At 62.8% G+C, this 115343-nt stretch carries 94 protein-coding genes and 1 other RNA gene (1 of these 95 running past the window's edge); 53 read left to right on the top strand and 42 right to left on the bottom strand.

Going from position 1 to position 115343, the window contains the following annotated elements:
- Positions 1-595, bottom strand: partial view of an aspartate aminotransferase family protein gene (locus tag JSS27_16820; protein MBS0210609.1) — the 5' end (the start) only. The gene continues 605 nt to the left of window position 1, outside the view; the window shows 595 of its 1200 coding nt (coding positions 1-595); its start codon is at positions 593-595; its stop codon lies beyond the left edge, outside the window.
- Positions 596-749: 154 nt separating this feature from the next.
- Positions 750-1685, bottom strand: a complete 936-nt coding sequence (gene argB, locus JSS27_16815) for an acetylglutamate kinase (GenBank protein ID MBS0210608.1) — start codon at positions 1683-1685, stop codon at positions 750-752.
- Positions 1686-1896: 211 nt separating this feature from the next.
- Here argB and JSS27_16810 point away from each other — a divergent pair, with 211 nt between their 5' ends.
- Positions 1897-2637 (top strand): NTP transferase domain-containing protein, encoded by a 741-nt coding sequence (locus JSS27_16810; GenBank protein MBS0210607.1) that lies wholly within the window; start codon positions 1897-1899, stop codon positions 2635-2637.
- 213 nt (positions 2638-2850) lie between these two features.
- The gene (locus JSS27_16805) at positions 2851-3795 is read left to right on the top strand and encodes a ribose-phosphate pyrophosphokinase (GenBank protein ID MBS0210606.1); all 945 of its coding nucleotides are present in this window, start codon (positions 2851-2853) and stop codon (positions 3793-3795) included.
- 41 nt (positions 3796-3836) lie between these two features.
- On the opposite strand, the gene JSS27_16800 is transcribed toward JSS27_16805, so the two are convergent.
- The gene (locus tag JSS27_16800) at positions 3837-4991 is read right to left on the bottom strand and encodes a hypothetical protein (GenBank protein ID MBS0210605.1); all 1155 of its coding nucleotides are present in this window, start codon (positions 4989-4991) and stop codon (positions 3837-3839) included.
- A gap of 310 nt (positions 4992-5301) precedes the next feature.
- Entirely contained in the window at positions 5302-6819 is a 1518-nt protein-coding gene (locus JSS27_16795; GenBank protein MBS0210604.1) for a carboxypeptidase M32, read from the bottom strand.
- 159 nt (positions 6820-6978) lie between these two features.
- Here JSS27_16795 and bshB1 point away from each other — a divergent pair, with 159 nt between their 5' ends.
- Entirely contained in the window at positions 6979-7680 is a 702-nt protein-coding gene (gene bshB1 / locus JSS27_16790) for a bacillithiol biosynthesis deacetylase BshB1 (protein ID MBS0210603.1), read from the top strand.
- 20 nt (positions 7681-7700) lie between these two features.
- Here the strand turns inward: bshB1 and JSS27_16785 are convergent, their stop codons facing one another.
- The gene (locus JSS27_16785; GenBank protein MBS0210602.1) at positions 7701-8591 is read right to left on the bottom strand and encodes a glycosyltransferase; all 891 of its coding nucleotides are present in this window, start codon (positions 8589-8591) and stop codon (positions 7701-7703) included.
- Between the two features lie 328 nt (positions 8592-8919).
- On the opposite strand from JSS27_16785, the gene JSS27_16780 reads away from it, so the two are divergent.
- A complete protein-coding gene (locus JSS27_16780; GenBank protein MBS0210601.1) occupies positions 8920-10428 on the top strand; it encodes an undecaprenyl/decaprenyl-phosphate alpha-N-acetylglucosaminyl 1-phosphate transferase in 1509 nt (502 codons plus the stop codon).
- 62 nt (positions 10429-10490) lie between these two features.
- On the top strand, positions 10491-10898 hold the full coding sequence (locus JSS27_16775; protein ID MBS0210600.1) for a VanZ family protein: 408 nt from the start codon (positions 10491-10493) through the stop codon (positions 10896-10898).
- Here JSS27_16775 and JSS27_16770 read toward each other — a convergent pair.
- The 5 genes from JSS27_16770 to JSS27_16750 form a co-directional block, all read right to left on the bottom strand.
- Entirely contained in the window at positions 10895-12430 is a 1536-nt protein-coding gene (locus JSS27_16770) for an Nramp family divalent metal transporter (GenBank protein ID MBS0210599.1), read from the bottom strand. The genes JSS27_16775 and JSS27_16770 overlap by 4 nt on opposite strands.
- A 174-nt stretch (positions 12431-12604) precedes the next feature.
- Positions 12605-12901 (bottom strand): hypothetical protein, encoded by a 297-nt coding sequence (locus JSS27_16765; protein MBS0210598.1) that lies wholly within the window; start codon positions 12899-12901, stop codon positions 12605-12607.
- 267 nt (positions 12902-13168) lie between these two features.
- Complete coding sequence (locus JSS27_16760) at positions 13169-14323, bottom strand: glycosyltransferase family 4 protein (GenBank protein MBS0210597.1); 1155 nt, start codon at positions 14321-14323, stop codon at positions 13169-13171.
- A 373-nt stretch (positions 14324-14696) separates the two neighbouring features.
- Positions 14697-16037 carry a Gfo/Idh/MocA family oxidoreductase gene (locus JSS27_16755; protein ID MBS0210596.1) on the bottom strand — a complete coding sequence of 447 codons (1341 nt, stop codon included), beginning with the start codon at positions 16035-16037 and terminating at the stop codon, positions 14697-14699.
- 123 nt (positions 16038-16160) lie between these two features.
- Entirely contained in the window at positions 16161-17081 is a 921-nt protein-coding gene (locus JSS27_16750) for a formylglycine-generating enzyme family protein (GenBank protein MBS0210595.1), read from the bottom strand.
- Positions 17082-17443: 362 nt separating this feature from the next.
- On the opposite strand from JSS27_16750, the gene JSS27_16745 reads away from it, so the two are divergent.
- On the top strand, positions 17444-18421 hold the full coding sequence (locus JSS27_16745; GenBank protein ID MBS0210594.1) for an FAD:protein FMN transferase: 978 nt from the start codon (positions 17444-17446) through the stop codon (positions 18419-18421).
- A gap of 206 nt (positions 18422-18627) precedes the next feature.
- Here JSS27_16745 and aspS read toward each other — a convergent pair whose 3' ends face one another.
- Both aspS and miaA read right to left on the bottom strand, forming a co-directional pair.
- Complete coding sequence (gene aspS, locus JSS27_16740) at positions 18628-20394, bottom strand: aspartate--tRNA ligase (GenBank protein MBS0210593.1); 1767 nt, start codon at positions 20392-20394, stop codon at positions 18628-18630.
- Positions 20395-20693: 299 nt separating this feature from the next.
- Positions 20694-21641 carry a tRNA (adenosine(37)-N6)-dimethylallyltransferase MiaA gene (gene miaA, locus JSS27_16735; protein MBS0210592.1) on the bottom strand — a complete coding sequence of 316 codons (948 nt, stop codon included), beginning with the start codon at positions 21639-21641 and terminating at the stop codon, positions 20694-20696.
- A 271-nt stretch (positions 21642-21912) separates the two neighbouring features.
- Here miaA and JSS27_16730 point away from each other — a divergent pair, with 271 nt between their 5' ends.
- From JSS27_16730 to JSS27_16715, 4 genes are all read left to right on the top strand, one after another.
- Complete coding sequence (locus JSS27_16730) at positions 21913-22260, top strand: phosphoribosyl-ATP diphosphatase (GenBank protein ID MBS0210591.1); 348 nt, start codon at positions 21913-21915, stop codon at positions 22258-22260.
- 213 nt (positions 22261-22473) lie between these two features.
- Positions 22474-23325 carry an ATP phosphoribosyltransferase gene (locus tag JSS27_16725; GenBank protein ID MBS0210590.1) on the top strand — a complete coding sequence of 284 codons (852 nt, stop codon included), beginning with the start codon at positions 22474-22476 and terminating at the stop codon, positions 23323-23325.
- A gap of 14 nt (positions 23326-23339) precedes the next feature.
- A complete protein-coding gene (locus JSS27_16720) occupies positions 23340-24152 on the top strand; it encodes a hypothetical protein (GenBank protein ID MBS0210589.1) in 813 nt (270 codons plus the stop codon).
- A gap of 270 nt (positions 24153-24422) precedes the next feature.
- The gene (locus JSS27_16715; protein MBS0210588.1) at positions 24423-24695 is read left to right on the top strand and encodes a DNA-directed RNA polymerase subunit alpha; all 273 of its coding nucleotides are present in this window, start codon (positions 24423-24425) and stop codon (positions 24693-24695) included.
- A gap of 229 nt (positions 24696-24924) precedes the next feature.
- On the opposite strand, the gene JSS27_16710 is transcribed toward JSS27_16715, so the two are convergent.
- Positions 24925-26322: a PQQ-like beta-propeller repeat protein gene (locus JSS27_16710; protein MBS0210587.1), complete on the bottom strand. Its 1398-nt coding sequence runs from the start codon at positions 26320-26322 to the stop codon at positions 24925-24927.
- 226 nt (positions 26323-26548) lie between these two features.
- Here JSS27_16710 and JSS27_16705 point away from each other — a divergent pair, with 226 nt between their 5' ends.
- From JSS27_16705 to JSS27_16685, 5 genes are all read left to right on the top strand, one after another.
- Complete coding sequence (locus JSS27_16705; GenBank protein MBS0210586.1) at positions 26549-27877, top strand: DUF3592 domain-containing protein; 1329 nt, start codon at positions 26549-26551, stop codon at positions 27875-27877.
- A gap of 4 nt (positions 27878-27881) precedes the next feature.
- The gene (locus JSS27_16700; GenBank protein MBS0210585.1) at positions 27882-28304 is read left to right on the top strand and encodes a hypothetical protein; all 423 of its coding nucleotides are present in this window, start codon (positions 27882-27884) and stop codon (positions 28302-28304) included.
- Between the two features lie 13 nt (positions 28305-28317).
- Positions 28318-28926, top strand: a complete 609-nt coding sequence (locus JSS27_16695; protein MBS0210584.1) for a hypothetical protein — start codon at positions 28318-28320, stop codon at positions 28924-28926.
- 228 nt (positions 28927-29154) lie between these two features.
- Complete coding sequence (locus tag JSS27_16690) at positions 29155-30498, top strand: hypothetical protein (GenBank protein ID MBS0210583.1); 1344 nt, start codon at positions 29155-29157, stop codon at positions 30496-30498.
- A 402-nt stretch (positions 30499-30900) separates the two neighbouring features.
- Positions 30901-31452 (top strand): YqgE/AlgH family protein, encoded by a 552-nt coding sequence (locus JSS27_16685; GenBank protein ID MBS0210582.1) that lies wholly within the window; start codon positions 30901-30903, stop codon positions 31450-31452.
- Positions 31453-31917: 465 nt separating this feature from the next.
- Here the strand turns inward: JSS27_16685 and JSS27_16680 are convergent, their stop codons facing one another.
- Both JSS27_16680 and prpB read right to left on the bottom strand, forming a co-directional pair.
- Complete coding sequence (locus JSS27_16680; protein ID MBS0210581.1) at positions 31918-33042, bottom strand: citrate synthase; 1125 nt, start codon at positions 33040-33042, stop codon at positions 31918-31920.
- 268 nt (positions 33043-33310) lie between these two features.
- Positions 33311-34759: a methylisocitrate lyase gene (gene prpB, locus JSS27_16675; GenBank protein ID MBS0210580.1), complete on the bottom strand. Its 1449-nt coding sequence runs from the start codon at positions 34757-34759 to the stop codon at positions 33311-33313.
- On the opposite strand from prpB, the gene JSS27_16670 reads away from it, so the two are divergent.
- From JSS27_16670 to JSS27_16605, 14 genes are all read left to right on the top strand, one after another.
- Complete coding sequence (locus tag JSS27_16670) at positions 34730-35737, top strand: glycosyltransferase family 4 protein (protein MBS0210579.1); 1008 nt, start codon at positions 34730-34732, stop codon at positions 35735-35737. The genes prpB and JSS27_16670 overlap by 30 nt on opposite strands.
- A gap of 40 nt (positions 35738-35777) precedes the next feature.
- Entirely contained in the window at positions 35778-36221 is a 444-nt protein-coding gene (locus JSS27_16665; protein MBS0210578.1) for an acyl-CoA thioesterase, read from the top strand.
- Positions 36222-36287: 66 nt separating this feature from the next.
- Positions 36288-37772 (top strand): TIGR04222 domain-containing membrane protein, encoded by a 1485-nt coding sequence (locus JSS27_16660; GenBank protein ID MBS0210577.1) that lies wholly within the window; start codon positions 36288-36290, stop codon positions 37770-37772.
- The gene (locus JSS27_16655) at positions 37751-38758 is read left to right on the top strand and encodes a terpene cyclase/mutase family protein (GenBank protein MBS0210576.1); all 1008 of its coding nucleotides are present in this window, start codon (positions 37751-37753) and stop codon (positions 38756-38758) included. The genes JSS27_16660 and JSS27_16655 overlap by 22 nt, the downstream gene beginning before the upstream one ends.
- Positions 38759-38760: 2 nt before the next feature.
- Positions 38761-39468, top strand: a complete 708-nt coding sequence (locus JSS27_16650) for an ABC transporter ATP-binding protein (GenBank protein ID MBS0210575.1) — start codon at positions 38761-38763, stop codon at positions 39466-39468.
- Entirely contained in the window at positions 39465-42986 is a 3522-nt protein-coding gene (locus JSS27_16645; protein ID MBS0210574.1) for an FtsX-like permease family protein, read from the top strand. Before JSS27_16650 ends, JSS27_16645 begins: the two co-directional genes overlap by 4 nt.
- Positions 42987-43069: 83 nt before the next feature.
- Entirely contained in the window at positions 43070-43279 is a 210-nt protein-coding gene (locus tag JSS27_16640) for a hypothetical protein (protein ID MBS0210573.1), read from the top strand.
- Positions 43276-43674, top strand: coding sequence for a type II toxin-antitoxin system VapC family toxin (locus JSS27_16635; GenBank protein ID MBS0210572.1), 399 nt, complete (start codon positions 43276-43278; stop codon positions 43672-43674). The genes JSS27_16640 and JSS27_16635 overlap by 4 nt, the downstream gene beginning before the upstream one ends.
- Positions 43675-43948: 274 nt before the next feature.
- Positions 43949-44974 carry a hypothetical protein gene (locus JSS27_16630; protein MBS0210571.1) on the top strand — a complete coding sequence of 342 codons (1026 nt, stop codon included), beginning with the start codon at positions 43949-43951 and terminating at the stop codon, positions 44972-44974.
- A 43-nt stretch (positions 44975-45017) separates the two neighbouring features.
- Entirely contained in the window at positions 45018-45374 is a 357-nt protein-coding gene (locus JSS27_16625) for an amidohydrolase (protein MBS0210570.1), read from the top strand.
- Complete coding sequence (locus tag JSS27_16620) at positions 45371-46963, top strand: hypothetical protein (GenBank protein ID MBS0210569.1); 1593 nt, start codon at positions 45371-45373, stop codon at positions 46961-46963. Before JSS27_16625 ends, JSS27_16620 begins: the two co-directional genes overlap by 4 nt.
- Positions 46964-47002: 39 nt before the next feature.
- On the top strand, positions 47003-47635 hold the full coding sequence (locus tag JSS27_16615) for a CoA pyrophosphatase (GenBank protein MBS0210568.1): 633 nt from the start codon (positions 47003-47005) through the stop codon (positions 47633-47635).
- Positions 47636-47671: 36 nt separating this feature from the next.
- Complete coding sequence (locus JSS27_16610) at positions 47672-48370, top strand: HAD family phosphatase (protein ID MBS0210567.1); 699 nt, start codon at positions 47672-47674, stop codon at positions 48368-48370.
- Positions 48371-48417: 47 nt separating this feature from the next.
- On the top strand, positions 48418-49161 hold the full coding sequence (locus JSS27_16605; GenBank protein MBS0210566.1) for an amino acid ABC transporter ATP-binding protein: 744 nt from the start codon (positions 48418-48420) through the stop codon (positions 49159-49161).
- A gap of 43 nt (positions 49162-49204) precedes the next feature.
- Here the strand turns inward: JSS27_16605 and JSS27_16600 are convergent, their stop codons facing one another.
- A complete protein-coding gene (locus tag JSS27_16600; protein MBS0210565.1) occupies positions 49205-50998 on the bottom strand; it encodes an SLC13 family permease in 1794 nt (597 codons plus the stop codon).
- Positions 50999-51590: 592 nt separating this feature from the next.
- Here JSS27_16600 and JSS27_16595 point away from each other — a divergent pair.
- Positions 51591-51965, top strand: coding sequence for a toxin-antitoxin system HicB family antitoxin (locus JSS27_16595; GenBank protein ID MBS0210564.1), 375 nt, complete (start codon positions 51591-51593; stop codon positions 51963-51965).
- 176 nt (positions 51966-52141) lie between these two features.
- On the opposite strand, the gene rnpB is transcribed toward JSS27_16595, so the two are convergent.
- Positions 52142-52647, bottom strand: an RNA gene (gene rnpB, locus JSS27_16590) — RNase P RNA component class A.
- Positions 52648-52890: 243 nt separating this feature from the next.
- Complete coding sequence (gene rsgA, locus JSS27_16585; protein ID MBS0210563.1) at positions 52891-54030, bottom strand: ribosome small subunit-dependent GTPase A; 1140 nt, start codon at positions 54028-54030, stop codon at positions 52891-52893.
- Positions 54031-54108: 78 nt separating this feature from the next.
- Here rsgA and JSS27_16580 point away from each other — a divergent pair, with 78 nt between their 5' ends.
- From JSS27_16580 to JSS27_16570, 3 genes are all read left to right on the top strand, one after another.
- A complete protein-coding gene (locus JSS27_16580) occupies positions 54109-55074 on the top strand; it encodes a TIGR01212 family radical SAM protein (GenBank protein ID MBS0210562.1) in 966 nt (321 codons plus the stop codon).
- Between the two features lie 290 nt (positions 55075-55364).
- Positions 55365-57713 (top strand): protein kinase, encoded by a 2349-nt coding sequence (locus JSS27_16575; protein ID MBS0210561.1) that lies wholly within the window; start codon positions 55365-55367, stop codon positions 57711-57713.
- A gap of 268 nt (positions 57714-57981) precedes the next feature.
- A complete protein-coding gene (locus tag JSS27_16570; protein ID MBS0210560.1) occupies positions 57982-58161 on the top strand; it encodes a Flp family type IVb pilin in 180 nt (59 codons plus the stop codon).
- A 31-nt stretch (positions 58162-58192) separates the two neighbouring features.
- Here the strand turns inward: JSS27_16570 and JSS27_16565 are convergent, their stop codons facing one another.
- Positions 58193-58711: an NUDIX hydrolase gene (locus JSS27_16565; protein ID MBS0210559.1), complete on the bottom strand. Its 519-nt coding sequence runs from the start codon at positions 58709-58711 to the stop codon at positions 58193-58195.
- Positions 58712-58864: 153 nt separating this feature from the next.
- Between JSS27_16565 and JSS27_16560 the strand changes: the two genes are divergently transcribed.
- Positions 58865-59887: a hypothetical protein gene (locus JSS27_16560; GenBank protein MBS0210558.1), complete on the top strand. Its 1023-nt coding sequence runs from the start codon at positions 58865-58867 to the stop codon at positions 59885-59887.
- 150 nt (positions 59888-60037) lie between these two features.
- Positions 60038-62236, top strand: a complete 2199-nt coding sequence (locus tag JSS27_16555; protein ID MBS0210557.1) for an alpha/beta fold hydrolase — start codon at positions 60038-60040, stop codon at positions 62234-62236.
- 253 nt (positions 62237-62489) lie between these two features.
- Here the strand turns inward: JSS27_16555 and bfr are convergent, their stop codons facing one another.
- The 4 genes from bfr to JSS27_16535 all read right to left on the bottom strand — a co-directional run bounded on the left by bfr (position 62490) and on the right by JSS27_16535 (position 67138).
- On the bottom strand, positions 62490-62978 hold the full coding sequence (gene bfr / locus JSS27_16550) for a bacterioferritin (GenBank protein ID MBS0210556.1): 489 nt from the start codon (positions 62976-62978) through the stop codon (positions 62490-62492).
- Between the two features lie 178 nt (positions 62979-63156).
- The gene (locus JSS27_16545; protein ID MBS0210555.1) at positions 63157-65142 is read right to left on the bottom strand and encodes a S9 family peptidase; all 1986 of its coding nucleotides are present in this window, start codon (positions 65140-65142) and stop codon (positions 63157-63159) included.
- Positions 65143-65194: 52 nt separating this feature from the next.
- Entirely contained in the window at positions 65195-66490 is a 1296-nt protein-coding gene (locus JSS27_16540; protein MBS0210554.1) for an amidase, read from the bottom strand.
- Positions 66491-66541: 51 nt separating this feature from the next.
- Complete coding sequence (locus tag JSS27_16535; GenBank protein ID MBS0210553.1) at positions 66542-67138, bottom strand: hypothetical protein; 597 nt, start codon at positions 67136-67138, stop codon at positions 66542-66544.
- Positions 67139-67426: 288 nt separating this feature from the next.
- On the opposite strand from JSS27_16535, the gene bioB reads away from it, so the two are divergent.
- On the top strand, positions 67427-68515 hold the full coding sequence (bioB, locus tag JSS27_16530; GenBank protein MBS0210552.1) for a biotin synthase BioB: 1089 nt from the start codon (positions 67427-67429) through the stop codon (positions 68513-68515).
- 86 nt (positions 68516-68601) lie between these two features.
- On the opposite strand, the gene JSS27_16525 is transcribed toward bioB, so the two are convergent.
- Positions 68602-68916, bottom strand: coding sequence for a hypothetical protein (locus JSS27_16525; protein ID MBS0210551.1), 315 nt, complete (start codon positions 68914-68916; stop codon positions 68602-68604).
- Positions 68917-69179: 263 nt separating this feature from the next.
- Here JSS27_16525 and JSS27_16520 point away from each other — a divergent pair, with 263 nt between their 5' ends.
- Entirely contained in the window at positions 69180-69881 is a 702-nt protein-coding gene (locus tag JSS27_16520; GenBank protein ID MBS0210550.1) for an SGNH/GDSL hydrolase family protein, read from the top strand.
- 26 nt (positions 69882-69907) lie between these two features.
- Here JSS27_16520 and JSS27_16515 read toward each other — a convergent pair whose 3' ends face one another.
- Entirely contained in the window at positions 69908-71437 is a 1530-nt protein-coding gene (locus tag JSS27_16515; GenBank protein MBS0210549.1) for a sulfatase-like hydrolase/transferase, read from the bottom strand.
- 263 nt (positions 71438-71700) lie between these two features.
- Here JSS27_16515 and JSS27_16510 point away from each other — a divergent pair, with 263 nt between their 5' ends.
- On the top strand, positions 71701-73551 hold the full coding sequence (locus JSS27_16510) for a 50S ribosome-binding GTPase (GenBank protein ID MBS0210548.1): 1851 nt from the start codon (positions 71701-71703) through the stop codon (positions 73549-73551).
- Between the two features lie 60 nt (positions 73552-73611).
- On the opposite strand, the gene JSS27_16505 is transcribed toward JSS27_16510, so the two are convergent.
- From JSS27_16505 to JSS27_16495, 3 genes are read right to left on the bottom strand one after another with little or no spacing between them, the layout of a single operon-like run.
- A complete protein-coding gene (locus JSS27_16505; protein ID MBS0210547.1) occupies positions 73612-74508 on the bottom strand; it encodes an endonuclease/exonuclease/phosphatase family protein in 897 nt (298 codons plus the stop codon).
- The gene (locus tag JSS27_16500) at positions 74505-75692 is read right to left on the bottom strand and encodes a glycosyltransferase family 9 protein (protein MBS0210546.1); all 1188 of its coding nucleotides are present in this window, start codon (positions 75690-75692) and stop codon (positions 74505-74507) included. The genes JSS27_16505 and JSS27_16500 overlap by 4 nt, the downstream gene beginning before the upstream one ends.
- On the bottom strand, positions 75674-76153 hold the full coding sequence (locus tag JSS27_16495; GenBank protein ID MBS0210545.1) for an adenylyltransferase/cytidyltransferase family protein: 480 nt from the start codon (positions 76151-76153) through the stop codon (positions 75674-75676). The genes JSS27_16500 and JSS27_16495 overlap by 19 nt, the downstream gene beginning before the upstream one ends.
- A 393-nt stretch (positions 76154-76546) precedes the next feature.
- Here JSS27_16495 and JSS27_16490 point away from each other — a divergent pair, with 393 nt between their 5' ends.
- The 3 genes from JSS27_16490 (at position 76547) to JSS27_16480 (ending at position 77993) form a co-directional block, all read left to right on the top strand.
- Entirely contained in the window at positions 76547-76840 is a 294-nt protein-coding gene (locus JSS27_16490; GenBank protein ID MBS0210544.1) for a hypothetical protein, read from the top strand.
- A gap of 281 nt (positions 76841-77121) precedes the next feature.
- The gene (locus tag JSS27_16485; protein MBS0210543.1) at positions 77122-77526 is read left to right on the top strand and encodes a hypothetical protein; all 405 of its coding nucleotides are present in this window, start codon (positions 77122-77124) and stop codon (positions 77524-77526) included.
- A gap of 194 nt (positions 77527-77720) precedes the next feature.
- Positions 77721-77993 (top strand): hypothetical protein, encoded by a 273-nt coding sequence (locus tag JSS27_16480; GenBank protein MBS0210542.1) that lies wholly within the window; start codon positions 77721-77723, stop codon positions 77991-77993.
- 85 nt (positions 77994-78078) lie between these two features.
- Here JSS27_16480 and JSS27_16475 read toward each other — a convergent pair whose 3' ends face one another.
- From JSS27_16475 to JSS27_16450, 6 genes are all read right to left on the bottom strand, one after another.
- Entirely contained in the window at positions 78079-79182 is a 1104-nt protein-coding gene (locus JSS27_16475; GenBank protein MBS0210541.1) for a DegT/DnrJ/EryC1/StrS family aminotransferase, read from the bottom strand.
- Positions 79183-79205: 23 nt separating this feature from the next.
- Complete coding sequence (locus JSS27_16470; GenBank protein MBS0210540.1) at positions 79206-80198, bottom strand: NAD-dependent epimerase/dehydratase family protein; 993 nt, start codon at positions 80196-80198, stop codon at positions 79206-79208.
- On the bottom strand, positions 80195-81205 hold the full coding sequence (locus tag JSS27_16465; GenBank protein MBS0210539.1) for a glycosyltransferase: 1011 nt from the start codon (positions 81203-81205) through the stop codon (positions 80195-80197). The genes JSS27_16470 and JSS27_16465 overlap by 4 nt, the downstream gene beginning before the upstream one ends.
- Before the next feature lie 51 nt (positions 81206-81256).
- Positions 81257-82954, bottom strand: a complete 1698-nt coding sequence (locus JSS27_16460; GenBank protein MBS0210538.1) for a glycosyltransferase family 39 protein — start codon at positions 82952-82954, stop codon at positions 81257-81259.
- Positions 82955-83256: 302 nt separating this feature from the next.
- Entirely contained in the window at positions 83257-84225 is a 969-nt protein-coding gene (locus JSS27_16455; protein MBS0210537.1) for a ChbG/HpnK family deacetylase, read from the bottom strand.
- Positions 84226-84243: 18 nt separating this feature from the next.
- Positions 84244-85095: a glycosyltransferase gene (locus JSS27_16450; GenBank protein ID MBS0210536.1), complete on the bottom strand. Its 852-nt coding sequence runs from the start codon at positions 85093-85095 to the stop codon at positions 84244-84246.
- A 389-nt stretch (positions 85096-85484) separates the two neighbouring features.
- Between JSS27_16450 and hflX the strand changes: the two genes are divergently transcribed.
- The 3 genes from hflX to JSS27_16435 all read left to right on the top strand — a co-directional run bounded on the left by hflX (position 85485) and on the right by JSS27_16435 (position 91487).
- Positions 85485-86819, top strand: coding sequence for a GTPase HflX (hflX, locus tag JSS27_16445; protein MBS0210535.1), 1335 nt, complete (start codon positions 85485-85487; stop codon positions 86817-86819).
- 198 nt (positions 86820-87017) lie between these two features.
- Entirely contained in the window at positions 87018-87590 is a 573-nt protein-coding gene (locus JSS27_16440; protein ID MBS0210534.1) for a hypothetical protein, read from the top strand.
- 399 nt (positions 87591-87989) lie between these two features.
- A complete protein-coding gene (locus JSS27_16435) occupies positions 87990-91487 on the top strand; it encodes a BamA/TamA family outer membrane protein (protein ID MBS0210533.1) in 3498 nt (1165 codons plus the stop codon).
- 44 nt (positions 91488-91531) lie between these two features.
- Here the strand turns inward: JSS27_16435 and JSS27_16430 are convergent, their stop codons facing one another.
- Both JSS27_16430 and JSS27_16425 read right to left on the bottom strand, forming a co-directional pair.
- Entirely contained in the window at positions 91532-91882 is a 351-nt protein-coding gene (locus tag JSS27_16430; protein ID MBS0210532.1) for a hypothetical protein, read from the bottom strand.
- Between the two features lie 264 nt (positions 91883-92146).
- Positions 92147-93040 carry a hypothetical protein gene (locus tag JSS27_16425; GenBank protein ID MBS0210531.1) on the bottom strand — a complete coding sequence of 298 codons (894 nt, stop codon included), beginning with the start codon at positions 93038-93040 and terminating at the stop codon, positions 92147-92149.
- 351 nt (positions 93041-93391) lie between these two features.
- Between JSS27_16425 and JSS27_16420 the strand changes: the two genes are divergently transcribed.
- From JSS27_16420 to JSS27_16410, 3 genes are all read left to right on the top strand, one after another.
- The gene (locus JSS27_16420; GenBank protein MBS0210530.1) at positions 93392-94147 is read left to right on the top strand and encodes an HAD family hydrolase; all 756 of its coding nucleotides are present in this window, start codon (positions 93392-93394) and stop codon (positions 94145-94147) included.
- Between the two features lie 66 nt (positions 94148-94213).
- Entirely contained in the window at positions 94214-95404 is a 1191-nt protein-coding gene (gene lhgO / locus JSS27_16415; GenBank protein ID MBS0210529.1) for an L-2-hydroxyglutarate oxidase, read from the top strand.
- Positions 95405-95547: 143 nt separating this feature from the next.
- Positions 95548-96522, top strand: a complete 975-nt coding sequence (locus JSS27_16410; protein ID MBS0210528.1) for a hypothetical protein — start codon at positions 95548-95550, stop codon at positions 96520-96522.
- A gap of 91 nt (positions 96523-96613) precedes the next feature.
- On the opposite strand, the gene dnaB is transcribed toward JSS27_16410, so the two are convergent.
- The 6 genes from dnaB to JSS27_16380 all read right to left on the bottom strand — a co-directional run bounded on the left by dnaB (position 96614) and on the right by JSS27_16380 (position 101210).
- Positions 96614-98020 (bottom strand): replicative DNA helicase, encoded by a 1407-nt coding sequence (dnaB, locus tag JSS27_16405; GenBank protein MBS0210527.1) that lies wholly within the window; start codon positions 98018-98020, stop codon positions 96614-96616.
- 321 nt (positions 98021-98341) lie between these two features.
- On the bottom strand, positions 98342-98875 hold the full coding sequence (gene rplI, locus JSS27_16400; protein MBS0210526.1) for a 50S ribosomal protein L9: 534 nt from the start codon (positions 98873-98875) through the stop codon (positions 98342-98344).
- A 71-nt stretch (positions 98876-98946) separates the two neighbouring features.
- Positions 98947-99417, bottom strand: a complete 471-nt coding sequence (locus tag JSS27_16395; GenBank protein MBS0210525.1) for a single-stranded DNA-binding protein — start codon at positions 99415-99417, stop codon at positions 98947-98949.
- A 71-nt stretch (positions 99418-99488) separates the two neighbouring features.
- Positions 99489-99908 carry a 30S ribosomal protein S6 gene (gene rpsF, locus JSS27_16390; protein ID MBS0210524.1) on the bottom strand — a complete coding sequence of 140 codons (420 nt, stop codon included), beginning with the start codon at positions 99906-99908 and terminating at the stop codon, positions 99489-99491.
- A 91-nt stretch (positions 99909-99999) separates the two neighbouring features.
- A complete protein-coding gene (locus JSS27_16385; GenBank protein MBS0210523.1) occupies positions 100000-100557 on the bottom strand; it encodes an aminoacyl-tRNA hydrolase in 558 nt (185 codons plus the stop codon).
- A gap of 23 nt (positions 100558-100580) precedes the next feature.
- Positions 100581-101210 carry a 50S ribosomal protein L25 gene (locus tag JSS27_16380; protein MBS0210522.1) on the bottom strand — a complete coding sequence of 210 codons (630 nt, stop codon included), beginning with the start codon at positions 101208-101210 and terminating at the stop codon, positions 100581-100583.
- 776 nt (positions 101211-101986) lie between these two features.
- Here JSS27_16380 and JSS27_16375 point away from each other — a divergent pair.
- The 6 genes from JSS27_16375 to uvrA all read left to right on the top strand — a co-directional run.
- Positions 101987-102592 carry a hypothetical protein gene (locus JSS27_16375; GenBank protein MBS0210521.1) on the top strand — a complete coding sequence of 202 codons (606 nt, stop codon included), beginning with the start codon at positions 101987-101989 and terminating at the stop codon, positions 102590-102592.
- A 64-nt stretch (positions 102593-102656) separates the two neighbouring features.
- The gene (locus tag JSS27_16370) at positions 102657-103430 is read left to right on the top strand and encodes a hypothetical protein (protein MBS0210520.1); all 774 of its coding nucleotides are present in this window, start codon (positions 102657-102659) and stop codon (positions 103428-103430) included.
- Positions 103431-103559: 129 nt separating this feature from the next.
- Positions 103560-106265 (top strand): DUF1549 domain-containing protein, encoded by a 2706-nt coding sequence (locus tag JSS27_16365; GenBank protein ID MBS0210519.1) that lies wholly within the window; start codon positions 103560-103562, stop codon positions 106263-106265.
- Between the two features lie 86 nt (positions 106266-106351).
- Positions 106352-107647, top strand: coding sequence for a DUF1501 domain-containing protein (locus JSS27_16360; protein MBS0210518.1), 1296 nt, complete (start codon positions 106352-106354; stop codon positions 107645-107647).
- A gap of 118 nt (positions 107648-107765) precedes the next feature.
- The gene (locus tag JSS27_16355) at positions 107766-109088 is read left to right on the top strand and encodes a S41 family peptidase (GenBank protein MBS0210517.1); all 1323 of its coding nucleotides are present in this window, start codon (positions 107766-107768) and stop codon (positions 109086-109088) included.
- 390 nt (positions 109089-109478) lie between these two features.
- Positions 109479-115343, top strand: a 5865-nt coding sequence (gene uvrA, locus JSS27_16350) for an excinuclease ABC subunit UvrA (GenBank protein MBS0210516.1), incomplete at its 3' end; no start/stop codon positions are given.

The following is a 115343-nucleotide window of genomic DNA, read 5'->3' as shown; positions in this document are numbered from 1 at the left end:
CGCCTTCCCCTTGCACGGGTTCAACCAGAAACGCGCACGTCTCGTCGTCGATCAGCTTCTCCGCCGCGGCCAGGTCGCCATACGGCGCATAACGGAAACCAGGCAACAGCGGCCCGATCCCTTCGTGGTACTTGGGCTGTGCCGTAGCGGTAATCGCCCCCATCGTCCGGCCATGAAAGCCGTTGGTGAAGGTGATGATCTTGTACCGCTTGCCCGCTGATTGCAGCCGAGCCAGCTTGATCGCCGCTTCGTTGGCCTCGGTGCCCGAGTTGCAGAAGAACGCCTGGCCGCCAAAGCTCCGCTCGCTGAGCGCTTTGGCCCATTGTCCCTGCACTTCCATGTGCCAGGTGTTGGGCACATGAATCAGCGTGGCCACTTGTTCTTGCACGGCGCGGACGACCGGCTCGGGGCAATGCCCCAACAGATTGCAGCCCCAACCAGGGAAGAAATCGAGGTACCGATTCCCTTCGCTGTCCCAGACATACGAGTTCTCGCCGCGAACCAGCGACACCGGATAGCGCGTGTAGTTGCCAATCACGTATTGCTGAAACAGCTTGACCGTCTCGGCCGAACTCAGCGATTCCACAGTGGCCATCTCGTTACCCTCGTGCCGACCGGGTCGGCGTGTGTCGGACGTGACTTGTTCAGTGGCGGAAAGAGGCTAAGACACCCTTCCGGCCGTCGGGTTCGCGATCGTGATGCAAAAAACGTGATCTTGCTAAAGCGTGAAAACTTTCGGACTGCGGCAGCTACCCACGGCTTTTGACGATTTCGGTCCCCACCCCGCGGCTGGTGTAGATTTCCAACAACAGCGAATGCCGCTGTCGCCCGTCGATGATGTGGACTTTCTTGATCCCACGTTCCAGCGGTTCGAGGCAAGCTTCGACCTTGGGAATCATGCCGCCGGCCACGACCCCCGTACGTATCAACTCGCGGGCCTCGGCGATGGTCAGCGACTGGATCAAGGTCTCGGGATCGTCCTTGTCGCGACAGACTCCGCTGACGTCGCTCAGAAAGATCAACTTGTCGGCCCCCAGCGCGACGGCTACTTCCATGGCGGCCGTGTCGGCATTGACGTTCAGCTTCTGTCCGCTGTCGTCGATGCACATCGACGGAATCACCGGCACGCGGCCGGCGAAGAGATAGTTCTGGATGATCGACTTGTCGACGCGCGTCACCTGGCCGACGTAGCCCAAGTCGATCCGCTCGCCATTCTCGCCCGGCAGCGTGATCCGCTCGCCGTGCAACACGTTCAGCATGCGATGAAAGTTCAACGGCGCGGCCAGCCCGCTCAGCTCTTCGATGCGGGTGGCGATCATCTCGTTGGTTTCGTGGGTCAGCACCCGTTCGACGATGTCGCGCGTGGCGGCGTCGGTGAACCGCCGCCCCTGGATAAAGTGGGGCTGCAAGCCGGCCTCTTTCATCGCCCGACTAATCGCCGCGCCGCCGCCGTGAATCATCACGGGGCGCATGCCGACGGTCTCCATGAAGATCACGTCGAGCAGCAAGTGCCGCAATGCGTTTTCATCTTCCAGCACGCTGCCGCCGAGCTTGATGACCGTGATTTTGTCGCGAAACTTGCGGATCCATTCCATGGCCTCGATCAGTACATCGGCCTTGCGAATGGCGGTTTCGGTTTTGATCGGACGTGCCGGCTTGGAACCGGCAGCATCGCTGGCGACCATCGGCGTTGAACCTCGGCAAATCGTTCGCGCCCGGTCAGGTGTGACCCGTGGCGCAGGTAGCAAACCACCCATTGTAGAAATGGCCCCGGGGGGTTGCTAGTGGGCCGATAGCACCGGGACTGGCCGAAAACGGCCCGATTTGTCACATTGGTCGGGCTCGTCCTCTGTTTCGATTTTGTTCGACCACGGCCCCTGACTATCGATGCCCGACATGACGCAAACTTTGGCCATTGTCCTGGCCGCCGGCAAAGGGACGCGGATGAAATCGGACCTGCCCAAGGTTCTGATTCCGGTCCTTGGTCGCCCCATGATCGAATATGTGCTCGACACGCTCGATACGGCCGGCATCGACCAGACCGTCGTGGTTGTCGGCTATCGGGCCGAGCTAGTGCGCGAGCTGGTCGAACGCCGCCCGCGCGTCAGGACAGCGCTGCAGGCCGAACAGCTTGGCACTGGCCACGCCGTGATGATGTGCCGCCAGGCGCTGGCGGCGCACGATGGCCCCGTGCTGATCGTGGCGGGCGATTCACCCATGCTCACGGCGCGCTCGGTGGGAGCTTTGCTCGATGAATACCAGCGCACGCGCCCAGCCTGTTTGCTGGGAACCGCGCACAAGGACAATCCGCAAGGACTCGGTCGCGTGGTTCGCGACGCGGCGGGCAAGTTCGTGGGCATTGTCGAAGAGAAGGACGCCACGCCCGAACAGCGCCAGATTACCGAAGTAAACCTAAGCTGCTACGTCTTTGACAGCCGCGCGCTGCTGGCGACGTTGGACCAACTGAAAGCCGACAACGCCCAGCGCGAGTATTACCTGACCGACTGCCCAGGTTTGCTACAGCGCGCCGGCCAGGCGGTCGAAGCGCGAGCGGTGCTAACGGCGCGCGAGGCGCTGAGCATCAATACCGTCGACGAGTTGCGCGTGGTCGAAGAGGCCCTCCGAGGGGCCAGCTAACCGAAAGGTTCGCGCGATTTTACGAATCTACCGCGGGCGCGGTGGCTGGGGAGCTGATATTCGGGCGTAATTCCCGCGTGATTTTTTCTCCGCCGCACGCAGCCCGAGAGTTTTCTTGTTACAATCGGGATTCACCGCTGGCCGCCGCTCGGATCGCTGGGCCAGCGCAATCTGGCCCGCGGCATCCCTGCACTTGCTCACTCCCCGGCTTCCATGAACGATCTGAAAATCTTTAGTGGACGCGCCAACCCCCCCTTGGCTCGGCGCATCTGCAACTATCTGAACTTGCCCATCGGCGCGATCACCATGGGCAATTTCCCCGACGGGGAAATCCAGTGCAAAATCGAGGAAGACGTGCGCGGCCGCGACGTGTTCCTGATTCAACCCACGTGTCCCCCCGTGAATGAAAACCTGATGGAACTCTTGATCATGATCGAGAGTTGCAAGCGGGCCAGCGCCGAGCGCGTGACCGCCGTGGTGCCGTACTACGGCTACGCGAGGCAGGATCGCAAGGATGAAGGACGTGTGCCGATCACGGCCAAGCTGGTGGCCAACTTGATGGTGCGAGCCGGCGCCGATCGCGTGCTGACCATGGACTTGCACGCGCCGCAGATTCAAGGTTTCTTCGACGTGCCAGTCGATCACTTGTACGCCGCGCCGGTCTTGAACAACTACTTCAAGGCGATGAACTACCACGAAGACGACATTGTCGTGGTCAGCCCCGACGAAGGAAGCATCAAGCGCGCCCTAGGGCACGCCAAACGCCTTAACGCCCGGATCGCCGTGGTCGACAAGCGCCGCAGCAGCGCCGAGAACACTCGCCAGGAAAACATCATCGGTTCGAGCGTGGTCGGCAAGACCGCGCTGATGTTCGACGACATGATCAGCACCGGCGGCAGTATTTGCGGCGCGGCCAAAAAGGTGGCCGAAGCCGGGGCCAAGGAAATCTACGTGGCCGCCACGCACGGCGTGCTGTGCGGCCGGGCAATCGAATACATCGCCGACGCGCCCATCAAGAACGTCGTGCTGACCGATACGATTCCGCTAGCGCCGGAACGGAAGCTGGACAAGATCGTCGTGTTGAGCGTTGACGAGTTGCTCGGCGAGGCGATCAAACGCATTCACCGCAACGAATCGGTGAGCCGGCTGTTCGTCTAAAGCTCGGCGCACGCAAGCCCAAGGTTTTCACCCCCGGAACCTTACTTCGGCGCAGGTGCCGAATTGCTCGGCACGGTCACCGGATCGGGCTCGTTGGCCAGATCAGCGAGCGATTTCCTCTTCGGAGGGCCAGGACGTTGCGGCCTACTTAGGGGAACAGTAGTCGGCATCGTATCGGGCGCCGACGAGCCACTCGACGGGACCATAAAGCCTGGCAGCTTGTCGTAGATGCCCAGAAAGTCCGCCGGGCGGCCGCGCAGCCAGATCAACGCCACGTCGGCAATCAGAATGCCAACCGCTCCGCCCAGCACGATGCCGGTCATCATTACGACCATCGGCATGATGCTGTTCTTTTTCTTGCGGCGGCGTGGCGGCGGCGAACGGTAGGCCTCGGATGGCTCGGCTATCGCGGCCCCTTCGGCCGCCAGTCCGTAGCCTTCCCCTTCGGTCTCGAAGGCAGTCTCACCTTGCTCGGTGTAGCTGCCCCAGCCGTCCTGTTCACGGAGGGCCTCGTGCGCTGGTTCTTGAACCGGCGGAGCAAAACCAGTGGCGGCCGAGGTCTCGTCCCAGGCCGTGGGCTTGCCAAGCTCGACATCTTCGTCGAGTTCGTCCTCGTACTCGACGATGTCTTCGTACGCCTTCAGCACCTCGGCGGCCGCCTCGGGGGTCAAACTACCCGTTGCGTCAATCACCGACTCGACCGGGCCGATGGCGTGTGAATTGTATTCGGGTTCTTCGTGATACGGCCGGGCGCTCTCGGGATCGTCAAAGTCGCTGGCCAATGTCGAGGAACCTTCGGCCGCACTGAGCGACGCGTACCAGGCGTCGTTGGGCGAGCCGTCCATGGTCGGGTACGAGCCGTTCGTGCCGTGGTGCTCGACCGCACCTGCGCCGACGCCTTGCAGGGCCACCGCCCCTTCGCCGGCGGCCGACTCGTCGCTCCAGGCATGTTCCGCGTGGGTTTCCACCGCCGGAACGGCGCACGCCGTCGAGGTCGTCGTCACCATACCGGTCGCCACTTCGACCGGAGCGTCGGCGGCAACGGCCATAGGGGGCGCGGCCACGCACTGGCCCGCGACTTCGGAAATCTCGAAAATGGCCGTGCAATGAACACAGCGTTGCCGCCGGGTGATGTCGGCAATCGATTCGAGCAACAAGCTCCCTCGGCAGTGAGGGCATTGGCAAATGCTGAACATCAGGAGCGGTCACCTGAAAACAAGGCGGCGGGTTCGGTCGCGGCACGATAGCCGGACGCCATCGAACCGATCGACGCGCGACGACAAGGCTGCCCCGTCGCGCGCGGCATCGTCCCGTCGGCCAGGGCTTCGATGAGTCGGCAGACCGGCGGCACGTACCCCAGTTTAACAGCCCGAAATCCGAATCCTAGGCGCAGGTGGGACATTCCCCGCGGTTTAACTCCCCCGGCCAAGCGGCAAATCCGGGCCAATCGACACCGCCAGTTTGTGCCACGCCGACGGGGCGTGAAATGGCCGAAGCCGGCCGCGACTATAAGCGGTAGAGCGGCTCGTATTTGCTTCGCAAATAGGTCATCAGCGGCGCGTGGTCCAGCGGCTTCTTCGTGGCGCGGCGAGCCAGTTCGGTGGCCGACCAGCGCTGGCCGTGGCGGTGAATGTTCGTCCGCAACCATTCGAGCAGCGGCGCGAATTCTCCGCGCGCCAACATGACGCCCAGCCCTCCCAAGTCCTTGTCGGCCTGATCATAAAGTTGCGCCGAGTACAAGTTCCCCAAGGTGTACGTGGGGAAGTAGCCAATCAGTCCGGCGCTCCAGTGAATATCTTGCAACACACCATCGGCGTCGTTCGGCGGCACGATGCCCAGGAAGTTGTGGTACTTTTCGTTCCAGGCCTGAGGCAAGTCGTCAACTCGCAAGTCGTCGGTCAGCAGCGCCTGCTCCAACTCGAAGCGAATCAAAATGTGCAAGTTGTACGTCGCTTCGTCCGCCTCGACACGGATCAGCGACGGCTGCACGTCATTGACCGCCGCGTAGAACGCATCGAGCGATACGTTGCCCAGGGCGTCGGGAAACGCCTGCTGCGCCGCCGGGAACATGTGTTGCCAGAACGGGCGACTGCGCCCGACCAGGTTTTCCCACAGTCGCGACTGCGATTCGTGAATGCCCAGTGAGACCGCTTCGGCCATTGGCAAGCCGAATTGATCGCGCGGCAGCCCCTGTTCGTACAGCCCGTGCCCTGCTTCGTGGAGTATTCCAAAGAAGCCGGCGTTGAAGAACTTCTCGTCATACCGCGTGGTCAGCCGGATGTCCCCAGGCCCCAGCGTGGTACAGAACGGATGGGCCGTCACGTCCAGCCGCCCGCGCTCGAAGTCAAAGCCAATGCGCCGCGCGGCCTCCTGACCGAACTGCTGCTGTGCCGCGACGGGAAAGGTGCGTTCGAGCACGGTGGTGGCAGGTTTGTGCCGGCTAGCGCCGATGGCCGAGACCAGCGGGACCAACTGCTCACGCAACTTGGCAAGCACGCTGGTCAGCTCGCGAGTGCGCTCCCCTTGCTCGTAATCGTCCAACAATGCGTCGTAGATGTGCTCGGTATATCCGATCGCCTTGGCCTGCTCGCGCTTCAGGGCGTACATCTGGGCCAGTGCCGGCTTGAACAACTGGTAATCATTCTTCGCCCGAGCCTCTTGCCAGATTTGCTGTCCGCGAACCGCGGCTCGTGCCAGTTCTTCGACCAACTTCTTGGGGAGCTTGGTTCGCTTTTCGTAGTGGTACTTCAACTGGCGAATGTTCGCGGCCGCGTCGCTTTCCTTGTCAGCTGCCAGAGGACCGCTGGCCAACTCGTTCAGCCAGTCGCCGAGCTTGAGAGCGGTTTGCCGCTCGTGAATCAGACCGGCTAGCAGGGTCATCTGTTCGGCCCGGTGATCGCCGCCGGCCGAGGGCAACATACAACGCTCGTCCCACCCCAGCAGGGCGTCGATCGACGTCAGCAGCGCCGTCTCGCGACAATGAGCCACCACCTGCGCGTAAAGCTCTTCGTGCCTGGCAACCATCGGCGTAACTCTCCCCTGACTTTGGCGTGCGATGAATCCGTTCCAATGTCGGCGGCATTCTAGCACAGATTGACGCCACGCGGCGCGTAGCCGATGCTAATCGTTGTCCCGCTCTCGCGCCAACTAGCAACTCGCAACCAGCAACTAGCAACTTCTCCCATGCCCGACACTCCACTCGATTGCCTGGTGATCGCACCTCATCCCGACGATGCCGAATTGGGTATGGCCGGCACGATCATGCGGATGCAAGACGAGGGCCTGCGCGTCGGCGTGCTCGACTTGACCAGCGGCGAGCCGACGCCGCGCGGCTCACCCGAGATTCGCGCCCGCGAGACCGCGGCCGCGACCAAGGTGATGGGGCTGGCTTGGCGCGAGAACCTGGGGCTGCCGAATCGTTCACTCGAGGCCACGCTCGAAAATCGCGCCAAGCTGGCCGCCGTGTTCCGCCGCGCGCGACCGCGGACGTTATTCGCGCCGTATTGGGTCGACGCTCATCCCGATCACGTGGCGGCGACCGAACTGATCGAAGCGGCCCGCTTCTGGTCCAAGCTGACCAAGACCGATTTGCCGGGCGAGCCGCACCATCCATCGCGCGTGTTGTATTACTTTTGCGTCCACCTGCGGGTGGTCGCCCAGCCGGCGTTCGTCGTCGACATCAGCCCCTATTGGGAGCGCAAAAGAGCGGCGATCGAGTGTTATCAAAGCCAGTTCATCACGGGCCGCCCGACGGCGCCGCCGACGTTCATGGACCGACTACGCGATCAGGCGGCCTACTGGGGCTGGGCCATCGATCGGGCCTATGGCGAGCCCTTTGCCAGCCGCGAAGCAATCGGCGTCGAGCAACTTCGAGGACTCATCTAAGCGCCCGGTGACGCCAAGAATCAGGCGGCACGGCGGAGCGGCACTTTTGGCTCGATCGGTAAAGCAACCGCCGGCGCGACGGGTGGATTAAGGCCCCATTTGCGCAGCCAGCGGCCATAGGACCGCAGATGCAACCAGGCGTCGCGCGAAAGCAAACGCTTGCTGGCCCGTTGCTCGAAGTGGTAACAGTACGTCGCGCCGTTGAACATCACCTGCCAGCCGGCCGCGCGGATGCGCGTGCAATAGTCGACGTCTTCAAAATACTTGGCAAAGCCGGTGTCCAAGTGCCCGACCTGCTCGATCGCTTCGCGCCGCAGCAGCATGAAACAGCCCGAGACCCAATCGCATTCAAACTCGGTGTACTGGCTGTGGTGTTGATTCAGATAGCGATGCACCGTGCCAGCCAGGCGTCGCCCACCGGGCAGCCGCCGCGCCGCGATGGTCCTCAGGCGTTGATACTGCCGCGCTGGAAACCCGTACTCCCCCGTCGGGTGGAACAAGCGGCAAACGCTCAGCCCACATTGAGGGTGCTCGTCCATGAAGCGGACCATCTGAACCAGACATTGCTCATCGGGTTCAAACATCATGTCGGTGTTCAGTAGCAAGACATAGCGGGCGTCGGCCACGGCGAGAATACGATTCAAATTGGGCGCATAGCCCAGACGCGATTTATTGCGCACCACGATCGATTCATCGAACTGATTACGCCAGCGGTCCACGCCGTCGGCCGAGGCGTTGTCGACCAGGACCAGGCGCATCCGCAGGCCGTCCCCCGAACGGGCCAGGGACTCGACCAGCGGGCCCATGAACTGTCGCTCATGGGTATAGATCACTCCAATGTCCAAATCGCGCGGCCGCGCAGCGTTCGCCGGCGCGGGACGATGGAGCGTGATGATTGAGGAATCGGTCATCGCACTGCCCAAGGATGGTTCCCCTTGGGGTTTCAAAGTTGAGACTTGCTAGCAGTAACGGGCCATCAATTGCCGCGGATTCTATCGGCGACTTCCAAAACGTCACAAGATCAGCCATTCCCAGCGCTGCTGGCATCGCGAGTCGCGACGCATCAAAAGTGGCCGAGGTCGCCGCCCAGACAGCGGTTTCCGAATTGACGCCAGCAGCCTAAATCGCTTCAATACGCCCCCTAACTGCCGCACCCTCGACGGGGTGGTGGGCCGCCGGGCAAGGAAGCTCGCGCGGCAACGCGTGCTCGCGCAGGCGAGCACCTGACGGAGCGACTGCGTGGATCGATTTTGGCCCTTCATCGCTGGACTAGTGGCGTCGGTGTTGCTGACGCGCGTGGTCCGCGTGTTGGCGGCGCGCTGGAACATGGTCGACGCCCCCGACGGCCAGCGCAAGCTGCAAGCTCGGGCCGTGCCCCTGTGGGGCGGGGTCGCGACGTTTGGCGCGCTGTTGGTCGGTTTGCTCGTAGCCCGCGAGGGCTCGTTCGCTCACCTGGAAACCTTCGACCAACTGGTCATCTCATTGCTGGTTTCGACGACGCTGATTTTCGCCGTTGGCTTCATCGACGATTGTTACGAGCTGCGCGGTCGTTTGAAACTGCTGCTGCAGATCACGGCGGTACTGCCACTAATTGCCGCCGGGCACTACGTCCAGCACATTGCCATCTTTACCCATGAGTTCGACCTGGGCTTGCTCGGCGTACCACTGACCATGCTCTGGTACGTCGGCTGCATCAACGCACTGAACTTACTCGATGGCATGGACGGCAACGCCAGTGTCATTGGGCTGGTCGGCACCATTGCGGTGGCCGTGATTGGTTGGCACCACGGCCACGAGCACGTCTCGCTGGTGGCGTTGGCGCTGGCCGGATCGCTGGCCGGGTTTCTGTTCTACAACCGTCCTCCGGCCACAATTTATCTGGGTGACTGCGGCAGCACGGTGATCGGCTTGCTGCTGGCGGTGTTGTGCGTCGAAGGGGCCATGCTCTCCACCGGCGCCGTCCGCGTGGCAGTGCCCGTCGTGATCATGACGATCCCGATTCTCGATACGACGCTGGCCGTGGTGCGACGTCGGCTCACCGGGCGACCGTTCGACGCTGGCGACCGCGGGCACATTCATCACCGGCTGCTCGAGCGCGGGATGAACACCTGGCAGGCGCTAGGGCTGATGGCCAGCTTGTGCCTGATTACTGGCGTGGCGGCGACCGTGGCGGCGTGGCTCAATAGCGAGCCGCTGGCCTGGGTGGCGGCGCTGCTGGTGATTGTCGGCATGGCCCAATTGCGATACTTCGGCAACTACGAGTTGGGGCTCGTCAAACTGTTCGCCGCCGCTCAACTCGGCAACCTGGCCAGCTCGCTGAACTCGCCGACGACAGCCCGAGAATTGGCCGCCCAGCAGCCATTCCCTCAACAAAGTTTCGACCAGGCCTGGCAGCAATTGACTAGTGATGTTGGTCGGTGGCGGGCCGAGCGACTGGAATTTCATTTGCACCACCCACGATTGTCCGCCGCTTCGCGCCAGTGGTCGAATCCTGGTCACACGCACGAAGAAGCCTATCAATGGCGCATGGCGATGACATTCGCTCTCGCGACCGACGCGCACTATGAATTGATCGTGTCAGGAAGCGACAAGCTGAGTACCGAACCCTGGTATCTGGCGCAGCTTTCGACCGCGCTGCACCGCTTTGGCCGAGCCTGGGTCAGTCGGCTGGACGACGCCGATGTCCTGCCGCTGCACGTCTTTGTCTCGAAATCCGAGACCGACGAGCGACGCCGCGACGCCGCGTAAGCTAAGCTGGCGATATGCGTTCTCGACGCTAACCGTCCCTCGGCTTGTTGATTCAAGTTGCGATGGCCAACTCCGGCGAATCGAATCTTTCCATGCCACGCCGACTCGCTTACGGTTGCCTGGCCGCTTACTGGTTGGTGATGTTCACAGCCACCCATTGGCCGAGCGTGCGCTTCGCCGAGCAGCGCGTCACCCATCTCGATAAAATCTTCCACTTCAGCGCGTATGCCGTGCTGATGGTACTGCTGGTGGTGGCTCAGCGAGCCAGGCGCGGGGATCTAGCCAACGGTGCGCGATCCTGGCTGGCGCGATGGGGAGTATTGTTCATCACGGTTGCCGCGTATGCCGCCTTCGACGAACTGACGCAACCCTACTTCCGACGCGACGCCGATTTCTACGACTGGGTGGCCGATCTTGCGGGCGCGACAATTGCAGCGATCGCCTGTGCGCGCTGGTTCCCGCCGCGCTAATCGGCCAGCAGTTGAGCATGGGGCGCGAGCAAGTTGGCGTAAACCGCCCACACGCCCACCACCACCATCGCTCCCATCGAGATCCACAGCATCACGTCCCACAAGCGCCCCGGCGCCACGCGCGGGTCGCAGTGCTTGTAGCGATTCCAGATCGCCATTCCACCCAGCATGGGCAGCATCAGTGTCTGCATGAACCCGCTCCAGGCCACCAGCCGGCCCGGATCGCGCCAAAAGATGTAGCAGAGCAGGCAAATGATCGGGAACGCACCGCTCAGCAGCTTGACCCACCATTGGCGATCCGCCTCGGTTCGCGCCCCCAGATGGAACGCGCGCAGCGCATCGGCCACCACCCGCGAGTGGCCAGCCAGCGCCACGAAGAACGTCGAATATAGCACCGCGAATGCGCCGATCAGAAACACGTACTGTCCGGCCCGGCCGAAGACGTCGGTGTACATGGCCGCCAGGTTGTAGACCAGTTTGAAGCCGGTCATGTCCAGTCCGCGCTTGTTGAGCACCGCCGCGCCGAGCATGTAAAAGGCGATCGTGGCAAAGGTGTAGATCACCATCGAGCACCACGAGTCCCAACGCATCACCCGCAGCCAGCCCCGCGCTCGCTCGGCCCAGTCAGCGCCCGCGTTGCGCACACCGACGAAACTGGCGTAGCCTTTTTCCAAGCACCAATACGGATAAGCGATCAGCTCGTTGGCTCCCACGCCAATGATGCCAAACGTCGCCAAGGCCGTGACCAGCGGGTCGTCCTTGCCGACTTTCTCGGGCAAGTGGAACGACAGCCCGTGACGAATATCGGCCCACGAGAGTTCGATGTCGCTGAAGAATGGCAGGGCCGCGACGTCGAACATCGTGACCAGCGTGAACCCGGCCACGAGGATCGTCGAGACTGTTTGAATCAGATTGTACCGGCCCAGGACAAGCATGACCGAAGTGGCCACGGCGACGATGATGCTCCAGACCACGTCGTCACAGGTCAGCACTTGCTGCAGCTTGGCGATGGAGATGTCGGAGAAGCCGTTGATGACCGGCATGGCCGCGCCGGTTTGCAGGTGATCGATAAAGTCGCCGCGCAGCGGAAACGTCATGGCCAACGACTGGCCGACGCCGCCACAAATGCCCCCCAACTGCGCCAGCGAGGTGAGGAACATCGCCAGCCAGAACCAGACCATCCAGCTCACACCAAGCTTCGGCTGGACCATGTTCATGGCTTCCATCGTCGAGCGACCTTCGACGATGGTGAACCGGCCGATCTCGACCTGGACAAAAACTTTGACCACGCAGCCGATCAGGATCAGCCACAGCAGCGAGTAGCCTGCTTCGGCCCCGGTCTTGGTCGTGAGGATCAGTTCCCCCGAGCCGACGATCGAGGCGGCAATGATCAGGCCCGGCCCCAGTCGCTGGAGAATGCCCCACGGCGTGGTCGGTGCGGCCAGCGTTCCAGTTTCGTCAGCAGCCGCCGGCACAGGTCGTTCGGGCATAAGCAGAGTCGCAATCGCTGAGTAGGTTGGGCATGCCGGCATCGCGACAGAACACGAGACGAAGAATCGCCCCCGATCGCGCGTGCTGACCGTGAAAATGGTGCCCCGCGATTACAACACGCCACGCTAGCACTGTCCAGCGCGCGATCGGGCAAAAGAGAGCCGATGGCCTGCGAGGAGTCGCCGTGTAGGCGACAAGGGAGCGTCAGAAGTTGCCTATGAGCGCATCGCCCGACGCGAGAGCCGGGCCGGCGGACGCGGGGCCTCGTCATTGGGCAGTGGTTCGGCGGCCGGAGTCGGCTCCTGGCGCGGCTCGACCTCTTCGTCGGTGACGTTCTGAGCGGCCCGCGGGTCGCTTCCCAGGATCGAACCACGACGCTCGTTCCAGCCATAACCGTGGCCATCTTCGTCGATCACCGCACCGCAGTAATCGTACGGGTGGCGGCACATCGAGCAGCCGGTGCCGATGAACCCAGCGACGATCAAGCCCCACAGAAGCGAGCGGCGAGCCATAGCGACCTCTCACGGCAAGGAATTCAGACCGATGATTGGCGAGTAACGGAGCGTACTCATCTATCATCGGCCAGAGAGCGGCCGGAGAATCGGCAAATTTCCCCCAGTCGGAAAAGTCACGCTGCGGAAGCCTTGCCAGCATGGACCAATGACCGCTGCACCTGAACGTCGGGTGCCATGCTCAAACTTCTTGTTTGAGCATGTGAAGCATCATACAGCATGCTCAAGCCTTGAGGGCTTGAGCATGGCACCCCTCGCGAGTTGCGACTAGGCAGCCGCGCGCTGGCGATGCTTTGCTAGCAACTCGCCGTAGAGGGCTTCATGCCACTGGGCGACGTGGGCCCAGGAATACTGTTGGGCCAGCGCCGCTGCTCGCACGCCCCAGCGGTCGGCCAGCGCCGGGTCGGACACCAGCCGGTCAATCGCCCCGGCGAGAGCGCCCGAACTTTCAGCCGGCACGACCAGGCCCGTTTGCTCGGGTTCAATCAAGTCGGCGAGTCCCGGCAGGTCCGTGACGATCGCCGGTCGGCCGGCGGCGTAGGCTTCGACCACGACCAGGCCGAACGCTTCCCAGCCGCGCGATGCCACGACTAGCGTCAGGGCGTTTTGCAGCAGCCACGTCTTGGCCTCGCCGCGCACCGTGCCGGTGAAGACGATCTGCCGTGCCAGGCCGCGCTCGCGGACGACGGCTTCCAACTCTTCGCGTTCGTCACCATCGCCGGCGACGACCAGGATCAACCCTGGATGCTTCGCCGCCAACTGGGCCATTGCTTCGATCAGCAAGTCGACGCCTTTTCGCCGGCTTAAACGGCCGAGAAAGAGCACATACTTGCCAGCTTCAACCCTCGCATCGAGTTGCGCCGGTCGCGGCGGCCGAATCGCGAACGGGGCCAGATCGACGCCGTTGGGAATCTGAATCGTGGGTGCATGCCGCGCGTCGAGCTTGTCGAACTCGGCGGCATTGAATCGGCTGATTGCCACCAAGGCGTCGGCGGCGCGCAGCGACTGCGAGAACCGCTCGGGCAGGCCGCGCTTGCGCAGCCGGGCGTTGCCCGCGTACACGTCGCCACCGTGGCTGGTGATGACCACCGGCACGCCGAGTTGCTCGCGGACCAGCGACGACAAATACCCGGTCGGATAGACGCTATGGCAATGCAGCACGTCAAATGGATGACGTCGGTAGTGTTGCACCAGGTAGCGGCGATAAAAGTCAACGAAGCGGTGCGTCGACCAGAACCGCGGATGCCGGAAGACGGGATAGGGATACCGCGCGTCGTCGACCTTGTACCGCCAGCGCGGCCGCTGGGCCAACACCGTGATCTGGTGTCCGCGAGCCGAGAGGGCGCGACTCAGCGCGTCGACGACCACTTCCTGGCCGCCCACCTTGGGCAGCGCCGTCTCGGTAAACATGCAGACGCGCATGGCAAGCTCTCGCGGCAGGGCGATGGATGAACAGCCGCGACATGAGACCCGCTTTGCCCCAGTGCGCCAAGATCAGGCGTGCTGGCAAGGACTGACAGCACTGCTTAGATTTTTTGCAGCACAACTTACTGACTATCGGATGGCCCGGCCGCTTGCGGCCGCGGTTGCGAAGCAACAAGAAAGACGTTTCGCTCGGTTCATGGCCATTGAAGATTTCGACGCAGCGATTGTACGCTCGCGCGTTCTTCTCGTCGCTGACGCGACCACGGCCGCAAGCGGCCGGGCCACCCGGACTGTTTCCATGAAAAAAGCCGCGCTGGTTGCCCAGCGCGGCTTTCCGTTGCGACATCAAGTTTTGCGAACCGTCGTGGCCTTAGGCTTTCAAGACCTGCGTCACGCCGGGGACGGCGACCGCCGCCTTGGGCGGTTCGGCGCTCCACGAGTACTCGCTCGGGGCCAGGCTGATGTTCGAGTTCAGCGCGTCTTCCCACTTGATCATCTGGCCCGAGTAGGTACACATACGGCCCAGCACCGCCACCATCGAGCTGAGCGCGCCCCGTTCCCCTTCATTGATCGGAGCGCCCGATCGAATGCTGGCGATCAAGTCGTCGTGCTCGGTCTGGTACGGGTTGTTCTTCTCGCCGCGATACCGCCATTGGTCCTCGCCGGTCTTGATCGACGCGGCGCTGACGTCGGCCACACCCTTGGTCCCTTGGGCGTGCTCGGTCACGCTGTCCCAGCACTTGGGAATGTGACGGCAGTAGCTGAACATCCGCGAACCGTCTTCGAATTCGTATTCGACGGCGTGGTGATCATAAATCTCGCCATAGTCTTCGCCGGTGCGGACCTGACGACCGCCCATCCCTTCGGCCTTGATCGGCCAGCCGTTCTTGACCCAACAGCCGACGTCCAGGTTGTGGATGTGCTGCTCGCAGATGTGATCGCCGCACAGCCAGTTGAAGTAGTACCAGTTGCGCATCTGGTATTCCATTTCGGTCAGGTCCGGCTTGGCCTTGACCAGATCGGCGCGCTTCTTGACCCACACGCCAGCACCGTTCCAGTAGACGCGCTGTGACACGACGTCGCCAATCGCGCCGTCGTGAATACGCTTAATCGTTTCCAGGTAGGTCAACTGGTGCCGGCGTTGCAAGCCGACGCCGACGGCTAGCCCTTTTTCCTTGGCCTGGCGGGCCGAGTCGATGACCATCCGCACGCCTGGGGCGTCGACCGCCACCGGCTTTTCCATGAACACGTGCTTGCCGGCCGCAACAGCCGCCGAAAAGTGAATCGGCCGGAAGCCCGGAGGCGTGGCCAGGATCACCAGGTCGACCCCCGAGGTGAGCACCTGCTTGTAGGCGTCAAAGCCGACAAAGCGGCGTTCCTGGGGCACATCGACTTTTGACGCGCCAAGTTTCTCGATGCTCTTCAACGCGCTGTCGAGCCGATCCTGAAACGCATCGCCCACCGCCACCAGCTTGACGTTCGGGTCAGCCTGCAAGGCCTGGTTCGCCGCGCCAGTGCCACGACCGCCGCAGCCGATCAGCCCGATGCGGATCAGATCGCCGCCACCGACATGGGGCTTGGGCAACGGCTTCTCGTCGGCGGCGCGGGCCGACAACGCGCCAAGCGCCGTAGCGCCGGCCACCGCGACCGACGACGTGCGCAGGAAATCACGGCGCGAAGGAACAGCGCCGGGCGTCCAGATCTTGCTCATGTTCGATTCTCCAAAGGCGGGATGATGGAAAAGCGGAGGGGGGGTAATGCTTTCAAACAAATGACCGATGACCAAGTCTCAATGACCAAGGGCAGAAGGCTGACTCGCGCGTAGCGCCAATCACTAGTTGCGGGTTTTGTCGTCCATGCCGTATTGGGCTTTCTTGTCGGCTGGCGGTTCTTGCAACGGCCGGACGACACGGATGCCAACGAACTGGGCATCGGTGTAGTACCAGACGCTTTGCGGAATCTGAGGATCCTGCTGCTTCCAATCTTTGTGCGAACCGCGACGGGCCGCGCTGCGCAATTGCTCGGGATCGTCGTCCCACGAGCCGCCGCGCACCACGCACGGCTCGATCACCTTGGGAACGTCAAATGGGTCGGTCTCGACCTTGCCGGCCCCCTGTGCGTAGAAGTTGGCGTCGTAACCGTCGGCGCACCACTCGCACACGTTGCCGTGCATGTCGTACAAGCCCCAAGGATTGGGCTTCTTCTGACCGACTTTCTGGTACTTTTCCTCGCTATTTTCGTAGTACCAGGCGTAGTCGCCTAGCTTCGATTCATCGTCGCCGAACGAATACTTGGTGGTTGTCCCGGCGCGACAGGCGTATTCCCATTCGGCCTCGGTCGGCAAGCGATAGTACCGGCCCGTCTTGGCGCTGAGCCATTCGCAATACTTTTTGGCCGCGTGCTGGGTCATGCTGATCGCGGGGTTCCGCTCCTTGCCCATGCCGAAAGTCATGTCGGTATAAGGCTTGGTCGGGCGGACCAAAGCATCGGCCAGCTTGTCGAGCGGCGAGGGGTCTTCTTGGCGAATGTTCCGCTGGTGGATGTCCAGTTGGAACATGAATATCTCGTACTCGTCCCAGGTGACTTCGTACTTACCCATCCAGAAGGGCGAAATCTTCACCTCGTGTACCGGGCCTTCGTCGGCCTTGCGTTTGGCTTCGCTGTCGGGACTTCCCATGCGAAACGTCCCGCCGCGAATCGGCACCATCTCGAACGTGGCCGAGGTGTTGTTGATCTTGTCGGTATAGGGCTTCATCTCGGCTTCGGTCGCCGCATTGGCGTCGGGCACGTCCAGCACCGGCTTGGCTGCCAGGGCGTCGCTCGCACCAGCGCCGGCAAATAGAATTGCCAACAAAGCCGCGCCCGCCGCTTGCCGCGCGGCAAAGTTTGTCAGTAGGCTGCACCGGTCGGCAAACAAGCGGCGTGATTGAACACCCGCTTGGCAAATCAGATCGTTTGAATTCGTCACGTTCAACAAACCTCGTCCTGAAGAAATTCGGGCCGGCAACCATGGCGTCCCACCCTAATCGAAACAGCAAGCTCGGGGTACGGCGACGCTTGGTCGCGGCTTGTGCTTTCGCCTGCTTCGTCGTTGGGCAATTGGCCCCCTGCCATGCCGTGGCAGAAGAACCCGCGCTGGCGCGCTATCGCCGACGCGAAATTCACATGGGCGTGCCAGTTGACGTGACATTGTATGCTGCCGATGAAACGACTGCAAACCGTGCCGCCGACGCCATTTATCGCCGCTTCGCCGAACTGAATTCACTCCTCAGCGATTACGACCCTAAGAGCGAGCTCTCGCGGCTGAGCGACACCGCCGGCTCGGGCCAATCGGTCCGAGCCAGCGACGACCTGTGGCGGGTACTGGTCGCGTCGCAAAAGCTCTCGGCCGACAGCGACGGGGCGTTCGATGTGACGGTCGGACCATTGGTGCGACTGTGGCGGCGCGCGCGGCGGATGAAAGAGTTTCCTTCAGCCGATCGGTTGACCGAAGCCCGAACGGCGGTCGGCTATCAGGCGATTCACCTCGATGCCGAGCGGCACACCGTCCGGCTCGAACGCCCGGGCATACGGCTCGACCTGGGCGGGATCGCGATGGGCTACGCCGTCGACCAAGGATTGGCGGCGGCGCGGGCCTTGGGTGTAACGCGCGTGCTGGTCGACGCCAGCGGCGACATTGGCGCCGGCGATCCGCCGCCAGGAGCCGCTGGCTGGAAACTGGGCGTCGCCCCGCGCGGCGAAACGCGCGAAGCCTTGCGCTGGGTGCAACTGGCCAACGCCGCCGTCACGACCTCGGGCGATGCCTACCAGTTCGTCGAACTGAATGGCCAGCGCTATTCACACATCGTCGACCCGCGCACGGGCTTGGGCCTGACGACGCGGGCGTCGGCCACGGTGATTGCGCGCGATTGCCTGACCGCCGACAGCGTGGCCACCGCCGTGTGCGTGCTGGGGCCCGAGCGCGGCTTGCAGTTCATCGAAGCGCGCCCGGAGTTGGCGGCAATCGTTACGTGGGTGGACGACGGTGGAGAACACATCCGCGAGTCGACAGGCTTTGCGAAGCACACGATCCCAGCGCCGCCAGCGCCAAAATAGCGATGCACAATTGTCGCGCAACCATCATCACTGAGCGTGAAGCAGCCCTTCTCCCTCCGGGAGAAGGTGGCCAAAGGCCGGATGAGGGTCAACATCGTAGCTTGAGTCGCACAAGAGTGACGCGCGACCCTCATCCGCCGGCTAGCGCCGTCACCTTCTCCCCGGGGGAGAAGGGTTTGGGCCAGGCCGCTTTCGACACTTCAGAGCTACTCGGTCTTCACCGTGCGAATGTGCAGGTCGCGGAGTTGCTTCAGGTCGACTTCGCTCGGCGCGCCGGTCATCAGGTCGGCCGCGCGTTGCGTCTTGGGGAAGGCGATCACGTCGCGGATGCTGTCGGTACCGGTGAACATCATCACCCAACGATCGAGACCCAGCGCCACGCCCGCGTGCGGCGGCGCGCCAAACCGCAACGCTTCGAGCAAGCAGCCGAACCGCTGCTCGGCTTCCTCGGATTTGATCCCCAACAGGTCGAACACGCGCTGCTGCACCGCGGCGTCGTGGATACGAACGCTGCCGCTGGCGGCTTCGTTGCCGTTGATGACCAAGTCGTACGACTGGGCGCGAATCTTGCCCGGGTCGGTTTCAAAGTAGGGCACGTCGGCCGGCACCGGATCGCAGAACGGATGGTGTTCAGCGTCCCACCGCTTCTCCTCGTCGTTGTACGTAAACAAGGGGAAGTCGAGTACCCAGGCAAAGTGCATTTGCTGTGGATCGTACAACTGCAGCTCGCGCCCCAAACGCACGCGCAGTGCCGCCAACGCCGCGCTGGTCACCTTGGGCGTGTCGGCCACGAAGAACAGCAAGTCTCCCGGCATGGCCTGCATGCGGGCGACGATTTCTTGCTGCTGCTCGGGCGTGAAGAACTTGGCGATCGGCGAGTCGAGACCCGTCTCGGTCACGCGGAAGAACGCCAGCCCCTTGGCTTTATAGTCGCCAACAAACGCGGTCAACTCGTCGATTGTCTTGCGCGAGTATTTCGCGGCCGCTTGCGGCGCACACAAGCCGCGCACGCGACCGCCATTGGCCATCGTTGTCTTGAAGACGCCGAACTCGCACTTGGCGGCCAGGTCGCCGATGTCGACCAGTTGCATGCCGAACCGCAGGTCCGGTTTGTCGCTGCCGTATTTCTCCATTGCCTCGGCGTAGCTCAAGCGAGGCAGCGGCAGCGGATGCTCAACGCCGCGCAGGTCGCGCATCAGGAACGCCACCAGCCCGTCGACCATCTGCAAAATGTCTTCGCGCTCGACGAACGACATTTCGATGTCGACCTGGGTGAACTCGGGCTGGCGATCGGCGCGTAGGTCTTCATCGCGGAAGCAGCGGGCAATCTGCATGTACCGGTCAAAGCCGGCCACCATCAGAATCTGCTTGTAGATTTGCGGCGATTGGGGCAAGGCATAGAAAGCGCCTTGATGCACGCGGCTGGGTACCAAATAGTCGCGCGCCCCTTCGGGCGTGCTGCGACCCAGGATTGGCGTTTCAATTTCGAGGAAGCCTTGCTTGTCGAAATAGTCTCGCACCAGTTTGGTCATGCGATGCCGAAAGATTTGCAGCTCTTGCAGCCGCGGACGCCGCAGGTCCAAGTAACGGTGCGTCAGTCGCAACTCTTCGCCGGGCAACTCGGCCACGGTCGGCAGGAACGGCGGTGCCAGGCTCTTGTTCAGCACTTTCAACTGGCGGACGCGGACTTCGACGGTCCCCGTCGGCAACTTCGGGTTGACCGTCCCCTCGGGACGCAGGGCGACATGACCGGTGACGCTGATCACGTCCTCAGACCTCAATGACTTGGCCGCTTCCAAGATTTCAGCGCCGCTTTCGGGACTGAAAACGATTTGCGTCTTGCCGTAACGGTCGCGCAGGTCGACGAACAACCCGCCGCCGTGATCGCGGTAGCTGTCAATCCAACCGCAAAGCGTGACGGTCTGTCCGTTCTGTTCCGACCGCAATTGGCCGCAAGTATGTGTGCGTAGCAACGCCAGGATCCTCGAAGGTCGCCGTTTCAGTAAGACTCGGCCCGCGGCAGCCAGGTTCGCCGAGCGGAAAAGCCGCCATTCTAGGGGCATCTGGCCCAAACGCATAGGCCGGGTAAGTCCCTTGGGTAGCACCGGTTGCTCGCCAACCGGTGTCGCGCTAGCGACAAGAGGCGTCGGGGAAAAGGCTCGAAATCTGCTAGTCCGGCAAAACCGGTTATCGCAGCCTTCACAACGGCCTCTGGTGACTTCGCCACACCGGTTGCACAGCAACCGCTGCTACCCGGCGCTGGTGCGAGCGCTTACGGCGTTTGCGCGGCCAGGCGCACAATGGCCTCGGCCACGACGTCTGGGGAAAAGTCTTCGCACATCGGCAGGGGGCGACATTCGGCCAGGCTGCGAAACCAGGTCTGCTGGCGCTTGGCAAACTGGCGCGTGCTTTGTTCGATCAGGGCGACCGTCTCGGACAATGACCGCGCCCCGGCCAGATGTTCGAGCACCTCGTGATAGCCGACGGCCTTGGCCGCCGTCCGGCTGAACACCACACCCTCGGCCAGCAGCGCGCGGACCTCGTCGACCAGTCCGGCCGCGATCATCTCGGCCACGCGGCGATCGATCCGCTCGACGATCGCCTCGCGCGGCCAATCGAGCAGGAACACGCGACAGCGGTTCGCGTCGCGCTGGCGCTCGAACTCTTGCTGCAACTGGCTGATCGGCACGCCGGTCTGTTCGTAGACTTCCAGGGCGCGGATGATCCGCCGCGCGTCGCGCGGGTGAAGCTTCGCCGCCGCCGTGGTGTCGACCTTGGATAACTCGGCGTGCAGCCAGCTTTCTTCGCGCGATGCCGCTTCGGCCTCGAGCCGTTGGCGAAACTCCCAATCGGCAGGCGGGCCCTCGAACAAGCCGCGCAGCAGCGCCTTCAGGTACAGCGGCGTGCCACCAACAAACAAGACTTGCCGCCCGCGGGTCAGAATGTCCGCCACTGCGAATTCGGCCACGGCCAGGTATTGGGCCACGCTGAACGACTCGCTCGGCTCGATGATATCGACCAGATGATGCGGCACGCGCTGACGCTCGGCCGGCGCCGGCTTGGCGGTGCCGATGTCCAAGCGCCGGTAGACTGCCATCGAGTCCAACGAAATGATTTCGGCCCGCAGACGCTCGGCCAGTTCCAAGCTGACGGCCGATTTGCCGCCGGCCGTGGGACCAGTGAGAAACCAGATGCGAGGATCTTCGGGATCGATCGGCATGCGTCTAACAAGCTACTGACAAAGACAGAATAGAACCACGACGACACGACGAACACGACGTAGGAGCAATTGCAAAAGAAGCTCCGCGAGGGTCGCCTCGATGAGTCACCTTGCCAAGACCGTGCAAACACCACGTAGCGAAATACACCGTTTGACTCGCTGGAGGGGTTCGACCCGATTGTTTCGCCGGGCTTTCGAGCCTAAAGTAAAGGATTACTCCTGTTCGCGAAACCTGATTGTGCCGCGACCGGCGGCATAGGAAAAGGCCCGTATGAGTTCGGCCGGTGACTTGCCCGTGATGGCTCAGTTGATGCGTGTGATCAACGACCGGAAGGCGAACCCGGCGGACTCGTCGTACACCTGTAAGTTATTGGCAGCCGGGCACGAGAAGATCGGCCGCAAGATCAGCGAGGAGGCCGCCGAGGTGGTCGAAGCCGCCTTGGAACCAGGGGACGAGGGTCGCAAACACACGATCTACGAAGCCGGCGACGTGATGTATCACCTGCTGGTCATGCTCGCTTGGCGCGGCATCGACTGGAGCGAGGTCGAAACCGAACTGGCCCGGCGATTCGGCATTTCCGGCCTGGAAGAAAAGGCGTCCCGCCCGTCGAAGTCTTGAAGACTAGCCACGGAGGCACTGAGACTCGGAGGTTTGCACGGAGAAGAATATGCAGGGGGGCAGGTGCGAGGGGGAGCAAGGGAGAATGAGGGCAGAGACGAGAGTGTATCGGGACCAATGATTCTATTTTGATCACATGTCATATCTGGCTAATCGCCAATTGCTAACAGCTAATCGCTTCACTGCAACTGACCACGGACAACTGACCAACCCATGACCAACCTTCGCATCGGCGTTCCCAGCAAGGGACGCCTGGCTGAATTGACCGCGGAACTTTTGAAGGACGCCGGGCTGAGCTTTCGCCGCCAGGAGCGGAGCCTGTTCGCCCGGGTGCGCGAGATGCCGATCGACGTCACCTTCCTGCGCACCGAGGATATTCCCGTCCTGTGCGCCGAAGGGGCCATCGACATGGGCATCACCGGCAGCGATCTGGTCGCTGAAAGCGGCGCCGCTGTCATCAATCGCTTGAGCCTGGGCGTGGGCCAATGCCGGCTGTCGATCTGTGTGCCCGACGACGGCCCTATTACCAAGCCGTCGCAGCTCGACGGCAGCCGCATTGCCACCAGCTTTCCGCACTGCACTCAGACCTACTTGAACAGCCACGGCGCCAAGGTCCATCTCGTCGAACTATCGGGAAGCGTCGAGGTAATGATCGCCCTGGGTGTGGCCGACGCGATTGTCGATCTGGTCGAGACAGGCAGCACGCTGGCCGCCAATCGGCTGCGGATTCTCGAAGACATCGGCCGCTATGAAACGATCCTGATTCAGAACAAGGCCCAGCGTGAACCGGCCGTGGCCGACCGTGTGGTCCGCCGGCTCGAAGGGGTGGTCATCGCGCGCAGCTATTCGCTGCTCGAATACAACGTCCCGCGCGGCAAGCTGCCCGAGGCCGAAAAGATCACGCCAGGCTTCAACTCGCCGACGGTCAGCGCGCTGGAAGACGCCGGCTGGTGCGCGGTGCGGGTGATGGTCCGCCGCGGCGAAGTGATCGAGATCATGGAGCGGCTCGAGGCGCTCGGCGCCAGCGCCATTCTCGAAACGCAGATCACCAACTGCCGCCTCTAGGATACGACAAGGCGATGAATCGCTGGCGCCGCCTCAAGCAATCGCTCGCCCGCTGGGCGATCCCGAATCTGACCTTCGGCATTCTGGCCGTCCAGGTCTTGGCGTACGGCGTTTGGATGATCGAGCCGGCGAAGCTGAACGCGCTGCCGCTCGTGCCCACGCTGGTCTTGCACGGCGAGCCGTGGCGGTTGCTCTCGTTTATCGCCGACCCGCCGAAGATCCATCCAATCTTCGCGTTCTTTGGGTTTTACCTGTTCTACCTGATGGGTTCCGCGCTCGAACAAACTTGGGGGGCGCCGCGCTACAACTTGTTCTTGCTGATTGGCTATGCCGCGACCGTGGGGGTGGCGTTCCTGACCCCCGACCAACCGACGTACAACGTCTTTATCGGGGCGTCGATTTTTCTGGCGTTCGCCTGGTTGTTTCCCAACTTTGAACTGATGCTGTTCTTCATCATTCCGGTCAAGATTAAATACCTGGCGTTGTTGAGTTGGATTGGCTATTTGTTCGTGCTGGTCGAGGGAAGTTGGCCGGCGCGGCTGGCGATGTTGGCGTCGCTGTTGAACTACCTGTTGTTCCTCGGCGGCGACATCAAGAACCGAATGGTTCAAGGTCGCCGGCACATGGTCAACCAGGCCAAGCGCGCCGTCCCCAAGCGCGAAGCCTTCCACCGCTGCACGACCTGCGGCATGACGAACCTGACGAACCCCGAGATGGAGTTCCGCTACTGCGGCCAGTGCGCCGGCACGTGCGGCTATTGTTCGCGTCATCTCCACGCGCACGAGCATGTGAAGGGGGAAGAGGAGGGGCTAGAGGCTAGGGGCTAGGGACGCGGATGTCAGTCGTCCGTGGTCCGTAGTCAGTTGTTGAACGCTCGATTTCCGCATTCCTTTCAACGGACAACTGACCACTGACAACGGACCATTCCTTGCTAGCAACTCGCCGCTAGCAACCAGCAACTTTTTCTTCCCAGCTTTTTCCAGCGCAAATCGAGCTTCTGGCGTTATACTTCCCGCCGTCGCGATCGCCTGGGCCACACGAAGGCCCGCGCGCGACGACAAGATGGACCTTGTTCTCTGGTTTCTAAGGAGGGAAACATGACGCGCGTTCGTTTGAGTGTCGCCGACGAACAGGAAAAGAGCCTGAGCCGCCGGCTGGAAATGAGCACCGCCGAGATCGGACTTTCAGTTCGCACGACTAACTGCCTGGAAGAGCGCGGCATCTTTAGCGTCAGCGATCTGCTGAATTGCACGCCGGACGATCTGCTCAGCATTTCCAACTTTGGCGAAAAAACGCTCGAAGAAGTTTACAAATCGCTCGAGAGCGTCGGCTTCTTCCGGCAGCGCCGCCGCGACACGCAGTGCGCGTAGCCCAGCAAAAACAATTCGACCGTCCAGTGCCATGCCGTCCTGCCGCCTGCACAGAACCAGGCCGCGGGACGGCATTTTTTGTGCGCTGTCTTCACGTCACTCCGAAACCAATGGGTGCCATGTTCAAGTCAGCAGACTTGAGCATGCGAAGCGTTCTTCAGGCATGCTCAAGCCTTAAGGGCTTGAGCATGGCACCCAGCGCCTGTGGAAGGTCGTGAAAGTATGCGCGTCACTTAAACTCAAAACAGCGCACGGCGCCGACCGCCCGCACGTAGATGCGCCCGCCGATCACTGCCGGAGACGTCCAACACTCATTCGGGCTCAACTGCACGCGCCCCAGGTTGCGATACGCCTCGGGCCGCGCCGGCACGCCCAACAATGTTCCCCGCTCGGTCAGGCACAGCAGCCGATCTCGATCGCGAACCGGGGTCGTGTAGTAGCCGGTCTTGCCGCCGCTCCAAATCGTCGCCCCGTCGGTCAGCCGCACGCACATGAACTCGCCCCCGTCGCTCAGGCCATACAAAAAACCTTCGTGTTCGCTCATGGTCGATAGATAGCTGGTCAGGTCGAAATTCTCCCAAGCCAGTTTCACGCCGAACGAACCGCCGGTCTCGCCAATGGCCAGCGCCGTCAGCGGCGCGCCCGTGCCACCCACCACCACCAGGTTCCCCAGGACGATGGGCGTGGTGATGCTTTCGTCATATTGCAACTGGAACGGATAGCTCCACAGCAGATTCCCGCTGGCCGGATCGAGCCCAACCACGCGTGAGCCGGTCATATAAACAATCTGCCGCTTGCCGGCCAAGGTGGCGACCACCGGCGATGAGTACGAAACATGATCGTTCAACGACTTCCAAACCACTTTGCCAGTTGCTCGCTCAAAGGCCATCACCGTCGCGCCGCGCGAGCCGCCGACCGGACAGATCAATAAGTTCTCGACCGCCACCAGCGAGCCCGTGTAGCCGAACAACGGCACCGGCGCGCCGACGCCGGCCCCGGTGGGGACGATCACCGCTTCTTCGCGCACCACGTACGCGCGCCCCTCGGGAAGCGGTTGCTGCTGGCCATACTCGGCCGCCAGGTCGGCGCTCCAACGGACCTTGCCCGTCTTGGCGTCGCAGCAGACCAACCAGCCGGCGATCCCCAGGCTGTATACACTCTCGGCATCGACCAGCGGCGTGCTCTTGGGGCCGTTCCCATGCCGGCGTCCGACCATGTGCGGGTCGAAATCGACCGGATGGTCGCGCGTCCAGGCTGGCTTGCCGGTGTTGGCGTCGATGGCAATGACCCGCTCGGTCATTCCCTGGCGATCGGTAACAAAGACCCGAGAGTGCGCGACGACCGGACTCGACAGCCCCACGCCCAGCGGGCATTCCCAGCGCATCGTCGCCTGGTCAGGCAACGGATCGGGAATCTTGGCGTCGACCGTCACGCCGCGACCGCCCAGGCCGCGCCACTGGGGCCAGATGTGGGGCGCGTCGTCGGCCTCGAAACCCAGTTCCTTGGCGGCCTCAGCCGCCGGGTCGGGCTTGGCGGCGCTGGCCGTCGGCGCAGCGCACAAAGCGCCCAACATCGCCAGGCTCGCCCAGCCAAGTCGCAGTCCTAAACCGATTCGCCAGCCAGTCATCGAACATCTCTCGGGTCAACAAGTTCGCGGCGCGCAGTATAGACGTTCCCCGTATCACTTTCAGCCCGAAACACAGGTTCCTCGCCGGCTCAGCCGCCGGTTGCGATAATCGCCTGCCCCCGGTAAGACAAAGGATTAGGTCTCGGCCGCCGAACGTGGAAATCTCGTCGGCAATCGCCCTTTATCTGGCCAGTGCGACCGAACCTGCTGCGATCGTGAGTACGTTGTGACCCAAGTTGTCGTCAAACGATTTTTTGGCAAGAAGCGCGGCAGCCGCAATATGCGCTCCGACAAACTAGGGGGCGCCAGCCTGGGCGTGTTCTTTGCCGGCTTCTTTCTGGCCGGTTGCATCTGGCTGGGGATGATCATCGGCGGGCTGACCCTTCCCGACTTGCACGCGAACCTGAACTATCAAGAGACGACCTGCACGGTGCTCGACACCGGTCGCGACGAACAAATCGTCGATGGTCAGTCGGAGTACCGCCCCAAGATCGAAATCGAGTACGAGGTAGCCGGCACTCGCTACCGGCGGTGGGCGTTCGACGTGGCCGGCATCTATCAGACCGATCCCGCGCTGGCCGACGAGATACGCGCCCGGTTCGAGACCGGCAAGACGTATCCTTGCTGGTACGACAAGGACGACCCCAGCGTGGTGGTGCTCGAACGCGGCCACCGTTGGTTCGCGTGGCTAGCGCTGGTGATGCCGGCGTCGTTTATCGCCATCGGCGGCGCGGGCCTGGCCTACTCGCTGGTCACGTGGAACAAATCGGCCGAGCGACGCGCCGCCTTTGCCCGACGCGCCGCCGAGTTCGATCCTTTTGATCAGCAAGGTGACGCCCAGTCGTTTCCCAACGTGCCCAGCGACGCCCATATCACCAACAGCCCCGGCACGCGGATGTCGTTTCGGCTGCCACTGGCGGTGCCCAGTTTGCACCTCGCCGGCCTGATCGCGGCTTGCATCTTTTGGAATGGTTTGACGCTGGTGTTTGTCAGCATGGCCATTCAGAAGCATTGGGCCGGCGCGGCTGACTGGGGCTTTACGCTCACGCTGTTGCCGCTGCTGGCCGTGGGAGGAGTGCTGATCGCGCTGGCCATTCGACAGGTCCGCGGCAAGGCGGCGATCGGGCAGACGATCATCGAAATCGACGATCACCCGCTGGTCCCTGGCGGCAAATACTCGCTGTTCCTGGCCCAATCGGGGCAACTGCGGTTCGACGATTACCGGTTGCTGCTGGTTTGCGAAGAAGAGGTGAAATACCTGCAAGGGACCAATCTGCGAACCGCCGCGCACCGGACCTACGAACACGAGATCGCGCGGCACGAACCCTTGTCGATCACGCACGACAACCGGCTGGAAGACCAGCTCGAATTTGAAATCCCGCCGAGCGCCATGCACTCGTTCCAGAGCGGACACCACCGCATTGTCTGGAAACTGGTCGTCAGCGCCCATGCCGCGGGTTGCCCTGACTTGACCCGGCAGTATTCGATCATTGTTAGCCCCGCGTTCCCCGCGCGGCGGACCCCATTGCACGCCCTCCGCACTCAAACGGCTTAAAGCCATGTCGACCGTGATGAACGAGATCGAGTTCCACCTAACACTGGAAGGGAACCGCCGGCATTACTTGCCGGGCGAGTTGCTCACCTGCCAGTTGCAGTGCAATTCGTTCGCGCTCGACGAGCCGCGCGCCATCGAGCTGTCGGTGGTGTGGACGACCGAGGGGCAAGGTGACGAGGACATGGCGGTCCACTTTTTCGAGCGACTCCACTTCGACGATCAAAGCCGGCGGCAATTGCGCGAGGGCATGCAGTTCAACACCCTGCTGCCGCAAAGCCCGCTGACCTATGAAGGGGTGCTGATGAAAATCTTCTGGTGCGTGCGCGCTAGGATTTTCCGTTGGCGCGGCAAAGAGTTGGTGGTCGAGGAGCCGTTCCGACTGGGCAACGTGCCGGCCGTGCCGTTGCCCGAGGCCGACGAGGTGTGATGCCCGCTCGACCATGAACACCGCCGGGTTGCCACTGCCGACGCGAAATCCCTTTGCCACACGCTATGTGCGGCCGGGGGCCTTGCGCTATCGGTTTGCCGACGGGCAAAGTCTGGGCGACGTGCTGGCCGAGCTTGCACGTTGCCAATATCGCGCCGCGATCGTCGGGCCGCACGGGGCGGGAAAGAGCACCCTGCTGGCCGATTTACAGCAGGCATTAGCGGACCAGGGCTGGCAGGTGATTCGCTTCGAGCTGCACGATGGCCAGCGGCGTTTGCCGGCCTGGCCCGAGGCGTCTCGAACAGCGGACCAACCGACCATCGTGACCGTCGACGGTTATGAGCAACTGAGCCGCTGGCAGGCCTGGCGACTGCGGCGGATCACGACTTATCGTGGCTGGGGCTTATTGGTCACGTCGCACCACGAAACGCCATTGCCGACGTTACTGCACGTCGCGCCGTCACTGCTAGTCACGCAAGCGTTGGCGGTGTCGCTGCAAGCCGATGGAGAGAACCTTTTAAGTGCCACCGACGTAGAGAAGGCGTTTCATCGCCACGCAGGCAACGTGCGCGAGACGTTCTTCGCGCTCCATTCGCTTTACGAACGTCGTCGCCGCGGTTAGCTCCGCGCAGATCGCGATCGCCGCTACGACCCAAACAGTCGTCAAACTCGGCGCGATCCTAATCTTCTGACAAGCGCGCGGAAAAGCTCAAGATTCATTGACAACCTTGCCTGCGCGAGGTCTATAAAAGATGGAGACCTCGCAGCGCGACTGCGCGCCGTGCCGCTCGCCCATGAGCGGCGCCGGCGCACTTCCGCGCTCGCTCACCATTGACCAGGGGAAAGTGCCATGAACGCCGCCGTTCGCGTCCCGTTGTTGTCGCTCGCAGGTTTGCTATTGGCCGCGGTGGCGCCAAGTTCGGCTCAAGCCCAACTGTTGTTCAATTGGCACAAGTCAGCGGCGGCACCCCTGCCGGCGACCTATGCCGTCAGCGGCCCGCAATTCGTGCAGTACGTGCCCCAGACGTACTATCGCCCCGTGACGGTCTACGCGCCGGTCACCACGATGCAGCCCGCCGGCTGCTCGATTTGCCCATCGGCCACCGGCGTGAGCGCGCAACGTCCCGTCACCACTTGGACGCAGCAAACGCGCTGGCTGCCGTACACGACGAATCGCCTGGTCTATGCCGTGCCCGCCGCACCGGTGGTGGCCACCGCCTCGACAACTTATTACGCCCCGACCGCAGCAGTGACCACGGCCGGCCCCTACACGGTGGCCGCTCCGACCCGCGCGTACTACGCGCCGACCACCGCCTACGCCGTGCCGACGGCGTATGCCGCGCCGGCCGCGACCTGTGCTCCAGCGGCCTGTGCCGCGCCAGCGGTTGGCTACGCCGCAGGTTGCGCGACTTGTCCGACCACGAGGGGCGTCACGGCCATGCCGACCTACGCGGCGCCGGCGATGACCACTGCACCCGCCATGACGACCATGCCAGGAACCACGTTTGCTACGGGCGCGCCCGCACCGGTGTCGAGCAATTACGCCCCGAGCTACGCCGTCGGAGCGACGACGATCCCTTCGTACACAACGACGCCGGCCTATGCTGGCGGCGCGACGGTCACGTACGCCCAACCTGCGGTCACCTATCAAGGCGCGCCGGGGGCCACGGCGCCGGCCAGCGGGACCACGACCGTCGTGACCTCGCCCGTAATCACCAATGGTGCCGCGACCACGTATCAGACAGCGCCAAGCGGCACGACCGCTCCGGTGATCTATTACAACCAGACCACCGCGCCAGCGGCCACGACGACCACCGCACCCGCGACGCAACAGCCAGCCACGCAGCAAGCCCCGGCAGCCACGACAACTCCCGCCGATAGCGCTCCGCGGACGTTTGTGCCGAACACGAACAACTCGGGGGCCAGCCTCGAAGGCTCGGGCGCTCCGACGACTGGCCGCGTGCCGATGTCGCCGATTCCCGACACCTATCGCCCGGCCGCGCCGACCCAGCCGGCCTCGAGCCCGCGGCTGATCGACGCCGACAGCCGACTCACCCTGAACGCCGGCGCGAACGCCTCGCAACTGGCCAGCTTGCCGGTCACCTACACCACCGTCGACACCACTCCGGTGCGTGCCGCGGCCAGTAACGCGGTAGCCAGCGACGAAGTGGTCTGGCGAGCCGCCTCGCGATAAACCGCCGGGTCGCACGCCAGCGGCCCCACGAAACACTCCCAGGGGGAGACCCACGCCGCCGCTCGGACCTTCGGGTCCGAGCGGTTTTTTATTGCGCGGCGTGATTTATTGTCGCCATTCGGGGCCTCTCCCCTTGCCGAGCGACGGGTGAAAATGGCATCTTATGGGGCTGGGGTCGCAGCGCGCTGATAGCATCGGCCGCGCGACACACCACCGAACACTCGTCACGTCGAACATTTGTCACCTCGCAGAGGAAGAAGCGTCATCATGGGTAATCCCGCCGGCATGCGCCGCAAGAAGCGCCTGAAGCGCGCCATCAAGAACGAAGTCACTCGTCAAAAGGCGCAAGCCAAGCGGGCGGCTGCGGCCTCGAAATAGCATCTGCCTCGGAGCGTTCACGCCATGTTCCAGTCGCTTGCAGGACAACTGTTAGCGGCTTCTCCGGAGCTGCGCGATCCGAACTTTGCTCGTAGCGTCGTGCTGATCATCCAGCACAACGAAGACGGCGCGTTCGGGCTGATCCTGAATCGGCCCACGCCGGCGCCGCTGCGCGAAGTCTGGCACCATGTCAGCCAATCTTCGTGCGACCGTGACGACAAGCTACACATGGGTGGCCCGGTCGAAGGGCCACTGATGGCGCTGCACCAGGAATACTCGTGCTGCGAGAAGTCGGTCTCGTCGGAAGTCTTCTTCTGCAGCGACCGCGATCACCTGGAACGGCTGGTCACGCACGAAGGCGAGATGAAATTCTTCGCCGGGTTCGCCGGCTGGAGCAGCGGCCAGTTGGAAGGAGAGTTGGCCGAGGATTCCTGGCTGGTCTGGCCCGCGTCGGCGGACCATGTCTTTTCGAGCGATCCTTCGTTGTGGGACGAGGTCGTGCGCCAGGTCTCGGCCGATCGCATGGTCCACTTGCTCAAGATCAAGCACATCCCACCTGATCCGTCGATGAATTGACGCGGCGCTTCATTGACTGGCACGAGCCACATTGATGGGTAGCACCGATTGCTTGCCAATCGGTGTTGCGCAGCAACAAGAGGCCGCGGGGCGTCGCCGTCACGGCCAACAAGCGTTCCTCTCTAAGCACCAAAGGTGCGCTCCATACCAGCCTGGGGCAACGCCCCAGGTAACGCCGGTGCGCATCGATTTGAGGGCTGTAAGCCCGCCCCATTCAGGCCATCGAATCGACGCCACCAAATGGGTCGGGCCTTCAGCCCTTCAAGACCCTATCGAGGACCATTACCCAGGGCGTTGCCCTGGGCTGGTATGGGTCGGGCCGTTGGCCCTTATGAGTCTAGATGCGGCAAGAGCCGCGTTTGTCGAAGCGTTCTCACGTGATAAGTCATCGCCTGTCCGCCACCTCTTGCGGGCTTGCGCCCGCCCAGGTTGACGAGCAACCTGGGCTACTCAACGCAATGGTGTTTACGTGCGGTTCTCGACCGGCACCCACGCGCGAGCCCCGGGGCCGGTGTAGCGCGAGCGGGGGCGGATCAAGCGGTTGTGGTCCAGTTGCTCGATGATGTGGGCCGACCAGCCCGACACGCGCGACATCACGAACAGCGGCGTGTACAGTTCGACCGGCAGCCCCAGGTAGTGATACAGCCGGGCGCTCGGCCAATCGGCGTTCGGCGGCAACTGTTTCTCGGCGCGGACAATCGTTTCGATCGTCTCGGCCATTTGCTCCATGTCGGTCTTGCCGACTTCCTGAGCCAGTTCGGCGCACAACGGCTTGAGGAACGCGGCCCGCGGGTCGCCGTGCTTGTAGACCCGATGGCCAAAGCCCATGATCCGCACCTTGTTGGCCAGCGCGTCGCGAACCCAAGCTTCGGCCTTATCGGCCGAACCAACGCTTTGCAGCACTTCCAACACGCGCTCGTTGGCCCCGCCGTGCAGCGGGCCTTTCAACGCGCCAATCGCCGCCACGATCGCCGAATGCAGGTCCGCCATCGTCGAGCAGACGACCCGCGCCGTGAACGTCGAAGCGTTGAACTCATGCTCGGCATACAACACCAGCGACACGTCCAGCGCGCGAATCGCCCGCTCGGTCGCTTCCTTGCGCGTGAGCATGCCCAGGAAGTTGGCCGCGATCCCCCGGCCCCCTTTCGACCCGACGGGCTCTTTGCCCGCGAGCAGCCTCTGCCGCGCCGCCAGAACCACCGGCAACTGGGCCAACAATCGCTCGGCCTTGCGGACGTTCGCCTCGTGGCTGTTGTCGCCGACTTCCTCGTCCCAATGGGCCAGCATGCTCGCCCCGGTTCGCACGATGTCCATCATCGGCACGCCGGGCGGAATGGCGCGGAGCGCGTCGTAGATCGGCTTGGGCACATCGTCGGCCGCCTCGGCCAAACGCTTGCTCAACTCGGCCAACTGCTTGGCCGTGGGCAACTCGCCGTACAGCAACAGGTAGATCGTCTCTTCAAACGTGCCGTGGCGGGCCAGTTCCTCGACGGCGTAGCCCCGGTAGTGCAGCCCTTCGTCGATGTTACTGATCGCCGTCTCGCCAGCGATCACTCCTTCCAGACCAGGGCTGTAGATCGGTTCGTTCATCGGCTTGCTTTCACGTGCGATTTCTCGTTCTCAAGTCAAAACTGCGGGCGCGACTCGTATTGTGTGTTCTATCAACCTCAAACAAACACCTCTCCCTTCCAGGGAGGGGCAGGGGGGAGGGTAAACGCGCCGCAAGCCAAACGATTTTGCATTCAGGGCGAAGACTCCCAAACGCAAAGTCACCTGGCCTGCAACGTCTTTACCCTCACCCGCTCGCTGCGCTCACGACCTCTCCCTTAAAGGGAGAGGTGTAAGAGAGCGGGCGAAGTCAATTCTGCGACGGGCCTTCGGCGCCGCCAAAGTAGCTGCGGTCTCGTTTTTCATAGTTCGTATAGCCCAGCAGGTCGTACAGCTCTTGCCGGGTCTGCATCAAGTCGAGCAGCTCGCGCTGCGTTCCTTCATCGGCAATCACTGCCAGCGCTGCCTCGACCGCTTTCATGGCGATGCGCATCAACGTGACGGGCATCAGCACGCCCGCGTAGCCCAGCTCGGCCAGCTCCTCGAGCGTCAGCAACGGACTCTGTCCGAACTCGGTCATATTGGCCAATAGCGGCGCGTCGATGCGCTCGGCAAAGGCGGCGAACTCGGTCCGGTCGGTCAACGCTTCGGGAAAGATCCAATCGGCCCCGGCGGCCAGGTATCGCTCGGCCCGTTGGATCGCCGGCTCAAAACCTTCGGCGCTCCGCGCATCGGTTCGGGCGATGATCACCGTGCCGGGGTCGCGCCGCGCCGAAACGGCCGCACGGATTTTGGCGCACATCGCTTCGGTGTCGACCAGCGACTTGCCCGACAGGTGGCCGCAGCGTTTGGGCAACTGCTGATCTTCGAGCTGAATCGCGGCCGCGCCGGCGGCTTCCAACTCGACCACGGTTCGTTCGACGTTGATCGCCTCGCCAAAGCCGGTGTCGGCGTCGACGATCACGGGAATCGACACCTGCCGGGTCAGCCAGGTGGTCTGTTGCACCAACTCGCTGAGCGTGAACAACCCCACGTCGGGCATGGCCAAGCTGCCGGCCGAGAACGCGGCCCCCGACAAGTAGCAGGCGGCGAAATCGGCCTGCTCGATCAGCTTGCCGACCAGCGCGTTGAACGCACCGGGGATCAAAATCGTTTGCTCGGCGACTGCCTGACGCAATCGCTCGCCGGCCGAAGTAGTCACTTGAGGGGATGCTCCCAGGCGGAAAGTCGCAACTGTCGCGCTATGCCGCAATATAGGGCTGCCCTGCGCCGCCACGCAAGGGCGTGGCTTGACCGACCCGCCATACTGGTCAGTGTGCGAGGCAACGATTAGGTTGGACCGTAGCTGCTTCACCCTATAGCTGCCGCGACGCGCTTTCAGTCCACTCGTCCTAAACGTCGGTCCCACGCGATGAGAATTGTCTATCTGGCTGCCGGTGCCGCAGGCATGTACTGCGGCGCTTGCCTGCACGACAACACGCTCGGCGCGGCACTTGGCCGACTGGGAGAGGACATTCTCCTGGTGCCAACGTACACACCCCTGCGCGTTGACGAGCCGAGCGCCAGCCAGCAGCGCGTCTTCTTTGGCGGGATCAACGTCTTTCTCGAAGAAAAGTTCCCGCCCTGGCGCTGGTTGCCCAAGCGGCTGAGTAGTGCGTTCGACGCCCCCTGGCTGCTGGGGCTGCTCAGCCGAATGGACCTTTCCGTCCGTGCCGAGAAGCTGGGGGCGATGACCCTGTCGATGGTCCGGGGCGAACATGGCAACCAGCGCAAAGAACTGGATCACCTGATCGAATGGCTCCGCCGCGAAGCCCGGCCCGACGTCGTCCATTTATCGAACGCGCTGATGATCGGCATGGCCCGGCAAATCAAACAAGCCTTGCAAGTGCCGGTCGTTTGCTCGCTGGCGGGCGAAGACATCTTCCTGGACGGTCTATCGCCCAAGTTCCGCGACGCGACGTTCCGTGAGATACGCGAGCGGATCAGTGACGTCGATCGGTTCGTGGCCCTGAATCATTATTACGCCGATTTCGTGGTCGAGTACCTGGGCGTACCACGCGAGCGGACCAGCGTCATTCCCCACGGGCTCAAGCTGAAGGGGCACGGCTCGCGCGTCGAGCGCGACGATGGCGAAGTGCGGATCGGCTACTTCGCGCGCTTGTGCCCCGCCAAAGGGCTGCACCACTTGGTCGACGCCTTCATCGAGCTGTCACAAGATCAGTCCTTACCACCGCTGCGGCTGGCCATCGCCGGCTACCTGAGCGCCGGCGACCGGCGCTACGTCGAAGACTTGAAGCAGCGTTGGACGCAAGCCGGCCTGGGCGAGCGCGTCACACTGAAAAGCGATCTAACGCGTGACGAGAAGATCGCCTTTCTGCAATCGCTCGACGTGATGAGCGTGCCGGCCGATTACCGTGAAAGCAAAGGAATCTCGATCCTCGAAGCGCTGGCTAACGCTGTCCCCGTCGTGCTGCCGCGGCACGGCACGTACCCGGAATTGATCGAAGACACGCAAGGAGGCGTCTTGTTCCAGCCGCACGATCCCCACGATCTGGCGGAGCAGTTGCAACGCCTGATCGTCAATCCCGAGCTGCGCGAAGCCCTGGGCCAACACGGCCAGGCGGCCATTCACGCCCGCTACCATGACCAACTGATGGCCGAGCGGCACCAGGCGATGTATCGTGAAGTCATCCACGAATACCGCTACCGGGCGTCCCCAGCAGCACAGTCGACTTAGCCGACGACGACGCAAAGAATCTCTACAGAGCGACACCCCCATGACCAAAACCGACGTTACCTATCGCACCCAGCGGCGCGTTGAGTTCCGCGATACCGACATGGCGGGCATCGTCCACTTCTCGGCCTTCCTCGTCTACATGGAAGAAGCCGAGCACGAGTTCCTGCGCAGCCGCGGGCTGAGCGTGATCAGTAGCGACGAGCACGGGGCGATCCATTGGCCGCGCGTCTCGGCCAATTGCGACTTTCGCGGGCCGGTTCGGTTTGAAGATTTGCTGGAAGTGACCCTGTCCATCTCGCGACTGGGCGAAAAGAGCATCACTTATGCCACGCAGTTTCTCCTGCGCGGGGTGATCGTAGCCGAGGGGTCGCACACCGTGGTATGCTGTCGCGATGACCAGACCGGCGGCTTTCATTCGGCGCCGATCCCCGATTGGTATCGCGCGCGGCTGGTCGGCCCGCCGGCCCCAGCAGCCAGCGCGTAACAGTCCGCCATTGCTGTGCTCCCTACCATCGTGCCTCGAGCTTTCGGAGTGAACGGAGACAGACATATGACTCCCGCTCAAGCCGAACTTTGGCAGCGCCTGCAGTCGTTCGAGTTCGACGAGCCGGGCTCGGTGCTGACCTTTGCCCGACGCCTGGCCCGCGAGAATCGCTGGTCGCTGTGCTTTGCACGCCGGGTGATCGAGGAATACAAACGCTATTGCTTGTTGGCGGTGTCGTTGCCCCGCGTGGCCGCCCCCTCGGAGCAAGTCGACCAAGCCTGGCACTTGCATCTGACGTACACGCAAAACTACTGGGGCCGTTTCTGCCGCGACGCGTTGCAAACCAAACTGCATCACCACCCCACGCGCGGCGGGCCGGCCGAGAACGACAAGCACTTCGCAATGTACGAACAGACGCTGGCCGATTACCGCGAAGTGTTCGGCGCGCCGGCCCCGGCCGATATCTGGCCACCGGCCCACGTGCGGTTTGGGGCCGACCTGCATGCCGAGCGAGTGAACCGGGGCGAATATTGGCTGGTTCCCAAGCCGCGCTGGCTGCGGTCGCTCCGCCAGAATGCCCTGGTGCCCGCCGCCGCAGTACTTGGCTCGGGTGTGCTGGTGGCGGCCTTCGCCTCGCCGTTCGATCTGACGGGCCCCCAATTCTTGGCGCTGTACATCGTGCTGCTGGTCGCGTTGACGGCATTCTGCGTGTATTGGCGCTACAGCTATCGGATGCCCAAGACATTGGAACATAATCGCGAGCTTTCGCCGTACGAACTCGCCCTGCTGAACGGCGGGCCCCGGGCGATTCTGGCGACGGCCCTGGCGGCGCTGGTCCATCGAAACGCCGTCACCACGGGCGACCCAGCCGACAAAGCGACCGCGCGAAAGTTCAAACCCGGCGGCAACCACGACACGTCGCGCGACCCCATCGAAGCGACCGTGCAACAATCGGTCATTCGCCATGGCGAAGCCGATGCCAAGCAACTCTGGCAAGATTTGGAGCCGAGCGTCGAACCGATTTCGCAACGACTCGAAGACGACGGCCTGCTGGTGCGGTCTGGCAACATCAGCATGGGACGTTGGATTCCCGTCGTGCTGTTCTTGGGCCTGATCGCGTTCGGCGTGACCAAGTGCTTCGTCGGCCTCGATCATCACAAGCCGATCGGGTTTCTGGTGATGCTGCTCGCGTTGACCATTGGGTTGCTATTGGCTTTCTGTTCATTCAATCGCCGTACGGTGGCGGGCGAGAAACTGCTCGACGAGCGCCGCAAGGAGCGCGAGGATCTGAAGCACTCCACCACCGGCGGGTCGCCCAACCTGGCGACGCCCGACTTGGCGATGGCCGTCGCCTTGTTCGGCGTGGCGGTTTTGCCCACGACGATGTTCGGCTCGCTGCACACCGCGCTGGGAGTTGATCCTCGAAAAGGAATGTGGGGAACCGGCGGAGGTTGTGGCAGCGGAGCTGCAAGTGGCTGTGGTGGCGGAGGCTGCGGCGGCGGTGGTTGTGGCGGTGGCGGGTGCGGGGGATGCGGCGGAGGTGGCGATTGACCGAATCGACTGAACCTGAGCAGACCTCCGCTCCACAAGCAGCGCCTCTCCCTTACCTGGAACGGCTGACCGTGCGCCTGGCCACGGGCGTGGCCCAACTAGACGAGCGCACGCGACAACGGCACGCGCAGTTTTTGCTGGCGGCCCAGCGCGATGATGGTGGCTTCGCGGGGCGCGAAGGCCCGAGCGATCTCTACTACACCGGCTTTGCGCTGCGCAGCCTGGCGATCCTGGGTCAGCTTGACGGCCCGGTGGCCCAGCGCGCCGCTACGTTCCTGGCCAAACAGTTGCACGCGCAAGTACCAATCATCGACTTCCTGTCGCTGGTCTACAGCGGTCGGCTGTTGGAATTGGCCGCGGGCGTCGACGTCTTCGCAGACGCCGCGTCCGAATGGCGCAGGAACGTGGCCGGCGCGCTCGAGCGGTTTCGTCGCGCCGACGGCGGCTATGCCAAGGCCGACGAGGGGCAATCGAGCAGCACCTACTATTCGTTCCTAATGGTGCTGTGCTTGCAGTTGATCGGCCAGCCGGTTGTCGAGCCCGACAAGTTGCTCGGCTTTGTCCGCGGCCGCCAGCGGCTCGACGGCGGGTTTGTCGAGTTGGGACCGATGCAGCGGAGCGGCACCAACCCGACCGCGGCCGCCGTGGGGTTGCAACTGGCGCTGGGGGCGCTCGAACCTTCGATGCGGAACTGCGTGATCGATTTCTTGGCTGAAATGCAGACCGACGAAGGGGGTCTGAGAGCTAACACCCGAATTCCCATCGCTGATCTGCTGAGCACATTCACTGGGCTATTGACACTGGTCGACTTGCAGGCGACCGAAACGATCGACCTGGCCGAGGTGGCACGATATGTTCAATCGCTCGAAGTCGAGACCGGTGGCTTCTTGGGGGCTGAGTGGGACTCGGGGACCGATGTGGAATATGCGTTCTATGGCCTGGGCGCGCTGGCGCTACTGAAAACCCTTGACGCCAACGCTGGATGAATATGTCGGAACTTGTTGTCGATAAAATCACCAAGCAATACGTCACCCGGGCCGAACCGCTCGAGGTGCTGCGCGGGTGCTCGTTGAAACTGGCGCGGGGCGAAAACCTGGCCATCCTGGGCCCCAGCGGCTCGGGCAAGAGCACGCTGTTGCAAATCATCGGCACGCTCGATACTCCTACATCGGGCACGGTGCGGTTGGCGGGGGAAGACCCGTTCTCGCTCGACCCGACCGACCTGGCCAATTTCCGCAACCATCGGATCGGCTTCGTGTTTCAGGATCATCACCTGTTGCCGCAATGCACGGTGTACGAGAACGTGCTGCTTCCCACCTTGGCGTCGTCGGGGGCCACGCTCGAAGCGTGCCGGCACGCCGATATGTTGATCGAGCGAGTGGGGCTGTCGGCGCGGCGCGACCATCGGCCCGGGGAACTCTCGGGGGGCGAGCGCCAGCGCGCGGCCATCGCCCGGGCGCTGATCTGCAAACCCCTGTTGCTATTGGCGGACGAGCCGACCGGCAACTTGGATCACTCGACGGCCCAGGCAGTGGCCGACCTGCTGTTTACGTTGCAGCATGAGGAGCAGACGATGCTGATCGTCGTGACGCACAGCCTGGAACTGGCTACGCGATTCCAGCGCTCGGTAGAGCTCGATCAAGGCCGGCTTGTTGAGCGTCATCAGGCCGGAGCGGCGACGGAGACGGCGCGATGAGCCATGGCGCGCGCCCGCCCACGTTCGCGCGACTGGTGTTCGACAGCTTGCGCTATCACTGGCGCACTCAACTGGCCGTGGCGCTCGGCGCCGCGGTGGGAACCGCCGTGCTGGTCGGCGCGCTGTTGGTCGGCGACTCGGTGCGCGGCAGCTTGCGTCGGCTGACGCTCGATCGATTGGGGCGCGTCGACGCGGCGTTGGTGGCGCCACTGCTGTTTCGCCAAGACCTGGCCGACGAACTGGCCCACCGGGGTCAATTGCCCAGCGAGTATCGAGTGATCGCACCGGGGCTGATGATGGAAGCCAGCTTGGCTCAGCCGCGCGACGCGGCGAGCGAGGGCGTGCTGCGGGCGAATCGTGTCTCGCTTTTCGCCGTTGACCGCCGATTCTGGCAGTGCGACCTCGCGCCCCACGACGCGGCCAGCCGAGCCCTCGCGCCCAAGGAGATCCTGCTCAACCGCCCGCTGGCCGATCGGCTGCGTGTGAAAGCGGGAGATGATGTGTTGGTGCGACTGACGCCCCCCAGCGATGTACCGCGCGACAGCGCGCTGGGGCGTAAGACCGGCACGCTGAGAGAAATGCGCCTGCGCGTGCGCGCCGTGATCGCCGCCGAGGGGCTGGGGCGATTCAGCCTGCGGCCCGATCAATCGACGCCGCTGAACGCCTACATGAATTTGGCCGACTTACAGGCCGAGTTGAAGCGGCCGAATCGGATCAACATGTTGCTGGTCGCGGGGGACAACCCAAACAGCGTCCCCACGCCGGTGGCTCACAACGCCTTGCAGGCGGCACTGCGACCGACGATCGAGGACTTTGAACTGGAAGTCACGGCCAATCCGCTAGGGTTCTTCGTGATGTCGAGCCGGCGGATGATGCTCGCGCCGCCGGTCGAGACCGCCGCTGTCCGTGCGGCGGGTGAGCGAGCGACGCAGCCTGCGCTGACCTACTTGGCCAACACGATTGCGCCAGTGCGAGCGTTCAATCTCTGGTCGTCGAAGCTCTCGCGCTGGCAATTGCTCGCAATGAACGCGGCAATCTTCCCGCAAGGGGAAACGCCTTACTCGACGATCTCGGCGATCGACTTCCCGCCCAAGCCGCCACTGGGACCGCTGATCGATGTCGAAGGTCTGGCCATCGCGCCGTTGGCCGACGATGAAATCGTCCTCAACGACTGGGCCGCTCGCGACTTGCAGGTCGCGGTCGGCGACTCGATTCGGATCGACTATTTCGAGCCCGAGAGCACGCACGGCCTGCCGCGTGAGCGCAGCGCGATGTTTCGCCTGACGGGGATTGTCGCGTTGGCGGGGCGGGCGGCTGACCGCAGCTTGACGCCGGAACTTCCCGGCGTGACAGATAAAGAGTCGCTGCGAAATTGGGATCCGCCGTTTCCGTTCGACAACGAGCGAGTTCGCCCCAAGGACGAGCGCTATTGGAAGCAGTACCGCACCACGCCCAAGGCGTTCGTGTCGCTGGCGGCGGGGCGCAAACTGTGGGGTAGCCGCTTCGGCGATACGACGAGCGTGCGCGTCGCCCCGGCCAAGGGGGAAATGGCAAACGACGCGGCTGCCGAAAAGTTGGCCGAAGCGTGGAAGCCCGACCCGGTGGCCGCCGGGCTGGCCTTTCAACCGATCCGGGCCGAAGGGTTGGCCGCGTCGAGCGGCACCACGCCGTTTGAAGGACTGTTTCTCGGCTTCAGCATGTTCCTGATTATCTCGGCCGTGATGCTGGTGGCGTTGCTGTTCCGATTGGGAGTCGAGCAGCGCGCCGCCGAGATTGGCATTCTGTTGTCGATCGGCTGGACGCGCGGGCGCGTGCGCCGCTGGCTGCTGGTCGAGGGACTGGCCGTGGCGATGCTCGGCGGTTTCTTGGGCATTGGGCTCGGGCTGGGACACGCCTGGCTGATGTTGGCGGGCTTGCGCAATTGGTGGGTGGCGGCGGTGCGCGAGCCGTTCTTGCAACTGCACGTGACGAACCAGAGCTTGGCCGTGGGCTACCTGTGCGGCGTGATCGCGTCGCTGGTGGCGATTCTGTGGGGGTTGTGGCAGTTGCGACATACCACGGCCCGGCAACTGCTGGCTGGGATCGTCGTCGATCAGTCAGGACTTATTGCGCGGCGAAGCCGCTGGTCAATGGTGATGGCGCTCGTCGCCGGCGCCGGGGCGATCGCGTTGTCGGTGTTTGCCGGCAAGCTCTCGGGGCCGGCGCAGGCCGGCGCGTTCTTTGGCGCTGGATTTCTGATCCTGGTGGCGGCGCTGGCGCTGTTGTGGGCGCGGCTGGTGGCCGGAACCACCGGCGTACTGACCGGCACGGGGCCGATGGCGATGGTTCGCTTGGCGCTGCGCAACGGGACGCGCTTTCCCAGCCGGAGCGCTCTGACGATCGGATTGATGGCATCGGCTAGTTTCCTCATCCTGGCGATCAGCGCCTTTCGGCTCGATCCACCAACGGTAACGAGCGACAAGCACACCGGCTCCGGGGGCTTTGCCCTGCTGGCCGAAAGTGACCAGCCGATCTACCAGAACCTGAACGACGCTGACGAGCGGATCGAACTGGCGTTCTCCGACCGGGACGATCAACTACTCGACAAGGCTCACACCCGGTTCTTCCCACTGCGCGTCAACGCCGGCGACGACGCCAGTTGCTTGAACCTTTACCAGGTACGCCAGCCGCGCGTGCTGGGCGCGCCGGTGGCGCTGCGCGAGCAGGGCGGGTTTTCTTGGGCCGCAAGCGGCGGCGAAAACCCTTGGCTGGCCCTGGCGGCGACGGACGACCCGAAACACGCCGTGCCGGTGGTACTGGACCAGGCCACGGCGATTTACAGCCTGCACCTCAGTGGCAGCATCGGCGACCGGCTGACCATTACCGACGGTCGCGGCCAGCCGCTCGATCTGGTCGTCGTCGGGTTGCTGCAAAACAGCTTGCTGCAGGGCTCGCTGGTGATGAGCGAAGAGAATCTGCTGCGACACTTTCCCGATGTCTCGGGCTACAAGTATTTCCTGATCGACGTCGACGCGGCCGATCTCAAATCGGTGTCCGACTTGTTGAACCGACGGCTGGGCGACTATGGCTTTGACGTGCGGCCGACGGCCGACGTGCTGGCCGAGTTCTTTGCCGTGCAGAACACTTACTTGGAAACATTTCGCAGCCTGGGTGGCCTGGGGTTGCTGCTTGGCACGTTCGGTATGGCGGTTGTGCAGTTGCGCAGCATTTTGGAACGGCGACGCGAACTGGCGTTGATGCAGGCCGTCGGGTTCGCGCGCGGTCGGCTGGCCCAGATGGTCCTGTTCGAGAACACCGCGCTGTTGGTCACGGGGTTGCTGGTCGGAACCTTGGCGGCCCTGGTGGCGTTCTTGCCACACCTGGGCGTGGGGCACGGCGCCGTCGGCGCGGCAGGTGTCCCCTGGCAGTCGATGGCCGTCACCATCGGAGGCGTTCTAGCCGTCGGCACCTTGGCCAGTCTGTCAGCGGTGCGAGCGGTGCTGGTCACACCTGTGCTGGATGGGTTAAGGGCGGAATGAGGGAAATGCGACAAAGGTCTGATTTGTTAGTGACGTACGTGCTGATATGTTGATTTCTGCAACCCATAGCCGATAATGGAGACATGGCAACTGCATCTGATATTGAATCCGATCGCGAAGAGCTTTACCGAGCTATCCGTGAGCATCGCCGTCCCGATCCCGAAGTTGCGCGGCGTGTTCACGAGCGCGCCGAGAAAGTCCGTGAGGAAATCCTGCGCCTTCACGGAGTCCAAAACATTGGCACGGACATCATCCGCGAGTTTCGTGACGCCGAACTGCCTGCTGACGTATGAAAATCGTAGACGCCAGCGTCGGCTTCAAATGGCTCGTGCCTGAGCAAGACTCTGACAAGGCATTCTCGCTGCAAGCCGAAGAACTTCACGCGCCCGACTTTTTCCCCGTTGAGGTCACGAACGCCATCCACGTTTCGGCACTTCGTGGCCGAGTAGTCGACGCTCAGTTGCTATTGGATGATCTGATCCCACGGATGCCAATCCTGCATTCGTCGGCCGACTTGCTAACACGGTCGTTGGAAATTGCCACCCAGTTTCGTCGCAGCATCTACGATTCGCTGTATGTCGCCCTCGCCGAGCGCGAACAATGCCAACTGGTGACGGCTGACCAGAAACTCTTGAACAGTTTGCGCGGCCATTTTACTTTCATCGTGGATCTGGCGTCGCTGCCGTAGCAAGCTAAAGCTAGTCGCGCCGTTCACTTTGCGCCCGGTACTGAGAAATCTAGGGCCGAACGCACCCTTTATCAGCACTGATCTACTTCCCCCTAAACCCCCTCTCATCGCGTCTTCTTCCGGGTCTTCTCCGTGCTTACCTCCGCGTCTCCGTGCTTCCGTGGCAAGTCTTCTCCGGTGAATCCCCAGGCCCTCAACACCGCCGGGCTGGGCGACTATACTGCCGATCTACCGCAACGTGCCCGATGAACGCCCGCCGAGGAGCAACGACCCGATGGCCAATTTCTTTTTAAGGCTTGCCGCGATTGCGCTCACCGCTTTCTCGTGGGGCGTCTACGGCCCGTTGCTGCGGCAAGGGCGTGATGGGGTGGGCGGACACCTGGTGCAATTCATCTGCGTCGGCCTGGCCTACTTTATCATCGCGGTCATCGTTCCGTTGGCGCTATTGCAAACGCGCGGCGAAAAAGGAACGTGGACGGCCAGCGGGCTGATTTGGAGCCTGGCCGGTGGCATGGCCGGCGCGGTCGGTGCGCTAGGAGTGATTCTGGCGTTCGAGGCCGGCGGCAGCCCGTTCTATGTCATGCCGCTGGTGTTTGGCACCGCGCCGGTGGTAAATACGATCGTCTCGATGGGCATGTCCAAAACATTTCGCGACGCAAATCCGATCTTCTACGCCGGCATCATCCTGGTGATCGCCGGGGCCAGCCTGGTGCTGTTGTTCAACCCGGCCGCCAATCCGAACGCGGCGGCGAAATCGATCTTCTCCTTGGACCAGATCAAGGTGCTGGCCAGCATCGCACTCACCGGCCTGTGCTGGGGCGCTTATGGCCCGGTGTTGCACAAGGGTCAGGCCGCCATGGCTGGCAGCCGACTGCGGCCGCTGCTGTGCGTGGGGATCGCGTATTTTCTGGTCGCGGTGATCGTGCCGGTGATCATGATGAGCACCGGCATCTCGCACGAGTCGTTCGCCAGCGACCAGCCCGGCTTCTGGCCGGCGATCTTCTGGAGCTTGGGCGGCGGCGCGGCCGGCGCGCTCGGTGCGCTGGGGATCATCCTGGCGTTCAACTACGGCGGCAAGCCGGTCGTCGTCATGCCGGTGGTGTTTGGATGCGCACCCGTGGTCAATACATTGACGTCAACGCTGGCGTCGTCCACGCCAGTCACGCTTTCGACCTGGTTCTGTGCCGGCCTGGTGGTCGTCGTGGCCGGCGCCGTCACGGTGCTGGTCTTTGCACCCAAGCCCAAGGGTGGCCACGGCCCCGCGCCGACGCCTGCGCCAAGTCCGTCGTTGGCCAAGTAATAGCCAGTTCCGTCGTTTTGCTCGTGTCGGTGGGTAGCACGCCATGACCGATCTCGAACTGATGCAAGCGCTCGACCGGCAGCTCAGCCATGTCTGGCTGGTGCGCACCTTCCTGAAGCATTCGGAAGAGATGGAAGAGAGCGATGAGCTACCCGAGGTGGTGCGCGAGCTATACGACTATTGCCTGGCGGTGGGACCGGCGCTCAAGAACAACGACCCCGTCGAATACCTGAAGGTGGCCCGCAAGAAGCTCAGCCGCTTGCAACGCTCGGTTGAGCAATACGAAGAAATCCTGCCGAATGTTTCGACCCACACCAATTTCAAGATGGCGCTCCAGTCGCTGCGCGTGGCCGTTGAAGAAATCGCCCGGCTGCTGGCCCCAGCGCCGGCCGTCCCATGAGCGGCCCGCCGAGCGGCGCCGATGCTGCGCCGCGGCCCCGGCGCGCGTCGCGAATCTGTTGGCGTTCGTTGCTGGAATTTGTCCTGTTGGTCGGGGTGTTCGCGCTCGAAGCAAGCTGGCTGCCGCCGGACCCGAACGAAGCGCATTATCTTTGTAAGGCCCGGCACTTCTGGCAGCCCGACTGGTGCGGGCGTGATTTCTTTCTCGACTCGTCCGATTCGCATGCCACGTTTTATTTCACCCTTGGCTGGCTGACGACGTTGATGTCGTTGGAACAGGCGGCGTGGACCGGGCGATTGCTCACCTGGCTGGCGCTGGCCTGGGGCTGGCAGCGGCTGGGTCACGCCCTGTTTCGCCGACCCCTGTGGACGGTGCTGGCCGCGGGGGGGGCCGTGGCGCTCAACTCGCGATTTCACGAAGCGGGCGAATGGTTCGTCGGCGGCTTCGAGGCCAAGAGCTTCGCGTACGCACTCGTTTTCTCGTCGCTGGCCCGCGGCGTGCGCGGACAATGGAACCTGGCGTTCTTGCTCTCGGGCGCGGCGGCGGGCGTCCACGTCCTGGTCGGTGGCTGGGCGACGCTGGCGTTGATGTTCGCTTGGGTAATAACACCGACCGCGCCGCGACTGCGCGAAATCATGCCCGGCCTGATCGGCGGTGGAATCTTTTCGCTGCCGGGAGTGATCTCGGGCGTCTGGTTGAGCCGTGGTGTCGGTGCCGGCTTGCTGGCACAAGCGAGCGAGATTTACGTCTATCAGCGGCTGCCCCACCACTTGTGGCCGGCCGGCTTCACGCCGCACGGTCTCGAACGATTCGCACTCTTGAGTTGTGTCTGGCTGGCGACGGCGGCATTGCTGCGAGTGGGGCCCGGCGAGCGCGTGCTGCGCCGGTTTGTATTCGGCGCGCTGCTGATTGCCGTGATCGGCGGGTTGATCAGCCTGATTGCTCCGTCCCATCCAGCCCAAGCGGCGAACATGCTGCGTTATTACTGGTTCCGACTGGCCGACGTGGCGATTCCAGTCGGCGTGTCGATCACGGCGGTGTCGTGGCTGGCGCGTGGACGGCGGATCGCGGCGCTACGCTCGCGCACCCAATGGGCCGTGGCGTTGATCGTCGTGCTGGTGGTGTTGCACTTTGGCCTGCTGTCGCGCGATCGCCGAGCGCTGGGCGTCCCGCGGGCCGATGGCCCGGGCAAGGTGTGGGACTATGGCGATTGGCGCGAGGCCTGCGCTTGGGCCAAACAGAACACCGCGCCGACGGCGTTGTTCCTGACGCCGCGCGCGTCGCAGACGTTCAAGTGGTACGCGGAGCGCGGCGAGGTGGTCACTTGGAAAGACGTGCCCCAGCACGCCGGCGAGATCATCGCCTGGTGGCAGCGAATGCTCGACGTGTTTGGCACCGGCAACACGTCAGGTCCGCGGTTCTATTCGGCGCTGGCCGACACCAGCGCGGCCCACGTCCAGCGCGTGGCTCGGCATTACGGGGCCGACTACGTGTTGACCGCGGCCGAGCCGCCCCTTGCTCTGCCGTGCGTGTATCAGAATAATTCCTACGCGATTTACGATCTGCGGCGCGCCGAGTCTGCCAAGTAATTGGGCTCGGCACGCTACTTTGTTGCAAAGCGAGTTGCCTTGCCCAACGATCTGCCGGCGGAACTTGCGCGTCGAATCGCGGCCGGACTGCCCGGGCCAGCGGTCCAAGCGGCGTATGCGCCGACGATGAGTTATGGCCGACACTTTGACAGGCCGGCGCACGATGCGCGCCGCGCGGCCGTCGTCGCGCTGTTGTATCCGCACCTGGGGGCCTGGCATTTGCCGCTGGTGGTCCGCGCCGAAACGCTCGCGCACCATGCCGGCCAGGTGAGCCTGCCCGGCGGACATATCGAGCCGGGCGAGACGAGCGATCAGGCGGCGCTGAGAGAACTCGAAGAAGAACTCGGCGTGCCGCGCGCCGAGGTCAAGCTGCTTGGGCCGCTGTCGCCGGTGTATGTCTTTTCGAGCAACTTCGACATGCAGCCCTGGCTGGCCGTGGTCGATCGACGGATCGACATGCGTCCCGAGCCGAGCGAGGTTTCGCGGCTGATCGAATTGCCGCTGGCGGCGCTGCTCGACCGGGGCAACTATGGCAGCCACGAGCGCCGACGGGGCGAATTTGGTTTCACCGTGCCTCATTTGTCGTGGCAGCAGGACCACATCTGGGGGGCCACGCTGCTGGTCCTTGGCGAATTGGCGGCGATTTGCGACGATCTGTTATCGCCGGTTTGATCACACTTCTGTCCTCACGAGGAAATGCTGGTTCGCATGACGGTCAACGATTCGCCAATTGGTTCGCGGCCGCGTCGGATTCGCGCCGTGGTCTTCGACCTCGACGGCTTGATGTTCAATACCGAGGATTTGTACCAGGGGGTCGGGACCGAGTTGCTGCGCCGCCGCGATCGCGACTTTCCGCCCGAGCTGCTCGACCGGATGATGGGGCGGCCAGGGCGCGTGTCGCTGCAGATCATGATCGACTGGCATCAGCTTACGGACACCGTCGAACAGTTGCAGTTGGAGACCGAGCAAATCTTCGAGGGGATCCTCGACACCAAGCTCGCCACCATGCCCGGCTTGATCGAGTTGCTGGCGTCGCTTGAAGCGGTGGGCATCCCCAAAGCGATCGCCACCAGCAGCGGCCGCCGCTTCGCTACCAACGTGCTGGGCAAGTTCACGCTCGAGCCGCGATTCAGTTTTGTGATGACCTCCGAAGATGTCACCGACGGCAAGCCGCACCCGGAGATTTACCTGAAAGCCGCCCATCGACTGCAAATCGCGCCGCACCAGATGATGGTCCTCGAAGACAGTCAAAATGGCTGTCGCGCCGCCGTGGCAGCCGGAGCGGTGGCCGTCGCGGTGCCCGGCGGGCACAGTCTGCGGCATGATTTCGCCGGCGCGATGCTGGTGGCCGACAGTCTGGCCGATCACCGGATTTACGAATTGCTCGAGATTCCGCGCACCTCGTAAAACATTCGGGAGCTTGAGGCCCAATGAGCGATAATGCGAACGACGTGCTGATCGACATTCGGGGCGTCTGCAAGCGGTTTGGCCCGCGCGTCATCTTGGACGATGTCAGCCTGTCGATCCGGCAAGGCGAGACCGTGGCCCTGATTGGCCCCAGCGGCGGCGGCAAGAGCACGCTGCTACGCTGCATCAACGGACTGAACACGCTCGACCAAGGCGAGGTCCGCGTTGGACCGCACTCGCTCGCGCCGAATGGCTCGGGCCGGGGCAACGGCCGCGCCACTCGTGATGTCCGCCGGCTGGTCGGCATGGTGTTCCAGGATTTCCAGTTGTTCCCACATTTGACGGCGATCGAGAACGTGGTGCTGGGGCCAATGCGCGTGCTGGGGCGTTCCAATGCCGAGGCCCGCAGGGCCGGCCAGCAACTGCTCGACCGCGTGGGGCTGGGGGACCGTTGTGATGCTTATCCGCAGCAACTGTCAGGCGGCCAGAAGCAACGGGTGGCGATTGCCCGAGCGCTGGCCATGCAGCCCCAGGCACTGCTTTGCGACGAGATTACCAGCGCCCTGGACCCCGAGCTGAAGTACGAAGTACTCGAAGTGCTCACCAATCTAAAGCGCGAAGGGATGACGCTAGTTGTGGTGACCCACGAGATCGGCTTTGCCCGGCGCGCGGCCGATCGGGTGTTCGTCCTGTGCGGCGGTCGTGTGATCGAAGAAGGTCCGCCTTGCGACGTGATCGACGCCCCGCGTGCCCAACGGACGCAAGAGTTCTTGCGCAACGTGCTGGCGTAATGACTTGCCTTTAGCCCCCGGTCAATGACCGGAGGCTTTGTGGCTAGAATGGCCAAACGAATGGCGTGACGGCCACGGTGACGATCATGATCAAAATGTCAAGCGGCACGCCAATCTTCACGTAGTCGCTGAAGCGATAACCGCCGGGACCGTAGACCATCAGGTTCGTCTGATACCCGATCGGCGTGGCGAACCCGGCGCTGGCGGCCATCATGATTACGATCACAAACGGCATTGGACTGACGTTCAATTTCTCGGCCGTGGCCATCGCGAACGGAAACATCAGCGCCGCCGCGGCGTTGTTGGTGATTAGCTCGGTAACGACTAGCGTGATCAGGTAGACGATCCCCAGCGTTACCCAAGGCTGTTCGCCGGCCAGGTCGATCATCCGCGTGGCGATGATCTCGGCGGCGTTCGTCGTATCGAGTGCCTTGCCCAAGGCGAACGAGGCGGCAATCGCCAGCAGCGTTTCCAGGTCGATGCTCCGCCGCGCCGCGCTGATCGAGCAGCACCGCGTCAGGATCATCAGGGCCGAAGCCAGTAGGCCCGCCTTCAACATGCTCATCCAGCCCAGCCCGACGACGACCACCATCGCCACCAGGATGGCCAGCGCGAGGGGCGCCCGATCGTGCCGCGGCGGGTTGGAATCCTCCAATCGGCTGACCAGGAAGAAGTCGCGCCGGTTCTTATGCTCTTCGACGAATGACGGCGAGCTTTCCATCAGCAAGGTGTCACCCGGTTGCAGGACGATGTCGCCGACCTTTTGCTTCAGGCGCTCACCATTGCGAGCCACGGCCAGAATGGCCGCGTTATAGCGCGAGCGAAACCGGCCGTCGCGAATCGTCTGGCCCACCAGAGGGCAGGTGTCCGACACCACCGCCTCAGTCAAACACCGACTGCTGCGTGGCTCGCTCAGCTTGAACACCTGGTCAGTGGCGGGCTGCAAGCCGCGCAGGCGCTGCAGATCGACCACCGACTCGACGATGCCCACAAACACCAGCCGGTCGCCACCGTATAGCGTCTCGTCGGGCGAGACGGCAGGCAGGATGCGCCCACCGCGATCGATCTCGGCCAAGAACACTCCCGGCAAGTGACGCAGGCCGGCTTGTTCGATCGTCTGGCCAATCAAGGGGCTGTCCTGCGGGACCATCATTTCGATGGTGTACTGCCGCGGGTCGTCCAGTTCGCTCAACGCGGGTTGGCGATCGGGAAGAATCTTGGAGCCGAGAATCAGGAAGACGCCACCGATGAGTGCGGCCGGCACGCCGACCCAAGTGATATCGAACATGCCCAGGTAGTGGGCCCCGGCCCGGGCCGCCTCGGGAAGACTGTCGTTATGCTTCCGCAGCAATCCTTCGACGACCAAGTTGGTGCTGGTGCCGATCAGGGTGCAAGTCCCCCCCAGGATGGCGGCGTAGCTCAACGGGATCATCAGTTTGGACGGCGAGACCCGATTTTTCTTGCACCAGTCGCTGACCACTGGAATGAGCATGGCCACCAGGGGCGTATTGTTGACAAAGGCGCTCATCACCGTGGTCGGCACCACCAGCCGGGCGACGGCCTCGGTCGAAGTTTTAGGACGCCCCAAGGTGCGATGGGCGATCCAGTCGATGCCGCCGGTTTCGCGCACCGCGGCACTGACGATGTACAGAACCGCGACGGTCACCATCCCTTCGTTGGCCAACCCGTCAAGGGCTTGCTGGCTGGTGAGGATGCCCAGAGCTAGCAGCACGGTGACCGCGCCGATTAGGACGATGTCGGCCTTGGCCCGGGGTGACATCAGCAGAACCAGCACGCCCCCCACCACGGCCAGGGTCACCAGGGCCTTCCATTCCAAATCGCCTGCGGCGAATAGTACGTCCATGCGACTCACACCTTGATGTTCGGTCCAATACTCCGGTTTCGGTGGCTTCTCGGAGCGTCCTGCGAGGCCGGCCCACCGGTGACAGCGTCGCCGGTGAGACGACGACCAGCGGTGACCCGTCATGGGGAGAACCGGCTGGATTTGCCCGCCAGTTTTTCGCCCCAAAAAGCCGAGAAGTTTTTAGCTCGCTCCTCATTTCGCGCACGCGAGCAAGGCCACATTAAGCGCGCTAACGCTTATCGTGTCCAGACTTGGCGCAACGCCAAGAAAACTCGGCGCGGTCGACAAACTTTACCAAAGCCCCAGTCCAGCCCCAACGGGGCCAGCCAATGGACACTTGGGAAAGTTTACTTTTGGCTATTGCCTAGCGAACAGGCAATCGATCTCGTGCCCCAATTCGGGCAGGACCGTGCATTTTTTAAGCACGCTGGCAAAATCGCTGTAAGTCTCAAGCTTGCAACGATATCGATGCTGCCCTTGACTTGATTGCAAAGATCAACGTATATGACGGCGACCGTGGTGTCGTCGAAAAGGACTTCGGCTATTGAAATTGGAGGAGGAGATCATGGGTGAACGGGAACAAGAGGTCATGCGCAAGGCTCAAGAGCTGTGCCAACAATCGCCTGACTGGGTGACTTTTTTCCGGTCGGTGTTGGGTGTCGGCGGAGTGGTGCGCGAGACCTTCAAAACCCCGGAAGAGCTGGCCACGTTCGAGCGGACCACTGAGTATGCCGAGCTGCAGCTCATGATGGCCCGGCTGCGCGAGCGGGGTGACGATGCGTCGAGCAAGGAGCCGACCCGCGTCATTACCGTCCGGCTGCCACAAAGCTTGCACGAATCGCTCCGGCTCGAGGCCCACGAGCGCCGCACCAGCATGAACAAGCTGTGCATTTCGAAGTTGCTCCAGTTGATCGACAATCAACTGGTGCCGGTCGAATAAGGATGTCGGCGGGCTCCTCTCGGGGGGTCTGCTATTACCGGGCCCTGTGGGGCTTGGTTCAATGAGCCGTGGTCCTGACCCCCGGCCGGCCGACGGCCGGGGGTCGCCATCGGCCACCGCGCCATGGACGGCGCATTTTCATCTTGCGCTAGAGCAGCCAGGTTGCGAAAAAAGAGAGTCGGAGCGGGCCTGTAAGCCGGGTTCTGTTCCGCGACCGATTGGCTTGCGCGCTGAAAGCTGGGGCTTGCTCCGCTAGCATGTTGCCACGGCGCTGAACCCTGGGCCTTCGTTGCCGCGCAGACCAATCGGCCGCGGCGACGATCATTTCTCTACGAAGCCGATTGCTCGGCTTCTTTAGCAGCCTACCCGAAGGTGGTGACCGATCGGGCCGATCGGCGCCGCGCGGTTTCCCAGCGGCTTCCCTTCTGTTTGGCTTTGCTCCCTGTGGGGTTTACCTAGCCAAGCTGGTCACCCAACCTGCTGGTGAGCTCTTACCTCACCGTTTCACCCTTACCTCGGGCCGACAACTCTGGCGAGTCGCCGGTCGAGGCGGTTTGCTTTCTGTTGCACTTTCCCGGGTCTCGCGACCGGTGGACGTTATCCACCACAGTGCCCTGGGGAGCCCGGACTTTCCTCCCGCTCGGCTGTTGCCAACCGAGCCAGCGATCGCCCAGCCCACTCCGACTCTTTGATCCAGCATACTCAATCGAGAGCGGACAAACCACGACCACACGACGTGGCGGAAGGGGCGGTTTGAACCGCAAAGGCGCAGAAGCCACGGGGAGGACGTGGGGGTGGGGAATAAGAGATACGAGAGGGGAGTGTGGAAAGTGGCGGGATGCACGCTTGCGGTTTAGCCGCAGGGCCAGAGGCCCGCGCGCCAGCGCCCTCTATGCATCACTCATCACTGCACACTCATCATTTCCTACTCCAGATTCCCTTCCCGAATCTGGCAGTAGCTTTCGTAACGCCGCGCGTCGAGCCAGCCGTCGGCCACTCCATTCTTCACGGCGCAGTCCGCTTCGTGTGTGTGCGAACAATCGGGAAACCGGCACAGGCCGACCAGTGGTCGTAAGTCGCGATACCAGTTGCCGACCTCCTCGGGCACGACGTCCCATAGTTGAAACTGCCGCAGGCCCGGTGTATCGACGACCCAGCCCCCTTGTTGCAAGCGAATCACCTGGGCCGTGGTCGTGGTGTGACGCCCTTTCTCCGTTTCGCGACTGACCGCCGAGACCCGCAGCGCCAGCCCGGGCTCGATGGCATTCAACAGCGACGATTTGCCGACGCCGCTTTGGCCAGAGAAAACCGTTTGTCGTCCCGCCAGCCGGCGACGAAGCGGTTCGATGCCGACACCGGTTCGGGCGCTGGCCAGAATGACCGTGTATCCCATCCGGCTGTACGCCCCAATCAGCGGTTGCAGGTCGATCGGGTCGATCAGGTCGGTTTTGTTCAAGCAGATCACCGGTTCGATCCGGTTTTGTTCGGCGCTCACCAGAAAGCGATCGATCAGGTTGGGCTTCAATCGCGGCTCGGCGGCGCTGCTGACGATGATCAACTGGTCGACGTTGGTGACGATGATATGCTGGCGACCGCGGCTGGCGCGGCTGAGCACGCCGTGGCGTGGCTCGACGCGCTCGATGATCCCCGCGGCGGCCCCTTCGGTGCGAAACAGAACCACGTCCCCCGACGCCACCACATGCCGTTGGCCGGTTGACAGAGTTTTGAGGATTCGCCGCGTGGCACATTCAAACCGGCGGCCGTCGTCGGTTTCGACGGTGCTGGTCAGGCCATAGACGCTGACCACCCGGCCCCTCAGACAGGACTTCTCGTCGACGGCCAGGACCATTTCAAAGCCGGCCGCCCCGGCGTCGGCGGCTTCGTCGGCCAGCACGGTGCGGCGGCGGGTCAGTTCCCCTTTGCCGCTGATCCGCTCATCGCGCGGCAGATCATCGGCGGCCGTCGGCTCGGTCGGCTCGTATTGCCGCGTAAACTCGTTGCGGCGAGTGCGCGGCGCGCGATTCTTACGAAAGTCGGTGCGGATCGGCTTCTTCTTACGGCTCATCGCGGTTCAGTGTAACATAACGCCCTGGCGGCTTCACCACGGCGGTGACGGCGCGACGAGCTTAACCCACGGCGTGACATGGCGAGCGAAGCGCATCTGACGGCGACCAATTGGCGAGCGGCCGGCCTGCGCTACTACGCCTACAACTATTATCTGCGCCAGCGGTATGGCAGCCGGGTCCAGAAAGTCAGCCTCGACGCCGGCTTCACCTGCCCGAACGTCGACGGCACGGTAGCGAAAGGGGGCTGCACGTTCTGTGACAACCGGAGCTTCAGCCCCAGTCGACGTGTGCCCCGGGTAAAGATCACCGACCAGTTGAACGATGGCATTCGCCGGCTCAAATGGCGGTACGACGTCGAGAAGTTCATCGCTTATTTTCAGCCCGCGACGAATACCTATGCCCCAGTCGAGCGGCTTAGGCCGTTGTATGATCAGGCGCTCGATCATCCGCAGGTGGTCGGGCTGGCCATTGGCACGCGCCCCGATTGCGTGCCGGATGATGTGCTCGATTTGCTGACCGAATTCGCCGGACGTACGCATCTGTCAGTCGAGTATGGCCTGCAAACGATGCACGACCGGTCGCTGGTGGCGATGAACCGCGGGCATTTCCATGCCGCGAGCGTCGACGCCATCGAACGCAGTCGTGGACGCGGGTTTGAGATTTGCGTCCACCTCATGCTCGGCCTGCCGGGGGAAAACCGCGACGACATGCTGGCGACGGCCGTGGAAGTGGCTCGACTGAACGTCGACGCGGTGAAGCTGCACAATCTCTATGCCGTACAAAACACGCCGCTGGGGGACGATGTCCTGGCGGGTCGCGCCCAGATGCTCGAACGGGACGAATACATTTCGATGGTGGTCGACTTCATCGAGCGGCTGCCGCCGACGTGCGTTGTCGAGCGGGCGAGCGGTGACGCGCCGCCGAAGTACCTGATTTCACCAGCTTGGTGTTTGGATAAGCCTGGGCTGCGCGCGGCACTCGAGGCGGAATTCTCGCGGCGTGACACGTGGCAGGGCTGGCGGTACGTGTCGCCCAAGTCGTGACGGCAGATCGCACGGGCAATTGGCCCTGCGGCTAAACCACAAGCATTCTTCCTTCCACCTTCTACTTTCTGATTTCTCCTCTCTCTCCCCCCCTGCTCCCCCTCTCCCCAGTCCCCTGCGGTCTTCTCCGCGATCTCTGCGCTTCTGCGGTTCAAACCGCTCCTTGTGACATGTCGTGTCGTCGTGGTTAAATCCGCTGCATTGACAGGTTGGTGGGCTCTCTGAAAGCGACAGAGTGACCGATTGGCCTTGGCCGATCATCGCGGTTTCTGGTAATAGGCGGTTTACTTATGCCGCCCCATGCTTCGCCAGCACTGCTAGAACTGCTAACACGACTCGGCCTATGCACCTCGGCCGACGTCGCCAGCATGGCTGCGCGCGTGCGGCGGCTGACCCGCACGTTGCCAGATTTTGACCAGGCCTGGGTCGACGCCCTGGCCCAGGCTCGCATCCTAACAGCTTACCAGGCGGGCGAAATCAATGCCGGCCGGGCCGAGCAACTGGCCGTCGGACCATATATCATCGAGCAGCCTCTCGACAGCTTGGGCTATGCGACCGTCTTCCGGGCTCGGCTCCGCGCGACACCGAACACGCCGCTGGCACGCGTCTCGCACTGGCGGCGGACGCTGCGCCGTGTTGGGCTGATCCGGCAAACACCATGTACCAGGGTGCGACTGGCGGTGATCGATGCGGCGTCGGCCCAGGCCGAACCATCGCTGGTGGCAAATTTGGAAGAGCTACGCGAGCGCAGCCGGCGCGTTAAGTCTCCTTACGTAGCGCCGATTCGGACGGTAGGACGAGCCGGCGGTCAACTCTGGGCGGCTGCCGACTATCGCAACGACATGACTGCCGCCGAGCGATTGACACGCTTTGGACGATTCGACCCGACCGCGGTTTTGATCATTGCCCGACAAATGGCGGCAGCACTGGCCGCATGCTCACCGGCGGGAATTGTCCACGGCGACGTCAGCGCGCGAACGCTGTTGATCGGCGCCGATGGTCGCACGCAATTGGCGTTTCCCGGGCTGCGGCAACTGGTCCGTCCCCACGAGACGGAACGCTGCGAGACCCTGGGGCCCGAGGTATTCGACTATCTTTCGCCACAACGGGCCGCGGACGCTCCGGCCGCAGAAAGTGACGACTACTTTTCGGCGGCATTGGTCTGGTGGCACTTGCTCGCCGGACGCGCGCCCCGCGCCGCCGCCACGGCCCAGGAAAAATTGCACGCGGCCCGCAGCCTGAAGATCCCCAACATTACTCACCTGGCCAGCGATATACCGGCCGCATTGTTGAGCGCACTGCGCACGTGTTGCGAACAGTCACCGATGGCGCGCCCGACTAGCGCAGCCGCGATCGAACAAAAGCTCGGCCCACCGCCGCGGCGCTGTGAGCGGACGTTGGCTCGGGCGCTCGATCAGCCTGGCGCGCGTCGCTTGCAGTGGGGTTCCACTCCGGCGCCGCGGCGCTGGTCGCGCTCGGCCTGGCGTGCCGGCGCGATCGCCGCCGGCTGCATGTTGATGATCGTGGCTGGCACCTGGCCCCAATGGCAGCCGCTGGTGACACGGAAGCTCGCCGAGGAGGTCGCGCCGACGATCAAGATCGCGGCGCCGACCGTCGCCGCGACGCCGGCTCCGCTGCCAAAACCGATCACTCCCACCGCGCCGCCAACCGCAAACGGTCCTTGGCCCAGTTCCACTTGGGAGAACGGCGAACTGGTACTAGCACCGGGCGAGCCGATCGCCGTCGAGCAATTCAAACTGACGGGCCCGACGACCATTCGGAGCCGATTGGGCCAGCGCGCGACGATTGCCGCGCCGCAGGCCGGATGGCGTTTGAGCGGCGCTGAGGTGCGCTTCGAGAACATCGACTTCGTCGCCGACGCCAAAAACCTGAACGACCCGCTCATTCGCCTCGATGTGCGACGCGTCGAGTTCGTTGGCTGCTCGTGGCAGCATCAGCGCCAGAGCACCGGGCCAGCCCTGGTTTGGAACCCGCCCGCGGGGGGCGGACGCGACGACGACGTGTTGCTGCGCGGCGAATTGCACCTGGCCGATTGCCTGCTACAGCACATCGGCTCGGCCATTCACTACGACGGCCGCGGCTCGGCGCTGGTCGAGCTGGCCAATGTGCTGCATCTGGGGCCAGGTGCGCTGGTGCAGTTGGACTCGGCGCCCCAGCGCGGCCAGCTTCTTGAGCTGACCGCGTCACATGTCACGCTGCGCGAGGCGGCGGGCCTGCTCACCGTGAATTGCAACGCCATTCCCACCGACCCGGGACAATTCTTGATCGTCACCGACGATTGCGTGCTTTGCCCGAGCACTGGCGTCGGCTTGCTCAACTTTGTCGGCGTCGAGCAACCGGCCGCGCTGCTCCAGGCGGTCGCCTGGCGCGGCCAGGGGAGCGTGATGCCGCAGCACGCCACGCTGTGCCTGTGGCGCGATGGCGAGGGAACCGCTCGCGGCGCCGACGACGAGAAGTTGCAAGCCGCGGGCTTGGTCCGCAGCCCGTTGGACTTTTCGGGCGAAAAGTCGGCCGGCCCTGCGGCCAATCGAGTGGTGCGCTGGCAAGCGCCGCGTCAATCGCCCGAGCCCCCGGGCATCCGCGAGACGAAACCGATGCCCAGCGGTGCCTTGCGCTGATCGAGCAGCCGGACTCGACGCCGTGCCGCCTGCTTCGTCATTCGGACTTTCCCACCGAATAGGGGCGTCCGTCAGCCTGTCACCCCGCGAGGCCGTTACATTCGGAACACCCGTTGCGCCCGCTTCGGAGAGGTCGTGTGGATCGCCGTTGACGTTTTGACCAGCGGTGGCTTGCGGCATAGAGTTGAGTTGACCAGGGGCCAAGGGCGGAGCGGGCAGCCACGAACATGCCGCGCACTCACACCCCACTAGTCAGGCGTGATCCGACATGGCATTCTTCCGACGATTTCTTCGCGACACCGCAGCCGCCACCGCCGTCGAATACGCGGTGCTGCTGGCGTTGATTCTGATGAGCGTGATCGCCGCCATCGGCACGGTCGGAGCGCAGACGGGCGGCCTCTGGTCCAGCATCAAAACGCAAGTCCAGACCTACATGTCGGGCTCGTAGGCGACATGCCGCGCGTCGATTCGCGCGCCGCTTATCTCCGCCGACGGAAGCGGTCGTAGAATAGGATCGCGGCCAGCGATTTGGCGTCTTGAATCTCGCCAGATTCGCAAAGTCGCAGCGCCTCGCCCCACGTGACGACCAGGTTCTCGATTTCCTCGCCGGACTCGCGCCGAGTCGGGCCAGGCTTGAGGTCCAGGGCCAGAAAGACATGCATCCGCTCATTGAGGATGCCCGGCGACATGAAGAACTGGCACAGCGGCTCGATCCGCCCCGCCGTGAAGCCGGTCTCTTCGATCAGCTCGCGCCGCGCCGTTTCGATGGGCGGCTCGTTGGGCTCAAGTGTCCCCGCCGGCAGTTCAATCAGCGTTTCGTCGACCGCCACGCGGTGATTGCGAATCAGGCACACGTGCTCGTCATCGACCATCGGCACAATGGTGACCGCGCCGGGATGTTGCACCGAATCGTGGACATGCTCGGTCCCGTCGGCGGCTCGATAGCGACGCCGCACGACGCGAAATCGCCGGCACGTTAACAGCGTTTCTTCCTGCATTTCCAACACCTGTGCGCTGGCTGGGCTGAACCGAAGCGTTTGCCGGAGTCCGCCGGCAGTGATAGGATAACAGAGTTCGCTTGTCGCCGCCGGTGGCCCGCGGGTTGCCGGGTCGGAAGCGATATCATGGACCGACCGAACAGGCCGAGCGCTATGCGCGATTTACTGTCTTGGAATATCTCGTTCGGCCGTTGGGCAGGCATGGACGTGCGCCTACACGTCTTTTTTATCCTGTTCGCGGTCGTTGCCATCCACTTCGGCTTGCAGCACGACTCGCTGGTCTACATGTTGGCCGTCACCGGCATTTTGTTGCTGAGCGTGGCGGTCCACGAGTTCGGCCACTGTGTTGGCGCTTGGCGCGTCGGGCGGCCCGTCGATCAGTTGATGTTGTGGCCGCTCGGCGGGTTGACCAACGTCGGCGCGTCACACCATCCGCACCACGAGTTCGTCATCGCCCTGTCCGGGCCGATTATGAACTTGGCGGTCTGCGCGCTGTCGTCGCTGCTGTTGCTCCGTCGGGTGGGCGAACTGCCGCCGCTTTTGAACCCGCTGGCTCCCCCCATGCCGGCCACCGATGGCTCGGTGACCTTCGATGCGCTGCTCGATGCTACATTCTGGATCAATTGGGTATTGGCCGTGGTGAACTTGCTGCCGGCCATTCCGCTTGATGGCAGCCGGGCGTTGCGGGCGCTGCTCTGGCCCAAACTCGGTTACCGCACCGCGGTGCTGGTCACGTCGATGGCCGCGCAAGGAACCGCGGTGGCGCTATGGATGGCGGCCTGGCTGGTGCATGGGCACTTTCCATTTGCCACGTTGCCGCTGGCGCTGCTGGGCGTGCTGGTCTTCTTTGCCGCGCGTCAGGAGGCCGAGCGAGTCGTCGAGGCCGAGACCGGCGCCGAGCAGCCGTTGAGTGAAGATTTCTCGACGGGCTTCGCCAACTTGCAAACGACGGTCAGCACGGCCCAGCCGCGCCAGCCGGGTTTGCTGCGCCGCTGGCTCGAGCAGCGCAAGGCCGATCGCGAACGTCAACGGCAAGAGCGCGAGCGGGACGAAGAACGCCGCGTCGATGAAATCCTCGCTCGGCTTCACGTCGTTGGCCGTGACGGCCTATCCCTCGAGGACCGGGAGCTGCTGGACCGCGTGAGCCGACGCCTGCGCGACCGCGGCCGCGATTAGTCTGGCGCGAGCGCCGAGCGTCCCAACGCGGCCTATCCGCGCGTGCCGCGGTTTGTCACCTCGCATTGCTTGCAAGCGGCGCAGCAAGATGTTTACATACTTCTGTCCCGCCCCGTCGCCGCACTCCCCCCCTCCCCCGTGAGGCTCAGCATGTTGCGCTCGCCCGGCTTTCGCTCCCTGGTCTATGTCTTCTCGTTGACGGCGTTGGCAATTCCAGCCCATGCGTTTGCCGCCAAACGGGTGCGCTTTCGCGAGCACGTGGTCGATCGCCAGTCGACTTATAGCGCCGGCGCGGTGTTCGACGTCAATCGTGACGGCAAGCTCGACCTGGTGACCGGCGGCCGCTGGTACGAAGCGCCAAGTTGGCAGCCCCGCGAACTGCGGCAGGTCGAGTTTATCAACGGTCGCTTCGACGATTACACTTGCGCTCCGTTCGACGTGAATGGCGACGGCTGGACCGATTTCCTGATCGCCAATTATCGGAGCCGCAAGCTTGGCTGGGTCGAAAACCCCGGCAAGGCCGACGGCCCCTGGCCCGAGCACGTGGTCGAGCGCCCTGGCCCCATGGAGACCGCGCGCTTGGTCGACGTGGATGGGGACGGCCGGCTTGACTTGTTTCCGAACGGTCGCGACTTTGCCGCCTGGTGGAACATCATGCCCGGCGGCGCCGACCGCAAAGCGGAATTTGCCCGTTACGACTTACCCACCGAGCTTGTCAGCCACGGCAACGGCGCGGGCGACATCAACCGCGACGGCCGACAGGATCTGATCGGCGCGGAAGGCTGGCTCGAAGCGCCCGAAGATCGCCGTCACGGGCGCTGGACATGGCACCCGGAGTTCAACTTAGGGCCGGGGGCCAGCGTGCCGATCGTCTGCGCCGATTTCGACGCCGACGGCGACCTGGACCTGGCCTGGGGGCGTGGCCACGGCATCGGCCTGTGGTGGCTCGAACAGACCACGGTGAACAACCACCGGCAATGGACGCCGCACGCCATTGACACCTCGTGGTCGCAACCTCACACCGTGGAAATCGCCGACCTGGACGGAGATGGCAAGCCCGAACTCGTCACTGGCAAGCGGTACTTGGGACACGACGGGAACGATCTCGGCGAATGGGATCCGCTGGTGATTTACTATTACCAGTTCCTGCCCCAGACGCGCACCTGGGAGCGTTTTCGGATTGCCAACGTGGATAGTACGGCGGGCTTTGACGTCGACCCCAAGTTGATCGATATCGACGGTGACGGGGACATCGACTTGTTCACCTCCGGTCGAAGCGGTGCGTACTGGTTCGAGAACCTACGGATCGGCGACGTACACACGGCTGAGACGCCGGTCGTGGCGGCCACGTACACCAATCATGCCGACCTGTTGCAGGTGCGTGACGATCAAGGAAACATGCGCCCGGTCAAGACACCGGCCGACTGGGGTGTGCGCCGCATGCACATCAAGCACCAGATGGAAACCGTCATGGGCCCCCTGCCCGATCCTTCGCGGCGGGTGCCGCTGGACGTGAAGATCGAAGCAGAACAAGACGGCGGAAAATACCGGCGCATCAAGCTGACCTATGCCGCCGAGCCAGGAGATCGCGTACCGGCCTGGCTGTTGATTCCCAAAGACCTGAAGAAGCCTGCCGCGGCAATGCTCTGTTTGCACCAGACGAACAAGCGGGGCAAGGACAGCGCCGCGGGACTGGCCGAGCGGCCGGCGGTGCAATATGCCGCGCACCTGGCCGAGCGGGGCTACGTTTGCCTTGCGCCCGACTATCCATCCTTCGGCGAGTACAACTACGACTTCAAGAACGGGTCGGGCAAGTATTACAGCGGCTCGATGAAAGCCATTTGGAACAATGTTCGCGCGATCGACTTGCTGGAAACCTTACCGGAAGTCGACGTCAACAAGATCGGCGCGGTCGGACATTCGCTGGGCGGACACAACGCGCTGTTCACCGCGGTGTTCGACCTGCGGCTACGAGCGGTGATTACCAGTTGTGGGTTCACGGCGTTCCCGGACTATTACGGCGGCAAGCTGGCCGGCTGGACCAGCGACCGCTATATGCCGGCAATCCGCGACAAGTTCGAATTGGATCCGGCCCGGATGCCGTTCGACTTTCACGAAGTGCTGGCGGCGATCGCGCCGCGCGCGCTGTTCGTCAACGCGCCGCTGCACGACAGCAACTTCGATGTGGCCGGCGTGCGCAAAGTGATCGCCAGCGTCGAACCGGTGTACGAGCTATTGGGGGCCAAGAGTCGGTTGGTGGTCGAATACCCCGACGCCCCGCACGACTTTGTCGACCCGGTCAGGGAACAGGCGTACGAGTGGCTCGAAACGGCGTTCAAGAAAAAGTAATGCGGATTGACGCCGTCGACAGATGCCAAAAAGCATTCACCGCAAAGACGCGAAGGACGCAAAGAAGACAAAGAATTGAATCGCAGAGGTCGCTGAGTTGCGCAAAGAACGGAATTTGTATTCCCGACTCCGCGATCCCCTGCGTCCGCTGCGAGATATTTTCCCGTCTTTCCTTTGCGATCTTTGCGTCTTTGCGGTGAAAAAACCCTTTGAACTCTATTTCGCCTGGTGTTATCTCCACTAAGCGAGCGGCTTAGTGCCCTTCCAGGTCGTGCTCGCCCATCTGCGATTGCAAATAGTTCTGCATTCCCACTTGGTCGATCAGGCCCAACTGGGTCTCGAGCCAGTCGACGTGCTCTTCCGACTCGGTCAGGATCGTATCGACCATATCGCGCGTAGCATGATCTTTGACTTGCGCACATAAATTCGCCAGTTCGTTGTACGCTTTGACGCCGCGCGTCTCGAGCGCCAAGTCAGCCTCGAATTGATCCTTGACGTTGGTGCCGGCGCGGATCACGTCGTAACGAGCGATCTCGGGCACCCCTTCCAGGAACAGAATGCGGTCGATGATCTTGTCGGCGTGCCTCATTTCGCCGATCGATTCCGAGACATGTTTCTTGCCGAGCTTCACCAATCCCCAGTTGATGCACATCTTGCCTTGGATGTAGTACTGGTTGATGGCGGTCAGTTCGATGGTCAGCGCGCCGTTCAAAGCGTCGATGACTTGTTGATTCCCTTGCATGATGTCTCCGCGGTAGTGGTGAAGCCTGGCGTTTGCCAAGAATAGTTTCAAAGGTAAACTGCGCCGACGATTCTATGGCCCCCAGGCGGCCCAAGTCCAGGGGCCAGCGCCGAATGATTTCGCGGCGCGAGAACCGGTCTCAACACTTATCGAGCTTCGATCTCAACAGCGGTGTCGATTACTTGGCCGGCAACAGATTCTGCTGCAAAAACAGCACTTCCACGGCCGTTTGATAGTCGCGGTTGTCGCGTTTGGCGAAGCCATGCCCTTCGTTGTCGGCGTACACGGTCCAGACCGTGCGCCCCGTGCCGCGAACGCGGTCGGCAATTTGCTGGGCCTCGGCGAACGGCACGCGCGGATCGTTCCGCCCGTGAATCACCAGCAGCGCGCTCTTGATCTTGTCGGCGTTCAGCGCCGGGCTGACCCGGGTGAAGAACTCACGCGTTTCCGATTGTCGCTCGTCGCCGTACTCGGCGCGGCGCAGGTCTTGACGGTAGGGACTGGTTTGTTCCAAAAAGGTGATGAAATTGGCGATGCCCACCACGTCGATCCCGGCGCGGAACCGATCGCCAAAGCGGACCAGACTGGCCAGCGTCATAAACCCGCCGTACGAGCCCCCCATCACCGCCACGCGATCCTTGTCCAAGTCAGGCTGCGCGGCAATCCAATCGAGCAGGCCGCCGATGTCCTTGACCGAATCTTCGCGGAGCATGGCGTTATCGAGCTTCAGGTACGACTTGCCATAGCCCGACGAGCCGCGGACATTGGGCGCGATATAGCAGACGCCCAACTGGTTGACATAGAACTGGGTGATTGGCGAGAAGTCGGGCCGGTATTGCGACTCGGGACCGCCGTGAATGCTGATCAGCACCGGACGCTTGGCCGGCTTCGCAGCTTTGCCCGCCGCGTCATTTTTTGCCGACTTCGGCTTGAAGACATACGCCGGGATCTTCTTGCCGTCAAAGCTGGTAAAGCGAATCGCCTGCGGCTGGACAAAGCTGTCGGGGCGCAGCCCGCCGGTTTCGCTGTAGGTCCAGCGCGTCAGCGCACCGTCGCTGAGTCCGACCGAATAGGCCTCGGCCGGCGCGTCGGCTCGCGAAATCGTCAGCCCGAGCTGCTCTCCCTTGGGCGAGAACTCCAGGCTGCCGACCGTTCCCAGCGGTAGTTCCAGCCGGCGACGCTCCTTCCCTTCGAGCACGTATACGCGCCCGGCGCCGTTTTCGTTGACCGTGAACGCGACACGTTCCGAGTGCTTGTCGATGGCAATGTCGGCGACATCCCAAGAAATGTCCTCGGTCAGCAACTCGTACTTCTTCGTCGCCAGTTCCAGGCGATAGAGCTGCAAGAACTCGCCACGCGAATCACAGGTCAGATAGGCGTAACGCCCGTCAACGCCATAGGCCATCGCCCCGACCGCCGCGGCCCCTTCGACCGGCAAAGGCAAAGGTTCCAGCTTGCCCGACTCGGCGTCGAGCAGCGCCGGATACGATTCGTTGATCGAGACATACCGCGACACGAGCAATTGCGTCCCGTCGGGGGACCAATCGCGCGCCGACCAATACTCGCCGGGTCGCGAGAACAGCAGCTTCATCGAACCCGGCTCGCGCGGATTGGCGACGTAGATATCGACATCGCGGCCGTTGCGCTGGTTGCTGTGAACGATCATTTGCGAACCATCACGTCGCACCGGCCCCAGCAGGTTCCGGCTCTTGCCGTCGGTCAACTCGACGCTGCGCCAATTGGCGCGATCCAACAACATCACCTGGTCGTTTTCGCTGCCACCACGGCTATAGGTGAGCAACAACGCCCCGTCGCGCACGCCAGGAATAAGCTCGCCGCGCACCGGTTCATCCATGAACGTCAGTTGTTCGCGGCGGCTGCCGGGCTCGCGCACGTAGTGTACCTGCACACTGTTGCCGAATCGGGTATGGATGATCATCCCCTCGCCCGTCGGGTTCCAACCACCGAAGCCAGCCGCCCGGATGCTCTGGTACTGGATCAGTCGCTCGAAAATTTCGGCCGGAACGCGCGGGACGTTCTCGGTCGCAATCGCCGCCGGCCGCCGCGGGTCAGACGCCGCAATCGTTGCGTCGGCCTTTTCGGCGCCGCGCAGGCCGGCAAGTGCAACCAGTGAGAAAGCAACAGCGGCAGAGAACTGTTTCATCATGGCGAGATCTTACTTTCGGAAGGAACCCAGGGGGTGAAACCCCTAAGCTTCAGTTAAGTGGCGGGAACGGAAGCGGAGCCAGGCGAGCTTGCAGCGTACGTCCGGCGTTAATTAAGGCATCAAGGCGTTGCGGATGGCCGACCAGTTGCATGGCCACGGGCAGGCCGTCGTCGGCCAAGCCGCACGGAATCGACACGGTCGGCACGCCCGCGTGGCTCCACGGGGAATTGAACCACGGGTCGCCGGTGGTGTCGATGCCCGGCGCGGTGGTTACCGTGGCCGGCGTCAACAGCGCATCGCAGGCCGACAGCATGCTCCGCATGTCCGAAACAAACTGCCGACGGTGATTCAAGGCCTCGTCGTATTCGGCGTCGGTCACACGCTGGCCTTCTTCGATCAGGCCAGCAATGCGCGGGCTGAACTGATCACGGCGAGCCGCGAACGACTGCGCATGCACTTGCGAGGCGTCGCGGGCCATGATCCGCCGGTGCATCACATGAACTTGGGCAAAGCTGGCCGGCAGCGGCAAACTGGCCGGCTCCTTCACCCCCGCTTCGGCCAGCGAACGCTCAATTGTTTCGCGCACCTCGGGGGAAGCATGGAACCAAAAGGCCGGCTCCGGCTGCATCAAGCGCGGCTTCAGGGTTTCGATCGCAGGCAGATTGAAGGTCTTGCCGCTGAGCACGCTCAGCAGTAGCGCAAGATCATCGACCGAGTGAGCCATTGGCCCGGCGTGATCGAGCAAGGCGCTGACCGGCGTAACACCGTCCAGGCTGACCATGCCGTGCGGCGGCTTCAGCCCACACACGCCACAGTAACTAGCAGGCCGGGTGATCGAGCCGCCGGTTTGGGTGCCAATCGCGGCCAGGCACATGCCCAGCGCCACCGCCGCGGCCGAGCCGCTGCTCGAACCGCCCGGCGTTCGTTCCAGGTTCCAAGGATTACGCGTCACCGGCGGGTCGAAACAGGCCCACTCGGTGGTTACCGTCTTGCCCAGGAAGATCGCCCCGGCCGCGCGCAATCGCGAGGCCAGCGTGGCGTCGCGCTCGGCGCAATGCCCCTCGGTCATTGGCGAGCCCGAGCGCGTGGGCCAGCCGGCCACGTCGACAACGTCCTTGATGGCGATCGGCAAGCCGTGCAACGGCCCGCGACGTTTTCCTTGGGCCAACTCGGCGTCGAGCAAGGCCGCGCGCTCGCGCGCGCCGTCCCGATCGACGAAGACCCAAGCGTGTACTTTTGATTCGAACCGATCGATCTGGGCCAGGCACGACTCGACCAGCGCCAGACTGGTGGCTTCACCCTGGGCAAGTTGCTGGTTCGCTTGGGTGCATGTCGTGGCCGGCATTTCACACTCGCGTCAACTAACGCCCCGGATTCACCGGCGGGGCCAACCGGATCAATGACTCCGCGAACTGCACATGGCCGAGACGGCGCAGTGCGTGCTGCAACTGCCACAGCCGGCCGCCTCGTCGGTACCGCAGCCCGGTCCACAGCCGGTCGTGGCCGCGTCGACAAACGCGCTGTACTGCGCCTGCGCGTCATAGGCCGAGGCCAGCTCCGTGGTCAGGGCTTCGACCCGCGGGTCCACGTCCCCCAGGAAATAAAACACTAACGACTGGCCGTCGAACAGATGCTCGACGTCGAGTAGCACTGTTGAGATCCCCTCGGCGTCGAGGCGCGACTGGCAGGCGTCGAGTGCTGCGACCCGATTCTTCAGCAGCCGGGCTTGCAACAGTTCGTCGGCCACCGTGACGGCTCGCAACACTTGTCCGTCGGCCTGGCGCTCAAGGGCATCGGTTGCGTCGTCATTCGGCGCGACGGCGGCAACAGGCTCGGGCGCCGAGAGCACCTCGCCCAGTTCCAGGCCGCGCGACGTGCGGAGGATGACGCGCCGCCCGCGGGCATAGCGCGTGGCATCGGCCGCGACAAATCGGCCGACGTGCCCCAAGGCGCCAAACCGCACTACGTGCTCGGCAAATCCGCTGCGTATCAAAACTGGGCTCCGTCTTATGGACGCGGCCTCCATTAAGGCGGCCGGTGAATGGTCGAAATCGGACAAGCCGTCATTTTCGACGACGCACCGGCGAATGCCAAGTGGCGTGGCCGAAATGCCGCCTAAATTCCGCAATTTGCGCCGGCCGACCCTTTGACCAAAAACGGCCTAGGACGCAAAATGACCCTTCACGCGCCGCGACTTCGGCCCCCAGCCGATCTGACACGAAATCTTTCTGTTGAAACGACGCGATCTGCCCCCTCAGCACTGCTGCGAGACCTTGCGATGATGCACCTGGCTGCGAATGAAAGCTCACCCGCCTCGGCCCACGTTCGTTGGAACGAACTGGCCGACCGCGTGCTGGCCGGGCATCGCATTACGCATGACGAGGGGCTGTCGATCCTGCGGGCGTCGGATGCCGAGTTGATGGACCTGCTGGCGGCGACGTATCGCGTGCGCCAGCACTGGTTCGGCAATACCGTGCAGTTCTATTTTCTGATGAACGCCAAGAGCGGGCTGTGCCCCGAGGATTGTGGCTACTGCTCGCAGTCGAAGGTCTCGGACGCCGAGATTCCGCGCTACAACCTGCTGACTCGCGACAAGCTGATGGACGGCGCTCGCGTGGCGGCCGAGCGCGATTCCAAGACGTACTGCATTGTCATCTCGGCCCGCAGTCCCAACGAGCGCGAGATGCGGGCCATCACCACCGTCGTGCCCGAGATCAAGCAGAAATACAGCCTGAAGATTTGCGCGTGCTTGGGGCTGCTCACGCCCGAGCAGGCGCAGGAGCTCAAGGCCTGTGGCGTCGACAAGGTGAATCACAACCTGAACACCAGCGAAGCCAATTACGGCAACATCTGCACGACTCACACCTATCAAGATCGGATCGACACCTTGCGGGCCGTGCGCGACGCCGGCATCGAACTGTGTTCCGGCGGCATCATCGGCATGGGCGAGGCGGACGATGACGTGGTGCGAATGGCCTTCGCGCTGCGCGATTTGAACGTCGAATCGATCCCGGTCAACTTCTTGAACCCGATCGATGGCACGCCGCTGGCCGGGATCAATCAGTTGAACCCGCGCTATTGCCTGAAGGTGCTGTGCATGTTCCGGCTGGCGAACCCGAGTTCCGAATTGCGGATTGCCGGGGGCCGCGAGATTCATCTGCGCAGCCTGCAACCGCTGGGCATGTATGCCGCCAACTCACTGTTTGTCGGCGACTACCTGACCACCAAGGGACAGCCCGCCGAGGAAGATTGCCGAATGCTCGCTGATCTGGGCTTTCAGGTCACCAAGGGGGAAGAGGCGGCGATTGCCGCCGGTCATCGCGACGAAGATAAGCACGGCGAAGCGACCGAGAGCGCGGCCGCCCATTAATTACGCGCGGCAAATTTTTTCTGGCGCGCAGTTTCAACCCGGCGCGCGTGCGCGCTACGTCAGCAAATCATGCCGCGAATCGGGCATTAGTTCGCCGAGAAGGTCAACGTGCGGCGGCGCACTGGCGGTGTGCGCGTCACGCTGACGATCAGGCGCACCCAGACGCAAGCGCGGTCATCTTCGCGCTGCACCTCAAAGTGCCGGTCGACGACCCGGCCAGCAAATTGCTGCTCGAGTCCCGATGTTACCCCCCGCGCGCGACAGCGCACGCCGTCACCCAGATCGGGGACATTGCGCGAATGCCAGTCGGTGAACACTGACTGGGCGAGAACGTGTCCGTCGGCATCCTGGAATTCGACGAACACACCTGCCGCCATGCAATCGATCAAATCCTTAGCCATGACGTGCGCCTCCTTGGCGACGTTGCAAAGACCAACTCCGTGGCCTTTCAGATAAGACGACGCGAGCATAATGAACCCGGCCCCAATGGTCAATCTGCAAATGCCGCGCCGAGGTATGCTCGTCGCGGCAGGCGACACACCCCGCGAGCGCACGACCGGAGAATAGTTCGCGTTTGACGCCGCGCGCCAGTATGCTAGCGGGTTCCGCTTAACTGGCTTGCCGTGCTCCACGCCTGATTCCCTCGACCGCCAAGGAAACTCCCATGCGTCACGCGCTTCGCTTCGTTCGTATGTCGATTGCGGTTGCCCTGTTGCCCGCTTGCCTGGCCTTCGGGGCTGATCAGCCACCGGCCCAGCCCGCGAAGAAAGCGCCGAACCCTTCGCTGGCCCCCGTCGAGGACGAGCCTGGTTTGCCGCGCGTGCTGTTGATCGGCGATTCGATCTCGATCGGCTACACCCTGCCGACTCGCGAGCTGCTCAAGGGGAAGGCCAACGTCCATCGCATTCCCACCAATGGCGGGCCAACGACCAACGGCGTGGCCAACCTGGACAAGTGGCTCGGCGACAAGCCCTGGGACGTGATCCACTTCAACTTCGGACTGCACGATTTGAAGTACATGCCCGACGGCAAGCGGCAAGTTTCGCTGGAAGATTACGAAGCGAACTTGCGGACGATCGTCGCGCGGTTGAAGAAAACCGGTGCCAAGGTCATTTGGTGTACGACCACGCCAGTGCCCGAGGAAGTCGGCGGCGTGAAGCGCGTGCCGGGTGAGGTGCTGGAATACAACGCGGCCGCGGCCCGGGTGACCGGCTCGGAAGGCTTGCTGGTCGACGACCTGTACGCCTTTGCCTTGCCGCAGCTCAGCAAGATTCAGCTTGAGAAGAACGTCCACTTCTCGGGGGACGGTTCCAAAGTCCTGGCCGAGCAGGTCAGCCGCAGCATCCTGACGGCGCTGGGGAAGTAAGCCACGCTCGCAAACCAATACGGCTGCTATTTCTTAGGCTCTGACTTTTCGCCATCTTTGGCGTCGGCAGGCTTGGCGTCTTTGGCTTTGTCGCCGCTCTTCGCCTTTTCGGCTTCCTTTGCCTTGGGCCCGTTCAGCGTCGCTTCGCGCATGGGCTCGGGCATCTCGGCAAGCATCTCATCGAACAACTTGCGGAGCCGATTGACCACATTTTGATTGTCGCGGGCCACGTTGTGTTGCTCGGCCGGATCTTCGGCCAAATTGAATAGCAGCCAATCCCCTTCACTATCCCCCGTCGCCACACCGGGGAGATTGCTGGGGTGATACTGCTCGCGCGGCGCCAAGATGCGCACTCCGTCGGGTGCCCGTGGGTCGCGATACAACTCGCTCGCCTTCATCACCGTCTGCACGCGCGGCCCCGACCGTGGACCGTGCAGTTTCCAACTGCCGCTGACCACGGTACACAACTCGGGGCCTTTCAGCGAAAAGACCGCGTCATGGATCGGCTCGGCGTTGCTAGTCAGAATGGGCATCAAATCGCGGCCGTCGATCTTGCGGTCGCTCGGCTCGGAAACACCGGCCGCCTTGAGGACTGTGCTGAAAATGTCGGGCATGACCGCGATCTGGGCCGAAACGTGCTCGCCCGTGATCTTGCCTGGCCAGCAGGCGATCAGCGGCACGCGAATGCCCCCTTCCCAGGTTTGTCCTTTCATGCCGCGCAGACCGCCCGTGCTGCCGCCGTACCAGGGACCGTTGTCACTGGTAAAGAGAATCAAAGTCTTTTCGCTGAGCTCGAGATCCTTGAGCTTGTCGACGATCGCGCCGACGCTCCAATCGAGCTCGGTCATCACGTCGCCGTACAAACCGCCGCCACTCCTGCCGTAGAATCGCGCCGAAGGGGCCAGCGGCTTGTGGGGCATGGCATGCGACAACAACAAAAAGAACGGCTCGCGCTGGTGCCGGTCAATGATCTTCAGAGCGCGCTCGGTGTAGGCCTTGGTCAACGCGGCTTGCATCACCACTGACTGGACGCGGACATTGCCGTCGTACATCTGCACCGGGTGCATGTCGTTGCTGTACATGATGCCATAGTATTCGTCATAGCCATGTTTCAGCGGGTGGAACTTTGGCTTGTGCCCCAAGTGCCATTTGCCGACACAGGCGGTGTGATAGCCGGCCGACTGCAGCAAGTCGGCCACGGTGATTTCATCGTCGCCAATGCCCAGCTCGTCGGCCTTGGGGCCGGCGTCGGGTGCGGGGTTGTCGACCAGGCCGGTGCGGAATTGGTAGCGCCCCGTCTGCAAGGCCGCGCGCGACGGAGCACAAAACGGGCAGCAACTATAAAAGTGCGTCAGCCGCGCGCCGTCTTTGGCCAGTTGATCGATCCGCGGCGTGTGATACTTCTCTTGTCCATAGCAGCCCAGGTCTCCGTAGCCCAGATCGTCACACAGGATCACAATCACGTTGGGGCGATCGGCCGGCGCGGCGTGCGCTTGCTCCGCAATCGCCAACCCAGTGGCAAGCAAACCAAGGAACCAAACAAGCGTTCGCTGCATAGCCAATCCTTGAGCGCGGTAAAGCGTGGTGATATCAATGCGCGGCGCATCGAGGAATCAAGCAGACTCGCCGCCGGGCGGGTGAAAGCTGAATTATATGCACTGCGGGGACGTGCTGCGCGCCATTTTTGATGTCAAATTGGCCGACGCTCCGCCACGAGCGCGGTCGAATCATGCCGCCCTCCTCGTTATACTAGCCCCATCAAACCGCGCCGCATCTTCGCGCGCCGAATCCACTGGGCAAGCATCGTTCCGCGGGCGACATGAGCATCGACTTCCAGACCTGGGCCGCGAAGCTCCAGCGGCTTCATGGCCTGCTCCGATCGCTCGCCCCGGCGGGGAATGCACGTGGCATCGCCGGCCCCGCTGGTCAGGAATGGTTCGAGCTGCTCGAACGCAAGCTGCTGCCCCAGGCGACCGCCCAGCCGTGGTTGGTCGTGGCAGCCGTCGGCGGCACGAACATCGGCAAGAGCCTGATCTTTAACCTGCTGGCGGGCGAGAACGCCAGCGCCGTCAGCCCCCTGGCCGCCGGCACGAGGCACCCGGTTTGTTTGACGCCTCCTGGGTTTGACGACGAACTGACGCTCGGCCAGGTCTTCACCGACTTTACGCTCCGGCGGTGGCAATCGGCCGACGACTCGCTGGGAACCGAGGACGCCAACTTGCTTTTCTGGCGCGCTGGCCGGAACGTGCCCCCCCGGCTGTTGCTGCTCGACACGCCCGACGTCGACTCCGACGCACCGGTCAATTGGCAACGCGCCGATGCCATTCGCCAGTCGGCCGATGTGCTGCTGGCCGTGTTGACTCAGCAAAAGTACAACGACGCCGCTGTCAAACAGTTCTTCCGCCGCGCCGCGGCCGCCGACAAGCCGGTGATCGTGATCTTCAACCAGTGCGATGTCCCCGACGACGCCCCGTATTGGCCCCTGTGGCTCGAAACCTTCTGCCGCGAGACGGGCGTTACGCCCGAGTTGGTGTACGTTGTGCCCCACGATCGGGCCGCGGCCAATGAGCTGCGGCTGCCGTTTTATGACGTTGGCCGTGATGGCCGTCAGCCAGTTGGGACGCCAGGGGATTTGCGTCATGAACTGGCGGCACTTCATTTCGACGCGATCAAGATTCGGACGTTTCGCGGCGCGCTGACCCGCGTGCTCGATCGCGAGCAAGGCTGCCGGCGTTGGCTCGACGAGTTCCGCCATACGGCCGCGGCATTTGACACAGCGCGTCGAGAATTGTCGTTGCGCGAATTGGCGAGGCTCGACTGGCCCACCGTACCGACGTCGCTGTTGGTCGATGAGATTGTCGCCTGGTGGGATGCGCAACGCGCCGGCTGGCTGCGCTCGGTCCACGGGGCGTATCGTACGATGGGCAATTGGCTGGTCTGGCCGGCGCAAGCTGCCTGGCGACAAATCGCCGGCGAGGCCCGCGATCCGATTGCCGAGTTTCATCAGGACGAGCGATTGGCCGTAGTCGAGACCGTGGAAGCAGTGATCGCGCAGCTTGAGCGGCTGGCAAACGTCGGCAATGACATCTTGCGCCCAAGGTTGCAAGCATTACTGGCCGGTCATTCGCGGGTGGCATTGATCGAGGAACTTCGCACGGCCTACGAGCAACTCCCCGAGATCGATGATGAGTATCGCCAGTTCCTGCGTCATGAGTTAGAGACGTGGCAGCAGGAGAATCCTCGCGCGCGGAGCTGGCTCCGCTCGATCGATGTGGCCGCCGGGGTAGCCCGTCCGGCCATCACGATTTCGCTGGCTGTCGGCGGCGGGTTTCTGGCCGCCGACGTGGTCCACCAGGCCGCGGTGCAAGCCGCCGGGCACACGGCCACCCAATGGGCGGCCGACGCGGCCATTACCAGTGGCGTGACCGTGGGGGGCGAGGCGCTGGTGAGTCTGTCGGGGCAGGGGATGAAGCAAGCCTGGGGGAGGCTATTCCTCCGCCTGCAAACTCGCTTTGCCGAGCAACGCGCCCGCTGGCTGGCCCAGTGGCTCGAAGCACATTGGCTGCGCGATTTGTTCGAGGAACTGCGGGCCGGAGCCGAGCTGGTCGAGCTGCCAGCTTTTCATGAAACGAACACGTTACTTGACGAGCTGAGCGAAGTTCGCGAATGAGCGCTGCTGCTCGTGATTCGCACCGCGTCGCGCGCGATCAGCCTTGAAGCCCTGGGGCTTTTATTCCTTGGCGTCTTTCAAGATTCTCGCCGGCATCTCGCATTCGATCCAAAACATGGGGTGATCGCTAGCCGCGGTCTCTTTGACGCCAGCGCCTGCGACATTCAACCCTCGGGTGAGAATCCAATCGATCCGTCCCTGCGACCGGCCAGCAGGCAGATCGCCCAACGCGTCGACCACTCCTGGCCGCGTGAGCAATTTTTGCAGCGCCGGATCGTCGCGAGTCGTGTTCAAGTCTCCCATCAAGACCGCCGGCTCAGCCAGCGACAGGAACAAATCGCCGACAGCTTCGAGTTGAACATGCCGCTCGCGGTCGTCGCTGCGCGTCAGATGGGTTACGACGACGTTGAGCGTCGTGCTATGCACGTCGAGCGCCAGCCGAACAGCATTCCGATAGCCGTCGCTCCACGGACTTGGCAGCGGGATACGTTGCCAATCGCGCACCGGCAGCTTGGACAGAACGCCGTTGCCGAACCGATAGTGCCAATAACGCTCTTCTGCTGGTGCGAATAGCCACGCCAGTGAAAGCTGCCGACCTAGCAACTCAGACTGATCTTCCGACTGCCACAGCCAAGGACCGCGCACTTCGTTCAAACCAACGAAATCCTGATCGGCCAAAACCGCAGCCGTCAGGTTCAAGTCGACCGGAGCGTTTGGCCCGCGACCGCCGTGAATGTTGAATGTCGTCAGGCGGAAAACACTCTTCTCGGCCGGCACGGCGACGACTGCGGACGCCCCGCTGAACTCATGCCCCGCCGCGGGTCCGCACGGCATTCGCAGCGACGCGGCCCACCAGGTCGACAAGGCGGCGGCTACTACGAGCCCGACCAGCCAAACGCGCCGCTGTTGTCGGCCGCCTTGGGTTAGCGACTCAGCCTGTGGCGTGTCGGCATTCATGCCGACTTCCTGAATGGCGTTCGGGCATTGAGAGCGCTCGCACCGCGCCAACACGCGACGCCGGCGGGCAAGTCATCAGCCTGCGATACTTCATCGGCAACTGGCGCGGCCTGCATTCGCTCAACCACCGCATCGACCACCTCGCGGACTTCGATCAAGTCCATGCACGGCGGCGGATTTTGGCCCAGTCGGCATTGCTTGGCCAGACACGGCGCACAGTCCAGCCGCTTGCGAATCACCGTGGCGTTCGAGGCATAGGGACCGGTTCGCGCCGGCGCGGTCGCGCCCAGCAAGGCGACAATCGGCACGCCGACCGCCGCGGCGATGTGCATCGGTCCGGTGTCGCCGGTGACGACGACGCTGGCCCGGGCGAAAAGCTCGGCCGAGCCCAACAGACTGAACTGGCCGTCGGCCCGCAGGACGGGCACGCTGGCATCGCGCTCGATCTGATCGCAAAGCGCTCGGGATGGCGCACCGCCGACCAACGCCACGCGAACATTCGGCAGTTTTGCCAGTTGTTGGACCAGCGCTACGAACTTCGCCGCCGGCCAAAGATTCGCGGCACGCCGGCAATGGGGATTGATCGCCACCAGTTGCTCGCGCGCCAAGTCAACACCGGAGGCGGCCAGCCAACGCTCGACAGCCACTACATCTTCAGCCGCCGGCCAAAGCGGAAACAAGCGCGGCCCAGGAGTATGCAACGTGGGCTGAGCGAAGTCGAGATACGGGCGTACCAGTGGCGCCAGTTCGCACGTCGCGCCAAGTGGTGCGATCAGCTCAAGCGCACGCTCGACAGCGTGACAATCGAGCGTGCGATGGGAAACCGTCTCGGTGTAGAACCAAGGAGCGCCTTCACGCGCCTGGGCGGCGCCCAGCCGCCGTGGAGCGCCGCTGAGCCAGGTGATCAGTCCGCTGCGGAACAAGCCTTGCAAATCGATGGCAAGATCCCAACTTCCACAGCGCAGGCGGCGGACAAAGTCGAGCAGGCCGCCACGCTGGCCGCGATCCCAGACGATTGTTTCGTCGAGCCAGCTCTGGCCGCGCAGCAAGCCGGCATGCGACCGTTCGACCGCCCAACCAATATGCGCGTGGGGAAAGCGCTGGCGCAGCGCCTGGCCGGCCGGCAGCGCGTGAAGCACGTCGCCGAGCGAGCTGAGTTTGACGATCAGGATCCGGTCGGGCATTGCGACTGTTGCACCTTGCGCGCGATTTCGATCGCCAGCGTGCTCGACGAATGGCCGGGCAGCAAATCGAGAGACAGCACGCGGCCACCGTACGATTGCACGAACTCGGCCCCAACGATCCGATCGACCGACCAATCGCCTCCCTTGACCAACACGTCAGGACGAACTTGCTCGATCAATTCGAGCGGGGTCGGCGCGTCGAACACCAACACCTCGTCCACCGATTTCAGGGCCAGCAGCATCCACCGGCGGTCATCTTCACAAATGAACGGCTTGTGCGGGCCTTTGAGCCGCTGCACCGAGGCGTCGCTGTTGATTCCGACAATCAGGCGATCTCCGAGCGCCCGACAGCGATCCAACAAGTCGACGTGGCCCGGATGGAGCAAATCGAAACAGCCGTTGGTAAAGACAGTGACAGGCATGCGGAACCGCCAAAGTTCGGTGAATGGGCCGGCTATCATAGTCCGACGAGCGAAAAACGCCCAAGGGAGATTGGGAGGGGCTAGGGGCTAGGGGCTAGGGGCTAGGGGCTAGGGAATACTTGTGATGATTTGTCAGAGTTTCATGTGGTTCGTGATTTTTCGTCTTTACGAGTGCCCTCAAATCTCCTCAGTATCTGCTTGAAGGTTTGATGTAACTTATGTCTGCACCATAGATTCCGCGATGCATCAAGCCCTAGCCTCTCGCCCCTAGTCCCTAGCCCCTCCTCGCCCCCGCCCCTGTTGCTGGCTTGCTGTCTATGGCAAGATAGGAACCAATCAAAAGCTGCCCTATGGCAAAGCAGTCGTCACGCCGTTGGTGGACGCTGCCCGGCAGCTCGGGCAACAACCTGATCTCCAGAATTGAGGTTTCCAATGCGCAAGTTTTTGGTTCCGGCAATGTTGATGGCCGCTTTGGGCATGGTCGGCTGCAAGGACGCCGCCAAGAAGCCGGAAGACGCTGCCAAGCAAATGCAACAGGCCGCCGACAAGGTGAAGGCCGCGACTGACGAGGCTGCGGACAAAGCCAAGGCCGCAGCTGACAAGGCCGCCGCCGAAACCAAGGCCGCCGCTGACAAGGCTGTCGAAGCTGCCAAGTCGATCGTGCCGCCGGCAGCGCCGGCCGCCCCCGCGGCTCCGGCAGCGCCCGCCGCGCCGGCTCCCAAGTAGGCCGACCGATTCGACAACCAGTGCCGGTCACGAAGCCCAGGGGTTCGCGCCCTTGGGCTTTTTTTGTGCCCTGAAACCGGCGGAACAACCGGCACAATCATTACGTGCTGGCCTTGGGCGTTTTTTCTCCAGTCGCGACGAGCGAGCATGACCTAGGTTTGCACAGTCATTGCGCTCGTAGCGCGCAGGTGCCCAAACATGGGACCGCCACCCGACGTGCAACGACCTGCGCCGCGCGCGCCGACCCACCGCCAACTTTCCGACGCTTGAAAGGTGTTGCCATGTCACTGTTTCAAAAGACCGCCTGTTCGCTGGTGATCCTGGCCGGCAGCGCCGCCACGACTTGCGCCGCGCAGCCTAATCCCCACCCGACCACGCCAGTTTCGCCGTACGCGGTCCAAGAGCCGCACATCTATCACCAGCCGACTGGTCACTTGAAGCCCTGGCAAATGCCGATTGTGCCGAACCCGGGCGTGTATCCGTTCGCCTATGGCGCGTACGGCGGCTATGGCGTGAGCTATCAACCGTACTACTCGCGGCACGGCGATTTGATGCGCTACCCGAACACCGGCCTGGGGACGTATGGCCCGTACACGGCATTGCGGCCCATGTGGGCTGGCCTGTACCACCCGGGCCATGCCGCGCCGATTCAAGGCGTGGCCAGCGGTTGCAACTGCGGCCACTAAGTCGCAGGCAACATCCTTGCTAGCAGATTTGCGCGACGGATCGCGCCGCCGTAAGTGATTGCGGCGGCGTGCCATTCGGCGCGTCGCGAAAACTGCCTGGACACGCCCCCAGGGGGCCAGTAATCTGCCGCTCCGCGCCAATCGAGCGCGAGCACAAAACAAAGCTGTCCACTCACCGGCAAGGAGGCCGGACCATGAACATCAATTTCTTTGCCTGGATTCGTGAAGGAGTCCGCCAAGCCGTGCTGCATGGCGTGAACGACGCCGTCGGGCACATGGGGCACTCGACCCACGACCCCGAAATGTCGCAGCGCGTACTGCAAGCCATTCAACAAACCCAGGCCATTCCGGCCACGGCGACCGCGACAGTCGCCACCGGCGGCGCCAGCGCCAACCGTCGCCGCAAGTTGGGACGCTCGCTCGACCAGATTGTGAACGACCGGAACGAGAATCAATCGAAGCGCTAGCTCACGCTTGCTACGACTTGGCTTGAATATGAATCAACGGCAGGCGGCGTGGAACATCGGTTCTCGCCACCTGCCGTTTTTTTCATTATGCCGCGAGACGTGACACGGCCGGGCCGACGACAGCGGCGGCCACGCGCGCCGCCGACAGGAGCGGCAATTCCGGATAGCACGGCAGCGAAAGAATCCGCCCCGCCGCTTGCTCAGTCACCGGCAGCGAACCTGGCCCATAGCTCAGGAACTGATAACCCCGCATCAGGTGAATGGGCGTGGGATAGTGAATGCCATGGCCAATCTGCTGGGCGTCGAGTTGTGCAATCAATGCCGAGCGCCGCGGCGAGTTGATGACATATAGGTGGTAGCTGTGGCTGGCCCCGCGGGTCGTGCGCGGGCGGTCGATCTGGCCGGCGAACTCGACTTCGTACTGGGCCGCGATCGAACGACGCAGCAGCAAGTGATCGTCCAGGTGGCGCAGCTTGACGTCGAGCACCGCCGCCTGCAGTTCGTCGAGTCGGCTGTTGACCCCTTCGCGCTCGCTGTAATAGGTCGCCGCGCAGCCATACATGCGAATGCGCCGCATCTGCTCGGCCAACTTGGCGTCGCGCGTGAAGCACAGGCCACCGTCGCCATAAGCGCCAAGATTCTTGGTCGGATAGAACGAAAAGCAGCCGACGTCGCCAAACGTGCCCGTGTGCTGGCCATCGAGGGTCGTACCCGTCGCTTGAGCGCAATCTTCCACCACGCGCAGCCGATGCTGCCGGGCAAAATGCAGCACGGCCCGCATGTCGACGGCGTTGCCGAACAAATGCACTGGCACGATCGCCCGGGTGTGCGCGGTGATCCGGCTGGCGGCATCGTGCAGATCGATCAGCAGCGTCTGCGGATCAACGTCACAGAACACGGGCGTGGCACCCGCCATGCGAATAGCGCTGACCGTCGGGATGGCCGTGTTCGAGACGGTCAGAACCTCATCCCCTGAGCCGATGTCCAACGTCCGCAGGGCAATGGCGATGGCGTCGGTGCCGTTGGCCACGCCGACCGCTTCGCCCGGCGCGCCCAGGTACGCGGCGAAGTTCTTTTCAAACTGCTTCACGCGCGGGCCAAGGATCAGGCTGCCCGAGTCGAGCACCGCGGTCATGGCCGCGAGAATCTCCTCGCGCATGCCCGCCAACTGCTCGCGGTAATCGAACATACGAATGGCGCTCGACGGAGTGCTCATAGCCAGTATTCTTCCTTGTGCTGGCGATAGAAGTCGAGCGAACGCTCGATGCCCGCTTCGAGATCAACGCGCGGCTGCCATCCGGTCGCCGCCGCAAAACGCGAGTAATCGCCGTAGTAGTCACCGATGTCGATGATCTTCTTGTCGTCGGGGAACGGCACCGAGGTGACCGGGAACTGGCAGTGCCGCTGCAAAATGTTCACAAAGTCGACCAGCGAGTAATGCCGCGGCGCTCCCAGATTGAAAACACGTCCCAGGCAGGCTTCGGTGTCGAGCCCCAGCAACATGGCGTCGATTACGTCGTCGACGTAGTTAAAGTCGCGCACCTGCTGCCCGCCGCCAAACAACTGAATCGCCTCGCCGCGCAGGGCCTGGCGAATGAAAATACCGCAAAACCCCTGGCGATTGCTGCGAATCTGCTGGCGCGGCCCATAGGTGTTGGTCAATCGCAGCACCACCGACCGCACGCCGTAGGTGACATGATACAATAGGTGGTAATACTCGGCGGCCAGCTTGTTGATGCCGTTAACGTCCAGCGGCACCGTGGGGTGATCTTCGTTGACGGGCAGGCACTGCGGCCGGCCATAGACCTGCCGCGTCGAAGTATACAGCAGCCGCGCGCTGGGATTGTGCTTGCGACACGACTCGACCAGGTTCATCGTCGAGACGCAATTCACCTCGAGATCGAGCTGCGGATCGCGCATGCTGTCGCCGTGGCTCACCTGGCCGGCCAAATGAAAGATGTCGTCCTTGCCGGCCACCAACACGTCGAGCGAGTGGGTGTCGCGCATATCCGAGATGTTGACGGCCACGCGATCGCGGACGGGCTCGATGTTGGCCCACGAGCCGCCAAATTGTGGAATCAGCGAATCGAGCAGCGTCACCTGTGCGCCGGCTTCGACCAGGCGAATCGCCAGGTTGCTGCCAATGAAGCCCAGGCCGCCGGTCACGAGCACCTGGCGGTCGGCATAGCGGCTGGCCGAGTTCACGTTCGCGCTCGCGGTTTGAGTTCGCAGTTCACACGTTCACGGACGACAAACTGGGGCTGGCCATTGTCCTTGAGGAAGAGTCGCCCCAGGTATTCGCCAATCGTCCCCAGCGCGAATAATTGTACGCCGCTGGTGATCAGAATCGAGACCATCAACGACGCCCAGCCCGAGGGCATTTGAGGGTCGATAAAGCGATCAATGACCGCGTAGATCGCAATCAGTAAACCAATGATTGCAAACAAGAAGCCCAAGCATGACGCCAAACGCAGCGGCAGGATCGAAAAGTTGGTGAACATATTCAGCCACAGACTGACCAGCTTGGTCATCGTGTAGCCACTCTTGCCGACTTGCCGCGAATCGTGCTCGACCGTCACGCGCGACCAACTGTTGGTGCAGCGCAGAATCAAACCGTCGACGTACGGATAGGGCCCCTGGTACTTGATGATCTCGTCGATCAGGAAGCGATTCACCGCCTTGAACGACGAGAGGTACAGATCCTTGGGCTTGCGCAGCAAGATGCTGGCCACTTGATTGTTGAACCAGCTTCCCAAATTGCGCAACGGGTGATGTCGCTTGCTTTCATATTGTGCGAAGACGACGTCGTAGCCGCGGCGAATCTCATCGACCAGCTTAATGACTTCGCTGGGCGGATTCTGAAAATCGTCGTCCATGATCACGGCGTAGTCGCCCCAGCAGTGATTCAGGCCCGCCATCACGGCGTTGTGTTCGCTGAAATTGCGCGACAGGTTGACGAACTTAACTTGCGGCAAGGTCATCGACAGTCGCCGGCAGACGTCGGCCGATTGATCGGGGCTGGCGTCGTTGACCAGCACGATTTCCAGTTGATACGCCTGGTCCAAATGCTCGATCAGCTTGTGAACCAACGGTTCAACGGTCAGCGCACCACGATAGACCGGAATCACGATTGACAATCGCGACGGGCTGGCGTTCGGCGCGCGAGCGGTGGTCGCGTCGTCAGGCACCGTGGTAAAGGTCGTGGCCGTCATGGCTGGCTAACTGTGATTTTTGTCTAATCGCTAGGACAATGCTCGACTGAACTATTTCGGCACAGTTGCTTCGGTTGCGGCGCTGGCGGTTCGCGCGTCGGGCAGCCGTCGGCCGATGATCACCACGTCCTTCGGTTGCTTCGCAAGGTGCCGATCGCAGTTTATTTCGCAGACCGGCTCCCAGGCGAAACCAAAATCCAGCTTGACCGCAAGCTCCGGCCGATCGAAGCAGAAGTATTCAAACCTCTCGCGGGCCGCGTCAGTGATTTCCACGCGCTCGACCGGCCGACGCAAATGGTAGCGGAACAAGTGATGCACGCCGCCAATACTCACCAGCCGGGTATTCGGCGGCAAATGGTCGCGGAACTCGACGATCGATGCCTCGGCGTCGTTGGTCACCGAGCGGTAGAAATTCACCAAGAGCAGGTTGTAGCCCATGCCAAACAACAGCGCGACCGCGACGACCATCGAGCCGACGCTCGTCATCGTCGAGCGGTTGCCCGCTTGCCAGACCAGCGCGCCGCAGCCAAGCGCCAAGAGCGCGAAGGCCACGCCGAAATACCAGGGAGTAGTCAGCGAGAGATCCATCGGCAACAACGAGACGATGAGGGTCACCACGCCCACTAGGGCCGACGTGACGCCGAGCGTGCGTGCCGTCACCCGCCAGGGGCGCAAGTCGCCCGTCCGTTGATCGCGGGCGAATAGTTGATCGACCACTAGTCCCACCAACACCGCCATGCAAGGCATTAGCGGCATGAAGTAGCGCGGACGCGCGGCCTGCGCAAGCCACACGCTGGGGAATGTGATCAAGAACGAGCAAACCAAGAACTGAATCGCAGGTTTCACCTGGATAGGCAATTCACGACGAAATCGCGGCTGGGCAAACCACAGCAGCAGCGCCGACCAGGGCAACATCGAGCCAAAGACTTCGAATGGATACGCCGTCATATGCCCGAGCAGCGGCCCCCACTCGGTGATCGTCGTCTTCTTGAGAATTTCGCGCGTCCAGGTCAGATACGTCACGTCCCAGCCGAGCATCAGCAGGTAAGGAACTTGCCAGACGCTGAGCGTGGCGGCGAACGCCAACAGTCCGATCGCGTGCGCCCGCGAGAAGAAGAATCGCCAATCACGGCGAATGAACAGCAGATAGAAACCAGTGCAGGCCAGGAAATAAACCGGCCCTTGGATCCCCTTGGCCAAGGTGGCCAGCCCGGTCAGCGCGTAGCCGACGCTCCACGTCACGCTCGGTCGCCAACCGACGCGGTAGCCGCACTCCCAGCAGAGAATCGCCGAGCCGAGCGTGACCGTCATCAGCGAGTCATTCTCGGCCAGCCGGCCAATCTGCAGCACCTGCCCCATGGTGAGCCAGGCCATGCCGGCGGTCAGCGCGCCCAGTCGCGATTGCCACGTCCGCGCGCAGCCATAGACCACCAAGGCCATGATCAGCGTCGATAAGACCGACGGCAGTCGAACGGCGAATTGTCGATCGTCGCCCAACGCCAGAATGCCCCAACCGATGACCCAGTTGCACAGCGGCGGGCGTTCGAGGAACAGTTGCCCCTCGTCGCGGATTTCAAACCAGTTGCCGCTGTTGAGCATCTCGTGCGTGATCGTGATGCGGCGCGACTCCTCGCCGCGAATGCTTAGCGCGTCGAGCCGATAGACGTAAACCGCCAGCGTCAGGGCCACCAGCAGCAACGGCCCCCACGCCTCGGAATCACGATTGAAAAACTTACGAATGCGATCCATCGCCGGCGCGCCATCCTTGGCATCGACGGCGCGAACTGCGCCGTCCTGGGAATACCACAGCGGGTGTCTTATACACCGCGAAAAAAAACCAGACTAGCCGACTCGCTGTCGCCCGCCAGGCAATCATGCTAGCTGCTATCGAGCTGCCAATGCGAATTCCTGCTGTAGGGTGCACTCTGTGCACCTTATTTGTGCGCCGCAGGCCATTTGGCAATGCGCCAAGCGAATATGCTTGCATCGCGAAGATAAGGTGCACGGAGTGCACCCTACACGAAACGGCACGACAAACCTGGAAATGACGGCTACGCGGCTTTGGCCGACGAGCGCAGCCGGCCGAGCGCGAGTTGCTGGCGCGCCAGGTAATCGGCCACTCTCACCGAGCAGAGCAGTTGCTGCTCGCGTGGGCGATCGTCGGCCAAGGCGTCGTGCCAGGGATGGTCGGCAGGCTCGGCCGACGAAGCAGCCGCGCCGGGGTGAATGCCAATCTCGATCAATTGTTCGCGCGCCGGTTCATCAAGCCAGGTCTGCAACACTGGCAGCGTGATCTGCCCGGCGTGTGCCGTGCCGAAGTAGCTGTCGGCGTGCCGCCAGCCTTGCCGCCGCACACGCTTGGCAAATCCTCGGGCATAGTGCCGCTTGACCTGGGCCAAGAGCCAGGCCGGCAAGCCGCGCGAGCAGAGAATCGCCGCCAAGGCGCGGCGTTCGAGTGGCAGACGTACGATCGAGATTCCAAATCGTTCGAGGACGCCTGGCAGCGCGTCACTCACGGCCGGAATCAGTTCGATGTATTGATGCCCGTTGACGTGCGAGGGCTGAATGCCCAGGCCAACCACGGTTTCGATTTGCGCGGTCAGCTCGGCGCTGATCGGCCGGCGATACCGGTCGCCCGTCCCCCACAGCCGCAGGAACAACGCGCCAATCCCGGGGAAGCAACCTTGTTCGTCGAGCAACTCGGCCGGAAACTTGGCCCCGGTCACCGGCTTTCCCTGGGTCAGGTTCAAATGAACGCCGATGTCAAACGGTTCGCGAGTGTCGCTCAGCGTGGTGCGCATCTCGCCAGCCACGCCGGCGCTCGGCATGCCGCTGTCGGCCAATGCTCGCAGCTTGGGCACGTTCAGCGCTGCCGTCGGGCCGTTGGCCAGGATCGACGCGCTGGTCAGCAGGCCGTGGCGAAATGAATCGAGAATCCCCTGGTCAACCGCGCCATTCAGCCCAAAATCGTCGGCATGAAACACGAGCCGAGCGCGAACATCCTTGGTGGCCGATTTCATGATGCGTTGAGTCTCGGGCTAGGCCGACCGACGCTGCCGCGTCTCGGCCGGCACGGTAACCGCGGGCTTTTCGATCGTGCTCTGGCGGTGAATCGCCGGGCGGCACAAGTGGCGGCCCCAAACCTTCACGGCGTCCAGGAGCATGGGAATCGAATGCCGCGTCAATGACAGCGTGGTAGAATACTCGTTGACCAGCGTGACCGGAATCCGCTTGAACGGAATCCGCAGGTGTTGCGTCAGGAAGACCACTTCGACGTCAAAGGCGAAACCATTCACGCTCGCCAGGCTGAAAATGTCGTAGGCCGCGGCCCGGCTGAACAGCTTCAAGCCGCACTGCGTGTCGGTCACCTCACGCGAGATCAGCGTGGCGACGATCTTGCTGAAGACGGTCGTGGCGATGCGGCGAGTCAGCTTGCGTGGCGCCAACTGGGCCGCGCCGTTCAAGTCGCGAGCACCAAAAACCACCTCGCACTCTTCACGATCCAGGATGCGATAGGCGGTGATCAGGTTATTCAAGTCATAGGGCAAATCGGCGTCGGTAAAGCCGACGATCCGCCCGGTGGCGGCCAGCAATCCCTGGCGCACCGCGGCTCCTTTGCCTTGATTCTCGGGCAATCGTAGTGTCGAACAGCGTGGGCCGAAATCGTCCGACACGTGAGCCGTGCCGTCCGAACTGCCGTCGTCGACCACGACGACGCGATAGTCGATCCCTTGCCGATCGAGGAACCCGGTCAGCGTTTCGAGCGTCGGGCGTAGACGCTGCTCTTCGTTGTAGGCGGGGATAATCAACGTCAGCTCATGGTCGGTGGGCCGGCGCAGCCGCACGACGTGCGGAGCAAGTTGCGGCTGCGCGGAGCGATCGGTAGACATCGGCACCATCCCTGGTCTTCGACGCGGCAAAATCCATTCGTCCACGGTGTCCTAACGGCCCCCGTGGCGCAATTGCGGGGCGGTATTCTAGTTGATTGCCGGGGTGTGTAAATGCGGGTTCGGTATCGCCGTGCCGCTAGCGTTTACGGTTTCGACAGCGTGAATTGCTCGAACCTTTCCCTCAATTGGCAGTCTTCAGGGAACGCGGCGCAGCGTCCGAAACGCTCATGTGCCATCGCCCAGGCTTCGAGATACGCCGCAAATTGCCACGTATCTCCGATTTGCCAGGCAAGCTATACTTCAAATAGAGACCCCAACAGGGTGTTTGCGCCCCCAACGGTTCAGTGGATCGGAACCGGTGCGGCGCTGGCCACGGAGAAAACCATCACGTGATTGATCCCAGTCGAGCCAAAGGCATTGTCAGCGAAGCGGCGGTACTGGTCGGTGTGTCCCTCGACGGCCAACCGATCGAAGCGGAACCCCTCGAAGAGTTGGCCGGGCTGGCCGAAAGCGCCGGGGCCAAGATTGTGGGGCGGCTCACTCAGCGACGCGAAGCTCCCGACGCCACCACGTACTTGGGGCGCGGCAAGGCCGAAGAACTTCGCGATCTGTGCGATCAAACCGAAGCCGACGTGGTGATTTTCGATAACGACTTGAACCCGGCCCAGGGTCGCAACCTGGAAAAGCTGGTCAAGTGCCGAGTCATCGACCGGACGCAATTGATTCTCGACATCTTCGCTTCCCGGGCGCGGACCTACGAAGCGTGTCTGGCGGTCGAATTGGCGCAATTGCAGTACGCGCTGCCGCGGTTGAAGCGGATGTGGACCCACTTGTCGCGTATCAAGGCCGGTATCGGCATGCGCGGCCCTGGTGAAAAGCAGCTCGAAGAAGACCGCCGGCTGGTCGAGCATCGCATCCACGAATTGAAGACCGAAATGCGCGGCGTCGAACGCCGGCGCGAGCGGCAAGTGGCCGCGCGGCACGATCACATGACCGTCTCGCTGGTCGGTTACACCAATGCCGGCAAGAGCACGTTGATGAACGTGCTAACCGACGCCGGCGTGTTGGCCAAGGACATGCTGTTCGCCACGCTTGACACGCGGACCCGCCGCTGGCAACTGCCCGGCTGGGGGCCGGTGCTGCTGAGCGACACGGTCGGGTTCATTCGCGATTTGCCGCACCATTTGATCGCCAGCTTCCGCGCCACGCTCGAGGAAACACGCCAAGCGAACCTCCTGTTGCACGTGGCCGACGCCGCCAACCCGGCCGTGTTTGAGCAGATCACCGCGGTTTATCACGTGATCGAGGAACTGGGCATTCAGGCCAAGGACACGCTGCTGGTATTGAACAAGATCGACGGCTTGACCGATCGCTCGCGGCTCGATGCCTTGATACAGCGCTATCCGCACGCGGTGCCGGTCAGTGCTCGCGGCGGCCAGGGGATGGACCAGTTGGCCCTCGCGGTGAGCGACGCCCTGAGCCGATCGTTCCTCAACGTCGAGGTCGAAGTCCCGGTCGGCGACGGCCGCACGCTGGCCTATCTAGCCGCCCACGGCGAGGTTCTTTCCAGCCGTTATGGCACGGAAAACGTCGTGATTCACTGTCGCTTGCCCGAGCAGCACGCCCACGCGGTGATGCGGTTCGGCGCGCAAGTCCGGCCGCACACCAGCGGCGTGGTGCAAACGACGCATACCATGGAATCGTTCGATCGCGCGGCCTCGTAGAACATTCCCTGGTGAAACCCTGCTACCAGCGGGAGAAGGGTTGCTTCGCGCCGCGCGATGGATCATAAGGTAAATGGCTCGCGACGCATTTACCCTCCTCCCTGCCCGTCCCTGTGAGGGAGAGGTGTTTGTCGCGATCGCTTCCATGTTAAGAATCAATCGTCGTCGATCGAATTCCTTCGCTAGAAAACTTTCCGCATGCCGCGCAAGCCCGCTCCAACCGAGTTGCCTGAGATTGCCCTGATGGGCGATTTGAACGAGCGCGAACAGGAAGTCGCCGCCCAGTTCATGGACGTCCCACCGGGCGGCGAGTGCTTGATCTACTTCGATTCACCCGGCGGCAATCCTTACGCTGGCTTGTCGTTGATGACACTCATGATGTTGCGTGGCCTGCGCGGCACGGCGGTCGTTACCGGCGAATGTTCCTCGGCGGCGCTTTGGCCGCTGGCCGCGTGCCGGCGCCGGCTGGTCACGCCATTTAGCGTGTGCCTGTTTCATCCCATGAAATGGCAAAGCGAAGAGCGCGTCGGCCTGGCCGAGGCGGCGGAATGGGCGCGCCATTTCGCGCTGCTAGAAGGGGAAATGGATCGAATCCTTGCTGAGCTATTTCGCGTTTCGCTCGAGCAAATGACCGCCTGGATGAACCCTGGTCGCTATGTCGGCGGCGCGGAAATGGCCGCGGCCGGAGTGGCGGAACTCGTCCCACTCGAAATCTTGCCCGAGCTGCGCGGTTCGTCGCCCGCCAAGGGACGGTCGCCTCGCAAGCGCTAGCAAGCTGCCGCGACTTTTTTTGCCAGCAAGTAGCTTTCGGGCTCGTAATCCGCGGCTGATCGCGACACCTTGCCCTCAAAGAGGTGGTGCGATGCGGAAATCTTGATCGGCAAAGCAACTCGACCTTGTCGCTGTAGGTCGGTTCCAGTATTACTCGCACCCTAGAACCAGCCGCCGAAGCCCAACCCTTGTCTTGCTCCGTCGGCTGGCAGGCGGTCGTCGCGCTCCTCACCACGAGCCAGCGCCGGCCGCGAAAGCCTGTTACCCTTCTCCACTTGTCTGAAACGATCGGGCTCCCTCAGCACTCCGCCGGGTTCCACGGAACCTGGCGGCCCGCCTGGCTGAGCGTTCGATTGGCGATTGTCTCTCTCTCTCGAAATGCACCACGGAACGCGCTACATGCCAGTCAGCACTCGAATGCTGAACTTCATGGCCAGCAGTGTCGTCTGCGTCGGGCTACTGCTCGCCGTCCGGCATGAAGTGCGCGCGCAAGGTGGCTATGGCACGCCGTTCCAACCGCCCGCCGGCTATGGCGGGCAGGGACAGGGCTACGGTGGCTCAGGCTACGGTATGCCAGGACAAAACCAGCCGGCGAGCGCCGTCGGTGATTTGCCCCCGACGTCGTACGCCCCGAACGAGCCGTCGCTGCGCGATCGGCAAGGGCTGGGTGGCAATTCAGCTAGCTCCCAAGCCACGGAAACACCCGATGACGGCCGCCCCAGTGTGGGACCGATCGTCCCGCCGACGTCCGATAGCGCGGTGCCACGCCGCGACGAGACGGTGGCCGACGTTCGCGTGTTCGGCAATCACGGCGTGCCGATCATCAAGATCACGCCCCACATCAAGACACGCGCCGGCCGGCCCTACGACCCACACCAGGTCAGCGACGACGTTCGCCGGTTGCTGCAAACGCGCGCGTTCGTGACCGTCGACATCAAGTACCAGCGCACGCCCGAAGGGGGCCTGATCATCATCTACCAGGTGGTCGAGCGGCCCACGCTGCGTTACGTCCGTTACGTCGGCAACAAGGTCAAGGAACGGCACCTGATCAAGCAATCGGGCCTGTCGGCCGGCGACGCGCTGGACCCGTACATGGTCACCGAAGCCCGTAAGAAAATCGAAGAGTACTACCATAACAAGGGGTACACGCGGGCGCGCGTCACGATCGTCGAAGGTGACAAGGCCGGCGACCGAGGCGCGATCTTTCTGATTAACGAAGGCGAAAAGCAGCGCATCTGGGACGTCGAGTTCGAAGGCAACCAGATCGCCACCGACGCCCGCTTGAAAACCCAAATCAAGTCCAAGAAGCCACTGCTGTGGATCTTCAAGGGAGAACTGGATCGCCAGAAGATCGACGAGGACGTTGATCGCCTGAAGACCTACTATCGCGGCCTGGGTTTCTTCAAGGCCCGCATCGGCCGCGAATTGGAATTCAACGACAAGCACAATTGGGTCACGATCCGCTACGTCATCGACGAAGGCCCGCGCTTCAAGGTCAACAATGTTTCGCTGGTCGGCAACACGAAGTTCTCGCTCGACGACTTGAACAAAGATCTGCGACTGAAGGCCGGCAATTACTTTGACCAAGGGACGATGACCGGCGACATTTTCGCCGTCAAGGACAAGTACGGCCACATCGGCTACATCTACTCCGACGTGGAACCCGAGCTGCGATTCTTGGAAGAACCAGGCACGTTGGATCTGGTCTATCACTTGGAAGAAGGCGCCCGCTACCGGATCGGAAGGATCGAGGTCCGCATCCACGGCGACAATCCGCGCACCCGCCGTCATACCGTGATGAACCGCGTCTCGGTTCGACCGGGGCAGATCGCCGACATCCGCATGCTGCGTGACAGCGAACGCCGCCTGAAAGGCTCGGGCTTGTTCATGAACAAGCCGGCCGAAGGGATCGAGCCGAAGCTCACCTGGGGCAAGCCGATGGACGACATGGGCGGTGGCGGCCCCGGCGGTCAGGATGGCAGCGCATCGAACAATGGCCCTAACGGCACCGGCGGCCCTGGTGGTCGCACCGCGCACGGCGGCCGCGGCGGCTATCGTGGACAAAGCCCGGACGATGACGAAGAAGTCTGGCGACCCGAGCCGGGTTGCACTGACAAGGTGATCAACGTGGTCGTTGACGGCGTCTGGTTCGACGAGCCAGAAACGGTGAAGGGGCCCGTGATTGTCCGCGCTCAAAGCCCGCAACAGGGGGCGTTCGACGACTTCTCGCGGCGTCCGATGGCGGCATCGACCGCGCCGGCTACGAACAATCAAGGATATCCTTCGTCGCCATACACGGCGGCCGCACCGACCGCCAACGCGGTACAGCCAGCGGCCTATAACCAGCCGTACCAGGCAGCGCCAGCTTACGCGCAAGCCCCCGCGCCGCAGCGCACCAACATTCCGCAAGGTTATCCCGCCGCGCCGACAGCGGCGCCGGCGTATCAACCGCCGACGAATCAATTGCCGGCCTACCAGCCACCGACCGCGACCCAAGCGGTTTACCAGGCTCCCATGGCCGGGCCGGCGAACCCCTATGGCAGCTCGGCGCCGACCAATGCGACGTCAACCGCGGTCTATGCGCCGGCCGGCCAGGTTCCGATGGGACGCACCGATCCGACCGCCGTGCAGAGCGCCTACAGCCCGGCCGTGCAACAAGTCCAGTATCAGCAACCGGGCTCGAACCTGGCCCCCACGCCTTACACTGGCTCGGCTCCGGTCGCGCCGCCGCCAGGTTATGACACGCCAGGACAATTGAACCCCGATGGCGCGCGGAATCCGATCTTTGGCCCGGTTGCGCCGAACCCGTACCAGGAGCAAGACCAGGAAGTTCCCGTCTTTATCGATGTGACCGAAGCTCAGACGGGCCGCGTGATGGTCGGCGCCGGCGTCAATTCGAGCTCGGGTCTGGTCGGCCAGATCACGCTCGATGAACAAAACTTTGACATCCGCCGCGTTCCAACCAGTTGGGAAGACATTCGCAGCGGCACCGCTTTCCGCGGCGCCGGCCAGCAGTTGCGCATCCAGGCCATGCCTGGCACCCAGTTGTCGTACTACACCGCGACGTTCCGCGAGCCGTACTTTCTCGACACGCTGGTCAGCTTTTCGCTCAGCGGGCAGTTCTTCAACCGGTATTTCCAATACTGGTCGGAACAGCGCGGCGGCGGCACGATGGGCCTGGGCTATCAATTCACGCCTGACTTGCAAGGACAGATGAAGCTGCGTGCCGAGAGCATTACGGTTTACAACCCGACGTCGCCGACGCCACCCGAGTTGGCCGCGGTGCTCGGGACGAGCGAACTGTATACGTTGCGTTGGGACTTGATCCACGACACCCGTGACAGTCCGTTCCTGCCGACCCAGGGGCACTATATTAACTTCGCTTACGAGCAGGCGTTTGCCCAGTTCGTCTATCCGCGGTTTACGATCGACGCGCGGCAGCACTTCCTGCTCAAGCAACGCGCCGACCGTTCGGGCCGCCAGACGTTGACGTTCATGACCAACATGGGCTTCACCGGCGACAACACACCGATGTACGAGAACTTTTTCGCCGGTGGTTACCAGACGTTGCGCGGCTTCTACTTTCGCGGCGCGTCACCGACCGACTTGGGCGTGCAGGTCGGTGGTAAGTTCATGTGGGTGAACACCGTCGAATACATGTTTCCGATCACCTCCGATGACATGATCCGCGGCGTCGCGTTCTGCGACTTTGGCACCGTCGAACCGACGACCGAGATTCGCCGCAGCGACTTCCGCGTGTCACCCGGTCTGGGCCTTCGCTTGACGATACCGGCCATGGGTCCGGCGCCAATCGCCGTCGACTTCGCCGCGCCCATCACCTATATGCAGGGCGACATGATCCAGAACGTCAGCTTCTTCGTCGGCGCGATGCGGTAGAGGGCCTGGGGCCTGACCGCGAGCCACAAGCCGTCCTCGACGCGCTAATTCTGGCGCAGCGCTTTCACGCTGTACGAATTGCCGTAATACGACGTGTGGGCCCAAGACTGGGGCGCCTCGCGAGTGCCGAACCAGCCCCAGGGATACATCGGCGCCGCGGGACGCTGCTGCTCCCATACGACGTCGGGCGTTTGAATGCCGCTGCTGGAGTCGACCGGCAAGACGCGCGGCACGATCACCGTGTAGCGTGAGGTGGTCGGCGCATAGCCGGCCGTGTCGGGCGTGGCGCGAACCACGGAACGATGGAATGGCCAACCTGCTCGCGCCTCGACCCCGAAGGCCAGCACCAACAGACTCGCCGAGCAGAATCGCCAAATCACCGCACGCCGTCTCATTCGATCAAAGTCCAAATTCGCGCCGCACTCAACCGGAACCTGATTCCGGTTAGGACGGCACAATCGATCGATCCCTTAGTCTCTATCGACCGCGCCAGGCTGGCGCATCATGAACTTTCCGATGCCGGGGGCCAAACTTGCTAGCCCTGGTGGCAGAACAAGAACTGACAGCAGGCTAGCACCACCGCGCGCAGACGCCTTGCGGCAGAAAGCGCGCAGCGGTGCCCCCTGTGCTCCCTTCGAGAATGCGCATCGCGTGGCGGGTTACCAGTAATAGTTCCCGCGATATCCGTAGTTGTACGCCCCTGAGCCGTAGCTGGTGCATGAAGGGCTGTAGTACGACGAATAAGCTGGCCTCATGCACGAACTGCCGCCAGCGTACGGGGCTAGCGAAGCTCCGGCGGCGTAAGTGCCGGCGCTCGAATACGTCGGATACCCGTAGTAGCCTCCCATCGCCCACCCGCCCGAGAAAGGATAAGACGTGTAGTAAGGGCGATAGTTGTAATAAGAGTAGGTGTACGGATAGTTCATGCTATAGCCGTAGGGCGTGTAGCCGTACCACGAAGCGTACGGATACGAGTAGCCATGGCCCGAGCCGAAGTAAGCTCCAAACGGGAAGGTGCCATACCAGTAATTCATTCGCGGCTGATATATGTAAGGCCGATACAAGCTGCGGCCGTAATAGCGCGCGTACTGATACGGCGCGGTGTGATCGCCCACATAGCGCGTACGTGGCGCATCGCCCAACGGTTGTCGCACGTTGGCCGGCTCGAAGAAGACGGCTACCTGTGGCGACTGAGTTGACGTCGCGTTATTCCCGGCCACAGGACTGGCCGCCGCGGCACTGTTGGTGTTGGGCGCACCTTGCGGAGCTACCGCGTCGCGAGGCGCGGGCTTGCTATCCGCTGGATTAGCAGCCGCCCCGGAAAGGACACCAGGGGGCGCGTAGTAGTGGGCGTTGGCCCACGCGACCTGAGCCGCGTACTGCTGATACCAGGGCTGATTGGTTACCTGGGACGAGGCGGCGATCGGGTTGCCGAACGAATCGTAGTTCGTGACGGCCGCTCCCGAATAGCCATACTGCCCAAATGCCGCGGACTGACTAAATACTCCAAGGGCGCTGCACGCGAAGGCGGCAGCCAAAAGAAGGCGAGACATGATCGATCTCTCCGCACAGGGGGTGAAGAACACCCTCTCTCCATCCGTGATGCTAGTCCGCCAACGCCTCCTTCGTCAAGGATTACGTGGTGACTTACCGAGCCCCAATCGAACCAAAAGATCATGATTGCTAACCGATTGCCACAAAATGGGTTGCACGCAATAGAAAAGTCGAGTCCGACGCAGAGCGTGCCACCGTCCTAGCTTGTCTTGACCGTCAAGTATGGGGTTCCTAGACTTTCGCGACAAATTGTCGATCAAGCAGCATGAGCCGCAACACACGCAGCACCTGTGAAGGATTCACGGGCCCAAGGAAGTTTCGCTGCTCGATGATTCAGGGGGAGGGTCGCGATGAGTACGGAAACTCACGATCGTGCTACGCAGGAGCGCAGCCAAGCTTCAGCACGACAGGGCTCGCTACGGGCGCTGCTGTTCGATCTGGACGACGTGCTGTTCGATGGCACGATTTGGCGCCGCTGGCTGGTGCAGTTGCTCGGCAAGATCGGGCACCAAGTCAATTATCAGACCTTCTTCCAGCCCTGGGACCAGGTCCATCTCGAAGCTGTCTGTCGCCGGGCATCGACATTCGATCAAGCCTTTCGCTCGTTCTTGTCCGATGCCGGGTTGACGTCGGCCCAGGTCGACGAGGTGGCGGCGGCCGGACTTTCCCAGTGCCGACATTTGCAGGCTTCGTTGCGGCCGTTTCCTGGCGTGCGCGGCACGTTGGCGCGGTTAAAGCAGTCCGGCTGTCGGCTGGCGGTCGTTGCAACGAGCCCGTACACCGCAAACGACCTGTGCGCTCGGCTCAGGCCGCTGGGCCTCGATCGGCACTTCGATCTGGTGGCGTCATCGTTCGACCGCCAGCGCTATCTGCTCGACACCGACATCTTTCGCGATGCGCTCCACACGCTGCAAGTCGCCCCCGAAACGGCGGCCTTTGTCGGCCATGACTCCGAAGCGATTCGCAACGCTCGCGGCGCGGGCTTGTGCGGCATGGCGTTCAACTTTGACCGCGATGTCGAGGCCGACGTCCATCTGCGCCGCTTCGACGACCTGTACGAAATGGTCGACCACTCGGCCGCGCGGCCGATCAAGCGCGCAGCCTGACGCGCTCGGAGCCCTACTCGGTTCCGTTTGCATCGACGCCTGGCGGTCGACATAATCGACCGCCATATGGTGTTCGATTTGCTCGTGATCGGTTGCGGAATTGTCGGTTTGGCGACTGCCTGGCAGTTCCAGCGCCGTCGCCCCGGCGCGCGAGTGCTGCTGATTGACAAGGAAGCGTCAATCGCCTTTCACCAGACCGGTCGCAATTCGGGCGTCCTGCACTCGGGCATCTACTATCGGCCCGGTTCGCTGCGGGCCAACAACTGCCGCGTCGGCAAGCAAGCTCTGGTCGATTTCTGCCAGGAATATGGCATCGCCCACGATATTTGCGGCAAAGTGATCGTGGCGGTCGACGACGGCGAGCTGCCCGCGCTGCAGCGTATTTTCGAGCGCGGCCAGGCCAACGGCGTGGTGTGCGAAATGATCGACCGCGATCGGTTGCACGCCATCGAACCCCACGCCAGCGGTGTACGGGCGATCTGGGTTCCCGAGACGGGCATCGTTGACTATCCAGGTGTGTGCCGAAAACTGGCCGAACTGATCACGGCCAGCGGCGGCGAAGTCAGGTTGAACACAGCCGCGCGGCAAATCGCTGGCGACGGTTCGTTGGTGCGCGTCGTGACAACCGCCGGCGAGTTCAGCGCCAAGCAACTGGTGAACTGCGCGGGCTTGCACTCGGATCGGGTGGCGCGAATGTCCGGGGCGCAGCTCGACGCGCAGATTGTTCCCTTCCGCGGCGAGTACTACGAATTGAAGCCAGCGGCCCATCACCTTTGTCGCAACCTGATCTATCCGGTGCCGAACCCCGAGTTTCCTTTCCTGGGCGTTCACTTCACGCGGTTGATCCATGGTGGCATCGAGTGCGGCCCGAACGCGGTGCTGGCCCTGGCGCGCGAAGGGTACACTTGGCGCGACATCAATTTGAACGATCTATTTGAAACGCTGCGGTTCCGCGGGTTTCGCCGACTGACACGGCGGTATTGGTCGATGGGGCTCGATGAAATGGGGCGCAGCCTGAGCAAGGCGGCGTTCGTCCGCGCGCTGCAACGGTTGATCCCCGAAATCACTGCCGACCAACTGGAGGCGGCCCCCTCGGGCGTGCGCGCCCAGGCCGTCGGCAGCGACGGTTTCGTGATCGACGACTTTCTGATCGAAAGCCACGGCCGAGTGGTGAACGTCTGCAACGCCCCCTCGCCGGCGGCCACGGCCTCGTTGAACATCGGCAACCTGATTGCCGATCGACTGCTGGCCGAGTAGCCGGCTAGCGGCTGGGCTACCCTCTGGGGCATTTTCTCCGCATAAAATCCTCGTGTCAACTTTCCTTGCCGCTTTGGCGCGGCGTGACCATAATGAATTGATTACGGCCCGGTTCCTCGGCTCCTCAATCGCGAGCGCTTGCCATGCCCAAGGTTTCATTGCGAACGGGTTTGACATCATTGATCGTCGTGGCGGCTTGCGCCATGTTCGCCGTCGCGGCCGATGCGGTGAAGACCGTGACGGGCACCGCGCCCAAGCCCACGTTCGACAAGGAGTCGCGCGAATTGTTCGGTGGCGACCCGTTGAAGCTGTTGGGCCCCGGCGACCCCGGCGGACGAATCATGGCGGCAACCTCGGCCGGGGCGGCGCCGGGCGCACCCGCAGCACCTACGGGTGGTGGCGAGACCGCCGCGCCGGCAGGAAGTTCGGCCTGGTCCAAGATCATTACGGCCGACACGATCGAAGCCGAGATCAAGGGCCAGGTGCCGCAAATCGCCGACGCCATCAAGACCAATCCCAACTTCAAGGGGAACGGGCGCGACAAGGCGCAAATCTCGTTCACCATGTTGGCAGCGCTGTTCAACGTCATTGCGCAGTATGACGGCGATGTGAAGTGGAAGAAGGACGCCATCGGCTTGCGCAACAAGTACGCCCAGGTGGCCAAGAACTGCAAGACGAGCAGTGACGCGACGTACAAGGAGGCCAAGGCCCGCGCCGACGACTTGAACGAATTGCTCCGTGGTAGCTCGGTCGATTTGCCCAAGGAAGAAGCTCCGGACGATTGGGTGCAGATCGCCGGCCGACCGGTGCTGATGAAGCGGCTGGAAGAAGCCCGCACCAACAAGTTCGGCCCTTGGACTTCGGATAAAGGGGCCTTTGGCAAGAACAAAGACGCGCTGATGCGCGAGGCCCAGGTCGTGACGATGATCGCCCAAGTGATCAAGGACAAGACGTACGACTCGGCCGAAGACACCGAGTACGTCGGCTTTGCCTCGGACCTGGAAAAGCAGTGCTTGGAACTGCTCGACGCCGTGAAAGGAGACAACCAGTCGGCCGCACAATCAGCCGTCAGCCGCATCAGCAAATCGTGCGATACGTGTCACGGGAGCTATCGCTGAGAAGCGATTAGCCGCTAGCAATTAGCGATTCGACAAGAACCAGAAGCCTCGCATTTTTTTCTAATCGCTAGCCGCTAATAGCTAATCGCTTCTAGTTAAACCCATACTCATCGGTTCGTGCCAGATTCTCGAACCGCGTGTAGTCCTTGGCCCAGGCTACCTTTACGTCGCCAATTGGGCCATTGCGCTGCTTGGCGATGATGATGTCGGCCTGGCCGGCAAGTCGTTCTTTTTCTTCCTGGCTTGTGGCGTAGTACTCTTCGCGGTGGACGAACATCACCACGTCGGCGTCCTGCTCGATGGCGCCCGATTCGCGCAAGTGGCTGAGCCGGGGGATGTTCTCGCGCGACATTTCCGTCTGGCGATTCAACTGGGCCAGGCAGATCACCGGCACGCGCAGTTCGCGGGCCATCCCCTTCAAACGTCGAGCGATCTTGGCCACCTGTTCCTGGCGCGGATCCTTGGCGTTGTCCGGCTCGATCAACTGCAGGTAGTCGATCACCACCAGCGCCAGCTCATTGCGCAACTTCAGCCGCCGCGCCGCGGCAGCAATCTCGGTGATCGTTCGGCTGGGGGTGTCGTCGATGAATAGCGGGGCCTGGCTGAGCTTGTTCGAGGTTTCGACGAACTTGCGCCGATCCATGGCCGAGAGCATGTTGTTGCGCAGCTTGTGGCCGTTGATCCGGCCGTGCGAGCAGAGAATACGTTCGGCCAATTCGAGCCGCGACATTTCCAGGCTGACGAACAGTACGGTTCGCTCTTCCTTGGCGGCGCAGTGCTCGGCGATGTTGGCGGCGAACGCCGTCTTGCCCATGCTGGGCCGGGCCGCCAGGATAATTAGCTCCGAGCCGTGCATCCCGCCGGTCAAGGCGTCGATGTCGGTGAAGCCGGTCGGCAGGCCGCTGAGCCCGCCTCCTTGCTGCATCCGGGCGTCGATGCGGGCCATGGCTTCGTCAAGCACGTCCTTCAGGGCCAGAATCGAGCCGGTCCCCTTTTTCTCAAGGATCGCGAAAATCTTTTCCTCGGCCCGTGCCAGTAGCTCGCGAGCTTCGAGCGAATGGTCGTAGGAGTCTCGCAAGATTTCGCCGGCCGCGCCGATCATGGAGCGCAGGGTGGCTTTGTCGCGAACGATTTCGGCGTAATGCCCGGCATTCGTGGCCGTGGGGACCGCGTCGGCGATCTCGAGCAGGAAGTTGATCCCGCCGACCGATTCAAACTCGCCATGCTTGCGGAGCCGCTCGACCAGCAACGTCGAATCGATCCGCACGCCGTCGTTGTGCATGCCGAGCAGATGATTGAACAGCGTCCGATGCTCGGGGGCGAAGAAGTCGTCGCCACGGACGCGCAGCGCGATGTCATCGCAGCACTGCGGATCGAGCAGAATGCTCCCCAGCACCGCCCGCTCGGCGTCGAGATTCTGGGGGGGCTGGCGGTCAAAGAACTCGGTGACGCTCCGCTTGGCCCCGTTACGTCCTTCGCTGCGATCGGCGGTGGCCATGATTGCGTCACTCCCTTGATACGATTGTTGGCCACATTATCAGGCCGAGCGGCCCCCGCATGCAAGCGGCAGTTACGACTCTTCAAATGCGGCTATTTACCACGGAGACACAGAGGCCACAGAGAAGAAAATGACGAATGACGAAACCAGAATGACGAAGGGAAGGGGGGCGCGCTTCTGCCCTACTTTGCCTCCTTCCCCTCCGTGCAGTCCTCCGCGTCTCCGTGCCTCCGTGGCAAGTCCGCAATGCGCGTAAAAAAAGCCCTCGATGTTTACCGAGGGCTCTGGGAATTGTGCGGCAACAAGTTCGACCAAACCGAACTAGGCCTTGGCTTGTTCTTCGGCCACGGTCGGCACGACCCAGACCTTGAGATCGGCGTCGATCTCGTGCCCCAGGTGGATTTGCACGGTGTACAGGCCCAATTCCTTGAGCGGGCCCTTCAGTCGGACCTGGTCGTCGGTGATCGTCACTTCGCTCTTCTTCAGGGCGTTGACAATTTCGTGAGCGCCGACCGAGCCGTACAGGTGACCTTCTTCGTTGGCGTTGGCTTCGATGGTGATGCTCAGCTCGCCCATCGCATTCGCCTGGGCACGCAAGCCGGCCAAGCGCGCTTCTTGAATCTGGGCCAGGCGGGCGCGGTGCTTCTCGACCATCCGCTTGTGATGATCGGTGGCAATCGTCGCCAGACCTTGCGGCAGCAGGTAATTCATCGCATAGCCCGGGCGGACGCTGACCACGTCCCCTTGCTTGCCGAGGTGGTCGACCGACTGGATCAACAGCAGTTCGATGCCGCCGTGCTGTCCCTTGGGCAAGCGTTTGGCCCCGCGTAGCTTGGCAGTCTTGGCTTGTGGCATTTCAGTTTTCCCTGACGTCGTTTAACGGTTGAATGTATTATTGAATTGATTCGCTTAGAAAGGCCCAGCGTCTAAAATGGCACGTCGTCTTCCGGGCCCGACGGCGCCGGAGCATTGCCGCGCGAGGGTGCGCTGCGCGGCTCGGACGAATACTCGTCGCCTGACGAAGCACGGCCACGGCCTCCGCCGCCACCACCACCTCCGCCCCCTTCGCCACGGCCACCGAGCATTTGCATTACTTCGCCGACGACTTTCAGCTTGGTCCGCTTCTGGCCGTCCTTTTCCCAACTGTCGAGCTTCAAGCGGCCTTCGATCAGCACCGACGAGCCCTTTTTCAGGTACTCGCCCGCCACTTCGGCCGTGCGTCCCCACAAGGTGATATCGACGAAGGTCGTCTCGTCGACCCACTCGCCGTTGGCATTCTTGCGGCGATCGTTGACGGCCAGCCCGATGTCGCAGACCGCGGTGCTGTTCGTGGTGTAACGCACCTCGGGATCGCGGGTCAGATTGCCGACCAGAACGACTTTGTTGAAGCTTGCCATGATTCAGACTTTCAGCAGGTTCGCCGCCACGTAGGTACTCAATGCAACGGACGTGGCCCGCAGCCGCGTCGCTAGTTGCCCAGTTCTTCGGGAACAGCTTCCGCAATCGCCGGCGCCGGACGACGCACTACCGGCGCGGGTGCGCGCTGAACTTCGGTCGGGCCCGCCTTGGCGTGGCTGACCAGGGTTTCGACAATGCGCGGATCGATCTTCAGCACCAGCGAACGGAGAATATTCTCGTCCAAGTGGATCTCGCGATTCAGCGTGGCGATCTTCTCGGACGGCGCCTTGAAGTAGGCGATCCAATAGGTTCCCTTCCGCTGGCCGTTGATCGGATAGGCCAGCCGGCGCTCTTCCCACAGCCGGCTGACGAGGATTTCGCCACCGATCTTGCTGATCATGTCGTTGATCTGCTGGGCGACTCCGCCGGTATTGCGCGCGTAACGGTTCGAGTCGAGAATGAACATGGCTTCGTAAGCGTTTTCGGCCAAGATCGTCACTCCTGATGGCAATTACTTTGCTGCGATTGGTGCTGTGCTGCGATTGGTTCGTTGTATTGCGAATGTTTTGGGCAGTTACAGGTTAGTTGAATTGTGCCATCGCCGATCCGATGCCCTGGCTGGCCCAGACACCTACGGCGTCGGCCGCGCGCGGCACCTGAAAGGCCATCTCGGCTCGCTCGTCTTTCGAGAGCTTGCCCAGCACAAAGTCAGCCGGATCCCAGTTCTCGGGCAAGGGGCCAATGCCCAGCCGCAGTCGCGGCACCGCATCGGTTCCCAAGCAACGAATCGTGTCGTCCAGGCCCTTCTGGCCACCGGCGGAACCTTGCGCCCGCAAGCGGAGCTTGCCGATTGGCAGGGCAAAGTCGTCACAAACCACTAACACTTGTTCGTTCTGCAATTTGTAGAAGTCGCGTGCCCGCTGCACGCTGCTTCCACTGCGATTCATGTACATCTGCGGGCAAAGCAAGATCAGCCGTTCGCCAGCCACCGTCACGTCGAGCGCCTCGGCGTCGAACTGCGACTTGGGCGTGCCGGCCGCGGCGCGGCGGGCCAGTTCGTGGACCACTTCGAAGCCGACGTTGTGGCGAGTTCCCTCATATTTGCGCCCGGGGTTCCCCAGGCCAACGACCAGCTTCATGACGACGAACGTCCCCCAGCCTGTTACTCCTCTTCCTTTTCCCCTTCTTCGTCGGCCTTGCGGCCAATCACTTCGGGCTCGGCAGCGCCAGCTTCGGCAGCGGTTTCGTCCTCGACGTGCGGCGGCGAGCAATTGACCACGACTTCCTCGGCATCGGTGACCAGCTTCACATTCGGCGGCAGTTCGATCGCGCCAGCCGTCAGCGAGCCGTTCAACTTCAATTCGCCGATCCGCAGGAACAGCTTCTCGGGAATCTCGACCGCCAAGCAGTCGATTTCGACTTCATGCAATACGTGTTCGACCACGCCGCCTTCCTTGGCGCCAGCGGCGGTGCCGCGCAGCTCGACGGTGACGCTGACTTCGACGCGCTCGTCGGCGCTGACGCGAGTCAAGTCAATGTGCAGCACTTCGACACCAAAGGTGTCCCACTGCAGTTCGCGAATGAACGCCTTTTCCTTGACCGGGCCGTCCAAGTCGACCACGCGGGCACCGTGGCGCACCATCGCCTTGACCTGATCGACCGGCACGGTCAGGTAGACGTTCTTTTCGCCGTGACCGTACAGGTTCACCGGCACTTGCCCTTCGGCGCGCATCCGACGGTTGAAGCGTTTGCCCTGGGGTTCGCGAACTTGCACCTTCAATACTTCCGACATGATTCCTCTGCCTTATGCCTTACGAACTGTGTCGCACTGCCTTGCGCTGTGCGACGTGGCGTGTTTCGATAGTTAATACCGCAAGCGTGTGGATACCACGGGTGCGTCACGCAATCCCGAAGGACGCGCGACCGAGGGCGACAGCATCTCCGCAACTGCTGGCTGGCCACGTTCGGCATGACCAGTTGGCGGCAACACAAGCGCTCGGCTCGCGTCGCTCGACGGCAACCGCGGAACGCCCCCAGGCGAATCAAGCCATTGTGCCCACTTCGGACAAGTTTGCAACCCCGGTGAAAGCAAAATCTGGGGGCGTCACAAGGCAGGCAAAGTCAGAAAAGGGCAACGATTACGACGATAGGCTCGAGACCACATCGCAGCCAAGTGGCACGTCGCCGCGCTCACAGCACGCAACTAGGTCGCGGGCTGCCAAAGCTGGTAAAGCCGAGCGCCAACACCCCGTCAACGACGGCCCAAAGCTGCGCAGTCTGCCACCCAGGGAAAACGCTTGCGGGGTGTGATTTTCTGGGCCATCAACCACAGTTGTTTACCCATTTTGCCAAGTCGCCATTCGCAACTGGCATAGACCACAGAACCCCGCAAAGTGACGATTCCCCAAACCATTACTGACAAGCCGTTTGTGGCCTGGCGACAAACACCGGAAGGGGCAAATAATCGGCGGCGCCTGCGCATCGATTTCTTTAGCGGGTCGACCAGCCGTCGCCTGCCAAGCCTGAAGATAACTTGCACCCAGACGTTGCGTTAGCTGGATTCCCGCCATGAACGCCAATAGCAATCCCACCCAAAACAACAACGGCCGCCCAACGGAAAGCGATCTGTATTGGACCGCGTTCCGCTACCTGACCAACGAACTTCCGGCCAACGAACTGACGGCGTTCGAGTCGCGTTTGGCCGACGAGCAATCGGCTCGCGAAGCGCTGGCCGCGACGGTCACAATGGTCGGCGCCTTGGAAGCCTCCTGTGCTGTGAAGAATCGTGAACCGGTGACGATCACACGTCCCGCGACTCGTCGCGCGGGCTCAAGCTGGGCGCAAACAGCACGCCAGCGAATTGGCTGGGCAGCGCTGGGTATGGCGGCCTCGCTGGCCCTAATGATCGGTTTGCAATCGCTGCGACCGGCGCTCACATCGTTGCCCACCGAGATTGCCGCGCGTGATCGCGCCGCCGCGGCCGAGTTGGCCCTGGCCTGGTCACAAGCGGCCGAAGAGGAGAAGGTCGTCGATGCCGACGAGCAGATGGTCGCGGCATTGATCGACGCCGATCACGATCTACCCGCGGTCAATACACTCGACTCGGCCCATCTACCCGCCTGGCTGGTAACGGCCATGCAATCGCATCGTCCGACAGTGGGAACCGAGAACTAAACTGCCGGAACCGAGAACTAAACTGCCGGAACCGAGAACTAAACTGCCGGAACCGAGAACTAACATGACACGCGGATCGAAGCACATGCGCCGCTGGACGCTCAGCCTGGTCATTGCACTGGCCTGCTCACTGGTCGGCGCTCTCGTTGCTAATGGCGACGACAAGGCGCGCGACTCGAAAGACGGCAAAGCCGCCGAGACCAAACAAGCCGATGTCAAGGCAAAGAATAAGAACGAGCGCTCGCAAAAGACCGACAAGAAGAAGTTGGCCAAGCCGCTGGTCGCTGGCTTTACCGAAGGGCGCGAAGCGGCGGCCCTGGCGTTTGTGCGAATGAATCATCCCGAACTGATCGACCTGTTGGAGCCGCTGAAGGCCACCAATCCCCATGAGTACCAGAAGGCAATTCGCGATCTGTTCATGACCAGCGAAAAGCTGGGCGAGATGCAGCAGCGAAATCCACAGCGCTACGAGCTGGAATTGCAAGACTGGAAGCTCGGCTCGCGGGTTCAGGTGCTGGCCGTGCGGCTGGCGCTGCGCGAGAACGCCCCGGTCGAAAGCGAGCTGCGCCAGTTGCTGGTCGAACAGCAAGAAACCCGTCGGCAACTGTTGCTGCTCGAGCGCGATCGGCTGTCGAGCCGGCTGGCCGACATCGACAGCCAGATCACTCACTTGAACCAGGATCCTGGCAAACAGGTTGACACGCGCCTGGCCGAAATGGTCAACGCGGCCCGGGCCGTGCGCACGCAATCGTCGGACAAGAAAGCTAACGACAATCACACCGACACCACGGCCGAAGCGAAAGCTGAGAAATCCAACAAATCGAAGAAAAACGACTGAGCCCGAGAAACTTTCCGATCGGCTCGATCAATCGACATTAGCAGCGAGGCATGCCTGCCATTGTTTCGCTTGTCCCCTGCCCAATACCCCACGCCTGAAGTCAACTTCCCACCGGATACGAGAACGAACATGAAACGGATTTTCCTCGCCGCCCTGGTTTGCTTGGGTTTGCCGCTGACCGCCTGGGCCAACGACCCGATCGCGCCGGCCAGTCAGCGCTTTGCCGGCACGCCAACCGCCGAAGTCCCCAGCTTTCAGCGCCACGTGCTGCCGGTGATGGGACGCCTGGGGTGCAACGGTCGGGCCTGTCACGGCTCGTTCCAGGGGCAAGGGGGCTTTCGGCTCTCGCTGTTTGGCTATGACTTCAAGATGGACCACGACGCCCTGCTCAAGGGTGACGAGCCGCGCGTCGATCTGAAGAACGCGGCCAAGAGCCTGATGCTGACCAAGCCGACCGGAACCGAGGACGACCACGGCGGCGGTCACAAGCTGGACGTCGATAGCTGGCAATACCGGCTGATCAAGCGGTGGATCGACGCCGGGGCGCCGGCCACCGACGAAAACAAAGATCCGCAGTTCGTCCGCCTGGAAGTCACGCCGGCCGAGATCGTCTATGCCAAGCCCGGCCAGACAACCCAGTTGCGAGCGTTGAGCTACTGGTCGGACGGCACGATCGAGGACGTCACGCCCCTGTGCCGGTTCCAGGCGAATGACGAGTCAGTGGCCAAAGTCGACGCCAACGGCTTGATCACTTCGCTGAACAAGGGCGACACGCACATTGTCGCTTTCTACGACAACGGCGTGGTGCCAGTGTCGGTCATGCTGCCGGTGTCGGACAAGACGGGCCCGAACTATCCATCGGTCCCCACGCCGACCAAGATCGACGAGCTGGTGGTGACCAAGCTTCGCAAGCTGGGTATTGTGCCGGCCGAGTTGTGCAACGACGGCGAGTTCATCCGCCGCGTCACGCTCGACATCACCGGCCAGTTGCCCACGGCGACGGAAGTGACCGAGTTCTTGGCCGACAAGTCCTCGGACAAGCGGGCCAAAAAGATCGACGAATTGCTGACTCGGCCAGCTTATGCCGCCTGGTGGGCCACCAAGTTCAGTGACCTGCTCGGCAACAACGAAAACCAATTGCGCGTGATCAACAACGGCAAGGGGGAACTGCTGGTCGACCAGTGGTACCGCTGGCTGGTCAAGCGGCTGGACGACAATCTGCCGTACGATCGCATCATCGAAGGGATGGTGCTGGCCAGCGGGCGTAGCTCGAAGAATCAGACTTACGAAGAGTACTGCAAGGAGATGGTCGGCTACTACTTCGGCGACGACGATTACGCCGAGCGCGAGACCATGCCCCACTACTGGGCGCGCCGCAATATGAAGAAGCCGAACGAAAAGGCTCTGTCGTTCAGCTATGCGTTCCTCGGCGTCCGGCTGCAATGCGCCGAATGCCACAAGCATCCGTTCGACCAATGGAGCCAGCAGGACTTTCAACAGTTCACGGCCTTTTTCAACCGGATCGACTTCGGCACCAAAAACCGTGATGAATACAACGCGCTGATGGACACCTTGGGTATGCGCAACAAAAAACTCGGCGCGCGGGATGTCCAGGAAATCGTCGCCAAGGCGGTCAAGGAAGGGAAAGTCGTGCCGATACCCGAGGTCTATGTGGCCGTCGGCAAGACACCGCGTCAGCGTGGCAGCGACAAGGACACCAAGCGCGTCGAAGCGACGCGCGTCATCACCCCCAAGGTGCTCGGCGGCGAGGAAGTGGTCGAAAACGAAATCGACGATCCGCGTGAGCCGTTGATGGCCTGGCTGCGTCAGCAGGACAATCCATATTTCGCCAAGGCAATCGTCAACCGAGTCTGGGCCGCCTACTTTAACGTGGGCATCGTCGAGCCGCCCGATGACATGAACCTGGCCAATGCACCGAGCAACAAGGCACTGATCGACTGGCTGGCCGACGCCTTTGTCGAGCACAACTACGACTTGAAGTGGCTGCACCGGACGATCGCCAACAGCCGGACCTATCAGCTTGGTTGGCATACGAACGAAACCAACGAGTTGGACATCCGTAATTTCAGCCACTCGGTGCCGCGCCGCATGGCTGCGGAAATGGTCTATGACGCGGTGACCAGCGCCACGGCCGGCGGCGACGAGTTGAAGGCCCGGGCCGCCAATCCCGCCGAAAAGTGCGCCATTGGCAACACGCGCGGCTATACGCGCCGCGGCGGTGGCGGGCAATACGCGCTGACCGTGTTCGGCAAGCCGATGCGCGAAACGCCGTGCGATTGCGAACGCTCGAACGAGCCGTCGCTGTTGCAGACGGTCTTCCTGCGCAACGACAAGGAAATGTTCTCGATGATCGAACGCCAGCAGGGCTGGCTGTCGCAGGTGGCCGGCGCGCAGGGCGAGCAAGCCAAGAGAGAGGAGCAGGTCAAGCAACGGGCCAAGGCGCTCGAAGACCTGCGCAAGGTGCAAACTGAAATGAAGCAAGTCAACGCCAAGCTGGCCACGCTGGACAACTCGAAGAAGAGCAAAGGCGAGCGGGACCGCCTGACCAGCCAACGCGAACGGCTGAGCAAGACGAACAAGCAGATGGCCGAGAAGCTCAAGGGGATGCCAGAGGTTTCGACCGCGGCCAAGAAGCGGCCCTCGAACACCGAGGCGATCAACGAGGCCTATCTGCGAACATTCGCGCGGCGACCGACGAGCGACGAACTGGCCAATGCCGAGCAATACGTGAGAGAATCAACCGACGCGCGGACGGGGCTGCGCGATCTGATGTGGGCGCTGTTGAACTCGAAAGAGTTCCTGGTGAACCATTAAACGCACGCGTCACACCAGTATTTCCATCCAACCTGACTTTGAATCATTCGACTGGCCGCCGGCCTCATTGAAAAGGATTGACCGATATGTCACTGCACCAGTTTTGCGACGGACTCAAGCGACGTGACTTCCTGCGGGTCGGAGCCGTGGGCGGCCTGGGGCTGACCCTGGCCGATTACGCCCAATTGACCAAAGCCGGCCAGGTGAGCGGCAAGGCCAAAGCCAAGTCGGCGATCTACATTCGCCTGGGCGGCGGGCCGACTCACATGGACACGTTCGACATGAAGCCGGACGCGCCCGAGGAATATCGCGGCCAACTCAAGCCCATCAAAACGAACGTGGCCGGCGTCGAGTTCACCGAAAAGATGCCGCTCTTGGCCCAGCAGGCCGACAAGTTCGCCATTCTGCGCGGCGTCAGCCACACGCTGGCCGCTCACGAGTTCGGCACCAAGTACATGCACACCGGCAACCGACCGCTGCCGTCGCTCGAGTTCCCCTCGCTGGGCTCGGTCGTCTCGAAGGAACTCGCCGCGCCGCCGGACATGCCGCCGTTCGTCGCCATCCCCAACACGCCGCAAGGGGGCGGCTACCTGGGTTTGCAGTACGGCGCCTTTGCCACCAACGCCACGCCGAAACTGGGCCAGGAGTTCAGCGTCCGCGGCATCGGACTGCCCGGCACCATGACCATGTCCGACGTTTCGCGCCGCGAAAAGTTGCTGGCCTCGGTCGATCACACCTTTGCGTCGATCGAAGCCAAGAGCGACGTGTTGACCGGCTTGGACGAGTTCTCGGAGCAGGCTTTTAACATGATCAGCTCCAAGAAGGCCAAGGCCGCCTTTGACCTGGGCAAGGAATCGCCCGAGCTGCAAAAGCAATTCGGGGCGGATGATGTCGGCCAGAGCACTCTGTTGGCCGTGCGATTGGTCGAAGCGGGGGTCCGCTTTGTCACCGTCTCGACGGGCAACTGGGACATGCACGCCGACATCTACAAGAACCTCGACCGCCGGCTGCCGCCGTTGGACGCGGCCCTGTCGTCGCTATTCAGCAACTTGTACGACCGCGGACTGCTGGACAGCACGCTGGTCATGGTGACCGGCGAGTTCGGGCGCACGCCCAAGATCAACCAGCGCGGTGGCCGCGACCACTGGCCGCGCGCCATGTTCGTGCTGATGGGTGGCGGCGGAGTGCGTGGCGGCCAGGTGATCGGCGCCAGCGACGACAAGGGACAAGGCCCGGCGAACGACGCCATCGCTCCGGACGACGTGGCGGCTTCGCTGTTCCAGTCCCTGGGCATCGACCACCACAAGGAATATCACACCAACACCGGTCGCCCGGTGATGATCTCGCGCGACGGCAAGCCGATTCAGGCGCTGTTTGGTTAATTGTCGACTGAGTTTGCTCGTCGGAGAATATAAAAAGCCCAGAGGATCCACCTCTGGGCTTTTTCTTGCGCCCCCCCGGCATTTGGCGGCCGGCGCGCGTGACGTTACGATTGAGCCCATGCCACGACGAAATCTTTGGTTCCTGCTGCTGGCCGGTGTTGTCTCGGCCGTCTGCTTTCATCAGGCCGACGCGCTGTATCGCAATCGCCTGGGGCAGCAGTTTCAGACCTTTGCCAAGCTCCAGGAGTACATCGAGGAGTATTACGTCGAGCCGGTCGAGGACCGCGAACTATTCGAAGCCGCGCTGAGCGGCATGGTCGCCGATCTGGGAGACCCGAACTCGGCGTATTTCAATCCCCAGAAGAAAGCCCTCAGCCAGTCGCAGCGCGAGCAGCACTTTGGCGGCATCGGCGTCGAAGTGACTTACGATCGCATATCGAGGCAATTGTCCGTGATGAGTCCGATCGTCGGCACGCCGGCCTACGAAGCGGGCATTCTGGCCGGCGACATCATCGTCAAGGTCAACGATCAACTGGTCAGCGAAATGTCGCTGGAAGAAACGACCAATATCCTCCGCGGGCCGCAAGGGACCACGGTGAAGATCAGCGTGCTTCACCTGGGTGAGACCGAGCCGGTCGAGTTGACGATTCGCCGGGCGATTATCCGAACCGAGACGGTGCAAGGGGACCACCGCGCCCCCGACGGCAAGTGGGAGTATTGGATTCCCGATCAGGACAAGCTGGCCTACGTGCGAATCATTGCCTTTGGACGCGAAACGGCCAACGAGTTGGAAAGGATTATCGCACGGCTCGCGAAAGAAGGGCTGCGCGGACTGGTGATCGACGTGCGGAACGATCCCGGCGGCTTGCTGCACGGCGCAATCGATGTCTGCGAACTGTTCGTCTCCAAGGGGCGCATCGTCAGCACTCGCGGCCGCGGCGGCAAACTTCGCAAGGCATACGACGCCGACGGCACAGCGCCGTTTGCCAACCTGCCGCTCGTCGTGTTGATCAATCAATGGAGCGCGAGCGCCAGCGAAGTGACAGCCGCGTGCCTGCAAGATCACAATCGCGCGCTGGTCGTCGGCCAGCGGAGCTATGGCAAGGGAACCGTGCAGGATGTGATTCCACTCGAACAGGGCAAAGCCGAGTTGCACCTGACGATTGCCACGTATTGGCGGCCGAGCGAACAGAACATCCATCGCGGCAAGAAAGCCAAGGATTCGGATCCCTGGGGCGTCCAACCTGACCCGGGCTGCGAGTTGAAGCTCACCGACGAGGAAGCGGCCGCGCTATCGAAGCGGCGGCGCTATCACGACGCCATTCGCGCTCCCGGCGCCGTGAAGCCCCCCGAGGCCGAAGCGCCGCTCGACGACAAGCAGCGCGAGCTGGCAATCGAGAAGCTAAAAGAGTGCGCCGCGGGCAAAGCCAAGAGTATTTAGACTGAGCCCCGCGCAAAACTTGGGTAGCCCCGGTAGCTCGTCTACCGGGGCGGGCTCTGCCCGCAAGAGGGATGCGAAAGCGGCTTGCGCTGTTTAGGATACAACCTTCAGCGTTAGCCGTTCCTTTGCCTCTGGTGGCTGCGCCACACCGATTGGCGAGCAATCGTGCTACCCAACTCCGCCGTAATCTGCGACTTATTGGCCGCCAGCAGTCCCCGAGCCGTAGATCGTTTTCTGATTTCCGCCGGGTTGTCGAAACCGCCTCCGCACCTACAATTATCAGCTTGCGCTGAAAATGCGTGCCACGGCTCGGGCTAGCACTTCATTTAGGTGCCCCAGCCCGTGCTGCCCCCGCCGCTTGGCAACCAACGGAGTGATTTCGGCCCGCTTATGGCTGCATCGGATATCGTCATCAAGGGCGCGCGCGAGCATAATCTTCGCGGCGTCGATCTGGTTCTGCCCCGCAACAAGTTGATCTGTTTGACTGGCGTCAGCGGCAGCGGCAAGTCGTCGCTGGCGTTCGACACGCTCTATGCCGAGGGGCAACGCCGCTACGTCGAGAGCTTGTCGAGCTTCGCGCGTCAGTTCATCGGCCAGATGCCCAAGCCCGACGTCGAGTTGATCTCGGGCCTGAGCCCCTCGATTTCGATCTCACAAAAGACCAGCGGCCAAAACCCGCGCTCGACCGTCGGCACGATTACTGAAATCTACGATTACCTGCGCGTGCTCTACGCGCGGTGCGGGCACGGCCATTGCCCGAACTGCAATCGCCGCATCACCGCGCAAACGCGCGAACAGATCATCGCCCGCGTGGCCGCGCTCGAAGTCGGCACGAAGTTCTCGCTGCTGGCCCCGCTGGTCAAGGCGCAAAAGGGTGAGTTCCGCGACCTGTTCGAGGAGTTGTTGAAGGAAGGCTTCGTCCGCGCGCGCGTCGACGGAACGGTTGTATCGCTGAATGATGCGTTGAGCCTCGATCGGCAGATGCGCCATGACATCGAGGTGGTGATCGACCGCCTGACGGCCGGATCGGACATTCGCGCCCGGCTGGCCGAAGCGGTCGAGTTGGCCTTGAAGCTGGGCAAGGGAAACCTGGTCGTCGCCTTGGACGCCGGCGAAGCGTCGCGCGCGGCCGCCGCTGAAGAGCGCCCCGAGGAAGCAGCGACCGAAGTAAATGATGAAGCGCCGCCCGCCACCTCGCGCGGGCGCACGCCGCGCGGCGCGCGAGCGCGCTCGAAGGATGATCTTTATCTGTCGGCGCATTACGCCTGCACGCATTGCAACCTGAGCTTCGAGCCGCCGACGCCCCAGTTGTTCAGTTTCAACAGCCCGCAGGGGATGTGTCCCACGTGCATGGGCCTGGGCGAAGTGTTCAGCTTTGTGCCCGAGTTGCTCATCCCCGACGCCAGCCGTTCGTTCATGCAAGGCTGCTTCGAGCTGATTGGCTCGTGGCGCGACTTGGGACGGTGGCGCAAGCATATCTTCGAAGGGGTCGCCGCGACGCTCGAACGGCAGCATCAGCTCGAATCGGGCACGGTGCTCGAAACCGCCTGGGAAGAATTGCCCGCCGAGATTCGCCAGCAATTGCTTTACGGCACGGACGATCTGCATATCACGTTCACCTGGAAGCATGGCGGCGGCGTCCACAAGTACGGTGGCAAGTTCGAGGGGATCATCCCCGAACTGATGGGCAAGTACAGCCAATCCAAGAGCGGCATGCAGCTTCGCCAGCTCGAAAAATACATGCGCACAATGGGCTGCGGCCAATGCCAGGGAACGCGGCTCAACCCACAAGCGCGCGCAGTAACGATTGCCACCAAGAGCGCCGCGTTCGCCGATCGGCCCACGCGCAGCCTGCCCGAGGTGTGCGACTTTGCCGTTTCGGAAGCGGTCGAGTTCTTCGGCGAGTTGGACCTGGACCGAACGTCGCAAATTGTCGCGGCCGAGGTGCTGAAAGAAATCCGCGGGCGGTTGGGCTTTCTGCTCAATGTGGGGCTCGATTACCTGACGCTTAGCCGAACCGCGCCGACCCTCTCGGGGGGCGAATCGCAGCGGATTCGACTGGCCGGGCAGATTGGCTGTGGCCTGGTTGGTGTGCTGTATATCTTGGACGAACCGTCGATCGGGCTGCACCCGCGCGACAACGATCGCTTACTGGCCACGCTTGAACAACTGCGCGACTTGGGGAACACGGTCGTCGTTGTCGAGCACGATGAAGATACCATGCGCAACGCCGACCACCTGGTCGACTTTGGCCCCGGGCCGGGCGTGCGCGGCGGCGAAGTCGTGGCCGAAGGAGACGCCACGGCCATCGCCAAGGCGTCGCGCAGTCTGACTGGCGATTTTCTGTCGGGCCGCCGCAAGATCGAGATTCCCTCGCAGCGGCGGCCGATTGGCGACAAACGATTAACGATCGTCGGCGCGGCGGCCAACAACCTGAAGTCGATCGACATCGAGATTCCGCTCGGCGCGTTCGTTTGTGTCACCGGTGTGAGCGGCAGCGGCAAGTCGTCGCTCGTTGATGACATTCTGGTTCAGGCCCTGTCGCGTGACTTGAACGGCGGCGAGGGCGTGCCCGGCAAGCACGAGCGGATCGATGGCGTCGATCACCTCGACAAGCTGATCGCCATTGATCAATCGCCGATCGGGCGCACGCCGCGATCGAACCCGGCCACCTATATCAAGGTGTTCGACGACGTTCGCAATTTATTCTGCCAATTGCCCGATGCCAAGGCTCGCGGCTACCAGGAGGGACGTTTCAGCTTCAACGTGGCCGGCGGCCGCTGCGAGGCGTGCGAAGGGAACGGCTCGAACAAGCTCGAAATGGACTTCCTGGCCGACGTCTGGGTTACCTGCCCGGTGTGTGAGGGGCACCGCTTCAATCGCGAAACGCTGCAGGTGCGATTCAAGGGGAAGAACATCGCCGAAGTCCTGGAAATGGACATTCAGCAAGCGCTCGAACACTTTGTCAACGTGCCGAAAATCGCGCACAAGCTGCAGACGTTGCACGATGTGGGGCTCGACTATCTAAAGCTGGGGCAGCCGTCGCCGACGCTATCGGGTGGCGAAGCGCAACGCGTCAAGCTGGCCCGCGAGTTGGTCAAACGCAGCACCGGCAAGACGATGTATCTACTCGACGAACCGACGACGGGGCTTCACTTTGCCGACATCCAGATGTTACTCAAGGTATTGCACAACTTCGTCGACGCCGGCAACACCGTCCTGGTGGTTGAACACAATTTGGACGTGATCAAGACAGCAGACTGGCTAATCGACCTCGGCCCCGAAGGGGGCGCGGCCGGCGGCACCCTGGTCGCCGCCGGCACCCCCGAGAACGTGGCCAAGGTCTCGGCCTCGTACACTGGTCGCGCCGTAAAGGCCGTCTTGAACGGCACGACGTCGGCCGCGGTCGCCAAGAAGAAACCTGCCAAGGCGATTCCGCACGCCATGACGGCCATCAACGTCCGCGGCGCGCGTCAGCACAACCTGAAGAACATCGACATCTCGGTGCCCCGCGACCAGATGACCGTTTGCTGTGGCCCCAGCGGCAGCGGCAAGTCGTCGCTGGCCATGGACACGATTTATGCCGAAGGGCAACGCCGCTACGTCGAAAGCCTGAGCTCCTATGCCCGGCAGTTCGTCGCGCAAATGCAGAAGCCGGTGCTGGAACACATTGAGGGGCTGTCGCCGGCTATCGCGATCGAGCAAAAGAATCTGGGCCATTCGCCCCGCTCAACGGTCGGCACCGTGACCGAGATTTACGATTATCTGCGCATCTTGTTCGCGCGAATGGGCAAGCCGTACTGTCCCGATTGCGACATTCCCATCGGTACGCAAACCGCCGACGAGATCATCGACAAGCTGATGACCGAGTCGGACGGCACTCGGGCGTACCTGATGGCGCCGCTCGAAGTCGAAGTCGGCGACAGCTACGACGCCCTGTGGACTGATTTGCGCAGCGGCGGCTATCAGCGCATCCGCGTCGATCGGGCAACGTACGAGTTGTCGTCACCGCCAACGATCGACCGTCGGCGCAAGCACTTGGTCGAAGTAATCGTCGACCGAGTCACCATTCGCGCTGGCGGGCGCAGCCGACTGGCCGACAGCGTCGAAAGCACACTTGCCCTGGGCAAAGGCGTATTACACGTCGTCTTCCCCGTCGAAGGAGTGGCCGAAAGTCAGTGGCCCGCGGTCATTCACAGCCAGCACTTTGCCTGCGATCGCTGTGGCCGCAGCTTCGAGCCGTTGTCGCCGCACCACTTCTCGTTCAACAGCTCGCTCGGCTGGTGCTCGTCGTGCGAAGGGCTGGGGACGCAACTCGGCGCGAATATGAGCGCCTTGATCCGCGATCCGAAGTTGACGCTGGCCGAAGGGGCAGTTGACCTGTGGCCCGGCTTGGACAACGTCATGTTCAAGCCCATGCTCGAATCGCTGGCCACTCACGCAAGCCTGCCGATCGACGTGCCGCTCGAACAGCTTTCGGCGCGGCATCGACGAATTGTCATGCACGGCACCGGCGAAACCTGGTTCCCCGTCCCTCGTCCGGGCGCGAAGGGCAAGTTGGCCGCTCCCTGGTTCCGCTTTCAATACAAGGGGCTCTACCCGGCGCTTGACGAAGCGTCCCGGTTGTCGCAGGCCCTGCGTGGCAAGCTGGAACACCTGGTCGACGAGGTCGAGTGCTCGACCTGCGCGGGTAGCCGACTGCGGGACGACGCCGGCGCGGTTCGGTTCCGTGACCGCACGATCGACGACCTGTGCCGGATGTCGCTGGGCACGCTGCTCGACGTGGTCAAAGGGCTACGACTCTCGGCCGCCGAGCGCAAGGTGGCGGGCGAACTGCTGCGCGAAGTCGAGAACCGCGTGCAGTTCCTGGTCGACGTGGGGCTTGAATACCTGGCGCTGGCGCGCAGCGCGCCGACTCTGTCGGGTGGCGAAGCGCAGCGCATCCGGCTGGCCAGTCAGGTCGGCAGCGGCCTGACCGGCGTGCTCTACGTGCTGGACGAGCCGACCATCGGACTCCACCCGCGCGACAACCGGCGGTTGATTCAAACTCTGGCGCGGCTGCGCGACTTGGGGAACACGCTACTATTGGTCGAGCACGACAAGGAAGTGATCGCTGGTGCCGACCAGTTGCTCGATTTCGGCCCGCGCGCTGGCGAGTTCGGCGGACAGATCGTCGCTCGCGGCACGCCCGAGCAGGTGTCCAAGATCAAGACCTCGGTGACCGGGCCTTACCTGAGCGGCGGCAAAGCAATTCCGGTGCCGACGAACCGTCGCACGCTCGCGCGTAACGACGACGCCGGCAATGCCAAGCCGAAAAAGGGCAAAGCCAAAACCAAGGCCAAGCCAACGACTAGCAAGAAAGCCCCCGAGCTGCAACAGTTGCCGGTGCTCGAACTCGTCGGCGCTCGGCACAACAACTTGCACAACGTGACGGTGCAAATCCCGCTGGGCACGTTCACGGCCGTGACGGGCGTGAGCGGCAGCGGCAAAAGCTCGCTGGTCGAGGACGTGCTGTACAACGCGCTGGCCCGCACGCTGCACCGCGCGCGGACCTTTGCCGCGCCGCACGACGAGATTCGCGGCATTGAACAGATCAACAAGGTGATCCGCGTCGATCAGCAGCCGCTGGGGAACACGCCGTCGTCGAACCCGGCGACTTACACGGGCTTGTTTGAGGAAATCCGCGAACTCTATGCCCACCTTCCCGAGGCCAAGCTGCGCGGCTACTCGGCCCGGCGTTTCAGCTTCAACGTCCCCGGTGGTCGCTGCGAGAAGTGCGAAGGGAATGGGCAACTGCGGATCGAAATGCACTTCTTGCCAGACGTGTGGGTCGAGTGCGACGAATGCCGCGGCAAGCGCTACAATGCCGAGACGCTGGCCGTCTGCTTCCGCGGCCAATCGATCGCCGACGTGCTCGATATGCCGGCCAGCAAGGCGCTGGAAGTGTTCGCTCATTTCCCGCGATTGCGCCGCACGCTGCAAACCTTGTGCGACGTGGGGCTCGACTACATCCGCTTGGGCCAGGCCGCGCCGACCCTTTCAGGTGGCGAAGCCCAACGCGTGAAGCTGGCCGCCGAACTGTCGCGACCCGACACGGGCCAGACGCTCTACCTGCTTGACGAACCGACCACGGGTTTGCACTTCGACGACTTGGCCAAGCTGCTCGAGGTGTTGAATCGGCTGGTCGATCTGGGGAACACGGTCGTGGTGGTCGAGCACAACCTGGACGTGGTCAAGACCGCCGACTGGATCATC

The sequence above is a fragment of the Planctomycetota bacterium genome, from assembly GCA_018242585.1.
Lineage (GTDB): Bacteria > Planctomycetota > Planctomycetia > Pirellulales > PNKZ01 > JAFEBQ01.
The sequence above is the reverse complement of the archived record's forward strand: the minus strand, read 5'-3'. Positions and strand labels throughout refer to the sequence as shown.

Excerpts from the sequence above, each read along its gene's own strand:
- argB (MBS0210608.1), bottom strand. The coding sequence starts at position 1,685 with ATGGTCGCCAGCGATGCTGCCGGTTCCAAGCCGGCACGTCCGATCAAA.
- JSS27_16810 (MBS0210607.1), top strand. The coding sequence starts at position 1,897 with ATGACGCAAACTTTGGCCATTGTCCTGGCCGCCGGCAAAGGGACGCGG.
- JSS27_16805 (MBS0210606.1), top strand. The coding sequence starts at position 2,851 with ATGAACGATCTGAAAATCTTTAGTGGACGCGCCAACCCCCCCTTGGCT.
- JSS27_16800 (MBS0210605.1), bottom strand. The coding sequence starts at position 4,991 with ATGTTCAGCATTTGCCAATGCCCTCACTGCCGAGGGAGCTTGTTGCTC.
- JSS27_16795 (MBS0210604.1), bottom strand. The coding sequence starts at position 6,819 with ATGGTTGCCAGGCACGAAGAGCTTTACGCGCAGGTGGTGGCTCATTGT.
- bshB1 (MBS0210603.1), top strand. The coding sequence starts at position 6,979 with ATGCCCGACACTCCACTCGATTGCCTGGTGATCGCACCTCATCCCGAC.
- JSS27_16785 (MBS0210602.1), bottom strand. The coding sequence starts at position 8,591 with ATGACCGATTCCTCAATCATCACGCTCCATCGTCCCGCGCCGGCGAAC.
- JSS27_16775 (MBS0210600.1), top strand. The coding sequence starts at position 10,491 with ATGGCCAACTCCGGCGAATCGAATCTTTCCATGCCACGCCGACTCGCT.
- JSS27_16770 (MBS0210599.1), bottom strand. The coding sequence starts at position 12,430 with ATGCCGGCATGCCCAACCTACTCAGCGATTGCGACTCTGCTTATGCCC.
- JSS27_16765 (MBS0210598.1), bottom strand. The coding sequence starts at position 12,901 with ATGGCTCGCCGCTCGCTTCTGTGGGGCTTGATCGTCGCTGGGTTCATC.
- JSS27_16760 (MBS0210597.1), bottom strand. The coding sequence starts at position 14,323 with ATGCGCGTCTGCATGTTTACCGAGACGGCGCTGCCCAAGGTGGGCGGC.
- JSS27_16755 (MBS0210596.1), bottom strand. The coding sequence starts at position 16,037 with ATGAGCAAGATCTGGACGCCCGGCGCTGTTCCTTCGCGCCGTGATTTC.
- JSS27_16750 (MBS0210595.1), bottom strand. The coding sequence starts at position 17,081 with ATGAAGCCCTATACCGACAAGATCAACAACACCTCGGCCACGTTCGAG.
- miaA (MBS0210592.1), bottom strand. The coding sequence starts at position 21,641 with ATGCCGATCGATCCCGAAGATCCTCGCATCTGGTTTCTCACTGGTCCC.
- JSS27_16730 (MBS0210591.1), top strand. The coding sequence starts at position 21,913 with ATGAGTTCGGCCGGTGACTTGCCCGTGATGGCTCAGTTGATGCGTGTG.
- JSS27_16725 (MBS0210590.1), top strand. The coding sequence starts at position 22,474 with ATGACCAACCTTCGCATCGGCGTTCCCAGCAAGGGACGCCTGGCTGAA.
- JSS27_16720 (MBS0210589.1), top strand. The coding sequence starts at position 23,340 with ATGAATCGCTGGCGCCGCCTCAAGCAATCGCTCGCCCGCTGGGCGATC.
- JSS27_16715 (MBS0210588.1), top strand. The coding sequence starts at position 24,423 with ATGACGCGCGTTCGTTTGAGTGTCGCCGACGAACAGGAAAAGAGCCTG.
- JSS27_16710 (MBS0210587.1), bottom strand. The coding sequence starts at position 26,322 with ATGACTGGCTGGCGAATCGGTTTAGGACTGCGACTTGGCTGGGCGAGC.
- JSS27_16700 (MBS0210585.1), top strand. The coding sequence starts at position 27,882 with ATGTCGACCGTGATGAACGAGATCGAGTTCCACCTAACACTGGAAGGG.
- JSS27_16695 (MBS0210584.1), top strand. The coding sequence starts at position 28,318 with ATGAACACCGCCGGGTTGCCACTGCCGACGCGAAATCCCTTTGCCACA.
- JSS27_16690 (MBS0210583.1), top strand. The coding sequence starts at position 29,155 with ATGAACGCCGCCGTTCGCGTCCCGTTGTTGTCGCTCGCAGGTTTGCTA.
- JSS27_16685 (MBS0210582.1), top strand. The coding sequence starts at position 30,901 with ATGTTCCAGTCGCTTGCAGGACAACTGTTAGCGGCTTCTCCGGAGCTG.
- JSS27_16680 (MBS0210581.1), bottom strand. The coding sequence starts at position 33,042 with ATGAACGAACCGATCTACAGCCCTGGTCTGGAAGGAGTGATCGCTGGC.
- JSS27_16670 (MBS0210579.1), top strand. The coding sequence starts at position 34,730 with ATGACCCTGTCGATGGTCCGGGGCGAACATGGCAACCAGCGCAAAGAA.
- prpB (MBS0210580.1), bottom strand. The coding sequence starts at position 34,759 with ATGTTCGCCCCGGACCATCGACAGGGTCATCGCCCCCAGCTTCTCGGC.
- JSS27_16665 (MBS0210578.1), top strand. The coding sequence starts at position 35,778 with ATGACCAAAACCGACGTTACCTATCGCACCCAGCGGCGCGTTGAGTTC.
- JSS27_16660 (MBS0210577.1), top strand. The coding sequence starts at position 36,288 with ATGACTCCCGCTCAAGCCGAACTTTGGCAGCGCCTGCAGTCGTTCGAG.
- JSS27_16655 (MBS0210576.1), top strand. The coding sequence starts at position 37,751 with ATGCGGCGGAGGTGGCGATTGACCGAATCGACTGAACCTGAGCAGACC.
- JSS27_16650 (MBS0210575.1), top strand. The coding sequence starts at position 38,761 with ATGTCGGAACTTGTTGTCGATAAAATCACCAAGCAATACGTCACCCGG.
- JSS27_16645 (MBS0210574.1), top strand. The coding sequence starts at position 39,465 with ATGAGCCATGGCGCGCGCCCGCCCACGTTCGCGCGACTGGTGTTCGAC.
- JSS27_16640 (MBS0210573.1), top strand. The coding sequence starts at position 43,070 with ATGGCAACTGCATCTGATATTGAATCCGATCGCGAAGAGCTTTACCGA.
- JSS27_16635 (MBS0210572.1), top strand. The coding sequence starts at position 43,276 with ATGAAAATCGTAGACGCCAGCGTCGGCTTCAAATGGCTCGTGCCTGAG.
- JSS27_16630 (MBS0210571.1), top strand. The coding sequence starts at position 43,949 with ATGGCCAATTTCTTTTTAAGGCTTGCCGCGATTGCGCTCACCGCTTTC.
- JSS27_16625 (MBS0210570.1), top strand. The coding sequence starts at position 45,018 with ATGACCGATCTCGAACTGATGCAAGCGCTCGACCGGCAGCTCAGCCAT.
- JSS27_16620 (MBS0210569.1), top strand. The coding sequence starts at position 45,371 with ATGAGCGGCCCGCCGAGCGGCGCCGATGCTGCGCCGCGGCCCCGGCGC.
- JSS27_16610 (MBS0210567.1), top strand. The coding sequence starts at position 47,672 with ATGACGGTCAACGATTCGCCAATTGGTTCGCGGCCGCGTCGGATTCGC.
- JSS27_16595 (MBS0210564.1), top strand. The coding sequence starts at position 51,591 with ATGGGTGAACGGGAACAAGAGGTCATGCGCAAGGCTCAAGAGCTGTGC.
- rsgA (MBS0210563.1), bottom strand. The coding sequence starts at position 54,030 with ATGAGCCGTAAGAAGAAGCCGATCCGCACCGACTTTCGTAAGAATCGC.
- JSS27_16580 (MBS0210562.1), top strand. The coding sequence starts at position 54,109 with ATGGCGAGCGAAGCGCATCTGACGGCGACCAATTGGCGAGCGGCCGGC.
- JSS27_16575 (MBS0210561.1), top strand. The coding sequence starts at position 55,365 with ATGCCGCCCCATGCTTCGCCAGCACTGCTAGAACTGCTAACACGACTC.
- JSS27_16570 (MBS0210560.1), top strand. The coding sequence starts at position 57,982 with ATGGCATTCTTCCGACGATTTCTTCGCGACACCGCAGCCGCCACCGCC.
- JSS27_16565 (MBS0210559.1), bottom strand. The coding sequence starts at position 58,711 with ATGCAGGAAGAAACGCTGTTAACGTGCCGGCGATTTCGCGTCGTGCGG.
- JSS27_16560 (MBS0210558.1), top strand. The coding sequence starts at position 58,865 with ATGCGCGATTTACTGTCTTGGAATATCTCGTTCGGCCGTTGGGCAGGC.
- JSS27_16555 (MBS0210557.1), top strand. The coding sequence starts at position 60,038 with ATGTTGCGCTCGCCCGGCTTTCGCTCCCTGGTCTATGTCTTCTCGTTG.
- bfr (MBS0210556.1), bottom strand. The coding sequence starts at position 62,978 with ATGCAAGGGAATCAACAAGTCATCGACGCTTTGAACGGCGCGCTGACC.
- JSS27_16545 (MBS0210555.1), bottom strand. The coding sequence starts at position 65,142 with ATGAAACAGTTCTCTGCCGCTGTTGCTTTCTCACTGGTTGCACTTGCC.
- JSS27_16540 (MBS0210554.1), bottom strand. The coding sequence starts at position 66,490 with ATGCCGGCCACGACATGCACCCAAGCGAACCAGCAACTTGCCCAGGGT.
- bioB (MBS0210552.1), top strand. The coding sequence starts at position 67,427 with ATGCACCTGGCTGCGAATGAAAGCTCACCCGCCTCGGCCCACGTTCGT.
- JSS27_16525 (MBS0210551.1), bottom strand. The coding sequence starts at position 68,916 with ATGGCTAAGGATTTGATCGATTGCATGGCGGCAGGTGTGTTCGTCGAA.
- JSS27_16520 (MBS0210550.1), top strand. The coding sequence starts at position 69,180 with ATGCGTCACGCGCTTCGCTTCGTTCGTATGTCGATTGCGGTTGCCCTG.
- JSS27_16515 (MBS0210549.1), bottom strand. The coding sequence starts at position 71,437 with ATGCAGCGAACGCTTGTTTGGTTCCTTGGTTTGCTTGCCACTGGGTTG.
- JSS27_16510 (MBS0210548.1), top strand. The coding sequence starts at position 71,701 with ATGAGCATCGACTTCCAGACCTGGGCCGCGAAGCTCCAGCGGCTTCAT.
- JSS27_16505 (MBS0210547.1), bottom strand. The coding sequence starts at position 74,508 with ATGAATGCCGACACGCCACAGGCTGAGTCGCTAACCCAAGGCGGCCGA.
- JSS27_16500 (MBS0210546.1), bottom strand. The coding sequence starts at position 75,692 with ATGCCCGACCGGATCCTGATCGTCAAACTCAGCTCGCTCGGCGACGTG.
- JSS27_16495 (MBS0210545.1), bottom strand. The coding sequence starts at position 76,153 with ATGATAGCCGGCCCATTCACCGAACTTTGGCGGTTCCGCATGCCTGTC.
- JSS27_16490 (MBS0210544.1), top strand. The coding sequence starts at position 76,547 with ATGCGCAAGTTTTTGGTTCCGGCAATGTTGATGGCCGCTTTGGGCATG.
- JSS27_16485 (MBS0210543.1), top strand. The coding sequence starts at position 77,122 with ATGTCACTGTTTCAAAAGACCGCCTGTTCGCTGGTGATCCTGGCCGGC.
- JSS27_16480 (MBS0210542.1), top strand. The coding sequence starts at position 77,721 with ATGAACATCAATTTCTTTGCCTGGATTCGTGAAGGAGTCCGCCAAGCC.
- JSS27_16475 (MBS0210541.1), bottom strand. The coding sequence starts at position 79,182 with ATGTTCGATTACCGCGAGCAGTTGGCGGGCATGCGCGAGGAGATTCTC.
- JSS27_16465 (MBS0210539.1), bottom strand. The coding sequence starts at position 81,205 with ATGACGGCCACGACCTTTACCACGGTGCCTGACGACGCGACCACCGCT.
- JSS27_16460 (MBS0210538.1), bottom strand. The coding sequence starts at position 82,954 with ATGGATCGCATTCGTAAGTTTTTCAATCGTGATTCCGAGGCGTGGGGG.
- JSS27_16455 (MBS0210537.1), bottom strand. The coding sequence starts at position 84,225 with ATGAAATCGGCCACCAAGGATGTTCGCGCTCGGCTCGTGTTTCATGCC.
- JSS27_16450 (MBS0210536.1), bottom strand. The coding sequence starts at position 85,095 with ATGTCTACCGATCGCTCCGCGCAGCCGCAACTTGCTCCGCACGTCGTG.
- JSS27_16440 (MBS0210534.1), top strand. The coding sequence starts at position 87,018 with ATGCCGCGCAAGCCCGCTCCAACCGAGTTGCCTGAGATTGCCCTGATG.
- JSS27_16435 (MBS0210533.1), top strand. The coding sequence starts at position 87,990 with ATGCCAGTCAGCACTCGAATGCTGAACTTCATGGCCAGCAGTGTCGTC.
- JSS27_16430 (MBS0210532.1), bottom strand. The coding sequence starts at position 91,882 with ATGAGACGGCGTGCGGTGATTTGGCGATTCTGCTCGGCGAGTCTGTTG.
- JSS27_16425 (MBS0210531.1), bottom strand. The coding sequence starts at position 93,040 with ATGTCTCGCCTTCTTTTGGCTGCCGCCTTCGCGTGCAGCGCCCTTGGA.
- JSS27_16420 (MBS0210530.1), top strand. The coding sequence starts at position 93,392 with ATGAGTACGGAAACTCACGATCGTGCTACGCAGGAGCGCAGCCAAGCT.
- lhgO (MBS0210529.1), top strand. The coding sequence starts at position 94,214 with ATGGTGTTCGATTTGCTCGTGATCGGTTGCGGAATTGTCGGTTTGGCG.
- JSS27_16410 (MBS0210528.1), top strand. The coding sequence starts at position 95,548 with ATGCCCAAGGTTTCATTGCGAACGGGTTTGACATCATTGATCGTCGTG.
- dnaB (MBS0210527.1), bottom strand. The coding sequence starts at position 98,020 with ATGGCCACCGCCGATCGCAGCGAAGGACGTAACGGGGCCAAGCGGAGC.
- rplI (MBS0210526.1), bottom strand. The coding sequence starts at position 98,875 with ATGCCACAAGCCAAGACTGCCAAGCTACGCGGGGCCAAACGCTTGCCC.
- JSS27_16395 (MBS0210525.1), bottom strand. The coding sequence starts at position 99,417 with ATGGCAAGCTTCAACAAAGTCGTTCTGGTCGGCAATCTGACCCGCGAT.
- JSS27_16385 (MBS0210523.1), bottom strand. The coding sequence starts at position 100,557 with ATGAAGCTGGTCGTTGGCCTGGGGAACCCCGGGCGCAAATATGAGGGA.
- JSS27_16380 (MBS0210522.1), bottom strand. The coding sequence starts at position 101,210 with ATGTCGGAAGTATTGAAGGTGCAAGTTCGCGAACCCCAGGGCAAACGC.
- JSS27_16375 (MBS0210521.1), top strand. The coding sequence starts at position 101,987 with ATGAACGCCAATAGCAATCCCACCCAAAACAACAACGGCCGCCCAACG.
- JSS27_16370 (MBS0210520.1), top strand. The coding sequence starts at position 102,657 with ATGACACGCGGATCGAAGCACATGCGCCGCTGGACGCTCAGCCTGGTC.
- JSS27_16365 (MBS0210519.1), top strand. The coding sequence starts at position 103,560 with ATGAAACGGATTTTCCTCGCCGCCCTGGTTTGCTTGGGTTTGCCGCTG.
- JSS27_16360 (MBS0210518.1), top strand. The coding sequence starts at position 106,352 with ATGTCACTGCACCAGTTTTGCGACGGACTCAAGCGACGTGACTTCCTG.
- JSS27_16355 (MBS0210517.1), top strand. The coding sequence starts at position 107,766 with ATGCCACGACGAAATCTTTGGTTCCTGCTGCTGGCCGGTGTTGTCTCG.